Source organism: Acinetobacter sp. Tol 5 (assembly GCF_019702905.1).
GTDB classification, from domain to species: Bacteria; Pseudomonadota; Gammaproteobacteria; order Pseudomonadales; family Moraxellaceae; genus Acinetobacter; species Acinetobacter bereziniae.
On the sequence record NZ_AP024708.1, the window covers coordinates 3,630,686 to 3,746,028 of the forward strand.

Annotated in this window: 85 protein-coding genes and 1 pseudogene (2 of these 86 running past the window's edge); 31 read left to right on the forward strand and 55 right to left on the reverse strand. The window is 38.3% G+C overall.

Annotation, left to right across the window (positions count from 1 at the left end; genetic code table 11):
- The 8 genes from TOL5_RS16945 to TOL5_RS16980 all read right to left on the reverse strand — a co-directional run.
- On the reverse strand, positions 1 to 302 hold the 5' portion of the coding sequence (locus TOL5_RS16945) for a bacteriohemerythrin (protein ID WP_004828043.1). It extends 154 nt beyond the left edge of the window; the window shows 302 of its 456 coding nt (coding positions 1–302); the start codon lies at positions 300 to 302; its stop codon lies off the left edge, out of view.
- A 284-nt stretch (positions 303 to 586) separates the two neighbouring features.
- The gene (locus TOL5_RS16950) at positions 587 to 1,435 is read right to left on the reverse strand and encodes a class II glutamine amidotransferase (protein ID WP_121774176.1); all 849 of its coding nucleotides are present in this window, start codon (positions 1,433 to 1,435) and stop codon (positions 587 to 589) included.
- A gap of 209 nt (positions 1,436 to 1,644) precedes the next feature.
- Positions 1,645 to 2,430 (reverse strand): GNAT family N-acetyltransferase, encoded by a 786-nt coding sequence (locus tag TOL5_RS16955; protein WP_121774175.1) that lies wholly within the window; start codon positions 2,428 to 2,430, stop codon positions 1,645 to 1,647.
- A 166-nt stretch (positions 2,431 to 2,596) separates the two neighbouring features.
- Positions 2,597 to 3,505: an acetylglutamate kinase gene (gene argB / locus TOL5_RS16960; protein WP_004828038.1), complete on the reverse strand. Its 909-nt coding sequence runs from the start codon at positions 3,503 to 3,505 to the stop codon at positions 2,597 to 2,599.
- Between the two features lie 58 nt (positions 3,506 to 3,563).
- Positions 3,564 to 5,003 (reverse strand): phosphomannomutase/phosphoglucomutase, encoded by a 1,440-nt coding sequence (locus tag TOL5_RS16965; RefSeq protein ID WP_151780620.1) that lies wholly within the window; start codon positions 5,001 to 5,003, stop codon positions 3,564 to 3,566.
- A 231-nt stretch (positions 5,004 to 5,234) separates the two neighbouring features.
- Positions 5,235 to 5,687: a dUTP diphosphatase gene (gene dut, locus TOL5_RS16970; RefSeq protein ID WP_005030849.1), complete on the reverse strand. Its 453-nt coding sequence runs from the start codon at positions 5,685 to 5,687 to the stop codon at positions 5,235 to 5,237.
- 109 nt (positions 5,688 to 5,796) lie between these two features.
- A complete protein-coding gene (locus TOL5_RS16975) occupies positions 5,797 to 7,836 on the reverse strand; it encodes a UvrD-helicase domain-containing protein (RefSeq protein WP_004828034.1) in 2,040 nt (679 codons plus the stop codon).
- A gap of 432 nt (positions 7,837 to 8,268) precedes the next feature.
- On the reverse strand, positions 8,269 to 8,919 hold the full coding sequence (locus TOL5_RS16980) for an OmpA family protein (RefSeq protein WP_004828032.1): 651 nt from the start codon (positions 8,917 to 8,919) through the stop codon (positions 8,269 to 8,271).
- A 241-nt stretch (positions 8,920 to 9,160) separates the two neighbouring features.
- Here TOL5_RS16980 and TOL5_RS16985 point away from each other — a divergent pair, with 241 nt between their 5' ends.
- The 8 genes from TOL5_RS16985 to TOL5_RS17020 all read left to right on the forward strand — a co-directional run bounded on the left by TOL5_RS16985 (position 9,161) and on the right by TOL5_RS17020 (position 14,857).
- Positions 9,161 to 10,078, forward strand: coding sequence for an acyltransferase (locus TOL5_RS16985; protein ID WP_005030850.1), 918 nt, complete (start codon positions 9,161 to 9,163; stop codon positions 10,076 to 10,078).
- A gap of 37 nt (positions 10,079 to 10,115) precedes the next feature.
- Positions 10,116 to 11,165, forward strand: a complete 1,050-nt coding sequence (locus tag TOL5_RS16990; protein WP_121774173.1) for a preprotein translocase subunit SecA — start codon at positions 10,116 to 10,118, stop codon at positions 11,163 to 11,165.
- 141 nt (positions 11,166 to 11,306) lie between these two features.
- On the forward strand, positions 11,307 to 12,026 hold the full coding sequence (minC, locus tag TOL5_RS16995) for a septum site-determining protein MinC (RefSeq protein ID WP_004828026.1): 720 nt from the start codon (positions 11,307 to 11,309) through the stop codon (positions 12,024 to 12,026).
- 66 nt (positions 12,027 to 12,092) lie between these two features.
- Positions 12,093 to 12,905 carry a septum site-determining protein MinD gene (gene minD / locus TOL5_RS17000; protein ID WP_004722761.1) on the forward strand — a complete coding sequence of 271 codons (813 nt, stop codon included), beginning with the start codon at positions 12,093 to 12,095 and terminating at the stop codon, positions 12,903 to 12,905.
- A 2-nt stretch (positions 12,906 to 12,907) separates the two neighbouring features.
- Complete coding sequence (gene minE / locus TOL5_RS17005; protein WP_004722763.1) at positions 12,908 to 13,180, forward strand: cell division topological specificity factor MinE; 273 nt, start codon at positions 12,908 to 12,910, stop codon at positions 13,178 to 13,180.
- Positions 13,181 to 13,401: 221 nt separating this feature from the next.
- Positions 13,402 to 13,689, forward strand: coding sequence for a PA4642 family protein (locus TOL5_RS17010; protein WP_004828024.1), 288 nt, complete (start codon positions 13,402 to 13,404; stop codon positions 13,687 to 13,689).
- Between the two features lie 245 nt (positions 13,690 to 13,934).
- Entirely contained in the window at positions 13,935 to 14,312 is a 378-nt protein-coding gene (locus TOL5_RS17015) for an IS630 transposase-related protein (RefSeq protein WP_005029849.1), read from the forward strand.
- A gap of 23 nt (positions 14,313 to 14,335) precedes the next feature.
- Positions 14,336 to 14,857, forward strand: a complete 522-nt coding sequence (locus tag TOL5_RS17020) for an IS630 family transposase (RefSeq protein WP_227544161.1) — start codon at positions 14,336 to 14,338, stop codon at positions 14,855 to 14,857.
- 205 nt (positions 14,858 to 15,062) lie between these two features.
- Here TOL5_RS17020 and TOL5_RS17025 read toward each other — a convergent pair whose 3' ends face one another.
- Positions 15,063 to 16,667 (reverse strand): isocitrate lyase, encoded by a 1,605-nt coding sequence (locus TOL5_RS17025; RefSeq protein WP_004828022.1) that lies wholly within the window; start codon positions 16,665 to 16,667, stop codon positions 15,063 to 15,065.
- Between the two features lie 635 nt (positions 16,668 to 17,302).
- Here TOL5_RS17025 and TOL5_RS17030 point away from each other — a divergent pair.
- The 3 genes from TOL5_RS17030 to TOL5_RS17040 all read left to right on the forward strand — a co-directional run bounded on the left by TOL5_RS17030 (position 17,303) and on the right by TOL5_RS17040 (position 21,493).
- On the forward strand, positions 17,303 to 18,292 hold the full coding sequence (locus TOL5_RS17030) for a LysR family transcriptional regulator (RefSeq protein ID WP_004722769.1): 990 nt from the start codon (positions 17,303 to 17,305) through the stop codon (positions 18,290 to 18,292).
- Between the two features lie 143 nt (positions 18,293 to 18,435).
- Positions 18,436 to 19,764: a hemolysin family protein gene (locus TOL5_RS17035; protein ID WP_151780619.1), complete on the forward strand. Its 1,329-nt coding sequence runs from the start codon at positions 18,436 to 18,438 to the stop codon at positions 19,762 to 19,764.
- A gap of 388 nt (positions 19,765 to 20,152) precedes the next feature.
- Positions 20,153 to 21,493 (forward strand): CitMHS family transporter, encoded by a 1,341-nt coding sequence (locus TOL5_RS17040; protein WP_046760063.1) that lies wholly within the window; start codon positions 20,153 to 20,155, stop codon positions 21,491 to 21,493.
- 206 nt (positions 21,494 to 21,699) lie between these two features.
- Here TOL5_RS17040 and TOL5_RS17045 read toward each other — a convergent pair whose 3' ends face one another.
- The 5 genes and pseudogenes from TOL5_RS17045 to TOL5_RS17065 all read right to left on the reverse strand — a co-directional run bounded on the left by TOL5_RS17045 (position 21,700) and on the right by TOL5_RS17065 (position 25,938).
- Positions 21,700 to 23,484 carry a cholesterol oxidase substrate-binding domain-containing protein gene (locus tag TOL5_RS17045; RefSeq protein ID WP_228740294.1) on the reverse strand — a complete coding sequence of 595 codons (1,785 nt, stop codon included), beginning with the start codon at positions 23,482 to 23,484 and terminating at the stop codon, positions 21,700 to 21,702.
- Positions 23,485 to 23,947: 463 nt separating this feature from the next.
- Positions 23,948 to 24,594: pseudogene (tatC, locus tag TOL5_RS22740) on the reverse strand (twin-arginine translocase subunit TatC).
- 120 nt (positions 24,595 to 24,714) lie between these two features.
- Entirely contained in the window at positions 24,715 to 25,089 is a 375-nt protein-coding gene (locus TOL5_RS17055; protein WP_004828011.1) for a hypothetical protein, read from the reverse strand.
- A gap of 20 nt (positions 25,090 to 25,109) precedes the next feature.
- The gene (gene tatA / locus TOL5_RS17060) at positions 25,110 to 25,274 is read right to left on the reverse strand and encodes a twin-arginine translocase TatA/TatE family subunit (protein ID WP_004828008.1); all 165 of its coding nucleotides are present in this window, start codon (positions 25,272 to 25,274) and stop codon (positions 25,110 to 25,112) included.
- Positions 25,275 to 25,437: 163 nt separating this feature from the next.
- Complete coding sequence (locus tag TOL5_RS17065) at positions 25,438 to 25,938, reverse strand: hypothetical protein (protein WP_004828006.1); 501 nt, start codon at positions 25,936 to 25,938, stop codon at positions 25,438 to 25,440.
- 960 nt (positions 25,939 to 26,898) lie between these two features.
- Between TOL5_RS17065 and TOL5_RS17070 the strand changes: the two genes are divergently transcribed.
- On the forward strand, positions 26,899 to 27,909 hold the full coding sequence (locus TOL5_RS17070) for a zinc-binding alcohol dehydrogenase family protein (protein WP_151780617.1): 1,011 nt from the start codon (positions 26,899 to 26,901) through the stop codon (positions 27,907 to 27,909).
- Between the two features lie 121 nt (positions 27,910 to 28,030).
- On the opposite strand, the gene TOL5_RS17075 is transcribed toward TOL5_RS17070, so the two are convergent.
- The gene (locus tag TOL5_RS17075; protein ID WP_174761623.1) at positions 28,031 to 29,023 is read right to left on the reverse strand and encodes an NAD(P)H-quinone oxidoreductase; all 993 of its coding nucleotides are present in this window, start codon (positions 29,021 to 29,023) and stop codon (positions 28,031 to 28,033) included.
- Positions 29,024 to 29,295: 272 nt separating this feature from the next.
- On the opposite strand from TOL5_RS17075, the gene TOL5_RS17080 reads away from it, so the two are divergent.
- Both TOL5_RS17080 and TOL5_RS17085 read left to right on the forward strand, forming a co-directional pair.
- The gene (locus TOL5_RS17080; RefSeq protein ID WP_174762107.1) at positions 29,296 to 30,798 is read left to right on the forward strand and encodes an outer membrane protein transport protein; all 1,503 of its coding nucleotides are present in this window, start codon (positions 29,296 to 29,298) and stop codon (positions 30,796 to 30,798) included.
- 172 nt (positions 30,799 to 30,970) lie between these two features.
- Positions 30,971 to 31,519 (forward strand): DUF2239 family protein, encoded by a 549-nt coding sequence (locus TOL5_RS17085; RefSeq protein WP_199995874.1) that lies wholly within the window; start codon positions 30,971 to 30,973, stop codon positions 31,517 to 31,519.
- Between the two features lie 108 nt (positions 31,520 to 31,627).
- Here TOL5_RS17085 and TOL5_RS17090 read toward each other — a convergent pair whose 3' ends face one another.
- The 3 genes from TOL5_RS17090 to cysD all read right to left on the reverse strand — a co-directional run bounded on the left by TOL5_RS17090 (position 31,628) and on the right by cysD (position 34,922).
- On the reverse strand, positions 31,628 to 31,810 hold the full coding sequence (locus tag TOL5_RS17090; RefSeq protein ID WP_151780614.1) for a hypothetical protein: 183 nt from the start codon (positions 31,808 to 31,810) through the stop codon (positions 31,628 to 31,630).
- 461 nt (positions 31,811 to 32,271) lie between these two features.
- Positions 32,272 to 33,885 carry a sulfate adenylyltransferase subunit CysN gene (gene cysN, locus TOL5_RS17095; protein WP_121774530.1) on the reverse strand — a complete coding sequence of 538 codons (1,614 nt, stop codon included), beginning with the start codon at positions 33,883 to 33,885 and terminating at the stop codon, positions 32,272 to 32,274.
- A 128-nt stretch (positions 33,886 to 34,013) separates the two neighbouring features.
- Positions 34,014 to 34,922, reverse strand: a complete 909-nt coding sequence (cysD, locus tag TOL5_RS17100; protein WP_026040334.1) for a sulfate adenylyltransferase subunit CysD — start codon at positions 34,920 to 34,922, stop codon at positions 34,014 to 34,016.
- Between the two features lie 149 nt (positions 34,923 to 35,071).
- Here cysD and TOL5_RS17105 point away from each other — a divergent pair, with 149 nt between their 5' ends.
- On the forward strand, positions 35,072 to 35,518 hold the full coding sequence (locus tag TOL5_RS17105; RefSeq protein ID WP_005030864.1) for a GNAT family N-acetyltransferase: 447 nt from the start codon (positions 35,072 to 35,074) through the stop codon (positions 35,516 to 35,518).
- Positions 35,519 to 35,594: 76 nt separating this feature from the next.
- On the opposite strand, the gene TOL5_RS17110 is transcribed toward TOL5_RS17105, so the two are convergent.
- The 3 genes from TOL5_RS17110 to TOL5_RS17120 all read right to left on the reverse strand — a co-directional run bounded on the left by TOL5_RS17110 (position 35,595) and on the right by TOL5_RS17120 (position 47,583).
- The gene (locus tag TOL5_RS17110; RefSeq protein WP_151780613.1) at positions 35,595 to 37,052 is read right to left on the reverse strand and encodes a capsule assembly Wzi family protein; all 1,458 of its coding nucleotides are present in this window, start codon (positions 37,050 to 37,052) and stop codon (positions 35,595 to 35,597) included.
- A gap of 194 nt (positions 37,053 to 37,246) precedes the next feature.
- A complete protein-coding gene (locus TOL5_RS17115; RefSeq protein WP_042090160.1) occupies positions 37,247 to 38,872 on the reverse strand; it encodes an inorganic phosphate transporter in 1,626 nt (541 codons plus the stop codon).
- A gap of 500 nt (positions 38,873 to 39,372) precedes the next feature.
- On the reverse strand, positions 39,373 to 47,583 hold the full coding sequence (locus TOL5_RS17120; RefSeq protein WP_221260523.1) for a YadA-like family protein: 8,211 nt from the start codon (positions 47,581 to 47,583) through the stop codon (positions 39,373 to 39,375).
- 560 nt (positions 47,584 to 48,143) lie between these two features.
- Between TOL5_RS17120 and metH the strand changes: the two genes are divergently transcribed.
- Positions 48,144 to 51,833, forward strand: coding sequence for a methionine synthase (metH, locus tag TOL5_RS17125; protein ID WP_151780611.1), 3,690 nt, complete (start codon positions 48,144 to 48,146; stop codon positions 51,831 to 51,833).
- A 137-nt stretch (positions 51,834 to 51,970) separates the two neighbouring features.
- Here the strand turns inward: metH and TOL5_RS17130 are convergent, their stop codons facing one another.
- The 5 genes from TOL5_RS17130 to TOL5_RS17150 all read right to left on the reverse strand — a co-directional run bounded on the left by TOL5_RS17130 (position 51,971) and on the right by TOL5_RS17150 (position 56,421).
- Positions 51,971 to 52,342 carry an endonuclease domain-containing protein gene (locus TOL5_RS17130; RefSeq protein WP_151780610.1) on the reverse strand — a complete coding sequence of 124 codons (372 nt, stop codon included), beginning with the start codon at positions 52,340 to 52,342 and terminating at the stop codon, positions 51,971 to 51,973.
- 88 nt (positions 52,343 to 52,430) lie between these two features.
- Complete coding sequence (locus TOL5_RS17135) at positions 52,431 to 52,724, reverse strand: cold-shock protein (RefSeq protein WP_042090153.1); 294 nt, start codon at positions 52,722 to 52,724, stop codon at positions 52,431 to 52,433.
- Between the two features lie 144 nt (positions 52,725 to 52,868).
- A complete protein-coding gene (locus TOL5_RS17140) occupies positions 52,869 to 54,395 on the reverse strand; it encodes a DHA2 family efflux MFS transporter permease subunit (RefSeq protein WP_221260525.1) in 1,527 nt (508 codons plus the stop codon).
- Positions 54,396 to 54,401: 6 nt separating this feature from the next.
- On the reverse strand, positions 54,402 to 55,559 hold the full coding sequence (locus TOL5_RS17145; RefSeq protein ID WP_004827975.1) for an HlyD family efflux transporter periplasmic adaptor subunit: 1,158 nt from the start codon (positions 55,557 to 55,559) through the stop codon (positions 54,402 to 54,404).
- A 328-nt stretch (positions 55,560 to 55,887) separates the two neighbouring features.
- A complete protein-coding gene (locus TOL5_RS17150) occupies positions 55,888 to 56,421 on the reverse strand; it encodes a thioesterase family protein (RefSeq protein ID WP_004827972.1) in 534 nt (177 codons plus the stop codon).
- A 99-nt stretch (positions 56,422 to 56,520) separates the two neighbouring features.
- Here TOL5_RS17150 and hemB point away from each other — a divergent pair, with 99 nt between their 5' ends.
- Together hemB and thiO are read left to right on the forward strand one after the other, a co-directional pair.
- Positions 56,521 to 57,534, forward strand: a complete 1,014-nt coding sequence (gene hemB / locus TOL5_RS17155) for a porphobilinogen synthase (protein ID WP_151780609.1) — start codon at positions 56,521 to 56,523, stop codon at positions 57,532 to 57,534.
- Positions 57,535 to 57,827: 293 nt separating this feature from the next.
- Positions 57,828 to 58,955: a glycine oxidase ThiO gene (thiO, locus tag TOL5_RS17160; protein WP_151780608.1), complete on the forward strand. Its 1,128-nt coding sequence runs from the start codon at positions 57,828 to 57,830 to the stop codon at positions 58,953 to 58,955.
- Between the two features lie 71 nt (positions 58,956 to 59,026).
- Here thiO and TOL5_RS17165 read toward each other — a convergent pair whose 3' ends face one another.
- Positions 59,027 to 59,788, reverse strand: a complete 762-nt coding sequence (locus tag TOL5_RS17165) for a ferredoxin--NADP reductase (RefSeq protein ID WP_046761442.1) — start codon at positions 59,786 to 59,788, stop codon at positions 59,027 to 59,029.
- An 82-nt stretch (positions 59,789 to 59,870) separates the two neighbouring features.
- Between TOL5_RS17165 and gigC the strand changes: the two genes are divergently transcribed.
- Positions 59,871 to 60,752 (forward strand): LysR family transcriptional regulator GigC, encoded by an 882-nt coding sequence (gene gigC / locus TOL5_RS17170; RefSeq protein ID WP_004827965.1) that lies wholly within the window; start codon positions 59,871 to 59,873, stop codon positions 60,750 to 60,752.
- A 44-nt stretch (positions 60,753 to 60,796) separates the two neighbouring features.
- Here gigC and TOL5_RS17175 read toward each other — a convergent pair whose 3' ends face one another.
- The 16 genes from TOL5_RS17175 to TOL5_RS17250 form a co-directional block, all read right to left on the reverse strand.
- A complete protein-coding gene (locus tag TOL5_RS17175; protein WP_221260526.1) occupies positions 60,797 to 61,534 on the reverse strand; it encodes an excalibur calcium-binding domain-containing protein in 738 nt (245 codons plus the stop codon).
- A 56-nt stretch (positions 61,535 to 61,590) separates the two neighbouring features.
- Positions 61,591 to 62,700 (reverse strand): hypothetical protein, encoded by a 1,110-nt coding sequence (locus TOL5_RS17180; RefSeq protein WP_139420127.1) that lies wholly within the window; start codon positions 62,698 to 62,700, stop codon positions 61,591 to 61,593.
- Between the two features lie 64 nt (positions 62,701 to 62,764).
- Positions 62,765 to 63,400, reverse strand: a complete 636-nt coding sequence (gene upp / locus TOL5_RS17185; protein ID WP_004827961.1) for a uracil phosphoribosyltransferase — start codon at positions 63,398 to 63,400, stop codon at positions 62,765 to 62,767.
- Between the two features lie 120 nt (positions 63,401 to 63,520).
- Positions 63,521 to 65,077, reverse strand: a complete 1,557-nt coding sequence (gene nuoN, locus TOL5_RS17190; RefSeq protein ID WP_005030881.1) for an NADH-quinone oxidoreductase subunit NuoN — start codon at positions 65,075 to 65,077, stop codon at positions 63,521 to 63,523.
- 2 nt (positions 65,078 to 65,079) lie between these two features.
- A complete protein-coding gene (gene nuoM, locus TOL5_RS17195; RefSeq protein ID WP_171248754.1) occupies positions 65,080 to 66,690 on the reverse strand; it encodes an NADH-quinone oxidoreductase subunit M in 1,611 nt (536 codons plus the stop codon).
- A 7-nt stretch (positions 66,691 to 66,697) separates the two neighbouring features.
- Positions 66,698 to 68,587 (reverse strand): NADH-quinone oxidoreductase subunit L, encoded by a 1,890-nt coding sequence (gene nuoL / locus TOL5_RS17200; RefSeq protein WP_004827954.1) that lies wholly within the window; start codon positions 68,585 to 68,587, stop codon positions 66,698 to 66,700.
- On the reverse strand, positions 68,584 to 68,892 hold the full coding sequence (nuoK, locus tag TOL5_RS17205) for an NADH-quinone oxidoreductase subunit NuoK (protein WP_004827952.1): 309 nt from the start codon (positions 68,890 to 68,892) through the stop codon (positions 68,584 to 68,586). The genes nuoL and nuoK overlap by 4 nt, the downstream gene beginning before the upstream one ends.
- Positions 68,892 to 69,410 (reverse strand): NADH-quinone oxidoreductase subunit J, encoded by a 519-nt coding sequence (gene nuoJ, locus TOL5_RS17210; RefSeq protein WP_171066809.1) that lies wholly within the window; start codon positions 69,408 to 69,410, stop codon positions 68,892 to 68,894. The genes nuoK and nuoJ overlap by 1 nt, the downstream gene beginning before the upstream one ends.
- Positions 69,410 to 69,952 carry an NADH-quinone oxidoreductase subunit NuoI gene (gene nuoI / locus TOL5_RS17215; protein ID WP_005030883.1) on the reverse strand — a complete coding sequence of 181 codons (543 nt, stop codon included), beginning with the start codon at positions 69,950 to 69,952 and terminating at the stop codon, positions 69,410 to 69,412. Before nuoI ends, nuoJ begins: the two co-directional genes overlap by 1 nt.
- Positions 69,953 to 69,970: 18 nt before the next feature.
- Positions 69,971 to 70,984 carry an NADH-quinone oxidoreductase subunit NuoH gene (gene nuoH / locus TOL5_RS17220; RefSeq protein WP_004827946.1) on the reverse strand — a complete coding sequence of 338 codons (1,014 nt, stop codon included), beginning with the start codon at positions 70,982 to 70,984 and terminating at the stop codon, positions 69,971 to 69,973.
- Positions 70,985 to 70,986: 2 nt separating this feature from the next.
- A complete protein-coding gene (nuoG, locus tag TOL5_RS17225; RefSeq protein WP_004827944.1) occupies positions 70,987 to 73,671 on the reverse strand; it encodes an NADH-quinone oxidoreductase subunit NuoG in 2,685 nt (894 codons plus the stop codon).
- A gap of 11 nt (positions 73,672 to 73,682) precedes the next feature.
- Complete coding sequence (gene nuoF, locus TOL5_RS17230) at positions 73,683 to 75,014, reverse strand: NADH-quinone oxidoreductase subunit NuoF (RefSeq protein WP_004827942.1); 1,332 nt, start codon at positions 75,012 to 75,014, stop codon at positions 73,683 to 73,685.
- The gene (gene nuoE, locus TOL5_RS17235; protein WP_004722839.1) at positions 75,011 to 75,520 is read right to left on the reverse strand and encodes an NADH-quinone oxidoreductase subunit NuoE; all 510 of its coding nucleotides are present in this window, start codon (positions 75,518 to 75,520) and stop codon (positions 75,011 to 75,013) included. Before nuoE ends, nuoF begins: the two co-directional genes overlap by 4 nt.
- Positions 75,521 to 75,534: 14 nt before the next feature.
- Complete coding sequence (nuoC, locus tag TOL5_RS17240; RefSeq protein ID WP_100884589.1) at positions 75,535 to 77,322, reverse strand: NADH-quinone oxidoreductase subunit C/D; 1,788 nt, start codon at positions 77,320 to 77,322, stop codon at positions 75,535 to 75,537.
- 86 nt (positions 77,323 to 77,408) lie between these two features.
- Positions 77,409 to 78,086 carry a NuoB/complex I 20 kDa subunit family protein gene (locus TOL5_RS17245; protein ID WP_004827935.1) on the reverse strand — a complete coding sequence of 226 codons (678 nt, stop codon included), beginning with the start codon at positions 78,084 to 78,086 and terminating at the stop codon, positions 77,409 to 77,411.
- Between the two features lie 7 nt (positions 78,087 to 78,093).
- Entirely contained in the window at positions 78,094 to 78,642 is a 549-nt protein-coding gene (locus TOL5_RS17250) for an NADH-quinone oxidoreductase subunit A (protein WP_004827934.1), read from the reverse strand.
- A 951-nt stretch (positions 78,643 to 79,593) separates the two neighbouring features.
- Between TOL5_RS17250 and TOL5_RS17255 the strand changes: the two genes are divergently transcribed.
- Positions 79,594 to 79,944: a hypothetical protein gene (locus TOL5_RS17255; RefSeq protein WP_004827932.1), complete on the forward strand. Its 351-nt coding sequence runs from the start codon at positions 79,594 to 79,596 to the stop codon at positions 79,942 to 79,944.
- A gap of 114 nt (positions 79,945 to 80,058) precedes the next feature.
- Here the strand turns inward: TOL5_RS17255 and bfmS are convergent, their stop codons facing one another.
- Both bfmS and bfmR read right to left on the reverse strand, forming a co-directional pair.
- Positions 80,059 to 81,687 (reverse strand): sensor histidine kinase BfmS, encoded by a 1,629-nt coding sequence (bfmS, locus tag TOL5_RS17260; protein ID WP_004827931.1) that lies wholly within the window; start codon positions 81,685 to 81,687, stop codon positions 80,059 to 80,061.
- A gap of 64 nt (positions 81,688 to 81,751) precedes the next feature.
- The gene (gene bfmR, locus TOL5_RS17265; protein WP_004722855.1) at positions 81,752 to 82,465 is read right to left on the reverse strand and encodes a response regulator transcription factor BfmR; all 714 of its coding nucleotides are present in this window, start codon (positions 82,463 to 82,465) and stop codon (positions 81,752 to 81,754) included.
- Between the two features lie 554 nt (positions 82,466 to 83,019).
- Here bfmR and TOL5_RS17270 point away from each other — a divergent pair.
- The 3 genes from TOL5_RS17270 to TOL5_RS17280 all read left to right on the forward strand — a co-directional run bounded on the left by TOL5_RS17270 (position 83,020) and on the right by TOL5_RS17280 (position 87,580).
- Positions 83,020 to 85,893, forward strand: a complete 2,874-nt coding sequence (locus TOL5_RS17270; protein ID WP_080740829.1) for a ribonucleoside-diphosphate reductase subunit alpha — start codon at positions 83,020 to 83,022, stop codon at positions 85,891 to 85,893.
- A gap of 131 nt (positions 85,894 to 86,024) precedes the next feature.
- Positions 86,025 to 86,156 (forward strand): preprotein translocase subunit YajC, encoded by a 132-nt coding sequence (locus TOL5_RS17275; protein WP_004827925.1) that lies wholly within the window; start codon positions 86,025 to 86,027, stop codon positions 86,154 to 86,156.
- Positions 86,157 to 86,296: 140 nt separating this feature from the next.
- Positions 86,297 to 87,580: a ribonucleotide-diphosphate reductase subunit beta gene (locus TOL5_RS17280; protein ID WP_151961248.1), complete on the forward strand. Its 1,284-nt coding sequence runs from the start codon at positions 86,297 to 86,299 to the stop codon at positions 87,578 to 87,580.
- Positions 87,581 to 87,896: 316 nt separating this feature from the next.
- On the opposite strand, the gene avs1c is transcribed toward TOL5_RS17280, so the two are convergent.
- Genes avs1c through avs1a form a run of 3 tightly spaced genes read right to left on the reverse strand, consistent with a single transcriptional unit; the run spans position 87,897 to position 95,127 of the window.
- Positions 87,897 to 88,154, reverse strand: a complete 258-nt coding sequence (gene avs1c, locus TOL5_RS17285; RefSeq protein ID WP_221260527.1) for an AVAST type 1 anti-phage system protein Avs1c — start codon at positions 88,152 to 88,154, stop codon at positions 87,897 to 87,899.
- 14 nt (positions 88,155 to 88,168) lie between these two features.
- On the reverse strand, positions 88,169 to 93,937 hold the full coding sequence (gene avs1b, locus TOL5_RS17290; RefSeq protein ID WP_221260528.1) for an AVAST type 1 anti-phage system protease Avs1b: 5,769 nt from the start codon (positions 93,935 to 93,937) through the stop codon (positions 88,169 to 88,171).
- The gene (gene avs1a, locus TOL5_RS17295) at positions 93,931 to 95,127 is read right to left on the reverse strand and encodes an AVAST type 1 anti-phage system MBL fold metallo-hydrolase Avs1a (RefSeq protein ID WP_221260530.1); all 1,197 of its coding nucleotides are present in this window, start codon (positions 95,125 to 95,127) and stop codon (positions 93,931 to 93,933) included. Before avs1a ends, avs1b begins: the two co-directional genes overlap by 7 nt.
- Positions 95,128 to 95,407: 280 nt before the next feature.
- Between avs1a and TOL5_RS17300 the strand changes: the two genes are divergently transcribed.
- The 5 genes from TOL5_RS17300 to TOL5_RS17320 all read left to right on the forward strand — a co-directional run bounded on the left by TOL5_RS17300 (position 95,408) and on the right by TOL5_RS17320 (position 101,345).
- Entirely contained in the window at positions 95,408 to 95,632 is a 225-nt protein-coding gene (locus tag TOL5_RS17300) for a DNA-binding protein (RefSeq protein WP_221260531.1), read from the forward strand.
- A 221-nt stretch (positions 95,633 to 95,853) separates the two neighbouring features.
- Positions 95,854 to 96,567: a Tn7 transposase TnsA N-terminal domain-containing protein gene (locus TOL5_RS17305; RefSeq protein WP_221260532.1), complete on the forward strand. Its 714-nt coding sequence runs from the start codon at positions 95,854 to 95,856 to the stop codon at positions 96,565 to 96,567.
- Entirely contained in the window at positions 96,564 to 98,402 is a 1,839-nt protein-coding gene (locus TOL5_RS17310) for a Mu transposase C-terminal domain-containing protein (protein WP_221260535.1), read from the forward strand. The genes TOL5_RS17305 and TOL5_RS17310 overlap by 4 nt, the downstream gene beginning before the upstream one ends.
- Position 98,403: 1 nt before the next feature.
- Positions 98,404 to 99,357, forward strand: coding sequence for a TniB family NTP-binding protein (locus TOL5_RS17315; RefSeq protein WP_196077479.1), 954 nt, complete (start codon positions 98,404 to 98,406; stop codon positions 99,355 to 99,357).
- Entirely contained in the window at positions 99,354 to 101,345 is a 1,992-nt protein-coding gene (locus TOL5_RS17320) for a TniQ family protein (protein WP_221260536.1), read from the forward strand. The genes TOL5_RS17315 and TOL5_RS17320 overlap by 4 nt, the downstream gene beginning before the upstream one ends.
- 183 nt (positions 101,346 to 101,528) lie before the next feature.
- Here TOL5_RS17320 and TOL5_RS17325 read toward each other — a convergent pair whose 3' ends face one another.
- Together TOL5_RS17325 and TOL5_RS17330 are read right to left on the reverse strand one after the other, a co-directional pair.
- Positions 101,529 to 101,717 (reverse strand): antitoxin, encoded by a 189-nt coding sequence (locus tag TOL5_RS17325; protein ID WP_196077481.1) that lies wholly within the window; start codon positions 101,715 to 101,717, stop codon positions 101,529 to 101,531.
- A 9-nt stretch (positions 101,718 to 101,726) separates the two neighbouring features.
- A complete protein-coding gene (locus TOL5_RS17330) occupies positions 101,727 to 102,971 on the reverse strand; it encodes a hypothetical protein (RefSeq protein ID WP_221260538.1) in 1,245 nt (414 codons plus the stop codon).
- 428 nt (positions 102,972 to 103,399) lie between these two features.
- Between TOL5_RS17330 and TOL5_RS17335 the strand changes: the two genes are divergently transcribed.
- Positions 103,400 to 104,413 (forward strand): SIR2 family protein, encoded by a 1,014-nt coding sequence (locus TOL5_RS17335; RefSeq protein ID WP_221260539.1) that lies wholly within the window; start codon positions 103,400 to 103,402, stop codon positions 104,411 to 104,413.
- Positions 104,414 to 104,422: 9 nt separating this feature from the next.
- On the forward strand, positions 104,423 to 106,150 hold the full coding sequence (locus TOL5_RS17340; protein WP_221260541.1) for an ATP-binding protein: 1,728 nt from the start codon (positions 104,423 to 104,425) through the stop codon (positions 106,148 to 106,150).
- A gap of 302 nt (positions 106,151 to 106,452) precedes the next feature.
- Here the strand turns inward: TOL5_RS17340 and TOL5_RS17345 are convergent, their stop codons facing one another.
- Positions 106,453 to 107,382, reverse strand: a complete 930-nt coding sequence (locus TOL5_RS17345) for a hypothetical protein (protein ID WP_151962397.1) — start codon at positions 107,380 to 107,382, stop codon at positions 106,453 to 106,455.
- A 114-nt stretch (positions 107,383 to 107,496) separates the two neighbouring features.
- On the opposite strand from TOL5_RS17345, the gene TOL5_RS17350 reads away from it, so the two are divergent.
- Positions 107,497 to 111,438 carry an NACHT domain-containing protein gene (locus tag TOL5_RS17350; protein WP_221260542.1) on the forward strand — a complete coding sequence of 1,314 codons (3,942 nt, stop codon included), beginning with the start codon at positions 107,497 to 107,499 and terminating at the stop codon, positions 111,436 to 111,438.
- A 61-nt stretch (positions 111,439 to 111,499) separates the two neighbouring features.
- On the opposite strand, the gene TOL5_RS17355 is transcribed toward TOL5_RS17350, so the two are convergent.
- The 4 genes from TOL5_RS17355 to TOL5_RS17370 form a co-directional block, all read right to left on the reverse strand.
- Positions 111,500 to 112,297 carry a hypothetical protein gene (locus tag TOL5_RS17355; protein WP_228740295.1) on the reverse strand — a complete coding sequence of 266 codons (798 nt, stop codon included), beginning with the start codon at positions 112,295 to 112,297 and terminating at the stop codon, positions 111,500 to 111,502.
- A 338-nt stretch (positions 112,298 to 112,635) separates the two neighbouring features.
- The gene (locus TOL5_RS17360) at positions 112,636 to 113,640 is read right to left on the reverse strand and encodes a hypothetical protein (RefSeq protein ID WP_221260543.1); all 1,005 of its coding nucleotides are present in this window, start codon (positions 113,638 to 113,640) and stop codon (positions 112,636 to 112,638) included.
- A gap of 44 nt (positions 113,641 to 113,684) precedes the next feature.
- A complete protein-coding gene (locus tag TOL5_RS17365) occupies positions 113,685 to 114,866 on the reverse strand; it encodes a hypothetical protein (RefSeq protein ID WP_151961888.1) in 1,182 nt (393 codons plus the stop codon).
- Positions 114,826 to 115,343: the 3' portion of a type VI secretion system Vgr family protein gene (locus TOL5_RS17370; protein WP_228740296.1), read on the reverse strand. It continues 2,140 nt past the right edge of the window; only the last 518 of its 2,658 coding nucleotides appear in the window; its start codon lies off the right edge, out of view — the gene reads right to left on this strand; the stop codon is at positions 114,826 to 114,828. The genes TOL5_RS17365 and TOL5_RS17370 overlap by 41 nt, the downstream gene beginning before the upstream one ends.

A 115,343-nucleotide genomic window follows, 5' to 3' on the forward strand; every position in this document is an offset into this window, starting at 1 on the left:
TTTTCGATTGAATGACCTTGCTCAAAACTTTCACGGTAACTTTCTATACGCTTGATAAATAAATCATGGACACGTTTATGAGGAACACGATATTTATAACCTGCTTCTTCTTGTAAACTTTCTTCAAATGTAAAATGTGATTGCGTATAGTCGATAATATTATCGAGTATTTGTTTAATACGAACACGATCCGTTGCTATACCAATTTCATCAATTTCATTGATGTAATCCAAAATCCTTCTATGTTGATCGTCAATCACATCGATACCAGTATTATATTCTGGAATCCATTTCATCTTCATACGATCACCTTAAAAAATAATGTTTTGACCTTTAAAATCCATATTAACGAGAATCAAGTCAAATAAAAATGAACCGTATTACTCGGGATTCATTAAAAAAACCGTATTATTATTTAAGCTATTGTTTATATTAAATAAATATTATTAATCAAACTAAAAGAGTAAGATATTTTTTAACCAATATTAAAATTCAAATGATTTTATTGATGATTTAATTATCTATTTATAGGTTTAATTCATTAGATTAGATACATAGTTATTTCAACTCATCAATTAATATTAAACTAATACTGATCTGCTTTGGTTATTCTCACCAAACTTGGGTCTGCTGCTTCTCGTGCTAGGCGTTCTACATGAGTGGTGGCAGTTTTTAACACTTTCCCCTCTTTAAATAAAATCATTTCACCTGGTTTATAAGCTGTCCATACTTCATTTTGAGTTAATGGTTCTGTTGTTATTACAGCTACACGATCTTCTTTGGTGGTAAATTGACTAAAATCGATATCAACATCAATATCAATTAAACGTGCATATTTAAAAGGATACTCTCTAACAATCCAATGCAGTTTGGTCGTCGCATAACTGAATAATGCTTGTCCATTGGAAAGACAGAAATTAAAAGTCCCGTATTCTGCAATTTTAGGAGAAATTTCTTCAAGTAAAGCAAAAATATCATTTAGACTTGGCTCAAAATAACCAAATCTTAAAACCAGCTGTTCGAGTAAATAGCAAAATGCCAATTCACTGTCTGTACTGCCTACAGGCGTAAAGCGCCCCGACAAATGCGGATGAAAATTAAGTAAGTCGCCATTATGTGCAAAAATCCATTGTCTCCCCCACAATTCACGAATGAAAGGATGTGAGTTTTCTAAAGTGATTTTACCTTGTGTCGCCTTACGAATATGTGCAATCACATTGCGTGATTTAATCGGATAATTACGTACCAACTCAGCAATTGGCGATACGACTGCAGATTGATTATCCACAAATAAGCGACAAGCTTTATCTTCAAAAAAAGCAATACCAAACCCATCAGAATGATCAGAGGTTATTCCTGCACGTTGAGAAAACCCACGAAACGAAAATGTAATATCGGTGGGTGCAGCACAGTTCATTCCAAGCAATTGGCACATAGCGTATTCATACAGCGTTTTATTTATAAGAATATTGTGCATGACTCCGCTTCCGCTTGCAAATCTCAATAACTGAAAATAACAGCATACAAGCGGATATTAGACCAAAGGAGTGAAATTGGGGATTGAAAGAAAAAAGGATATCTTTAGGCTTTCATACTTCATCGGCAAGTATAAAAACTTAGGCAGTACCCTTTGATCATTTAAACTTAGCGATTAACCATTTTATTGAGTACGAATTTTTTTGCGACTTCATTGACATCGAGAAATACAAAATAATCCAAGCAATTGAATGCTTCATCATGATATGCCTGCTTTGATAAGCGAGCATTCATTTTCAAATACACATCAAATAGTTTTGGAATTCTTTCATCTTGTGGAAAACTGTATTCTGGATGGCTGGGTTCAAAAGCGGGTTTAGCCTTAACATCAATTGATTGCTTAGCCGTCATTTTTTTAAGATGTTGGTGAGTATAGTAAGCGCGTGCTTTATTGTCTCCCAAACGAATGCTGACACAGCCCATCAGATGTTTGGCTTTCATTTTCCAAAGTACTGTAGGAACTAGATTTAACCAAAGCATCGACAGCGCGCGTCCATTACGATAGCGAGGATGGACACAGGTACGCCCAATTTCAACAATATTTGATAGGTCTGAGAACTGTGAAACATCAAATTCTTGCGCGCTATAACTACGCGCAAGCTCATGACCTTGGATCAATTTTAAACGGGTATAAGCAACAATTTCATTGCTCCACTTATCTCGTAGCACAGCATGTTCACAATCAAGATCATAAAGATCTTGATCTAAACCATTTTCAAAGTGGATACCAAACTGATCTGCAAATTGTACTGCGCGGAATTTTTGTACTTCTTTAAGCTGTTTAAGGTCTTCAACCCATTCAAATTTATATTGTGACTGTGCTTTTTTAGGTTTAGGCAAAGGTAAATTGAAGTTCTGGAAGTTCTGACGATACTGATTTAATTTTGCGAACATATTTTTAGACTCCTTGAGCTTTTACTTACACTAGGCAATCCACATGACACTTATATGACGAAAAAATGACCATTTTAAAACACACTACAAACGGTGATAGGGGATAAATCCCTCCTCCAATAAAAAACCAGTGTAAAAACACTGGCTTTGATCAGACAAAATAGATTTATGCGTGATTAGACTTTGAGCGGTTGGTAATCAAAGTACCCACACCATGATCAGTAAAGATTTCTAATAATGTTGCATGAGGTACACGACCATCAACAATATGTGCACTGACCACCCCACCTTTTACGGCATCTAAAGCACAGCCTACTTTTGGAATCATGCCACCATAGATCACCCCTGTTTCGATCAGGCGATCAACTTCTTGTGTACTGAGCCCAGTGAGTAGATTTTTATTTTCATCTAAAACACCGCTAATATTGGTCAACAAGATCAGTTTTTCAGCACCTAAAGCTTCTGCAACTTTACCCGCCACTAAATCTGCATTGATATTATAAGTTTGACCATCTTCATCCACACCAAGCGGTGCGATCACTGGGATAAAATCACTTTGTGTAAACATTTCTAAGACATCGGTCTTTACACCAGTCACTTCTCCCACAAGACCTAAGTCAATCTGGGTCACTGTACCATCATCTTGAGTTTTTTCCATCAACAGCTTTTTGGCACGTAATAAATTACCGTCTTTACCTGTTAAACCAATTGCGCGACCACCATGCTTATTGATCAAGTTGACGATTGATTTGTTCACGCTGCCACCTAAAACCATTTCAACCACTTCCATGGTTGCTGGATCAGTTACACGCATTCCATCAATACGATCAGACTCACGTCCTAACTGTTTTAATAATGAATCCACTTGAGGACCACCACCATGTACAACAATTGGATTTAATCCGACGGTCTTCAGCAAGACAATATCGCGCGCAAATGAACTTTCCAATGCAGGATCAGTCATTGCGTTACCACCATACTTCACAACTAGCGTTTTACCTGAAAAGCGTTGAATATACGGCAAAGCTTCTGTCAAAATTTGTGCTTTGTCGATGCCAGTGTGCTGGTGTGGCATTCGTCTCTCCTTAATGAGCTATAGCGGCTTGATCGATGAGTATGGATCGTGCAAAAAATCAATGTGCCTGTAAAATATCTTGGGCGATCATAGGATAACGATCATGGAGCATAGACGCAAATGTCTGACGAATCTCATCTAAACGATTTTGACAATCGGCATCAAAACGAACGGTAAAATACTCCCCCGTATTGGATGCGCGAATAATGCCGAACCCATGTTCAAAATCAAGTCGAACCCCATCAATTTTACTTAATTCAGCACCATACTGATGACTGAGATGCTCAATTTCATTCAGCACAATTTTTGGATCTGTATGGTGGGTACTGATATAAGTATCTTCAGTATAAAAACGATCAGGATAAGAAGCTAAAATTTCTGACAATGTGGCTTGAGGAAAATGGCATAAGTATTCCATCACACGCAAAGCAGCATATAAGCCATCGTCATAGCCAAGCCCACGCCCGTCGTTAAATACATAATGACCCGCATACTCGCCACCAAACACGGCATGCCCTTTCGACTGCGACATATACTTACGTAAAAAACTACTGCCTGTACGGATCATTTTCGCTTGTCCACCTAAGTGCTCAACGACCTGACGCACCATAGAAGAACATTTCACATCAAAAACAATTTCATGTTGTGGATGATCTTTTAAACACATTTGTGCAAATAGAGCCAACAGTCGATCAGCCGAAATGATATGCGCATTTTCATCCAGTAAAACAACCCGATCTCCATCACCATCTAAAGCAATTCCTATATCCGCTTGATGATTGAGTACATTCTGACGTAACAATTCTAAATGTGTCGCTTGTGATGGATCTGGTGCATGATCTGGAAAATTACCGTCCGCATTACAACGCAAAGCAATTACTTCGCAACCGAGCTTCTTCAATACAAGATTGGCACAAAACCCAGCCGAACCATTTAAACCATCAATCACCACTTTTAAAGGTCTGGTTAATTGAATATCGTTTAGTAGTGTAGATTGATAAGATAAACAGAACTCAGATTTAATGTGATGCGATGTTGTTTTAAACCCTGATACAGGCATACGCTCCACAGACTGGGTATCTTGCAGATATTGTGCGGCTTGAACCCCAATATATTGGATCATTTCTGGAGATGGTGGCTCAGACTGAATAATCCATTTAATGCCGTTATCCGTTTTAGGGTTATGGCTGGCAGTCACCATAATGCCATTTCCCAGCGTATTACGTGCGGCAAAATACAATTGCGGTGTGGAACAACACCCTATTTCAGTCACATCGATGTCTTTATGTTGAAATACTTGTTTGATAATTTGAGCAAAAACGGGGCTGCTTAAACGTGCATCATAGCCCAAAGCCACTTGTGATTGCCCCTTTTCAATGAGTTGATTTGCCAAGGCATCAGCAATGCCCTGAATTAACTCAGGTTTCATCATTTCAACTTTTCCACGAATGTCATATGCACGGAAAATTTGAAAAGGAAAATCATTCATTTTCATCATAAGCAAAAACTTCTATTTGCCAACCCTCTATTACTCAACTTTCATTTTGATCATGATGAGTAAACAATTCATTTATTTGAGAATTTATTCTAGGGCTTAATGCAATTTATCAACAAATTCTTCATAATATATTCAGTTTTCTACTTGGCTTTATACATACTTTTTGTTACATATCAAAAAAATACTTTAAAAAGCCTGATAACTCAGGCTTTTTAAACAAGTGTTAAACGATTAGTTTTTGCCTGTATGACCAAAGCCACCAGCACCGCGTTCTGTCGCCTCAAACTCATCCACAATATCAAATTGCGCTTGAATTACAGGTACCAACACATATTGTGCCAAGCGCTCACCAGGTTCTAAAGTAAACGTTGTTTGACCACGATTCCACACAGAAACCATCAATTCACCTTGATAGTCTGAATCAATCAATCCAACTAAATTACCCAACACGATACCATGCTTATGACCTAAGCCCGAACGCGGTAAAATTAAGCCTGCAAATTGAGGATCTTCGATATAAATCGCCATCCCTGTTTTTACTAAAACGGTTTGACCTGGTTCAATTTGAATCGCCTCATCAACACATGCGCGCAAATCCAAACCTGCAGAACCTGTAGTTGCATATGTAGGCATTGGCCATGCTTGACCTAAACGTCGATCAAGAACCTTTACTTGAACTTTCATATTGAAATCCTTGCTTAAATAAAAAAAATTAAATGCACTTTGCGCTCTTGCTAAGTTGCCTGTGTATCAACAGTCAGGCTACAGAACAAGCAAAGTGCATATTTCAAAATTAGCGCTTTAGTAACGCTTTTAGATTCTGTAAATACTGTTGAGCCTGTTGTTTTGGATCAACATTTTCAGCAAGTTTTTTCTTACGCCCCAACCAATCCAGCTCATCCTGTGGCAGTTCATCTAAAAAGCGACTCGGCGTCATTTGCTTCATTTGCCCACCGTTTTTACGCTGCTCAGCCAAAGTTAAAGTTAAACCTTGTTGTGCACGGGTAATGCCCACATACATGAGACGGCGTTCTTCCTCAATGGTTTCCGCGGCAATCGAGTTCTTATGTGGTAAAAGTTCTTCTTCCAAGCCCATAATATAAACAAATGGAAATTCCAAACCTTTGGATGCATGCAGTGTCAAAAGATTAACTTTGTCAGTGTCTTCATCTTCCTGTTGCTGCTCTAACATATCCAGTAAGACCATTTTACGAATTACACTTTCAATGTTCTTTTCATCCACATCTTCTGCACGATTGATTAAACTCTGGATGCTGGTATAAAGCATTTCGACATTATCCAGTTTGGTTTTTTCTTGTGCCGGCGTCGCCGCAGTTTCACGAAGATAATCAATATAGCCAGCTTCATTCATCATCTGACGAATTTTAGGAACAGGTTCATCGTCATCCAACAATTCACGAGTAAAATCATTGATAAAGCCTGCAAACTCAGCCAACTGTGTGGTTGCCTTTTTCGGCATCACCATTGTCAAACGCTGATCACTGGCTGCTGCCAATAAAGATAAATGGTTTTCCTGCGCAAATAGCCCCAATTTTTCCAATGTCACTGGACCAATGGCACGTTTAGGCGTATTGATGATGCGTAGGAATGCACTATCGTCTTCAGGGTTAATAATGACACGCAAATAGCTCATGACATCCTTAATTTCAGCGCGTCCAAAGAATGATTGTCCGCCCGATAACTTATAAGGAATCTGCATTTGTCGAAGTTGAGTTTCCAGTACGCGAGCTTGGAAGTTACCACGATAAAGCACCGCATAATCCTTCCAATTCTTACCATTCATTAATTTATGCGTAAGCAAGTCTTTAACGACACGTTCTGATTCATCATCATCATTACGGCAAGTAATCACTCGAATCACTTCACCATGCCCTTTATCACTCCACAATTTTTTATCAAAAATATGCGGATTGTTTTCGATTACATGGTTGGCTGCTTTTAAGATACGACTGGTTGATCGGTAGTTTTGCTCAAGCTTGATGACTTTTAAATTGCGGAAATCCTCTTTAAGTAACGCCATATTCTCAGGCTTGGCACCACGCCATGCATAAATGGACTGGTCATCGTCGCCTACAGCAGTGAATTGCCCCATGACCCCGACCAATAATTTTACCAAAATATATTGGGCTGTATTGGTATCCTGATATTCGTCTACCAACAAATAACGCACACGGTTCTGCCAACGATCACGCACTTCGGCATTCTCTTGTAACAGGCGTGTTGGCATCACAATAAGATCATCAAAATCTACTGCATTATAAGCACGCAGGTTTCGCTCATATAGCTGATACAAATGGGCAAATTGGACATCTTCGGGTGTTTCACAGGTGGTATGTGCTTGCTCAGGCACAATCAGATCATTTTTCCAATCAGAGATCTTCTTCATGGCTTTGGCAATCAAATCTTTACTTTCAGCACCTGACAAATTATCACGATGCATTAAGTCCATCAGGATTCGTTTACAGTCATCCGAGTCAAGAATTGAAAAATTATTTTTAAGTGGTGTATTTTTAAGCTCTATACGTAATAGATTTAAACCAAAGGTATGGAAAGTTGAGACTGAGAGCCCTTTACCTTCTTCTTTACCCAATAATTTACCAACACGCTCTTTCATTTCACGCGCTGCTTTGTTGGTAAAGGTCATTGCTGTAATTCGGTGTGCAGGAATACCACATTGCTGTACAAGATAAGCAATTTTTCTTGTAATTACTGAAGTTTTACCTGAACCCGCCCCTGCAAGTACTAACAAGGGTCCTTGAGTATATTTCATGGCTTCAAGTTGCTTGTCATTTAGTTGACTTGCTTTCGACATTGTTCATCCTCATCAAACTTCGAGCTCGATTATAGTCATCTAAAGTAGACTTGCAAAATGCTTAATTTGAATTTTTCCGACATAAAAAAACCACGTTTAGATGGTTTACTTTAAATAGCGTATTCGGTGATCTATTTTGCTTGTTGAGTTTCAATCACTACTTTTTTATACAATCATTATGCCCATTTTAAATTGCAGTTGGTTGCTCAGCCATTTAAGACACTCCCTATTCTTTAAACAATCATCGTCGATTATTTTCCAAAAAGTTTGCTTGAGTGAAATATAGGCTAGATACATCAGCACTTTTTTAGCATTAAATCACCATTTAATAGTCAATCATCTGCTATATCAACCATAAAATAAAAAAAAGGAATCATAAATTTATGATTCCTTTTCAAACACTTAAACCAAAAGAATAAGTATTTAGCGTTTTTAGCTTGCAGCGTAAATGCTGATTTCTACACGACGGTTTTGTTCACGACCAGCAGCAGTTGAGTTATCTGCGATTGGGTTTTGTGAACCATAACCTTGAGTATCAATACGGCTTTGAACACCTTGACCTCTCAAATAGTTTGCTACAGAAGCAGCACGGTTTTGTGACAATGGGATATTGATTGAATCATTACCAGTATTATCAGTATAACCAGTCACAAGAATTACACTCTTGTTGTCTTCTTTCAATGTTTGAACAACTTTGTTCAACGTACCGTAGAAGTTAGGTTTGATGTTTGCCTTGTTGGTATCAAAAGTAATGCTACCTGGCATAATCAATGCAACAGAGCCATCTGGATTACGGCTAACTTCTACACCAGTACCCTGCATTTGTTGACGTAATTTTTTCTCTTTATTGTCAAGGTAAAGACCAGCACCCGCACCTAAAAGTGCGCCAATTGCTGCTGCACGGTTGTTTTGTGCAGAACTGTTTGCGTTACCACGAGACAAACCATAACCTGCCGCCGCACCGATCAAACCACCTAAAGCAGATTTGTCGTATTCCATACCGCCGATGTTATTACCAGTCGTTTGACAGCCAGAAAGTACAAGAGCCCCAGCTGTAAGTGTTGTAATTAATAGTGCACGCATTGCATGCCTCCAAGTTGTGTTTTTTGTTAGACTAATTTTGGTATAAAAAACAAAGCGCCACTATAGACGTTTTGTTAAAATTCACATTTTTTTTAACATTTTGTAATATTTACAACGAAATTAACAAAACTGATCATCATAATTTATACATAGTCATTAAATGTACCTTTTTAAATTAAATCGTAACGACTATATTGTGTACTTTGAGCACACATTCACCATAAATCACTAGGACTGTTCTATGTCATCTCAGCAGCAGAAGCAACCTATTTTAAAAAAAATTACGAAAGGGCTAACCGTTGGTACAGTGATCACTGGGAGTACTTTTTTTCATGGTCCGCCAGTGCTTGCTTTAGGTCTGACTAAATTGTTTAAAAAGTCTAAGAAAGTGGATGAAACCAACATTAATATCACCAATAGCTGGCTAGCTATAAATAACTGGTTGATTGACCATGTTTTACCAGAAACACAATGGGATATCAGTGTTGATGACAATCTCGATCTGAATATGCAGGGACGTTATTTAATGACCTGTAACCATCAAAGCTGGGTAGATACCACGGTCAACCAATACTTTGGCTTAACTCGTATGCCTTTGACCCGTTTTTTCACCAAATGGGAACTTATATTTATTCCCTTTGTTGGGCAAGCCTTTAAAATTTTAGGCTTCCCAATGATGAAGCGACATAGTAAAGCGCAAATTGCAAAAAATCCAGAACTCAAATATCGCGATTTGGAGGAAGCACGAAAAGCCTGTGAACAGCTTCTCAGCCAGCCATTCACCTTATTAAACTATTTGGAAGGTACCCGATTTACCCAACAAAAGCATGACCAACAACACTCTCCTTTCACCCATCTGCTTAAACCGAAAGCAGGAGGATTAGCGCTTGCTTTAAGTATCTTGGGTGATCAAATTGATGCTTTGGTGGACATGACCATTGTTTATCCAGATGGTGCACCTGGTTACGGTGAATTTTGGTTGGGTGAAGTGCCCCGAATCGCTGTAAATATGCGTAAAATTGAAATTCCAGATTGGGTACCGGGCGGGAACTATGAAGACGATGCGGAATATCGTCAACGTTTTCAAAATTGGGTGGATCAGTTATGGGCTGAAAAAGATCAGTTGATCAGCACCATGAAAGAAAAATATAAAAGCTAATCTCAGCTTTTTTGTAAATTCAATGTAAAGGATTGGCATGACAGAGCAAGTTAACGCCCCTCAACAAGAGGCACAACCCAAACAAGAGATGTCACGAGGATGGTGGATATCATTTGGTTATGACATCTTTATGATGTTTATCATTGTGTTTAACTTATTCTGTTTATGTGCCAATGCCTTTTTGATGAGCAATTTTGGCGATTGGTTGTTTAATGAAATTCAGCTTCCCCAAGTATTACAGTACTACAAAACGGATTTACATCCCTGGGTGATTAAAACAGAAAGTTGGTTTATTACTTTCTTGGTTGTTGAGTTGGGCATCCGTTGGTTGATTGCTATTGTCAACAAACATCATGCCCGTTGGTTCTTTTTCCCTTTTATTCACTGGTATGAAATTTTAGCCATTATCCCCTATCTACGTTTTTTACGTTTAATTCGGGCAGGCATCATTGCATATCATTTTCATGAGTTAGGCTATAAGGTCATTCCTGACAGTATCATGAGACGTATCGTCTTTTATTATCGTGTATTGATGGAAGAACTTTCTGACCGTGTGGTCATCACTGTGATTGATGGGATCAAACATGAACTTGACACCAGTTCGAGTCATAAAAAGATTATTCATGACTTGGTGGATCACCACCGAGAACGTTTTGCACAGACTCTGGCTGAAATTTTACAGGAGTCTTTGGCTGTAGAATTAAAAGCACAAAGCACTCAAATTACCCACAATGTCGGGCAAATCGTTCGTCAAGCCATTGAAGATACCCCCCAACTCACTCAATTATTAAGATTGATTCCGATTGCAGGTAGCATGATTGAAAATCAAATTCAAAATATTGGACAACAACTGGGAGAAAACATTACTCAAGGCTTAGTGCAACCATTTACCCAAGGTAGTGTTCAAAATCCAAACGCAACTTATCAACTTATTTCTACCAAGCTAAGTCAGATAAATATTGAAAATCAGCATCTTGAAGAATTAGTTGAATCTGTTGTCTATGAAAGTTTAGAATCATTGAGAAAGCAAGTGAAAGTAAAACAATGGCAAATTGAATTAGAAAAAAATGATCAGGTCAAAGAGTGAGTGATTCAAAGAATAAGCAATTCATTGAAAATATTTGTATCTTTGCTAGAGAAATCATTGAATATGTTCTAGCATTTGCCCTAATTTACAATTTGACTTTAGATAGAAAAATTTAGGTCACAAGCCTTTTAAGGAACAATTATGGCTGATATACGGATTACAGGCAGAATGGTTAATTTTACCCGATTAACCTTCGATACTAATGATCATGATGCCATCCGCCAGCAATTAACTTCAATGATGAGTGAAACCTCTTATCAAGGGGCTTTGGTCATTATTGATACCACAGTTGAACAAGAGCTTATCGCCTTGATTCAATTGATTATCAGCTTAGATTTACAGCCAATGGCTGTGATTGATGGTTTGTTGGGTGATCAAGCCAGAGCAATTCAATTCCCTGTTTTGCCTGCCGATCGTCCTTTACAGCGGATTAAACCCACTAAAGAACAAGTGGTTGAAACACCTGTAAAACAGCCTGATCAACCAACAAAAACTACAACAGTGAATACGCCTAAAACATTAAGTCATGCAACCTCATATCATGATGAAATTTTAAGAACTGGGCAATGTATTGTTCAAGACCACGGTGATGTCATTCTAAATGCTGGTATCAATAGTGGTTCAGAAGTCATTGCTTCAGGAAATATACATATCTATGGCAGTGTTCGTGGTAGAGTCATCGCTGGTGCAGGTGGGAATACCACTGCAAGAATTTTTTGTCATTCATTAGAAGCCGAATTGGTTTCTATAGCAGGAACATATTGTGTAGCAGATGATATTCCGCAAGATGTCATAAAAAAAGCTGTACAAATTTACTTGAATGATCAGCAAGAGCTAGTATTTGAAGCTTTGCAATTTTAAGGTATAAATTAAACACCATATAAAACTCGTTCAATCGAGTAAATGACCATAACAGGAGTGGATTCGGTGGCCAAAATTGTTGTCGTTACATCAGGCAAAGGTGGCGTAGGTAAAACTACGACGAGTGCATCTTTTGCAACAGGATTAGCCCTACGTGGTCATAAAACTGTTGTGATTGATTTCGATGTGGGGTTGCGTAATCTTGATTTGATTATGGGCTGTGAACGTCGTGTTGTTTATGATTTTGTTAATGTCATCAATAACGAAGCGCGCTTACAACAAGCCTTGATTCGTGATAAAGATATTGAAAATTTATATATTTTACCTGCATCACAAACACGTGATAAAGATGCCTTAAGCGATGATGGTGTCGCACGTGTAATTGATGAACTTTCTCAAGAGTTTGATTACATTATTTGTGACTCACCTGCTGGGATTGAACGTGGTGCGATTTTAGCCATGTATCATGCAGATGAAGCCATTATTGTGACCAACCCTGAGATTTCTTCTGTTCGAGATTCTGACCGTATTATTGGAATGCTCGACAGCAAAACGAAAAAAGTTGAAAACAACGAAGGACGTGTTCGTAAACATTTATGTATCACACGTTTTAACCCTGAACGTGCCGATAAACAAGAAATGTTGACCATTGACGATATTTCTAAAGATATCTTACGTGTGCCTACTCTTGGTGTTATTCCAGAGTGTCCAAGTGTGCTTCAGGCATCGAATGAAGGTAAACCTGTCATTCTTTACCAAGAAGCTTCTGCTGGACAAGCGTATGATGATTTAGTTGCTCGTTTCTTGGGTGAAGAACGTCCTTATCGTCATATTACAGTGAAACCTAAGGGTTGGTTAGCACGATTATTTGGAGCGTAGAAATGGCAGGATTTTGGAGTAAACTTTTTAGCAACGATGACAAACCATCTAGCGCCCAAACTGCTAAAGATCGCTTAAAAGTTATTGTTGCTTCTGAAAATGGTTTGGGCAAACGCCTGAGCCAAGACAAGATTGATCAAATGAAAAAAGAAATCATGCAAGTGGTCAATCGTTATGTACGTGGTGTGGATGAACAGCATATTCAAATGCAAGTTCGTTCAGAAGCCAACATTGAAATGTTGGAAATGAATATCAATTTACCTGAAGAACGATAATTTCATTATTGATTAGTCAAGTGAATTGATTCAGGGCAAAATATGTCGCGGAGTTAGAAAAGCATCGCTTTTACTCTTGCTAGATATTTTGCCCTTTTATTTTAGATTTTATTCAGCTAAATATTGTATTTATCCGTATTAGCGTAAATATCAATAGCTTTTATATAATGCTGCAAACTAAGATAAACAATTAGATTTAGATTTTTTGAGGAGATGCTGTTATGGCACTTTCACAGCCAGCAACGTTCAATGAAGAATGGTCAGACGAGCGTGTATTTGCCTATTTAGATCAACTTCCTCCTGAAGGAATCAACACAGATTTCCATGTGTTGTATCATGCTTTTAAGCATATGCGTCCTTTTGATTATGAACGCTTATTGACTAAGTTTGTCGCTGATGGTCGTGACATTAATGCAACCAATCCCGAAGGTCAGCGTATTCATGACGTGATTGCTGAATACCCGCGTCAAAAAGAAGGTTTCTTAGAAGTATTGGCAAAGTTTGCTTAAACACTCAAAAGGAATAGTGACGAACTTTTAAAAAGTTTAGACTTATTTGATACAAACGCTCGATGAATATCATTGGGCGTTTTTTATTTTTTCTGAATAACAAAGCTAAAGCAACGAATACATGATTGTGTACTAATTTTTTGTATTAGATATAAATATTGACGATCACCAAACATTAAAGATTTCAGGATATAGCTAAATATATAAAGTTTGCTACACTATAAAAAACCTTACTGACTGCTGTTATGCCTAAGCCATACTCCAATGATCTTCGATACAAAGCTCTAGACTACTACAAAGAATGCCAGAATAAGTCTAAAACATGTACTGTTTTTAAGATTGCAAGAACGACTTTAGATCTCTGGATTCAGCTCGAACATCTCCAAGGAAATGCGAATAGACCACATCCCGAAAAAGCAGGTCGACCCTATAAAATTAAAGACCTAAAGGCTTTCAAAATCTTTGTTGAAACAACATCATTTTCACAGGCTAAAGATCTGGTGCCATTATTTGAGCAAAGATTTGGTTATTCCGTCAGCTATGCCAATATCTTATTTGCTTTAAAAAAGCTGGGATGGAGTTATAAAAAAAGAGTTTTCTCTACAGACAAGCCTGCAAAATAGGACGAGCAGTATTCCAATGGTTCCTGCCACAATGGAAACAGCAATATGGTGAAGAGTATATTTTATACATTGATGAATCAGGTATAAATACCAATGAGGTTGCTGAATATGGTTGGTCTGAGAAAGGAAAACGTTGTCGTGCATTAAGAACAGGTGGGCATGGAAGTAGACTAAATATAATCAGTGCTGTTCGATCAAGTGCAACGTTTAAATTCATTGCTCCCCTAATTTTTAAGGGCTCATGTGATCGCAATACTTTTACTGGCTGGCTTGAATATTTACTCAAAGATCTAACAAGAGATAAAAATGGTCAGCCTCAAAAATATTTACTAATTTTAGATAATGCTTCTATTCACAAAGGTCGAAAAATTGAGGAATTGGCTCGCCAGTACAATGCTAGGCTGATGTATTTGCCTGCTTATAGTCCAGACCTCAATCCAATTGAAAAAGCTTGGTCTATACTAAAAAGAAAAGTCAGACATATTGTTAGCCAACAACAGAAAACTATTCTTGAGGCTTTAGATATTGGGTTTAATCAAATGTAGCATAGTTTATTTAACTAGCTATAAATGTTGGGTGACTTTTTTGTGCCCTTATTCTCCCTCTCATGAAGATCCATTGTTGAAGTTAAAATATAGAGTTATTCAAAATAATCACCAGTTTACTTCACAAATACACCTTGAAAGATATAACTTATCATTAACCAAAAAAAACCCAGCTTACGCTGGGTTCTTCGAATCAAATCAGTGCTTAGTGAGCAGCGAATTGGTTCATTGTGTTTTTAGCATCGTCATGCGCTTTAAGTGCATTGTCACCAGAGAAGATTTCTTTGTGATCATCACCGATGTCTGAACCAGCCATTGCTTGGTGTTTAACACAAGCAATACCACCGCGGATTTCTTTACGCTGTACGCCAGCAACATAAGCCAACATACCTTCAGAACCGAAGTAACCTTGTGCAAGCTCATGAGTTGAAAGCGCAGCAGTGTGGTAAGTCGGAAGTGTGATCAAGTGATGGAATACACCTGCTTCACGAGAAGCATCTGCTTGGAAAGTACGGATTTTTGCATCAGCATCAGCAGCTAATTCAGTGTTATCGTACTCAGCGCTCATTAATTTAGCACGGTCGTAAGCAGAAACATCTTTACCTTCAGCAACCCAACGATCGTAAGCTTGTTGACGGAAGTTTAAAGTCCAGTTGAATGATGGGCTGTTGTTATAAACAAGCTTCGCATTTGGAACTGTTTCACGTACACGGTTAACCATGTGAGCGATTTCTTCAACGTTTGGAGTTGCAGTTTCGATCCAAAGAAGGTCAGCACCATTTTGTAAGCTAGACACACAGTCAAGTACAACACGGTCAATTTGAGTACCTTCACGGAATTGATATAAGCCAGAAGCTAAACGCTTAGGACGGTGTAATTTACCATCACGTTTGATCAAGATTTCATCTTCTTGAGCATCAGCAATATCAATTTCTTGAGTATCTAAGTAGCTGATATATTGAGAAGCAATGTCACCTGGCTCTTTAACCACTGGGATTTTTTGAGTCAAGTCAGCGCCTTCAGAGTCAGTACGTGCAACGATGATACCATCATCAAGACCCATTTCTAAGAATGCATAACGTAATGCATGGATTTTAGCGATGAAGTCTTCGTGTGGAACTGTTACTTTACCAGCTTGGTGACCACATTGTTTCGCATCAGATACTTGGTTTTCGATTTGAAGGGCACAAGCACCAGCTTCAATCATTTTACGCGCAAGTAAATAAGTTGCTTCTTCGTTACCGAAACCAGCATCGATGTCCGCAATAATTGGCACAACGTGAGTTTGGAAACCATCGATTTGAGCAGTAATTTCAGCAGCTTTTGCAGTATCACCTGCTTCTTGAGCTTTTTTAAGCGCACGGAATAAATCGTTTAATTCTTTCGCATCAGCTTGACGTAAGAATGTATAGATTTCTTCGATCAATGCAGGTACAGAAGTTTTTTCGTGCATAGATTGGTCAGGAAGAGGACCGAATTCTGAACGAAGTGCAGCAACCATCCAACCAGAAAGGTAGATGTAACGTTTGCTTGTTGTACCGAAATATTTTTTGTTCGCGATCATTTTTTGTTGCGCGATGAAACCATGCCAGCAACCTAATGATTGAGTATATTTGCTAGAATCTGCATCATATTCAGCCATATCACGACGCATGATCGCAGCTGTGTATTTAGCGATATCTAAACCAGTTTTGAATTGGTTTTGCATCTGCATACGAGCAGCATCTTCTGGGCTAATATCGCGCCATGTGCTTCCGAATTTTGCTTTTAATTCACGGATTGCATCAATCGCTGTTTGGTATGTAGTCATGATATGTTCCTGTAATAATATTAGGATTTCATCAATCGAAGAGCCAAATCCACTCGGTATTTGATTGTTCAGATTTAGAACACTTCGTTGTTATGAAGTTAGCTTAGATTGAGTGCCTGAATTAATCCAATATTTTGAGTTAATTTTCAGTATTTATTTAAAAAATATATAGATCAAAGTCGTATTATAATTATGTAAGAATTTTTTAAGCCTTTATTTTTTCTTTAATTTTAAATTATCTCAATCAAAGAACTTTGATTAATTATGCGCCAAAATGCCCAATTTATATTTATTAGACTTAAGTCTGAAGTTGTTAAAAATATACTTGACGCTATTTTTTTTGATGTAAAAATATACAAACACTGAACTTCTTATGCTTTAAATGAGTAGGATATTTGCTGTTTGGTAGGCGCATAGCTCATTGCAAAGTACACTTTCATATAGAATCTCAAACTTGATGATTTGTATTTTTGAAAGTGTTTAACCTATCAAATACAATTACGCATAGAACCACCCCTAAAAATCTCATAATAAGTAATATCTGTTGTTGTTTTTTCATCTACTTTTTACACAAAAGCATTTCCTTATGGCATAATCCCATGTGATTTCTAAATTTTATTTTCGGTATTTTTTTTATGAATCTGGAGCGGGTCGATCTTAACCTTTTAATTTACCTTGACGTTCTTTTACGTGAAAAAAATGTGACTCGTGCAGCTGAACAGTTGGGTGTAACGCAACCAGCAATGAGTAATATTTTACGTCGTCTACGTAATTTATTTAATGATCCTCTTTTGATTCGCTCATCGGAAGGTATGACACCAACAGAACGTGCACTGGAATTACAACCACGTATCCGTGATGCACTCTCTGACTTATCGATGATTTTAGAACCACGTACTGAATTTCGACCATATACCAGTAATCGTGTCTTTCGCATCATGACTTCAGACTATGCGGAGGCAACTTTAGTTCCTCGTTTAGTTAAAGCACTACGCTCAGAAGCCCCGAATGTGGTTCTTGACTTTCTTACGCCAAGTGACGTGTCTTACCGAGATATGGAACAAGGTAAAGTTGATTTAGCGATTAACCGCTTCAATGAAATTCCACAAAGCTTCCACCAAGTTTTAGTGTGGCGTGACAGCTTTTCTTGCCTACTCAATAACAAACATCCTGCTTCAAGCAACTTAAATCTTAAAAGCTATTTAGATGCACAGCATATTTGGGTTTCAAAAACGGGAATGGGTGTAGGATTTGGAGTAAACCCTGAAAAACAAGCTGGATTAGGTTGGATTGATCAAGCCTTAGAACGTATTGGTCAAAAACGTAAAATTTCTGTGTTTACCCGCCATTATCAAATGCCAGCATTATTGGCATCGAATGTAGATTTGATTGCCACTTTGCCGACGCGTATTGCGCGCTTACAAGCGAAAAGCCAGAACTTATTAATCAAAGATCCTCCATTTTATATTCCTGAGTTTGAGTTAAAAATGGCATGGTGTCCTTTACTACATCATCACCCTGCTCATCGTTGGTTACGTCAACTGATTCTTTATGTTGCACGCCAAATGATTGAAGAAGAAAACCGTGAATTCATGCAAAATAATTCACATTTTTCGCAATATTAAGATAAATTTCTTAAATTCTTATCATTTCAAGCTTATACTCATTCCAAATCGGTAGTGGATTTCTTCACTACCGCCCCTTTTTATGTGTTAATTTATTATGTATTCATAACTTCTCATAATAATGATGATCCACAGGTGGATTCGTGAGCCTCTTCCAGAATATCCTAATTATCGCAGTACTCATTGCAGGAGCTGGTTTTTTATCTTTAACTGAAATCGCACTTGCCGGTGCGCGTAAAGTTAAACTCAAAATTCTTGCCGAATCTGGCGATGAGCGAGCACAAAAAGTCTTAGACTTACAGCAAAACTCTGCCGATTTCTTTGCTGCCTCCCAAATCGGGTTAAATGCAGTCGCTATTCTAGGTGGTATTTTAGGTGAAGGCGCATTCCGCCCTTATTTCTTTGAATTTGTTTCTCGCTTTTATGTAGGTCCGTGGGCTGAAACCATCAGCTTTGCACTGTCCTTTACTTTAGTAACCTCGCTATTTATTCTTTTTGCAGACTTAATGCCAAAACGTATGGCAATGATTGCACCTGAAAAAATTGCAGTTGCAGTCATTAATCCGATTCAAGTTTTTATCGTCATCTGTAAACCTTTGGCTTGGTTTATCAATGCAGTTGCAAACCTATTGTTCCGCCTGTTCAAAGTGAATACCACCCGCGAAGACAACATCACTTTCGATGATATTTCAGCAGTGATGGATGCTGGTGCTCAAGCAGGCGTGCTACAAAAACAAGAACACCATTTTATTGAGAACGTGTTTGAACTTGAAGAGCGTAATGTTCCCTCAAGTATGACACCACGTGAAAATGTGGTGTTTTTTACATTAAAAGAGCCAGAGGAAAGCATTCGTCAAAAGTTAGCGGAATATCCCTATTCAAAATTTTTAGTTTGTAATGAAACGATTGATCAAGTGATTGGCTATGTGGATGCTAAAGATATTTTAGTTCGCATTCTCAACAATCAAAAAATCAATCAATTAAACGAATCGACCATTCGTACTGTGTTGAGTATTCCAGACACGCTGACTCTTTCTGAATTGCTTGACCGTTTCCGATCAAGTAAAGAAAAGTTTGCTGTCGTGTTTAATGAATATGCATTGGTCGTCGGCGTGATTACCCTATCGGATATCATGATCACGGTAATGGGTGATTGGGTAACCCCAATGGACGAAGAGCAACAAATTATCAAACGGGATAATAATTCGTGGCTGATTGATGGAAGTACGCCCATTGAAGACTTGAAGCATGCGCTAGAAATTGATGAAATGCCAGATGAAGAAAACTATGAAACTTTGGCAGGTTTTATGATGTACCAATTAAGAAAAATTCCTAAACCTGCAGATACTGTTATTTTTGGCGGCTATAAATTTGAAGTAGTCGATGTCGATCATTTTAAAATTGATCAGCTTTTGGTGACCCGCTTACTTGAAAGACCAGAACTACCACCATCTGAAGAAAACCCTTCATAGCCGTTTATTTACACGAAAAGCTCAGTTTCCTTACTGAGCTTTTACCAATAAAAGATTCCCTTTATCACAAAAGCTTTGCTCTTTTATGTTATTCCTATCACATTTATTCATAATATTTTGAAATATGAAAATTACCATGAATCCCCTATTCAAAAACAATATTAAAATAAAAATATATAAATCAATGCATTAAATTTTATAACCATTTTGGTGCAAAAATGAATGACGTTTTTAAATATCTGTTTTAAATACTCTATTTATTAAAAAAATAGTCACTCATTTAATATTTCTACAAATATATTTAAATTTAATCAAATAACTATTAGCATTCTTCTGCTTAAAAAACTAAAAGACTTCTGCAATAAAAGTCTCATTCAAGGATTGAACTATGCTAACCGTATTAGGTTTAGGCATGATTTTATGCTTTATGTATTTAATTATGTCTAGACGAATGACTGCACTTGCCGCGCTCACACTTATCCCAATTCTATTCGCACTCATCGCTTACGGTCTTGGCTTCTACGTGGACAGTCTAGGGCATATTGAAATCAAAGAACTTGGCGAAATGATGTTAGAGGGTGTTAAAAAGCTTGCCCCTACTGGCGTGATGCTATTATTTGCCATTCTCTACTTTGCCATCATGATCGATACAGGTCTGTTTGATCCTTCAGTCAAATTCATTTTAAGACTGGTTAAAGGTGACCCGTTAAAAGTCGTCATTGGGACAATTACTTTAACCTTAATTGTTTCTTTAGACGGTGATGGCTCAACCACCTACATGATCTGTGTAGCCGCAATGTTACCACTCTATAAACGATTGGGTATGAGCCCACTGATCATGGCATGTTTAATGATGCTTGCCAGCGGAATTATGAACCTAACTCCTTGGGGTGGTCCAACTGCTCGTGCTGCCAGTGCATTACATGTAGAAGCAAGTGATATCTTTGTTCCGATGGTCTTACCGATGTTGATTGCCATTCTATGGTTATACTTCGTTGGTTTTATGTATGGGCGTATGGAACGTAAGCGTTTAGGGATTATCGAACTTGATGTCAGTCATGGTGATGACATTCAGATTTCAACTAATCCTGAAGCAAACCGTGCACATTTAAGATGGTTCAATGGTTTATTAACCGTTGTATTAATGATCTGTTTAGTGAAAGGTGTTTTACCTTTACCCATTCTATTTATGATCGCACTTTGTATTGCACTGGTTGTGAACTACAAAGATATAGATATGCAAAAATCTTTAGTCGCTCATCATGCAGGGAGTGCGCTAAACGTTGTCGGTATCATTTTCGCAGCAGGGATCTTTACGGGGATCTTAACAGGAACAGGCATGGTCGATGCCATGTCTAAAGAATTGGTGGCAATTATTCCACAGAGTATGGGTCCATTTTTAGCACCCATTACCGCTGTAATTAGTATGCCGTTGACTTTCTTCATGTCGAATGATGCGTTCTACTATGGTGTACTGCCGATTCTTTCAGAAGCTGCAAGTCACTATGGAATTACACCCGTAGAAATGGCACGTGCTTCAATTGTGGGGCAGCCTGTACATTTACTCTCACCACTGGTTCCATCCACTTACTTATTATGTGGATTGGCTGGGATTGAATTTGGGCAACATCAAAAGTTCACCATTAAATGGGCGATTCTCACCTGCTTAGTCATGCTCGTTGCAGCAATGTTACTTGGCGTATTCCCGTTATATTCAACCATGCATTAAACGTCATACATGAATTAAAAATGCACAAAAGCTGATATTAATATCGGCTTTTGTGCATTTAGTGGTATAAGCACATACCCAGCTTAAAAATATTCCTGACTTCTGGCGCTATTTACATAAATAGAAGTACTTGAATCAAACAAAATCGCCTAAAATTCATGAAAAATTGTATGTTTTTAGACTAAAAAAAGATAAATCATTTCAATCTATTTAAAAATTTTTTCAAGAAAAGGAGATACAAATAATCCTTTTGGATCATATCGTTTTAATACCTGCCCTGCGGATTGAATCGTTAAATCATTACTTTGACCGAATGCATGTACTTTAGGTAATTCATTTTCTAAGTAATTTACATTGTCCCATGCCTTGTCATAGGTATAAGCCCATCCTTTTGACCATTCAGGACGAACCAAACAATCTCCTTGATAGTGCTGAGTCATCCATGATTCGATTTCAGCATAGAACCTTGCTGCAAAAGGCGTACCTGGCAAAGTTAATATATCAAACCAAACCGCACAGTCCCATTCTGGATGATCAGGACATGGCTTTATCGCAGATAAAGCGGCAGTTTGTGCATTGGCAAGTATTGAATCATCAGGATGATCCAATCCAGTAACACGAATCTCAATAGGTCCATTCACTGGGTAACGATTTATTCTTTGATATTGTTTTAAACGGATTTGATATTCTGAACAGAAATCAGCAATCACACGTTGCACATTCTCTCGACTGGTCAGTACAGCATAACCATTTGCAGTAACCCTTAAAGTTGTTGGTTTTACATAGAGTAAAGTGTTTTTAGAGGGACCCCATAAATCAGATGTTTGTGTTGCAGCTAAACCATGCGTAAGGATCGTCGTAATACCTGAAAAAATTGTCCCTTGCAGCCCCAATGTCGCAATTTGTAACTGCATTTGTCCAAATGCAGGCGTTAAATAATGATTCTTCTGAATGACAATTTTTTGAATCAAATCTGCAAGTGGTTTAGGTAAATTATCTGAAAACCAAAAATTAAAAGGATGGAATGCAATACGAGATGTCAGTGGTCTACGTGGAGTCACTGACCAAACTTTCAACCAAGGATAATCGGTAAACGGAAACCATATCGCTTCAACTCGACCAGACTGATCAAGAAATTTAGCGAAAGTACGCCCAGCATCTTTATTGGGTGAAAATAACTCTAATTGGTGAATATCGGTAATACTTTCACAGCGTAAATATTGATTTGCTCCTGTTTGCAATTGTACAGATAACACAAATGCACGACCAAGATTCACCAAGAAAGCCCGAATATCTGGATTGTTCCGATAAAAAGTTTTTGCGACATATTTCTGCTGCTGTGCATCAAAGACAGCGACTGTCATTGAGACGACCAAATTACTGATCGAACCAAATGTTTGTCCTGCAACTAAAGTTTCTCCCTTGGCAGGAACACCCGTACCATGACCATTAATTGCCAAAACACCACCCAATGTTAAATCACCTGGTGCTGGTATTGAAACAAAGCCACGCCCATTGTCCTCCATGAACTTTAAGAGTGCCTCCATTTGAATTCCCGCTTCAGTAGTGACCACCCCATCAGATTCAATAGACATTCTATTGATATGAGTCGGCATATCGATCAGAATCACTTTCATGACTTGATCGTGGTCATCTAGCATTAAAGGCGACCAATTATGCGACATACCTTTTGCCCGAACTTTATATCCATTTTCAGCAGCCCAATTGATCACCGCTAAAATCTCTTGTTGATTTTTGGGTACAGCAGTCCATGCATTTTCATATTTTGATTCACCCGACCAATTTTCATAGCGTTGCTTATGAAGACGTATTTTCGATGGAAAATTATTTAATCGATCATGGTGTTGAAATATCCAAGCCTTGGCACTTTGAACAGGCATCCATGTAGTCACGGCACCAAATGCAGCAAGGCTTCCCATTGTTTTTAAAAAATCACGTTTTGCTGGATCGAAATCAACTTTCTTATTCATCATCATCACTCTTTTTCAAGGTTTATTTTTATCAATCAGCTGTAAATATGAAGATTTACAGACCAAATCAAAAGTTCGCACTAGGCGCAATTTAAATCATAAATACATGATATTTATAAATATTAAATAAATTACAAACAACGTTTTTAATCACGTTGAAGAATGTACAAGAACAAATGAAATCTATATTTAAATTTTGAAGTACCCTCCGCCTTTCAAAACTAAAAAAGGGCTTAATTATGTTCATAAAATTTACTTGCTCAACATAATGTTATGAATTCAATCCCCACAGCGCATATATCAAATGGACTTGGTACTGTTTTGCTTGAATTAAAATCATATGATTTCCCTCTTTTATTGAGTTTATTGTTAAATGGTTATCTTAAATTATTAAGAAAACCTTAATCTATCACGATTATTTTTCATTCGCAAAAAAAATATAAACAATACGATATTTTCTGATTTATTCAGTTTCTGTGTTACGAAATAAAATAAAAGAAATCAATAAACCAAGCTCAAATAAAAAATACATAAAGCAACCAGCAATTGCCATCGAAAGCATATCTGGCGGCGTGATAAACATGGCAATAAAGAAACAAAAAACAAAGATAAATGATCTTTTTTGTTTTAACACGTTTAAATCAATTAAATTAAAATATACAGCAAGCACAGTAATGAGTGGTAATTGAAAACAATACCCAAAACGACAAAAAGCTTTATCGAAAACATTAGATACTGATTTATATCCGTCATGGGAAGAACAACATCTGGAGCAATCCCCATAAAAAAACTTAACACCTTAGGTAAAATAAAGTAATATCCAATCAATATTCCTAAATAAAATAAAATGACGCTAGACATAAAAAACAAAGACAACACCCATCGCTCCTTTTTATGAAGTGCAGTATTTAAAAATGAATAAACCTTATAAAAAATAAAGGGCATTAATAAAATCAGCGTAATAAAAAAAACAAGCTTAAAGGGTGATAAGAATGTAGATGTTACATCGGTGGCAATCATATGTGCAGAAGGGGGCAACTTTAACTGTAGAGGTAAAGCTAGAAAACTATAAATTTTCGCTGAAAATGGCGCTAAGCTTAAAAAAATCATTAAAAAAAGAATAGACAGTTGAATGACAATTTTTCTTATTTCAATAAAATAGAGTAAAAACCCCTTTTCTTTTATGATTGGCTTTTCTGTAAGAACGTTATTCAAAACTTCTCCTCTTTTTTAAATCTTAAAACAGTTCCACAACATCAGATGCTCTAGAACAAATACTGTATTAAAAGGTGCTTTAAATTGAAAATGATCGATTGGATAATATTTTATATTTTCTTCCTTATCTTTATTTTCCATATAGTTTAAATATTCATATAATTTTTCCTCTAATTTTTTTATATTACCCATTTCATGTGTTAATTCACTTTTTAAATCATTTAAATCTAATTGCTTTTGAATAGATTGATGAAATTCACTTTTAAAATGACTTAATTTTCTTCTTGCTTGAATAATATAATTTATTGCTTCAGATGCTTTATTTGGTCCTAAAACAATAATTGCAACAATGATAAGTAAAATTAGCTCACTAAAACCAACATCGAACATAATTCTCCACCACGCTCAATTTATTTCAAATGTGTAGAGTCTTGGTCATCTTCTTTGATTGCTTTTCTAAAATCTTTGACTGCACCACCAACATCTTTTCCAAGATTCTTTAATTTGGCAGTACCAAAAATAACAAGGATAATGATTATAAATAAAGCAATATGTCCAATTGACATTCCCATCATTATTTTTATCTCTCAAATGTAGTTTTGTTAAAATAAGCAGTATAAAACAATTATTATTATTGACGAATATAAATTGTTAAACAATTGTTAAGATTTTCTTTATTTTTATATTTTCTAATCAGCAACAAAACCTTTGCTTGTGCTGATTAGCGCTTTTTATAATTCAAGGATGAATTAAGACATCGAGTAATGCTTGATAGTGGATTGAAATATCATCTTCTAAAATTTTATAAGCACTGTCGAATTGTACCATTGGCCAACCTTCTTTCCAGAATGGGAAAATATTGTGCAAATCATGTGTCACAATTGCATCTTCACGAACAATTGCCTGCGCGACTTGTGACAATACTTGCGCTGTTTCAGCACCATCAATCGCTAAATAATCAATGCCTTTGGCTTTTAAAATACGAACACGGTCTTTTTTGTAACGGATTTTCTTCGCTTGCGCTTCATTCAGATTTAGAGCCAATGTAACCGCTTCAACAAATTTATCTTCAAAGCTCTGGTTTAATGCAACCAATGCCTGTTTATGTGCTTCTTGACGCCCTGCTTTTCCACCCTCACGAATGATTTTTTTTGCATCAACATTCAATTCATCCGATTTCATCGACTGAAGAATGTCTAAAATTTCAATATCACTTAATGATGCAGAAGAATCTGTCATGGGAGTCCTAAAACAAAAAATAAATAGAATCGCTATTTTCGCATAATTTTGAAATTAAATCAGAGTTAATCTTAATTTCAGATCCATAGAAGATTGGCTTCAAAATATTCATCTCACAATCATTCTTAAACTGCCTCTATTTGCAATTTTTTCATTGTATAAACATATATTTAACCAGACACCTCTTCTACTATTGTTTTGCTTAGCCACCATCTGTGTACTTTTCGCAATTCTCTCAAGCATTGTTGTTTATATCCATTCCATTAAAAGTAATGACAAAGTGGTGGTAAAATTTTAATCATATCTTCGCTTTATACCCTACTTTTACAGTTCATGAATTTTCTTCAATCTAGTTTTGATTTTTTATGGTCGAATTTTTTATTAGAAATAACGTCAGTTCGATGCAATTAAATATTCAACTCATTGAAAAATAATAAATCTCTATGGAGTCTTGCTGCGTTTTCATCAAATTTTAGGATGAGGAGCGGAGCTCCGCAAGCGCAACCATCAATAGCGTTTCATTTCTCTTGATCAATAAAATGAAAGCGATCAATAGATTGTTTGATGATCTAAAGCTTGCACTGCCACGCTTTACTTCTAAAGTTTAAATTCTTTTGTGTCGGCGATGCCTCACTTTTCAGAGATGAAAAGTGACAAAAATCTTTCGTTGAGCAAGGGGTACATCCTTTACCCCCGCTCAACATGGCGACATCCATGTCGCCTCAAGATCGCAAGACCATCAATAATTCAAAAAGTACAAAATAAATGAATCATCTAAATCACTTATATGAATAATCAGGCGGTTTGGCTATATCATCTTTCATCAAGTATTTTTATCGAACTCAGGTTAAAGATACTCATTTAAATTTAAAGAATAATCATCTACTCACAAATTTATGCTTTCCTCTACGGTTTTTTTTTGCTATTGATTTGATAACGCAATAAAAAATAGTGAACCTCATGAAAGCTGTTGCCTATAAAAAACCTTTAGCAATTACTGAAACCCATGTTTTTTCCGAAATTGAGATTGATACCCCAGTCGCAACTGGTCACGACCTATTAATTGAAATCAAAGCGATTTCAATTAATCCTGTCGATATCAAAATGCGTCAACGCACCTCACCGGACAATGAAGCATGGAAAATTTTGGGTCATGACGCAGTCGGGATTGTTAAAGCAACTGGTGACAAAGTTCAAAACTTTAAAGTTGGTGATGAAGTCTTTTATGCAGGCTCTAACCAAAGACAGGGTTCTTATGCAGAATATCAATTGGTAGATGAACGCATCGTAGGTTTAAAACCTCAATCCATTAGTAATGCTGAGGCTGCCGCTTTACCTTTAACGTCTTTAACCGCGTATGAAATGTTATTTGATCGTTTAAAAATTCAAGATACCAAACAAGAAAATCCTATCATTTTAGTGATTGGCGCAGCAGGCGGTGTCGGATCAATTACCGTTCAACTGCTCAAAGTATTAACTGAATTTACTGTAATCGCCACTGCATCTCGACCAGAAACCAAAGCTTGGCTAAAAGAAATTGGCGCGGATTTTATCGTAGATCACAGTCAACCCTTGGAACAGCAAATTTTAGACCTCAATATTGGTTCACCGCATTATGTATTTTCAATCAATGGCACTGGACGTTATACACAGGCAATTGCAAATTTAATTGCACCACAGGGGCATTTTGGTTTGATTGATGACCCTGAGAACTTTGTTATTAATCCTTTTAAAATCAAATCTGTGTCTATTCATTGGGAGTCAATGTTCACTCGTTCTACATTTCAGACCAAAGATATGACACGACAAGGTGACATTCTCAATAAAATTTCTAAATTAATTGATGACCATAGGATTAAAACGACGTTGGGACAAAACTTGGGCACAATCAATGTAGAGCATGTAACTCAAGCACACAAGATGATTGAGTCGGGACAAAGCATTGGTAAAATCGTTTTGGAAGGTTTTTGATTTTCTGAATCACGCTGATTTTTATTGATCGCTTAAATCTATGTGCAAGGATTTAAGCGATATTAATCAACTACTTTTAAATCATCAAAGAGACTAAAATGATGATACTCATCATAAAGTTTTAAATGACTTCTACGACAACTTTACCAATATGCTCGCCCGTATCCATAGAAGCGTGCGCAGCTTGAATTTGATCAAATTTAAATGTTTTATAAATCATTGGCAAACATTCACCTTTTTGCCAAAGTGGAGCAACATGCTTCATTAAGCCTTGCGCAATTTCAGCTTTTTCAGCTGTATTACGTGCACGCATGGTTGAACCGGTGATGGTAAGACGCTTCATCATGATTTGTCCCAATTTGACCTCTTTAGCTTTAGCACCACCGAGAAAAGCGATATAGACCAAACGTCCATCTCGACGTAATAAGTTTAAATTTTGCTCTAGATAGGGTGCCCCGACCATATCAAGAACAATATCAACTCCTGCATTTTCAGTCTTTTCGAGAATCACTTTTTCAAAATCTTCGGTTTTATAGTTGATCGCATCCGTTAAATGCCCAATCGCTTCGACTTTTTCATCAGAACCAACAGTCGCAAAGCTTTTCAAACCTAAAGATTGCGCTAACATTAAGGCAGTCGTACCAATACCACTTGCCCCACCGTGTACCAAAAGTGTTTCACCTGCTTTGGCATGTGCCATTTGAAACACATTCGCCCATACGGTAAAGAAGGTCTCAGGTATTGCCGCAGCTTGAACAAAGCTCACCGTATCAGGAATCGTAATGGTTTGAGATTCTGGTACAACACAATACTCTGCATAGCCACCACCATTGGTCAGTCCGCAGACCTTATCTCCAAGTTTAAATAAGCTTACATCTTCTCCAATCGCAACAACCTCGCCAGCAACTTCTAGTCCTGGCACTGGTGTAACCCCTTTGGGCATTGGATATAAGCCTTGTCTTTGCAAAATATCTGGGCGATTAATCCCAAAAGCATAAACCTTTACCAAGACTTCATCTGCTTTAGGTTGCGGAACTGCCACATCTTCATATGCGAGTTTTTCTACACCGCCCGGCTCTGTAATAATGACTTGTTTCATACGATTCGATGACATATTTCCTTTCCTAGTTCGTGAATTTAATGCTCTCGATATTTGAACATAAACCTAAAGATCTGCAAATATTTCTCCACCAAGGTCTACAAAGAATCATCTTAAAATTCATAAGAAAAAATAAAAAAACTTTTTATCAAAAATTTATCATTTAGTACTTGATTCAAACTCTAATTTTGATATGTTCAAACTGATCATAATGAATATGATTAAGCATTAATCAATAAAGCGCTATAAAAATAATTTCAAAGTATATTGTCAAGGAGACGATAAATATGCGAATCAATAAAGTACTCATCGCAATGATGTCTATTTATCTTCCAAGCTCTGCACTGTACGCAGCAGCTCTAGATAGATCAGGACAATCTATGTCAGCATTTTTACAGCCAGGTAATTATTTTGAAGCAGGTATCTCTGTTTTAGACCCCACTGTAGAAGGGCGTGAAGCGGACACATCAGAAAGTCGTCGACATATTTCAGACATGGGAGATGACTATTACTTTCCATCCGCAGCAATCAAGTTACAAGTCACAGACAATGTCTCATTTGGCTTGTTATATGACCAACCTTTTGGAGCAGATGCAGAATATAGTGGTAAGAATGTTTTTGTTTCATCTCCAAATGATACGGTATTACCACAGGCACGTTTAAGCGCATTACGAACCAGTACAATTAACTCCACATTTAACAGTATGTCTGTACAACAACGAGTTGGTCTTGTTTTACAAGGTCAAGGTGAAGATCTTTCCACTCCTGCCGGGCAAGCTAAATTGGCTGCAATGGTGAATCAATACAATACTAACTCAACAATTAAAGCCGGCGTTGATGCCGCAGTTCAAAATGGCATTACCAATAAAGTGGATCAGGGTATTGCTGCAGCCAATGCCAGTCTGGGTAAAGGCAATACCAAAGTAGAAGTGGATTCTCAAAACTTATCGATGGTTTTTGGTTTTCAACCCAATAAAAACTTCAATATTTATGGGGGTGGTGTTTACCAAACTGTAAAAGGTTCAGTCAGTCTTCGTGGTCAAGCTTATAGTGTATTTAATGGCTATGACAACAAAATTAAAGAAACCAGCGGTGTAGGTTGGTTAGCAGGTGTCGCTTTCCAAATTCCTGAAATTGCATTAAAAGCATCTGTCACTTATCGCTCTGAAATTGATCATGATACGAATGTGCAAGAAAATATTTCAGCATTAGGTGCGTTGGCTTTACTTCCAGGAGGACAAGCTGCGATTAGTAAAATTCAGAATGCCAGTGGAAAAACGCGTATTACCACCCCTCAATCAGTCAACTTAGACTTCCAAACAGGAATCATGGCAAATACGGTGGCTTTTGCAAATCTACGTTGGGTAAACTGGAAAGATTTTGTTATTCGCCCAGTTAAGTTTGGTGCAGTTTCGGAAGCAGTAGGACCTTTGGTCGGAAAGCCAAATGGATTTAATTTAGCAGATTATTATGATGATCAAATCTCAGCAACAGTGGGTGTCGGTCGTAAAGTCAATGATCATTGGGCTGGGAATGTTTCAGTGGGTTGGGACTCTGGAGCAGGTAACCCTGTCACCACGTTAGGACCCACTGAAGGTTATTGGAATGTTGGCCTGGGTCTTCAATACAGTCCAACACCAGCCACCTTTATCGCGGGCGGCGTAAAATACTTCTGGCTCGGCGATGCTAAAGCACAAACCTCTTCACAAGTCGGTACTGATGCACATGTGGCTGAATTTAAAGACAACAATGCGATCGCTTATGGTTTAAAAATGGGTTATCGCTTCTAAGCTATTTCATTTTAACAAGCATGTAATTCTTCAAGTTTTACATGCTTTTTTTATGGTCTAAATTTGGGACATCTCAAAACTTGGTTATTTTTTGATTGCTATTTGTATTTTACCCTGATAATATCCAATCGAAAATTATTTTTACCCAGATAAAATACCAATAGGTTTTAAAATGAATACTGAACTAACCTACACAGCCTTTATCGGTCATCAGCAATTAATCAGTGATCAACTGCTTAATGTCGCACTGATGATCAAACAACAAGGCAATATCTCTACACCAGTTCTGATTTTTAATGATCAGACAGGTCAGCAGATTGATGTCAATATCATGGGTTCTGAACTTGATATCCAGCAACGTTATGGCGAGCCTGAAGTGATCAAGAAAGTGGGACGACCAAAGTTGGGAGTCATCTCTCGTGAAATCACCTTGCAAGAAAAACATTGGAATTGGTTAGATCAGCAAAACTCGAGTGCATCAGCAGTTATTCGAAAATTGATTGATCAAGAACTCAATAATCCGCATTCTGAAAGTAATAAAATGATGGTAAAACAAGCCATAGATCGCTTTATGTCTGCTATGTCGAGCAATATCCCCAATTATGAGGAAGCCGCTCGAGCTTTGTATCGAGACAATCAAGAAAGCTTTGTTGCTTTAATTGAAAATTGCCCTGAAGATATCAAGACATATTTATTGGCTAAATCAAATTATGCATTTTAAGGAAAACATCCTTAAACAGACTGAAATGCTCTAGGTCCATTGGACGAGAGCATTTTTTAAGTGCTATTTTTTTCAAAGTATTGTATTACCGTCATATATAACGCATTGTTATCTCTGCTTTTCTGAATCATCACATGCCTGTTTTAAGCGTTGCATCGCCATTGGTTCCATCGGTGCTGTCATCATTGCATGATAATGACGACACTCTTTGGTCGGTTCATATATTTTAGATTGATTTGACGCACAAGCTGTTAATACAGAAACGATCATGACAAGGAAAAATACTTTCATTACATTCTATCCACTTAGAGCTTGAGCTAAATTAAAACTAAATTTTTTAATTTTTACTGTAATTACTCTGTTTTTATTCGATTTCATAGAGGTGCTTATATGATGATCATATTATTTGTTCAATGACATGATCAGTATAACCAATCTATTAAAAACTTATACAGTAAATACAATTTCTAAATTAATCGAATCAATGCTCTGTTTTTGCTCAAGTCAAAGGGGATATCCATATCAGCCTTGAGCGATGGCGACATCCATGCCGCCAACCGTGATAACGACATAAGATAAAATTGGCTGATGAAAAAGCAAAAACTCATTCATTGATATTAAGTGAATAATATTGATTGGTATAAGAACAGCTATTCTAGATAAAGATTGTTTTGTGTATTAAGCGTACCCTCTATCATTTCTTTCAAAATAGACCCGCCATAAGGCGGGTCTATTTAAATATATTTAAAGAATTAAAGGCGAACCAATTCCACAATTTTCTCAGCCAATTCTTCAACTGCTTCTTGAGCAAATGCTACATCAGCACCCTGTTCAACATCAGTCACCACCACAACACCTGTTTGACGGAGTAAACTAACTTGATCACTTGATAGCCCTGCTTTTGCAATCGCAACAACACCTTGCTGAATCAACAAGCTTTCGAGTGCTTGTGCATTTTCAAGTGCTTGTGCAGATACTGCAACAACCGCTGGTTTTTGACCTAAACGTGCAGCACGTGCTTCAGCAGTCACAGGCTCATTATGTGCAGTCCACTCAACTGCCGCTTCGACCATACCCGCACCGACAGTGACGTTGCTTAAACGATCAATAAAAATGAATGAACCTGTATAACGACTGTCATGATAACGATCAAATACAACAGGCGCATCAAACTCAATCGTTACATCAGCAATCGCATTTAAATCAAGCTGTTCAACTTGAATTTTTTCCAAGGTATTCACATTGGTACGATAGTTAATTTTTGCAACTTTCGCAGGAATCGTTTGTGTACCGAACTTCACATTATAAAGTTTGCCTAAAACTAAAGGCTGGTCAGTCATCCATACGACCGTCGCACGAGCAGAACGTGAAATGAGCGGTTGCTCGCCTGCTTTGACCAAAACATTACCACGAGAAATATCGATTTCATCATTCAAGGTCAAAGTCACTGCTTGACCAGCAATTGCATGTGTTAAATTACCATCAAAAGTGACAATTTCTTTCACTGTTGATTTCTTGCCTGAAGGTAAAGCTACAATTTCATCGCCAACTTTCACTTCTCCTAATGCAATCGTACCGCAGAAACCACGGAAGTCGAGATTAGGGCGATTGACATATTGCACAGGGAAACGAAACTCATGTTTGCTAACGTCATGGCTAATTTCAACCGTTTCCAACGTTTCCATCAAAGTTTGACCTTGATACCACGGTGTATTCGGTGATTTGTTCACAACATTATCACCGTTCAACGCTGAAATTGGCGAGAAGATGATATTGGCAGGTTTACGATCACCCAATTGATTAACAAAATTGTTGTACTCAACTTGAATTTCATTGAAACGTGCTTCAGAAAACTCAACCAAGTCCATTTTGTTAATTGCAACCACAATATTGCGAATCCCTAAAAGGCTTGCAATAAAAGTATGACGGCGAGTTTGCGTTTGTACACCATAGCGAGCATCGATCAAAATGATCGCAAGGTCAGCAGTCGATGCACCTGTTGCCATGTTACGCGTGTATTGCTCATGCCCAGGTGTATCGGCAATGATGAACTTACGTTTTTCCGTTGAGAAATAACGGTAAGCCACATCAATGGTAATCCCCTGCTCACGTTCCGCTTGTAGACCGTCAACAAGCAATGCCAAGTCTGGTGCATCACCTGTTGTGCCTACTTTTTTAGAGTCGCGTGTCACGGCTTGTAATTGATCTTCGTAAATCAATTTTGAGTCGTAAAGCAAACGACCAATTAACGTTGATTTACCATCATCCACATTACCGCATGTTAAAAAGCGCAGTAAGTCTTTATTTTCATGCTGTTTTAAATATGCCAAGATATCTTGGCTAATCAATTCTGATTGATGAGACATTGCTCAAAGCTCCACAATATTTTGAAATCGGTTGCTATATTTTTAAATCCTCCCAAATCCTCCATTTTCTTGCTGGAGTTCCCCCCCTTTTATAAAGAGGGGTTAGGGGGAGATTCATATAAAAATACTTAGAAATAGCCTTCTTGCTTTTTCTTCTCCATCGAACCAGCCTCATCATGATCAATCATACGACCTTGACGCTCTGAGCTCGTCGCTAGAAGCATTTCTTGAATAATTTCAGGCAATGTTGTTGCAGTTGATTCAACTGCACCTGTTAATGGATAACAGCCTAAAGTACGAAAGCGTACCGATTTCATTTGTGGAACTTCACCTTCTTTTAAGCGCATACGCTCATCATCCACCATGATCAGCGTACCACTACGTTCAACCACTGGACGTTCAGCAGCCAAATATAGTGGCACCAAAGGAATACTTTCTTGATAGATATATTGCCAAATGTCTAACTCTGTCCAGTTTGACAATGGGAAAACACGGATACTTTCACCTTTATTGACTTTACCGTTATAAAGATTCCAAAGTTCTGGACGTTGGTTTTTAGGGTCCCAACGATGTTTCGAATCACGGAAAGAATAAACACGTTCTTTTGCACGTGATTTTTCTTCATCACGACGCGCGCCACCAAATGCCGCATCAAACTGATATTTATCCAAAGCCTGCTTTAAACCTTGGGTTTTCATAATATCGGTATATTTTGAACTACCATAATCAAATGGATTTACGCCAGCATCTTTACCTTCTTTGTTTTGATGCACAATCAGGTCAAAACCGTGTTCTTTTGCCATGTTGTCACGGAATTTGATCATGTCCTTAAACTTCCAACCTGTATCGACATGCAACAGTGGGAAAGGAAGTTTTGCAGGATAGAATGCTTTTAAAGCAAGATGCAGCATGACAGCTGAGTCTTTACCAATTGAGTAAAGCATCACTGGATTTTCAAACTCAGCAGCAACTTCACGGATAATATGAATACTCTCAGCTTCAAGCTGTTTAAGATGAGTAAGTCTTTCCTCAGATATAGGCATTGACAGCACCAGCTCACAAAAACGTGTACTTATTACACATATTAAAATTTATATTCATTATAGTGATTTACACGCTAACCCTTTTGCTTGTTTTTTTATATTCATATATAAAAACATCATAAGCAAAAAAATATGAGATCGCGATGTCTACACAAATTATTGCCTTAGAAGAAGTTCACTTTGAGCAATGGCTCCCCCTTTGGCAAGGCTATTTAAGATTTTATAATGCACAGATGAACGACGAACAAATAAGATTATCTTGGAAGCGAATCACAAATCCTGATCAAACGGATATGTTTGGCTTTGCCATCAAAGTAAATGGTCAAGTGGTTGGATTTGTACATTTGATTTCTCATCCAAGTATGTGGACGAATTTACCCTATTGTTATTTACAGGATCTTTTCATCAAAGAACAATTTAGAAATCAAGGTTTAGCCCAGCAATTAATTGAGCATTGTTATCAGGTCTGTACTGGAAAATTTGATCGCATCTATTGGCTAACTCAAGCATCTAATATCACTGCTCAATATTTATATGATCGTATTGCGACTAAAACAGGGTTTATTCAATATAAAAAAGCATTAGCTTGATCAGATTATGGGTTTATTCAACTTATTGAACTGTATACCTCAAGAACCAATGGTATACAGTTCAAATCAAGATAACTTAATGACCCAATAACGATTTATCTAAAGGAATTTCAATTCCTACAGAAGCACCAGCATCGTTGCCGTGTACATCCGAATCACTGACCCAACCATTGATTTTTAAAGGTATGGTCGGTTTAATATAATGCGTCCATGTTAAATCTAGAGCTTTGATCTTATCCTGTTCAGGAAAGGCTAAATTAATTTGCTTAGCACCAAAATAATCAGCAGATTGATTTACTTTGGCATAGATCACACGTCCAGATAAACGGTTCATCACATCAAAGCGAATATTACCACCTACGGAAATCATTTCTCCATCACCACCCATCGCATGTCCAAGTGGAAAACCTTGCTGATAATAACCATCTGTATAAATATAATGATTATAAGAAATTGCTTTAACATCACCATTTGTTGTTGTATCTGCCCATTCAGCATAAAACTGAACAGGCATATTTTTAAAGCTTGTAGAGTAGTCCGCACCTGCTAAATACATTTTCTTAGAAGGCAATAATCCTGCTTCATCTTCACCCACATATTGCCCATAAAAACTGACTGGAACATTTAATAAGGATTGAAGATTTAAACGAGCATCAAAGCCCGCGATTTGATTGGATTTATCATCATCACCGTTTTCAAAGTTATCATTCCCTTTGATTGCATTCCAAAGTGAACTCCAACTTTCTGGACGTCCATCACCGCCCCATTGCAAAATACGCGAAGCTCCTAATTCTAAATAAGGTAAAGGCTGAGCTGTCAAACGGAAACCTAAAAGTTTAGCATCAGGCACGGCTTTATAATCTTCTAACTGTCCAGCAAAAGCTTGATATTGCCAAGGTCCAATCCAAGACAACCATTTAGATTCAAAAGCTTTTTGTTCAGCACGTTGCGCGGTAAAACCGTAGACTGGACGGCTGGCATCACCACGAATCAAACTTCCATCATGCCCAGGTCCCCAATAAGTTGGAATTTGACCTGCAATCACCCATTGATTCCACAATTTTCCAGCAATGTATGAGCCTTCAACATTGACATCACGGCGATTGTCAATCTGAGGATCTTTTTCGCCATTCACACGCAGCTTGGCATCCCAGTTTTCACCACCACCATTAAACTCAAGTGACCCAACATATTGTGCTTTTTCACGATCGCCAAAAGCTTGCGGAATATTTTTCTGATCTGTTTCTGCAAATAAACCCAGTTTTGCTGTTTGATTATCAGCTTTTAATGCATTTTGAATTGAATCAATAACTTTTTGTTGTGTGTTGTTCGAAATCTTCGCTTGAGATAATGCACGTTGAATTTCATCACCACTCATTGGCCAAGTTGAAGTGCTGATTTGAATCACACCTTGTTGATTTAACCAGTTTAAATCTGTACGGATATCTTGATTATTTAATACAATTCCCTGAGCCAAAACAGGTAAAGACATTCCAAATAACACAGCAGCATACAGTGCTTTTCTTAAATACATGCTCATTTTTCTCAAGTGTGATTTACTGCCACACCATAGTTATTTTAAAAGTTTTTTTCAATGGTGAAATTGTGTTATTCGCATTGCAAAAACGCATACATCATTCGAAAAAAAAGTGTACCGAAGTACACTTTTAAATATTTTAAATGCCATGACAGCCAACATTCTTTTCAGAAAAATCAATACGACTGCTTTTAATTAAAGACTTTTAACAATAACCAGAACAATCCACCTGATAAACAAATGGTTGCAGGTAAAGTAAAGATCCAAGCAGAAAGAATGGTTTTGACAGTCGCAAAATTTAAGCCAGATTTATTGGCAACCATCGTTCCGGCAACCGCACTATTCAAGACATGGGTTGTTGATACAGGCAAACCAAAACCATCAGCAGCAGCAATGGTTGACATTGCTACCAGTTCAGCAGACATGCCCTGACCATATGTCATATGATGCTTACCAATACGCTCACCCACAGTCACCACAATACGCTTCCAACCCACCATCGTACCTAGACCTAAAGCCAAGGCAACAGCAACTTTTACCCAGTTTGGAATATATTGTAAGAATGAATCGAGATTCTTACGGTAATCTTTTACAACTTTAGCTTGAGCTTCATCCATTTTTGGAAGTTGATCGGCTTTATCTAAACGTTTAAATGCCGTTGTACTTAAGTACATATCATTACGTAAAGATGATACTTCAGCTTCTGGAATATCCTGAAGATTTCTAAACTGACCTACACGCTCACCCAAATGATCGGTCAAACTTGCTAGAGCAGGAACAACCGCAGGGTTTAACTCTTTGGTTTGAATAAACTTCGTGATCGTTGCACGTGCTTGCTCATCTGGAATATCAGCGTGTTCTGCATAAATTGCTGTCGCTGTTTGACCAGACAATTGTGAGAATGACTGTAAATGCTGTTGGTCCAAACCACGGTTTAAAGAATAAGCCAAAGGCACAATACCAATCAAAATCAGCATGATCAGTCCCATACCTTTTTGACCATCATTTGAACCATGCGCAAAACTTACCCCTGTACAGGTAAAAATAAGAATTGCACGAATCAAAGGTGGTGGTGGTTTATTGCCTTCTGGTGGTTGGAACAATTCAAGTTGCTTTTTAAACAACTTTTTAACAATCAGGAAGACCACAGCTGCAAAAGCAAAACCAATTAAAGGAGAAAACAACAATGCTTTACCAACTTTAATGACCTGATCCATATCTACACCGCTTGCACCACTGGATGCGTGCAAAATGTAGTTCATGATTCCCACACCTAAAATTGAACCAATCAAAGTATGGGAACTCGATGCAGGAATCCCTAAAAACCAAGTTCCTAGATTCCAGAGAATTGCAGCAATGAGCATTGCAAAAACCATTGCAAAGCCAGCACCACTCCCCACATTCATGATTAATTCAACAGGAAGTAATGCAATAATCCCGTATGCAACAGCACCACTTGCAACCATGACCCCAAGAAAATTACAGAAACCTGCCCACATCACTGCAACTGGTGCAGGTAAGGCGTTGGTATAAATCACGGTAGCCACAGCATTGGCAGTATCGTGAAAACCATTTACAAACTCAAAGCCTAAAGCAATGAATAAAGCAGTCGCTAAAAGAATGACTGAATAAAGACTTAAAGGTGGAACATGTGCTAAATCTGCACTAACTTGCACCCCGATATAAATCAAGGTTGCAATAATAATCGTCAGAAACACCGGCATAAAAAACTTCGGTGTAGGTACATGCACATTCGTCGATTTAGCAGCTTGAGACGATGATGCAGAATCTGAGACGGGAGGTAAATTCGAATTCATGCAGAAGGTAAGCGAATATTAGAATGCGCTTATTGTTCAATTAAATTGTGACAATTATATGACAAATAGCTCCCCAATGAAGTGAATTTTTTACTTTTTTCACTTCAGTATTTCGCAATACTTGCGACTCAATTTATATTTTTATTTATTTTATTCAATGATTTAAAATAATTAAATAAAATTAATTTGAGTAAATTTTTACATTTCATCCTGAAATAATATTTGTAATATTTCCGTCAAATATGACAGGTGACCAATATTTTCACTCAGTATCTGCGATATTTGTGACAATTTGATGAAAAAACAAACACTATTTTTGAATAAGCTTTCCTTAAATTTCGACAATACAATTTAGCGCTATAAAAAATACAAACTTGCAAATTTAAAGCCAACTTTCGCTTAGACTCAAAAAATATAACTATAAAAAACTCAGTCCCCGAAAGGACTAAGTTTTAAGAGAGTCACATGAAAAATGCTGAAATCAAAACTTCTTGTTTAGATTATTTCCATTGATAACCTACCGATACAGCACCGCCAATATTGCTACGGCTGTCTGCAGAAGCACCCATTTTCCAGATGATTTTATTGCTGTCGCTAATCGCACTAATACCTACTGCGACGGCTGTTTCACCGCGATAACCTGAAAGACCTGCACTCATCATGCTCATACCCGCTTCAGTCGGTTGCGGTAAATTACCCACAGCCATTGCACCTGCAATCCCTGCATAGGTATCGTTGCGTAAATCATCTACATTTTTGTTGGTGTTGTAGAACGCTTGTTCAAGGTTGCTGACACGTGTATCGACGGCACCCAATGCATCCCCTACATTATTATAGCTTCCACCTGCTACATTATAAGTTGGCGCTTTGATTGAACCATCTTGGTTCAATGTTGAGCCACCGCCGAGGTACTGTGCAACATTGCTATTGGTTTGATGCAACTGTGAACCATTGACTGCATCCGTAGAGTCTTTGCTAATCGTACCATTCGCTAAACCACTGACTTTATTACTGGTCCCATCAATGGTCACTTTACCGACATTGACCTGATTTGCCATGACTTGATTGGCAATCACATGGTCTGCTTTTACCTGATTGGCTGTGACTTGATTTGCAGTCACCGAGTTCAAGTTAATGTCATCTGCCAAAGCCACTTGATAATTATTTGATCCATCTGCATTGGTACTACTGTTCACAACAGTATTTTTACCCGCAGAGACACTGGTCTTAGAACCTGCAACCTGTCCTTGCAATGAAGCAATGGCATCATGCACATTGTCTTTACCTGTGTTGCCAATATTACTGGTGCTGACAGTACCATCTGCATTAACTTTTGCATTGCCACCCAAAACATTGGCAACACTTTTAGCAGTCCCATGGAGTTGGCTACCATTGACAGCTTCATTGGATGTTGCACTCACTTCACCATCAGCCAAACCACTGATCTTATTGCTTTGTGCATCAGCTTTGATGTTACCTACGGTGACTGAATCAAAGCTCACATCATCTTTGGTTGCGACTTGGTAATCAGTTGAACCATCTGCATTGGTGGTTTTAGTGATGGTGGTATTTTTGCCTTCAGTTACAGTACTTTTTGCGCCACCCACTTGACCTTGTAATGATGAAATTGCCTGATTGGTCGCATAGAGTTGTGAACCATTGACTGCATCGGTACTGGTTGCACTGAGTTGCCCCGCTGCAACATTGATGATTTGACGTTCACCGCCGACTTTACCGACACTGACCACACCATTACTAGCAGAGCCTACACCGGCAAAGGCATAGTCCTGACCAAGAATGGTCACTTTAGATTCGGAAGTAGCCGCACGATCTGCGGATTCATTTCCGATTACCACACTATTGGCTTGAGTGGTGGTGATCGAACTACCTAATGCAACCGTTTTATCTTGTGCAACATTGTTGTTATAACCAATCACTACAGCATTTTCACCTGCTGCTTTACTCCCTACACCGACTGCCAGTGCATTTTTACCAGTTGCACCGTCATTGTTGTAGTTATCTGCTTGCACACCATCATCATTGACGCTGACATAATGGGTTTTACTGTCTGCGATGGCTTTATTAGTCGCATAAAGTTGTGAACCATTTATCGCATCTGTGCTGGTCGCACTGACTTCACCCGCAGTCAAACCTGTAATTTTACCTGTAGCGCTGTCGGTGATCACCGTACCCACTGTAGTCTTGTTAAAACTCACTTCTTTCGCAGTTGCAACGTTGTAAATACTTTGACCATTTTTACCTTGGGTTTCGGTCACAACAATGTTGTCACCTTCTACAACTTCGGTTTTTGCTGCCGCTGCTGATTTTCCAACTTCGGTAATCGCTTGATTGGTTGCATAAAGTTGTGAACCATTCACTGCATCGGTACTGTCACTGCTGACTTTTCCTGCCGCCACATTGATGATTTGACGTTCAGCGCCTGCTTTACCGACACTGACCACACCATTACTAGCTGATCCTACACCCGCAAAGGCATAATCTTGACCATTTATGCTGACTTTTGACTCAGAAGTCGCTGCTCGATCTGTAGATTCATTGCCTAATACAACACTATTGGCTTGAGTCGTAGTGATCGAACTACCTAAAGCAACCGTTTTATCTTGTGCAACATTGTTGTTATAACCAATCACTACAGCATTTTCACCTGCTGCTTTACTCCCTACACCGACTGCCAGTGCATTTTTACCAGTTGCACCGTCATTGTTGTAGTTATCTGCTTGTACACCATCATCATTGACGCTGACATAATGGGTTTTACTGTCTGCGATGGCTTTATTAGTCGCATAAAGTTGTGAACCATTTATCGCATCTGTACTGGTCGCACTGACTTCACCCGCAGTCAAACCTGTAATTTTACCTGTAGCGCTGTCGGTGATCACCGTACCCACTGTAGTCTTGTTAAAACTCACTTCTTTCGCAGTTGCAACGTTGTAAACACTTTGACCATTTTTACCTTGGGTTTCGGTCACAACAATGTTGTCACCTTCTAGAACTTCAGTTTTTGCTGCCGCTGCCGATTTTCCAACTTCGGTAATCGCTTGATTGGTTGCATAAAGTTGTGAACCATTCACTGCATCGGTACTGTCACTGCTGACTTTTCCTGCCGCCACATTGATGAGCTGACGTTCAGCGCCTGCTTTACCGATACTGACCACACCATTACTAGCAGAGCCTACGCCTGCAAAAACATAATCTTGACCAAGAATGGTCACTTTTGACTCAGAAGTCGCTGCTCGATCTGTAGATTCATTGCCTAATACAACACTATTGGCTTGAGTCGTTGTAACATTGTTACCAAGAACTTGGGTATTGTCTTGAGCAACGATATTTTTATTTCCAATTGCTGTTGAATTTTTGGCGTTATTGAGCTGATTTTCATTCCCTAAAACATTGTTGTTATCACCACCAGTGATAGTATTACTAAATCCAGCCGCTAAAGATTTTGTGCTATCCGTAATTTTATTAAAGGCACCAATTGCTGAGCTATATTCACTGGCACTTGAGATTTCATTAACAACACCGACACCCAAGGCACGACGAGCTAAAATCTTATTATTTGCACCTAAAGCCGTGGCACGCTCCCCACCAGCTATATTCCAAAGACCAATTGCCGATGACCACTGACCATCTGTTTGGTTTTCTGCACCAACCGTAATAGAACGATAACCGAATGCACGGTTATAACTACCCACCGCAACACCTGAGAAATCTTTTACAGTGTTGTTTGAACCCAAAGCCACGGCTTCATTGCCTGTTACATTGTTATTGCTACCAATGACTGTACTTGCACCTGCAGTATTACTTAAAACATTATTATTCCCAATGGCAATACTATTTGCTGCATCAGTAGACACATTACCAATCGCAATTGCATTTTCACCCGTTGCTTTAGCACCCACGCCCAACGCTAAAGAATTTTTTCCTTGCGCCCCATCATTATTGTAGTTTCCGCCTTGTGTTCCATCGTCATTGACGCTGAGGTAATGGGTAGTTGCTGCTGCCTGAGCTGCTTTGAGTTGTGAAAGGTTTACCGCATCTGTGTCTTGACTTGCTGCAGCAACGTTAGTAATACGACGCTCACGACCAATCGTACCTACAGATACTTCACCACCAGCAGCATTCGCTCCAGCAATCGTTGTGCCTACTGGTATATAGGCAGTCTCATTGCCAACATTACGAATCGCTTGACTCCCCGATCCCAATGCGACACTTCCACTGACTGCTGCCTTAGCACCACTCCCTAAGCTAGTAGCATCGTTTACATTGTCAAGATCTTGCCCTGCTTGTAAGCCTAGCGCAACATTTCGGCTACCATTCACCCGACTTCCAGCTTCACCTCCAATGGCAATGTTTGAATCACCATTAACTTTATTTCCAGCAACAAAACCTATAGCAGTATTCGCATTACCTGTTACATAGGCACCTGAGCCATAAGCGAGAGTTGCGTTGTAATTACCTGAAACTTGATAGCCTGATCCGCCTCCAACTGCACTATTGTTACTTCCCTTAATTTGGTTTCCTGAACCACGACCATAAGCAACATTATCATTTCCTAAAACTGTACTACCTGAATCAAGTCCAGTTGCAGTATTTAAGTCTCCGGTTACATTTACACCAGCAGTTCTACCCAATGCAGTATTATGGCTTCCCACCACGCTACCACCTGCCGATGCTCCTACAGCAAGATTGGTTTCACCAATAACGCTGTTTCCTGCACTTCCACCTAATCCAATGTTTCCATTACCTGTTACATCATGACCTGAGTAGTCACCTAAAGCGGTATTTCTTTGACCTTTTGTGTTATAGCCACTATTAGAACCCACTGCGGTATTCCAACGACCATCATTATTCTGCCCAGCATTCATACCGATGAGTACATTGGCATCACCATCATTGATATTACCAACACCAGCATTTAGACCGATGACAACTGCTCTTCCAGCCGCAGCTTGAGCACCTGATCCAATTGCAATACTATCATTACCACCTGCTGCAACTGTAGCGCCTACGCCGATTGCTAATCCTTTATAGCTCTCACTCTGAGCGCCAGTCCCAATGGCTATTGCATCGTCAGCACTGGCTTTAGAAGTCGATCCTATACTCAGTGTACGATTTGCTTGAATATCATTACCGGCACGAAAGCCTAGCGCAATATTTTCAACACCATTGGCTCTGCTACCTGCCGCTGTCCCTAAGCCTAGATTTCTTTCACCACGTACATCATTCCCTGCTTCACCACCAATCGCAACATTATCACTTCCATTGACACGCATACCCGCTTCAGTACCAATGGCTACAAGATCTACCCCAGAACTCAGTGCGCCTGTACCAAAGTTTCTGCCAGCGACGGAACCATCACCAGCATTACCTATAGCTATACTATTACCAGTATTAGCACTACCCGTTCTTTCCCCTAAAGCTACACTAGCAGTACCTGTAGTTGCACCCAAACCAATCGCTGAAGAAAAAGTACCTTGAGCCTTAGCACCTACTCCAACAGCCACTGCATATGAACCTACTGCACCATCATTATTATAGTTAGTGTCTGGAACACCACCGTCACTAACACTGACATAATGGGTTTGACTATCAGCAATGGCTTTATTGGTAGCAAACAATTGTGAACCATTGACAGCATCTGTACTGGTTGCACTCACTTCACCTGCAGCTACATTGATGACTTGACGTTCACCACCTGCTTTACCGACACTCACGATACCATTTGCCGCAGAGCCAGCACCTGCAACAGTATAATCTTCGCCATTGATTGTGACTTTATCTACTGTGGTTGCGGCACGATCTGAGGACTCATTTCCTAAAATAATACTGTTGTCTTGAGTTGTGGTGATACTATTACCTAAAACAAAAGTATTGTTGTTTTTTACGGTATTACTAACACCCACAACAGCAGAAGATCTACCACTAACATTATTTGCCTGTCCAAGAACATAGGCAACACTACCGTTATTGACTTGGTTATATCGACCTAAAATCCCAGATGAATCACTTCCAACAGTATTATCAGTACCTAGTACGGTACTTCCATTGCCTAAAACCTGATTTCCGAGTCCAACCGCTGTAGTATTAATATTTGCCACATTATTACCAGTACCAAGCGCAAGCGTGCTAGCGCCTGAAACTTGGTTACCAAATCCTAAAGCTGCTGCACCACCACTGGTTAATATATTGTTGTTTCCAATGGCAAGGCTTGTACCACTTGAGGTTAATATCTGATTTTCATTCCCTAAAATGCTACTATTTTGTTGCTCAGAACGGTTATTTCTACCAATAATATGTGCGTTGTTAGCTAAAGCAACGTTATTGGTACCTATAGCAGTTGAACCACCATTAGACGCGATAGTACTACTACCAATCGCAACACTGCCATAATTTGAAGTCGCATTCGTTCCTATAGAAACGCTATTCTCATTTTCAGCTTTTGAACCAATCCCGATAGCAATCGAGTTTTTGCCCGTCGCACCATCATTATTATAATTTCCACTTTGCACACCACCGTCATTGACACTGAGGTAATGGGTAGTCGCTGCTGCTTGAGCAGCTTTAAGTTGTGAAAGGTTTACCGCATCTGTGTCTTGACTTGCTGCGGCAACGTTAGTAATTCGGCGCTCACGACCAATCGCACCTACAGAGACTTCACCACCGACAGCATTCGCTCCGACAATCGCTGTACCTACTGGTATATAGGCAGTCTCATTACCAACATTACGAATCGCTTGACTACCCGATCCCAATGCGACACTTCCAGTGACTGCTGCCTGAGCGCCAGTTCCTATAGCAATTGTATCATCTGCACTGGCTTTAGAAGTCGATCCTATACTCAGTGTACGATTTGCGGTAATGTTGTTGCCTGCATTTGAACCCAGTACAATATTTTCATCACCTACAACATTACTGCCAGAATATTCCCCACCAAATGCAGTATTTCTGGAACCAATGACGTTGTTACCCATTTCCCCGCCCAACGCAAGGTTATTGTTACCTTTTACACCAATACCACTTTCGGTACCAATTGCGATATGGTCGTAACCTTCACTGGAAGTACCTGTTCCTACACTACTCCCTCCTACAGAACCATTACCACTACTCCCAATAGCGATACTACCTTCTGCCTTTAAACTACCAACATTACTACCAATAGATACGCTTTTAAGACCACTTTGTGCACCAGCTCCTACCGAAACAGCATTTTCCTGAATAGCCTGAGCATTGGCACCAACAGCAATTGAATTTAAACCAATTGCCCCATCATTATTATAGTTACTACTTTGTACGCCCCCATCATTGACACTGACATAATGGGTTTCAGTTGCTGCTTGAACTGCTTTTAACTGAGCAACATTGACTGCATCTGTATCTACTGTGCCAGCAGCGACATTGGTGATTTGGCGATAGATTTTTTTGTCAGTATCTCCTATCGATACAGCACTCATTATCCCTGAGAGTGAAGCAATATGAGAACCTGTAACGGCTATACTTTTACTACTTGGATCATAACCTAAAGTGCCCGCATTTCTATTTGCAACAGATAATGTTCCTAGAGCGACGCCATCATTATAAGCAACAGCTTCCAACCCTACAGCAGTACCATTTCTGCCTATTACTTTTGCTGAACCGCCTAATGCAGTACCGCTCGTTGTAGAGGAAGCAAAACTTCCAATCACGGTACTACCACCTTCTACGCCCGCACTTGCTCCCGTACCAATGACAGTCGCTATTGCTCCTTTATTGGTTGCACCAGAACCAATCACGATAGAAGCTTGCGCACTTTCATCATTTCTTGCTCCATTTAAAGCAGGCGCATAGTCACTTTTTTCAATAGCACCACCAATGACAATAGAAGCACCTGCATCCTTGCCACCACTAAAAGCGCCATCACCAATTGCGATCGCCCCTTTCATTGTCGCTGTGCTACTACTACCAATCGCAACACTAAAATCATTTGAAGCTGTAGAACCCTCACCAATTGCAACGGATGAGATACCTGTTGCACCACTTCTTGCACCCAATGCTGTAGAACCTTGAGCAGATGCTTTTGCTCTTGAACCCATCGCAGTGGCATAAGCTTTCCCAATCGTATCTGGATCTGTACCTGCTGATGGTTGACTAAACGAGTCTGTACCAGCAAGCGCACTATAGCCATAAGCTGTACTTTCCAACCCAACAGCTAAAGAGCCATTGCCCATTGCTGTGGCTAACTTATTGGCATAGGTGCCCTGCCCTAAAGCGGTACCATCTGTATAAGCAATCGAATTTCCACCCAATGCCATACTGTTAAATGCAGTTGCTATAGCGTCATGACCCAAAGCCATACTTTGATAACCTGCTTGCGCATTATTGCCTATTGCCACACCTTGCAAACCAGTCACATCAGCATTGTTTCCAATCGCTACACCTGAAGCACCGATGCTACTTGAGTCTGGACCAATGACAACTGATCCACTCGCAATAGCACCATCATTATTATAATTACCGCTTTGCGTACCACCATCATTGACACTGACATAATTATCAGCGGCTAATGTCATACCTGAGATAGTAGAAGCAACAATCACCGCACTTGCAACAATTGCTTTCCCAGTAGAGCGTTTACCACGAGCTTTAGAAGTTTCAGAAATTGCACACCATGTGCCTAATGATTCGTTCCAAACGACTTTATATGTTTTATTCATTGATAATTACCGTAAGTTTTTAGAATAGTTCTGAGACATAGTTAGCATTATTTATTCGCATTGCAATATTTTTTATAACGTATGCAAAAAAATCAGTCACACCTGAAAATGATTGATTTTTTGGAATGAATATTTGACTTTTTGGTACACTTTTTAAAGTAAAAAACCGACTTTTGTTTGATCAGCTATAATTTTCCATTTTCCAAAGCTTGTTTGATAATCATCAACTTCTTATTATTTTGGTTTGAAAATTATCGTCATTTATCATCCATAATATTTTAGATATAACACATTTATTATTTTGTGATTCATTAAGCAGGTTTATAGTTTTTGCCACGAAAATAAATTTTAAACAAATCACATTTATATCAAAACAATGTGATTAAAATCATTATTTTGCTTTATATTTACTTTCTAAATTGATCTTTGTTTTTTGGTTGAAAATTAATCAAATTCATTCATTTTTCAAATCATCCATATCGACAAAGATGAATACCTTGCCGCGCTACATTCTGATAACATAGCGCTATTTTTAAAATCCGATTTTATTGAGAGTTTGAATGTCTACGCTTACCACGTTAAAAGAGCTTCTTGCCCAACGTATTCTCATAATTGATGGCGCGATGGGAACCATGATCCAACGCCATAAACTGGAAGAAGCAGATTATCGTGGTGAGCGTTTTGCGGATTGGGCATCTGATCTCAAGGGCAATAACGACCTTTTGGTGCTGACACAGCCTGACATTATCCAAGGGATTCATGAAGCATACTTGGATGCTGGTGCAGACATTATTGAAACCAATAGCTTTAATGGTACACGTGTATCCATGTCTGACTATCATATGGAAGACTTGGTTCCTGAGATCAACCGTGAAGCAGCCCGAATTGCTAAAGAAGCATGTTTGAAATACTCGACACCTGATAAACCACGGTTTGTGGCAGGTGTATTGGGTCCTACATCTCGTACCTGCTCAATCTCACCGAATGTGAATGATCCTGCATTTCGTAACATTACCTTTGATGAGCTTAAAGACAATTATATCGAAGCTACACATGCGCTTATTGAGGGCGGTGCTGATATTATTTTGATCGAAACTGTATTTGATACCTTGAACTGTAAGGCTGCAATTTTTGCAGTGAAAGAGGTATTTAAACAACTTGGTCATGAACTGCCATTGATGATTTCAGGAACCATCACTGATGCTTCAGGTCGTACGCTTACAGGACAAACAGCAGAAGCTTTTTGGAATTCTGTGCGCCACGGCGACCTATTATCAATTGGCTTTAACTGTGCTTTGGGTGCAGATGCCATGCGTCCGCATGTTAAAACTGTTTCAGATGTTGCAGATGTTTTTGTCTCAGCGCATCCCAATGCAGGTTTACCCAATGCTTTCGGTGGTTATGATGAAACGCCAGAACAAACTGCTGCATTTTTAAAAGAGTTTGCTGAAAGTGGTTTGATTAATATTACTGGCGGCTGTTGTGGTACCACACCAGATCATATTCGTGCGATTTATCATGCCGTAAAAGACATCAAACCTCGTCAAGTTCCGGAAACCAAACCTGCTTGTCGTTTAAGTGGTTTAGAGCCATTTAACATTTACGATGACTCATTATTTGTCAATGTCGGTGAACGTACCAACGTCACAGGTTCTAAAAAATTCTTACGTTTAATTCGTGAAGAAAACTTTGCAGAGGCACTCGATGTTGCTTTACAGCAAGTGGTTGCAGGCGCTCAAATCATTGACATTAATATGGATGAAGGAATGTTGGATTCGGAAAATGCAATGGTGCATTTTTTAAATCTGGTTGCATCCGAGCCTGAAATATCCAAAGTTCCAATCATGATTGACTCATCAAAATGGGAAATCATTGAAGCAGGATTAAAATGTGTTCAAGGTAAGCCTGTTGTAAACTCGATTTCTTTAAAAGAAGGTTATGACGAGTTTGTGCATAAAGCACGCCTATGCCGTCAATATGGTGCTGCGATTATTGTCATGGCATTTGACGAAACAGGTCAGGCAGATACAGCTGCACGTAAGCGTGAAATCTGTAAACGTTCTTATGATGTATTGGTCAATGAAGTCGGCTTTCCTGCTGAAGACATTATTTTTGACCCGAATGTATTTGCTGTTGCAACAGGGATTGAAGAACACAATAACTATGCTGTGGACTTTATTGAAGCCACCGGTTGGATTAAACAAAACTTGCCTCATGCCATGATTTCTGGCGGTGTTTCAAACGTTTCATTCTCGTTCCGTGGCAATGAACCTGTGCGTGAAGCCATTCACTCTGTATTCTTATATCATGCTATTCAACAAGGCATGACCATGGGAATCGTAAATGCCGGTCAAATGGCAATTTATGATGATATTCCTAAAGAATTAAAAGATGCGGTTGAAGATGTGATTCTCAACCAAAATCAGGGAGCAAGTGGTCAAGATGCAACTGAGAAACTGCTCGAAGTTGCAGAACAATACCGTGGTCAAAGTGCTGCTCAAAAACAAGTTGAAAATCTTGAGTGGCGTAATGAAACTGTTGAAAAGCGCCTTGAATATGCCCTTGTTAAAGGTATCACCACTTTTATTGATGAAGATACCGAAGAAGCTCGTTTAAAATCAAAACGCCCATTGGACGTGATCGAAGGTCCATTGATGGACGGTATGAACGTTGTTGGAGATTTATTTGGTTCAGGTAAGATGTTCTTACCGCAAGTTGTAAAATCTGCACGTGTCATGAAACAAGCTGTGGCATGGCTAAACCCGTACATTGAAGCTGAAAAAACAGGAAGCCAATCTAAAGGTAAAGTGTTGATGGCGACAGTTAAAGGTGATGTTCATGATATTGGTAAAAATATTGTGGGCGTGGTGCTTGGCTGTAATGGTTATGACATTGTTGACCTTGGTGTCATGGTTCCTTGCGAAAAAATTCTACAAACCGCAATTGATGAAAAAGTTGATATTATCGGCTTATCTGGCTTAATTACCCCTTCTTTAGATGAAATGGTATTTGTCGCTAAAGAAATGCAACGTAAGGGATTTAAGATTCCATTGCTGATTGGTGGTGCAACAACATCGAAAGCACATACTGCGGTAAAAATTGATCCACAATATTCAAATGATGCAGTGATTTATGTTGCCGATGCCTCTCGTGCAGTTGGTGTTGCGACAACATTATTATCCAAAGAAATGAAGCCTGCATTTGTCGCAGAACATCGTGCTGAATATGAAAAAGTACGTGAGCGTATTGCCAACAAACAGCCCAAAGCTGCCAAGTTGTCTTATGCTGAATCAATAGAGAATGGGTTAAAAATTGATTTTGCGACTCATCCACCAGTAAAACCAAACTTTATCGGTCTACAAACCATCACCAACTACCCGCTTGAAAAATTAGTCGATTACTTTGACTGGACGCCGTTCTTTATTTCATGGAGCTTGGCAGGCAAATTTCCGAAAATTTTACAAGATGAAGTGGTCGGTGAAGCTGCGACTGATTTGTATAATCAAGCCCAAGCGATGCTCAAAGACATTATTGAAAATAAACGCTTTGATGCTCGTGCTGTATTTGGAATTTATCCTGCCAATCGTTCATCAGCGGACTCAGTTGAAGTCTATGATGAGTCTGGTGCAAATGTCACCCATACTTTCCATCATATCCGTCAACAGTCTGACAAAGTGACCGGGAAACCTAATTTATCGTTGGCAGATTTTGTGGCGACTCAAGCACAAGGTGAGGATTACTTGGGTGGCTTCACGGTTTCAATTTTTGGTGCGGAAGAAATGGCACATGAGTACAAAGCCAAAGGTGATGATTACTCTGCTATTCTTGCTCAGTCCTTAGGTGACCGTTTTGCGGAAGCATTTGCTGAACATTTGCATGAACGTATTCGTAAAGAGTTCTGGGGCTACCAGGCAGATGAGCAACTGTCGAATGAAGAATTAATCAAAGAAAAGTATGTTGGTATTCGTCCTGCACCGGGCTACCCTGCTTGTCCTGAGCATTCTGAAAAAGCATCTTTGTTTGATTGGTTAGGTACGACTGATAAGATTGGTACCCAATTGACCAGCAGTTTTGCAATGTGGCCACCATCAAGCGTGAGTGGTTTCTATTATGCGAATCCTCAATCTGAATACTTTAATGTCGGTAAGATTGCATTAGATCAGCTTGAGGATTATGCAAAGCGTAAGAACTGGACTTTGGATGAAGCGAAACGTTGGTTAGCTCCGAATTTGGATGATTCAGTTTCTTAGGTTTATTTAAATCTCCCCTAACCCCTCTTTGAAAAAGAGGGGGATGTCATGTGATTTAATGAATTACGTGATAGCCCCTCCCTTTTTTAAAGGGAGGTTGGGAGGGATTAAATCCAATCGGTGCGAAGTCCTCCTTTTCAAAAGGGGGATTCCAATTGTAAAGAAATCATATCAAGAACAACCTGAACCACTGCATCAATCTCCCCCATCACATGCCTATTATCAAATCTCAGCACTTTCAATCCCAACTGTTCCAATGCGTGATCACGAATCCGATCAGCCTCTAGCCCCTCATCTGTATAGTGCTGACTACCATCACACTCAATCACCAAATTTGCAGAAGGACAGTAAAAATCCACGATAAAGTTTAAAATCGGTTTCTGCCGATAAAACTGTACACCTAAAATTTGCTTGTTACGGATTTTTGACCACAAAAACTTTTCAGCATCAGTCATATTGTTTCGGAGATCACGGGAAGCTTGCTTCAAATTTTTATTATAAGGTTTCATTGTTCTAATTCATTTGATTAAACTATCCTCCCTCAATCTAAAAAGATTTCAACTAAAAGGGAGGAGTTGAGTCACTAAAAATCAGCGATTACTTTCTAAAATTAGACAACAAAGTATTGGTAATCGACTTATTGTTCTCAACAACTCTCGTCTTTTTAGCCTTGGCGGACTGGTCTTCTACCCGTTCGATTTTAGCGGCTTTCAACTTACCGTTATTTTCAACTACGATAAATTTAACTCGCTCGTTACGCTTTGGTTCTCCCTCAGCAAGCGGAAAATCAGAAATATGGAAGAAAATATCCTGCTCAAGCCCACCAATAAATCCAAAGCCTCTTTCAGCATCGTATTGTTTAATTTTTCCTTGTTGGAATTCAGGCTTCATACATATTCCTCATCGCAGTACACAATCTGTGTATTATACCCTGATCTTGATCAATAGATAAAATACAGGCTATCTATCGACTAAACATAAAGAATATCCATAAAAAAGCCCGCTTTTCAGCAGGCTTTCAATAACACTTAAAATTTAATGGGCATGCCCTGCGCCCACATTACCTTTCGGTTTAGGGCATAACCAAATAATTAACCCTGCAAAGATAAATACCATCGCAAAAATCAAAAATACATGATTGACTGAAAGTGTTAAAGCTTCCTTATCCACCAAGTTGGAAATCGTCCCCAAAGCCATTTCTGGGCTAAAACCACTATTGACCAAATTACGCTGGGTTTCTTCTACATGCATGGTTGAAACGATTTCACTCCGTGCCAACTTGGTATGATCATCCCAAATCGTCACAGCCAGACAGGCACCTATCGCCCCTGCCATCGTTCGCATAAAGTTCATTAAACCCGCAGCAGAAGCAACTTCATCTGGACGAACCACACCCAAGGCAATATTGGACAATGGGATAAAGAAGAATGGCACAGCAAAACCTTGAATAATCTGTGGCCAAGCCAATGCCATAAAATCTGCATCAGTGGTCCAAAATGAACGCATCAAGGTCACACCACCCAAAATCATCAAACCAAAACTCGACAATGCTCTTGGATCATATTTTGTTGCCATTTTTGCCACAATCGGTGACATCATCAAACTACCAAAGCCCATCGTTGCAGTGAGATAACCTGCCCAAGAAGCGGTATAGCCCAAGTTGATCTGTAACCATTGTGGAATCAATACAATACTGCCAAAGAATGCTGCAAAGGCGAAAGCCAGCGATATTGTGGCAATGGTAAAACCACGGTATCGGAAAATCTGTATGTTGACGATGGGATGTTTTTCATAATATTCCCAAATGAAAAAGGCAATAAATCCAACCACCAAAATCACAGCCAAAATACAAATAAAGGTATTATTGAACCAGTCCCGTTCATGCCCTAAATCTAGCATGAGCTGCAATGCACCAATCCAGATAATCAGCAAAGTTAAGCCAATGGTATCAATAGGTAATTTTGCAATCGGGGTTTCTGCTGTTTTCATCAAACGCATGACACCCAAAGCACAGATTACACCTACAGGAATATTGATAAAGAAAATCCAGTGCCAAGACCAATTATCACTGATCGTTCCACCCAGAATTGGACCTAAAATTGGACCAACCACTGTGGTCATTGCCCACATACCCATTGCTTGCGAATGCTTTTCAGGCGGAAAAATACGCATGAGCAGCGTTTGGCTCAATGGCATGATTGGACCACCAAATAAGCCTTGCCCAATACGACAGATCACCAGCATTGCCAAACTATTGGATAAACCACACAGAATGGAAAATGTGGTGAAACCGATCAAACTGATGGTAAATACCCGAACAGCACCAAAGCGTCCTGCCAACCAGCCCGTTAAAGGCACACAGATGGCTTCCGCAACAGCATACGAAGTAATGACCCAAGTTCCCTGTGAACTTGAAACCGCTAAACTTCCTGTAATATGTGGTACAGAAACATTGGCAATGGTCATGTCCAACACGACCATAAAATTGGCAAGTGCTAAAAAGAATGCAGCGAGGAGTAAACGTCCGCCTTTCAGCTCATTTTGAAATGTTGCTGTATTCATAAGCGATTACTTCGCTGATGAGGTATCGACCTCAGCATTCATGGACAAACCCACACGTAATGGATGTTCAGCCAATTCTTTAGGATCAAGTTTGATACGTACTGGTAAACGCTGAACCACTTTAATCCAGTTACCTGTCGCATTTTGTGCAGGAATCAAAGCAAATGCAGAACCTGTGCCTCCAGAAAAGCCAATCACGGTACCATGATATTCAACATCCTTACCATATAGATCAGAGGTTAAAGTTGCCTTTTGACCGACTTTGACATTCTTTAACTGGCTTTCTTTAAAGTTTGCATCGACATACAGATCAGCTATTGGCACGATTTTCATTAAACTTGCACCAGGTGCCACACGTTGCCCAATTTGAATGCTACGACGGGCAACAATTCCGTCTAGCGGTGCTTTAATTTCAGTCCGTTGTAAATCTAAAAGCGCTTGATCAAGTTTTGCTTGAGCTACCAATACATCAGGTGTTGAACTTTGCGAGGTACCTCGAATTAATGCTTCATTGGCATCTAAGTTACTTTGCGCTGCTTTTCGTTTTGATTCAGTTTGGGCAAGCGCCGCTTTTGCTACATCAACACTAGCTTTAGCATTATTCAAAGCACTTTGTGCTTTGCTAAATTCTTCCTTCGATATTGCACCTGTTGCACTTAATTGCTGACGGCGAGCAAATTCTTGTTGCGCTTGCTGATATGCGACTTCGGCTTGTGCTACTTGTGCTTTAGCACTATTAATATCGTCTGTACTCACCAAAATTTGCGAGGACAATGAACTGCTATTTGCAGAACTTTGTGTGTATTGGCGCTTTGCCTTAGTTAAGGCTGCTTCGGCTTCTGCAACCGCAATTTTAGCATCACGATTATCAATAATTGCCAAAACATCGCCTTTCTTGACTTGCTGTGTATCACTCACTAAAACTTCAGCCACCTGACCACTGACCATTGAAGTAATTTCAGCAGTTTCAGCACCAACATAGGCATTGTCTGTTTCCACAGTATTGCTAAACACTAAAGCCCAAATTGCATATAGAATTGCTGCTGCGACAACAATAATGGCAAAAATCTTCAGCATTTTTTTACGTTTTTGTTTGGCTTCCAAATCCGCTTGCGCTTCATTTTCATCGTTTGGAGAGGCATTCGTCGTTTGCGCTTCAGTCATCGCATATTCCTAGCTTACTTGGACTTGTCAAAACATCAGTGCATTTTAAGGATATAAACTGAACATCAGCTTAATCACTTTTTTTGGGGGGTTTGCGTGATGGTTGAATAAGTCAACTTCTTAAAATTGTGGTGCTCAATTTTACAGGCAAAAATCATATTATGAGAATAAAAATATTACTCTAAAGTTTATCTTTATAAAATAGATTGATCTTATTGATATTCATATTTTTTTAAAAAGAAATAAGCCATCAAAATATACTTTCCGATGGCTTATATTGACATAAACAATACAAAAGTGTACTGCCTAGTACACTTTGTCAGCATGATCAATAGGCATACGATGCGATTGCAGTTGCGATCGCCTTACCTTCATTGTTGACCATGGTCATCCGCATCGTACACCCCTTACGTCCCATTCTTAAGGTTTCAGCTTTTGCGATAAAATATTCACCACGACCAGGCGCGAGATAATCGACACGCATATCCACAGTTGCAAGTCGAGAAACTTTTTTGAGCGTATCTGGGAGCTGGTCTGGTTCGGCTCGTTTATACAACTCACCCATTGCAACAATCCCACCAATACTGTCTAACAGTGTCGCAGCAACACCGCCATGCAAGATTTGAAATGCAACATTGCCAATCAGATAAGGCTTCATTTCGATATACCCTTCAATTTCATCATTTACCACACGCATTTGCATGTTGTTATGCGAAAAATAAGGTGAACCATTAAACGCTTTGGTCAACTGGTTAAGGACGACATTTAGATCTGCTTTTGCACCTAAATGTAAGTTACCAGTCCACTTCTTTTGTGATTCGCTCTGCGCAGAATCAGTTTTAGGAGAATCACTCATCATCATTTCGAAACCAATAATGAGAAAAAACTTCAGCTTTTTCCCAAAAAAAATATGAAAGGGCTACAATATGTGCCTAGTTTAATACTGAACATCGAGATTGTTATGACTTATACGTTCAATCGTCCTGCTTTCCCAGCCACTCGTATGCGCCGTATCCGTAAAAACGACAAACTTCGAGCGATGGTGAGAGAAACACAACTTACGGCAGACCATCTCATTTACCCAGTATTTGTACTTCCAGGGCAAAACCAGACCCAAGATGTACCCAGTATGCCAAATGTTCAGCGCTTATCCGCAGATTTATTGCTAAAAAAAGCTGAAACACTACTAGAACTTGGCGTATCAAAACTTGCCTTATTTCCAGTTACACCACAACAAGACAAAAGTTTAACAGCAGAAGCTGCATGGCATGAAGACGGATTAGTTCAAAATACTTTACGTCTTTTGAAAAAAGAACTTCCGGAAATGGTACTGATTACTGATGGTGCATTAGATCCATATACCACGCATGGTCAGGATGGCATCATTGATGATACAGGTTATGTGCTGAATGATGAAACTGTACAATGTCTCATTAAACAAGCTTTAAGCCATGCTGAGGCAGGTGCTGATGTCATTGCACCAAGCGACATGATGGATGGACGGATTGGAGCTATCCGCCAAGCTTTAGAAAGTAATAATTTTATCTATACCAATATCATGGCGTATTCTGCAAAGTATGCTTCAAGTTTCTATGGTCCATTTCGTGATGCAGTAGGTTCATCATCCAACCTCAAAGGTGGTAATAAGTACAATTACCAAATGGATGTCGGCAATCGTGCAGAAGCATTGCATGAAATTGCGCTCGATATTCAAGAAGGTGCTGATATGGTGATCGTTAAACCTGGTATGCCATATTTGGATGTAGTCCGTGAAGTCAAAGATACGTTCGGTGTGCCAACCTTCGTTTATCAAGTCAGTGGTGAATATGCCATGCTTGCTGCTGCGATTCAAAATGGTTGGTTATCTGAGAGTGTGATTATGGAGTCGTTGATGTGCTTCCGTCGTGCTGGTGCAGATGGTATCTGGACCTATTATGCGGAAGATGCAGCACGTCAATTAAAACAGATGAAGTAAATTCTCACGCTGCTATAAACGATACCTATGGATGTCATCTCCTATTGTCTCCAATAGGACTACATTTTACATGTAAATTTTTTTGCGATGGATGGACTCCCTTATTGGTCGCAAAAAATGTTTAGCGATAAAGAGCAATCCGCTTTGAATTGATTTGATCTACTGTTGTCAACACAGTAGATCAAATCAAAAGTTAATCGAGCGGTCAGAATCATTTTACGATGATGCCATCGTACAGAAATATAGGTTGAACTCTCGTTCATTCAAATTTATTTACTTTTACAGAATACACCATGCATATTGCCATTATCGGTGCTGGAGTAAGTGGCTTACTCAGTGCACTTGAACTTATTGAACAAGGCTGTAAAGTCACCCTATTCGATCAACAACATGCTGGACAAGCCGCTTCTTGGGCAGGCGGTGGTATTCTGTCTCCGATGTACCCTTGGCGCTATCCACAAGAAGTCAACCATTTGGCTCAATATGGCAAGCAACTTTACCAAGATTGGAATCGAAAACTATTCCCTAAAACAGGTATAGACTTTGAAATTCATGAAACTGGCATGTTGATCTTCGACGAAGCAGATTTTGAGATTGGACTCAATTATAAAGACCAATACCAAGAACCCATGCAACATTGTGAATATTTATCCAGAGAAAAACTTAAACAAGTTAATCCACAAATTTCTGAACAATTTCAACATGCGATCTACTTTCCACAGTTAGCCAATGTACGCAACCCTCGACTACTCAAATCACTGATCAGCTATCTAAAACAACATCCTTTGGCTGATATCCGTGAAAACACATGGATTGAGAAATTTAATATTCAAAATGAACAGATTCAATCTGTTCAAACTGCAAATGGACAAGACTTTTCAGCTGATCATTTTGTGATTGCAACAGGTGCTTGGTCTAATTGTTGGAGTGAGCAGTTGCAGTTAACGATTCCTGTTAATCCTGTTCAAGGTCAGATGATGTTGTTTAAAACTCCTGAAAACTGGCTTCCAACCATGTGTATGAACAACGTCATGTATCTCATTCCACGTACAGATGGACATATCGTATGCGGTTCGAGTATGAATCATATTGGCTTTGATCATCGCCCTAGTATCTCTGTACAACAAAGCATTTATAAAGCGTGTATTGAAATGGTGCCTGAATTGGCCAATTTTCCAATTGTGAAGCAATGGGCTGGCTTGCGCCCAAGCTCGCCAACAGGCATTCCTTATATTGGAAAAATGCCAGAGCTCAATAATTTATGGGCGAACTTTGGACATTATCGTAATGGCTTATGTATGGGACCAGCCTCAGCTCAACTGCTTAGACAATTGATTCTAAAACATGAAACGTTTGTAGATGCCAACGCCTATTCAACCGAACGGTTGAAGCAAAATATTGTATCAAGAGTCGTCTCTTAATTTTGCAGAAACTATTTTCTGATTATGAAGAGAAAGATCGTTGATATCTTTCTCTCATCTGAAGAGATCATTTACCAATAATTTTCAACAGCAATATTGCCTTCACCACGGCGGTTCATGGTTAAACCACGGGCTTTAAGCGCCGCTTTGGTATCATCGACCATCTGTGGATTACCGCACAACATGACATGTGTGGTTTCGACATTAAAGTGTAAATCAGCAGCTTTTTCCAACTCACCATTTTCAATCAATATCGGTAAGCGATCATGCAAGGCTGCGTGTGGGTCTCGTGTAATAATAGGAATAAATTTAAATCCTGTATGCCCTTCACCAAATTGCTCTGCGATCTCTTGGATACGATCCACATAGGCCAATTCAGATGCGGTTCTTACGCTATATACCAAATTGATTTTTTGGTATTTTGACCATGTTTCAAAGTCTTGTAACATCGAAATAAATGGCGCCAATCCCGTACCTGTTGCCAGTAACCACAAGTCTTGCGGAAGTGGTAATTGATAACGTGCTAAAGTTAAGAATCCGTATGGAATTTTTTCCAAATACAGTTCATCACCCACGTTAAGATGTTGTAAATTTGACGTGAATGCACCATCGGGCACGACAATTGAAAAAAATTCCAGTGTTTCATCAAAAGGCGAGGAAACCACGGAATAAGCCCTTACCACCAAATCATCACCGACTTTTAAACCGATTCGAGCGAATTGCCCTGCGGTGAATTTAAAATGAGCGGGTCGAGTCATGGTGAAACTAAAAAGCGTATTCGTCCAACGATGAACAGATAAGACCTTTTCTATGCTAAATTTTTCAATTGACATAATTTCTTCGTGGCATGAAACATAGTGCTCATGGTAGCATGCCTATATAATGTATGAATATTAAAATGTTAAGGCTCTACTTATGCGAATGACTTTACGCCAACTGGCTGTGTTTGTTGCTGTCGCTCAGGAAGGTACCGTAACCAAAGCAAGTGATGCAGTTCGGTTAACTCAAAGTGCAGCAAGTATGGCTTTGGCAGACTTAGAGGATGGTTTGGGTGCTCCTCTGTTTGACCGTTTAGGGAAACGACTACAATTAAATGATTTAGGACGATTTCTATTGCCACAAGCTTTAGAAATCTTAGGTCGCTGTGAAGCTTTTGAACAAGCCGCCAAAGGTGAATTGCAAAGTATTGACTTACGCATTGGTGCCACACTGACCATTAGTGATTACTTAATGCCTGATTTAATGGCGGATTTCCTACAAATTCAACCCCAAGCTCATTTACAGCTTCAAGTCGGTAATACACGCCAGATGATCGAAGCAGTTAATCAGTTTCAACTTGATTTGGCTTTAATCGAAGGCTCTTGTTTCTTACCTCAATTGCAATGTATACATTGGCGTGATGATGAGCTTGCCGTGTGCTGTTCACCTAGTCATCCTCTTGCCAACTTACATCGTGAACTCAGACAATCTGATTTCCAACATGTAGAATGGATTTTACGTGAGGAAGGCTCTGGAACACGTGAAGTATTTGATAATGCGATTCTTAAAGACCTTCAAGATGCCAATATCCGCTTAACATTGGGTCATAACGAAGCCATCTTAAAAATAGTCGCTGGTGGCTTAGGTATGTCATGTATCTCTAAATTGGCTATTCAACCCTTACTGGATAAGGGACAATTGGTGATTCTAAATACTCCTTTCTGGCAACTGGCTCGTCCATTGTTTATGTTGGTACACCGTCAGAAATACCAAGGTCCCGGCTTAAGAGCCTTCATGAAGTTTTGTGAAAGTAAATAAATTTAAAGCTCCACGTGGAGCTTTTCTTTTGCTTTTTGAATGAGTTAATGCCCAAACTGGCGTTCACATGGTTGACCATCATGATCACCGTCCATTTGAGTATTTGGACAATTCCGAATAAAAAACAATGCTTCTTCGTAGGAACTCATCTGACTGCAATGGGTTTTTCCATCACAACGATATGGTGATGTATGAGTGGAAGCCACTGTAGGTGTATTCACAGTCATGGCTACAGCAGGCGCATTTTGTATACGCAACGCCTCATTTTTTCCATTTAAAGCATTTTCAGATTTTTCACTAAATTTTACAGGTTTTACATAACCTACTTCTTTTCGCTGTTGCGCTACAATTTGTTTCTGCTGTTGTTCAAACAATTCAAATTTTGCCAGTTGATCTTTTTGATAACTTTGATATTGGGTCCAAGCCGCAAAACTAAAATAAACCAATCCAAAAACCATCACCAAAATTACAAAAGAAATAAAACCGAATTTACGACTATCCGTTTGACTTGCCCTTAAAATATTTCTTTGTTTATCGATATCCACCTTTTTACTTTTAAGATCATTGCTCATCGCCACATCTAAACGGATCATTTGATGTGCTTTAAACGTACCTTTATCATTGATCACAACGTATTTGATGGTTTCACCCTTTTTAGGCTGCCCCCCTTCTTTTGGAAAATCAGCAATATAAAACGCCACGGTTTGTGCAGAGTGGTGATCTAATAAAAGCCCATATCCTTTATCATCGTGATACTCAATGATTTGCCCCAAATAAAACATAGCATTTCTCTTATAAATACATATGAATCACAATATATTTTACTCATTTCAGAGACTTAGCGCGAGTATGCCTCGCGTTTCTGCTGTTTAATTGCATCTTTTTGTTGCTGTTGATATTGTTGTAACTTCATTACACTTTCAATTTTGTACTGCTTATAACGATCCATGGCATACATAACACAATTTACACCGATAAATAAAATAATGCCAATAATGACTATCCAAGGATTCAACCGTATAACTGGTTCAGAAGCTGTTTTCTTCTTCGGCTGCTTACGTTTAGAATAAAAGAATTGAATTTTAATATTTTGAAAAAATTGCTGTAACACATTCAAATGCATATTTTTTTCAAGAATTCTATGTTCAACTGGATGCGTTAAAACTACAGTTTGCGTCTGAAGATCAACAACAGCTTCACGCTTGCTATCTCCCAAGTGCTGTTGCTTTTCATGGACGATCGCTCTTTCCTCACTTTCGCAGTGCAGGCTTATATTTTTTTGAGTAGCAGGATTGTCCATTTGAATTCGGGCTAAAGATGGTTCAGTTTTCGAGATTTGAACCGTATCGAATAGTGCTATTGCAGAAATTGCTTCAGCTGTATCTTTGCCTGCATTAACAAGGTTTGGATCTGTCAATAATGATTTGTCTTCGACTTGATACGATAGTGTTGGCGCGTAATCTTGTAGTTGTTTGTCTTGACTGGGCTGTTCTTGAGTCTTATTTTCTGGACTACATATGTCTTGTACAACAACATCCAGTTTTATGTCTTCACTCATTTGCATCGTTTGGGCTTGCAACGCAGGTCTTGTCAATGATTGAACATTGTCTGGTAATTGCTCATCCTCAATCACTCTTCTTTTCTTATGTGCCTTTCGCGCTTTTCTTACATTCTCATAGACATTTTCTTCATATAAATGCTGAATAGGTAAAGATCGATTTGGGTCAGTGACATAGTTTTTATGATCTAGACGTACGATAAATTTAGCTAAAACTTCTCCATTTTGTTCCAGCACAACACACTTAATCCGCTCTCCAAGTTGTGGGAGAACAGTTTGGTTTGAAAAATCTTCTAATTTAAAAACAACTTGTTGATGATCGTTTTTTAATTCTATTAAGCCCTTAGCAGATTTTTCATCATAAAAAATGACTATCCCCTTACGAAACATTTTTTTCTCATTTATTAGAATAAAAAAAGGAGGCCCCTATCGCCTCCTTTGATCATACTAAATTTTAATCTTTTTGCACACTACCAAAAATTTTATCACCTGCATCACCTAAGCCCGGCACGATATAGCCATTTTCGTTTAAGCCTTGATCAATAGAGGCAGTAAAAATCGTTACATCAGGATGTGCAGCTTCAACACGTTTAATCCCTTCTGGTGCAGCAACAAGCACCATCACACGGATATCTTTACAACCACTGGCTTTTAATACATCAATTGCAGCAACCAAAGACGAACCTGTTGCCAGCATTGGATCAATAATCATGGCTAAACGATTCTGAACATCTGGAACTAATTTTTTATAATAGGTACGCGCTTCCAAAGTTTCTTCATCACGCTCAAGTCCTAATACTGAAACTTTAGCACTTGGAATAAGATTTAAAAAACCATCTAGCATCCCAATACCCGCACGTAAAATCGGCACAACCGTAATTTTTTTACCAGCAATACGATCTACACTCACCTTGCCATTCCAGCCATCAATCTCGTGATCACAAACTGGTAAATCTTTAGTCGCTTCATAAGTCAAAAGCATAGTCACTTCTTGAGCAAGCTCACGAAAGTTCTTGGTACTTATATCAGCACGGCGTAATAGACCAAGTTTATGACGGATAAGCGGATGACGGATTTCTTGAATTGACACAGGAGATTACCTAAAAGGATAAAAGTAAATTTCCGCTATTATAATTGTTTTTTATATAAGAGATAAGAAAAGCCCTCAACAAATGAGGGCTTTTTTTGTTAATAACTTACTTTCATCAGATTATTGCAAAATGATATGCAAAGGCGCAACGATTTGAGCACCATGTGCCAAAGCGATAATCGGATCTGGGTAAACACCAAATACCAGTACCAATAAGGCAGCAAGAAGAACCATGATACCGCCTGCTTTTTGCCCCCAATGCTTATCTGCATCAATACGTGGTGTATCCGGTGGTGTCATATACAGAACGATCATGACACGTAAGTAATAGTACAAACCAATACCACTACCAATGATGATCATTGCTGCATAGAACCAGTGTTGTTGAGACACAGTGGTCATCACTAACATGAACTTACCAATGAAACCAGCAGTCAATGGAATCCCTGCTAGAGATAACATCATGACTGTTAAAGTTGCAGTAAGCACAGGGCGACGCCAGAACAAACCACGATAATCCGCAAGTGACTCAGCTTCATCAACATTATTGTATGGACTAGACATCAAGGCAACCACACCGAAAGCACCGATGGTTGTGATGACATAAGTAAATACATATACACCAACAGATGTCAGGCTAAGGAATGAAGCACTCACTAAACCAAGAAGCAGATAACCAAAATGAGCGATTGATGAATACGCTAAAATACGCTTCAAGTTGACTTGACGCACTGCAAGTAAGTTACCTGCAAGGATTGAAAGAACTGCAATAACGACGATAACCGTCTGAATTGATTCAATGCCAATCACGCCTGAAGATAATAAATAACGGACCAACAATCCGATCATTGCAATTTTTGAAACTGTTGCAAGGAACGTCGCAATCGGTGCAGGTGCACCTTGATAAACATCTGGTGTCCATTTATGGAATGGCGCAAGAGAAAGTTTAAATGCCACAGCTGCAATAATCAGACCCAAACCAATAATGACCATTGGTGTTTCGATCAGTTGGTGATATTGCCCAAGTGCCGATTGGATTGCCATGATCAGTTCTGGATTTTGAGTTTTACTCAATTTCCAGAACAAATCATCAATTTGACCTGCAAAAGACAGAGAACCGACTGCTGAATAGACATAAGCCATTCCCATCAACAACATGGCAGAAGCTGTCGCAGAAAGTACAAGATACTTCACACCTGCTTCGAGCGATTTTCCACGTTGATAGGTATATGCCAATAAGCCATATATAGGAATAGACATCAATTCAAGGCTGATAAAGAACGATGCAAAATGAGAACTTGCAACCATCAACATTGCACCTGAAACTGAAATCAGCATAAGCAGATACAATTCTTCACGGTTGTCTTTATAAGTTTCAATATATGCATGTGACAATGTGCAGCAAGCCAATGCAGCAATTAAAATCATCACTTGGTAGAACAATGTAAATGGATCAACCATAAACATGTTCATGACCGGTCCTGGGACAAATGCCTTACCAAACAAAGTAAGTAATATATTTGCCAAAGCAAGGTTTAAACCAATCACCGAAACAGTTGCAATCAAATTGTGATTACGTTTAATCGCAATCAGAATCATCACCACAATCGCTGTCAATGCAACAATAAAAACTGGTGCTAAAGGCATGAGATCCGAAAATGACATAGTGAAGTTCATGACTATTGGATCTCCACATTTTGTTGAGATACAACTTGTTGAGCTGTATCGACAATTTCTTGAACTGGAATATAGCTATTTGCTAACCACGCCATACTTGAGTTTGAAATATCAAGGAATGTTTGTGGATGTACACCTAACCAAAGTAAGCCAAGTGCGCAGACCAATAAAATCACAGTTTCACGTGTATTTAAGTCTTTTAACGGGCTTTCATAATGTGGCTTCTGTGCTTCATTTGGTGTACCAAATAATGCTTTATGAATCAGAATTAGACCATAAAGACCAGCAAAGACTAAGCTAATCGCAGCAATAATTGTAAATGTTGGGAACTTGGCAAATGAACCCATAAGGATCAGGAATTCACCGATAAAGTTACCTAGACCTGGGATACCCACAAGTGCTGATACAAAGAACATTAAGAAGAATGGTAGATACTGGAATTGACCACGAATACCACCCATCAAACGTAAATCACGTGTATGTAAGCGCTCATAGACCTGACCACACATAATGAATAATGCAGCAGATGACAAGCCATGTGCCAACATCATGATCATTAAGCCTTGGAATGTCAGGATATTACCTGCATAAAGTGCAAGTAATACGAAGCCCATGTGTGAAATAGAAGTATACGCCAACAAACGTTTCATATCCGTTTGCTGGAAAGCACACCAAGCACCGTAGAAAATACCAATCAAACCGAAAATAATTGCAATATCAGCAAACTGTGCAGATGCTGCTGGGAAGAAAGGCATTACAAAACGAAGTAAACCGTATGCAGCAGTTTTAATCAAAATACCAGCTAAGTCTACAGAACCTGCGGTTGGCGCTTGCGCATGGGCATCCGGTAACCAGCCATGCAATGGGAAGACTGGAAGTTTTACGGCAAAACCAATAAACAAACAGATCATCAATGCATAAGCATAACCAGCTGTACTAGGATTAGCGTCTAATGCATTTGCAACACTCATCAAGTGCGTATAACCAAACCCAATTCGACCATCCGTGCTATAACCAATGATCACCAGCCCCAATATACCAACAAGCATGATGAGACCCGCGACTTGGGTATAAATAAAGAACTTGGTTGCTGCGTAAACACGTGATTTACCATCTGCACCTTTATGACCCCAAAGTGCGATCAAGAAGTAGATAGGAACCAGCATCATCTCCCAGAAGAAGAAGAATAAGAACATATCAATTGCAAGGAAAACCCCGATTACCCCACCCAATGACCATAAAAGGTTTAAGTGGAAGAAACCAACATTCTTTTGAATTTCGCCCCATGAACAGCCAACAGCAAGTACACCCAGTAATGCTGTTAAACCGACCATAAGAAGCGAAAGACCATCGACCGCTAAGTGAATGTTAATACCCAGTGTTTTAATCCAAGGGACATAGAACTCAGCTGCCCAAGTCGGCGCTTGACCGCCTAAAGCATAATCAAATCCACCTTGTTTCCACAAAATAACGGTTAAGCCCAAAGTAATGAGCATTCCCACTAATGCGATATAACGAGGCAAATGTTTATCAAGTTTATCGACTAACCAACACGCGAAACCTGCAATAAAAGGTACAAGAATCAGTGCGGGTAAAATCCAATTGTTTGTGATTTCCATCTTATTTCCCCACTACCTGAATCACGATCAAGATCATCAGCAATACCACTACACCGAGTGACATACTTGATGCATATTCACGTAATGAACCTGTTTGACGGGTACTTGTAAATTTATTACCACCTTTTACGATTGCAGGTAAGACAAGCCATAAGCCATCAATTGGATCACGACCTAAGATTTTCGCAATAAGCAAATAAGGTTGAACGAATACAAGGTTATATAAAGAATCGAAACCAAATGCATTACGGCAAATATTCGCAAGCCCAGCACCAAATGAAGTTGCTGCAAAGCCTTTAACCGCTTTATAAGCAAATGCAAATAATACAACACCTACTGCTAAACCAGCCAATGCGATACCTACAGCAAGGTGTTCTGCACCATGCATACCTTCTTCAACTGCTTTTGATACTTCAAATGCAGGAATATGAGCAGCATTTAAAACATTCATGACTGGCGCTTTTAAGAAATAAGCCAAACCAGTTGAAAGAACAGCCAAGATACCTAAAGGCGCCCAATATGTCGCACCTTTGATTTCGTGATAATGTGTTTTTTCTTCACCGAAGAATACCACCCAGATTAAACGGAAAGTATAAATCGAAGTCAGGAATGCACCAGCAACACCAACCCAATACAATGAGCCATACAGTGCTACAGATTGACCTTGCGCCCAAACAGCACCCAAGATTGCATCCTTAGAGAAGAAGCCGATCGTAATAAATGGAATTGCAGCAAGTGCACCACCACCTATTGCAAAACAAGCGAATAAGAATTTGTTTTTGTAGAACAAGCCACCCATCTTGAAGATGTTTTGCTCGTGATGGTAAGCCAGAATCACTGCACCTGAAGACAAGAATAATAATGCCTTAAAGAATGCGTGTGAAAGCATATGGAACAGACCAGCTTGGTATGCTTCAGCACCTACAGCCATAAACATATAACCTAACTGACTCATTGTAGAGTAAGCCAAAATACGTTTGATGTCCGTTTGCACCAAGGCAGCAAAACCTGCAACTAGCAATGTCACTGCACCAGTAATCGAAATGAACTGCATTACTTCTGGCGTCATTTCAAACACAGAGAACATACGGCAGCACAAGTAAACACCTGCTGTTACCATTGTTGCAGCATGGATCAATGCAGATACTGGTGTAGGACCAGCCATTGCATCTGCCAACCACGTTTGTAATGGGATTTGTGCAGATTTACCCGCAGCACCCAAGAACAACATCAATGATGTCCAAAGTGCAAGGTTGTGATCAAGTGCTAAAACTTGTGAAGCATTGGCAACGATCGTTCCAATATGCAAAGTACCAAATTGTTGGTAAAGCAAGAACAATGCGATCAGTAAGAATACATCACCCACACGAGTCACTGTAAATGCTTTGATTGCAGCAAAACCGTTTGCAGGGTTTTGATAGTAATAACCAATCAACAGGTAAGAACACAGACCTACGCCTTCCCAACCTAAGAATAACAACGCTAAGTTGTCACCCAAAACCAACACCAACATGCTGGCAACGAATAAGTTGAAATATGAGAAGAAACGAGCAAAGTCTTCTTCACCACGCATATACCAAGTTGCAAAGATATGGATCAAGAAACCCACACCTGTGATCATGCCCATCATCAATAATGATAAGCCATCAAGATGCAAACTTACGCCTGGCGCAAAACCACCCACATTAAACCAAGTCCACAAATGCTGTGCTTGAGCAACTGAACCCTGTTTTACAAAGTCCATGCCTGCAAGCAATGCAAATAATGCTGAAAGACCAACAGAACCTGCACCAATAATGGCTGCTACATTTTCAGGAAGTTTATTACGCCCTGCCGCTAAAAGGACAAAACCAATGAGCGGAAATAAAATTGTTAAATATAAATAGCTCATCCGCGCATCTCACTAGCAGCATCTACATCCAGATGATGGAAGCGATGGTAGAACTGAAGGACGATCGCAAGACCGATACACGCCTCTGCCGCAGCAAGAGTAAGGATCAAAATAAACATAATTTGACCATCAGGTTGTGCCCATGCACTTCCTGCCACAACGAATGCCAATGCGGCTGCATTCATCATGATCTCAAGGCTCATCAACATAAATAATAAATTGCGTCGCACCATTACACCGTAAAAACCCAGTGCAAAAAGAATAGATGCAACGATCAAACCATGTTCTAAAGGAATGTTGCCCATTACTGTTTATCCTCTTCTGCACTTGGTTCACGTTTGCCTAAGTGGAATGCTGCAACCAAGGCTGCAAGCAATAACATCGCGGCAACTTCAACCAATAATAAATAGTGGGTAAAGAGTGCTTGACCAACAACTTTAGGACCAATGACTTGAGTTCCAAGTACAGCACCCTGCTGTACATGATCTGAACCCAATACCCAAACTAAACATAAGCCCATTAAAAAGCTCATGAGTGCTGGATAAGCCCAAGCATCTGAAGTCAACCATTTACGTTCTTGGTCAACTGTATGCTGACCAAGATTGAGCATCATCACAACGAATACGAACAACACCATGATCGCACCGGCATAAACAATCACTTCAAGTGCAGCTGCAAATGGTGCACCAATCGTCAAGAACATACCTGCAACTGCAAGTAATGAAACGATCAAACTTAATAAAGCATGTACAGGATTCGCGTTAGTCACAACACGAACCGTAGAAACAATGGCCACAAGAGCCATTAAATAAAATGGCCACATCATGGTAATAAGCTCCGTACATCTACAGGCGCGCTTTCACGCTGCGCTTGACCTTTTTCTTTACCATCAATCGTCATACCAGTCACACGGTAGAAATTGTAGTCAGGATATTTTCCTGGACCTGAAATGAGTAAGTTTTCTTTCTCATACACAAGATCTTGACGTACATATTCACCAAGCTCAAAGTCTGGTGTTAACTGAATTGCAGTTGTTGGACATGCTTCTTCACACATACCGCAGAAAATGCAGCGTGAGAAGTTAATACGGAAGAATTCTGGATACCAACGTCCATCTTCTTTTTCAGCTTTCTGTAATGAAATACAGCCAACAGGACATGCAACCGCACATAAGTTACACGCAACACAACGTTCTTCACCGTCTGGGTCACGTGTTAGTACGATACGACCACGGTAACGTGGAGGTACGATTTGCTCGGCTGGAACTTCTGGATATAAAATCGTATCGCGTTTGCGTGTGACATGGCTAAACACCATCCACAACGAACGAACAATTGATCCTACGCCAGCTAGAATTTTATACATTTTGTACTCCCTGCTGTCCTAGGCTTGATTCATCAGAATCACAGCACCAGTCACCAAAAGGTTGACCAATGCAAGTGGTAAACACACTTTCCAACCAAAATTCATTACTTGGTCATAACGTGGACGCATTAAAGAACCACGAGCCAAGACAAACATCATTACAAAGAATGCTGTTTTCGCAATGAACCAGAACGCATCTGGAATGAATGGAATATTTAAATTAAATGGTGCTAACCAACCGCCGAAGAATAAAGTCACGATCAGTGCTGAAATCAGGATGATGTTGACGTATTCAGCAACGAAGAACATCCCCCATTTCATACCACCATACTCAACGTGGTAACCCTCTGCCAACTCTTGCTCAGCTTCTGGTTGGTCAAATGGGTGACGATGTGTTACTGCAACACCAGCAACCACAAAGATCATGAAACCAATGAATTGTGGAACCACAAACCATACATCACGTTGTGCTTCTACGATTTCACGCAAATTGAATGAACCAGCAATCGCAACCACACCCATCAATGAAATCCCTAAGAAGACTTCATAAGAAATGGTTTGTGCTGCTGAACGTAGACCACCAAGCAATGCATATTTGTTGTTTGAAGCCCAACCACCAAATAACACAGCATAAACAGCGATACCTGCCATTGCCATAAAGAACAATAAGCCAATGCTCATATCTGCAACACCTAAATAAGGTGAAACAGGAATAACCATAAATGACAGTACCGCAGTTGCCATCGCAACTGCTGGTGCTAAACGGAACGTGAGTTTATCAACGAACTTCGGTGTCCAGTCTTCTTTAAACATGATTTTAAGCATGTCAGCAACGATCTGGAACATCCCGCCCGGACCTACACGGTTCGGACCATAACGGTCTTGCCACAAGCCAAGCAAACGACGCTCAATAAAAGACATCAATGCCGCAAGCAAAACCACAACCAACAAAATCACAATTGCTTGGATGACCGAATAAGCAATCGGCCAATCTTGTGCCCAAGTCGGTAGGGCGCGTAAAGATTCATTCATGATTACACTCCTACCGTTACAGATACAGGTTCAGCAAGTGAAACGGTTGGAGCTTGTCCAACTGGATAACCGATATAACCTGTTGGTAAATACTCAATCACATGCACAGGAAGGCTGATTGTCGTTTCACCAGCTTGGACGGTCAGTTGTTGACCATCTTGAACATTCAAACGTGCTGCATCTTGTTCACCTACAGCAAAAGCAGCTTCTGGAATACGTGACTCCATCGCTGGTGTTTTTACTGTAAATTCACCAGAAGCAAAAATATGATGCATTGGAACAAGACGGAAACTGTCTGGATTGTTTACAACTGCACTTGGCGCAACATAGCTACGAGCAGGACGTTTCACTAAACGATCAAATAAACGAACACCAGAATCACCACCTTTCAGGTGCCCCCCTACTTCGTCTTGGTATTTATTCCAAGCTTGTGGAGAGTTCCAACCCGGTGCCCATGCAAATGGTACCAATGACGATGCATTTTGTGGTCCAACATAACCTTCCATTGAGAATGTTAATGCGGTATCGACATCGACAGGTTGTTTCGGCTCATGTACGTTCAACGGTGCACGGATTGCAGTACGACCTGAGTAACGACGTGGTTCACGGGCAATTTTCAAACCATGAACACGATAGCCTGCATCAGGTGCAACATCTTGAATCGCTTCCAATGCTGGAACATTTTTCACAACAGATTCAATCACATCATCCAACAAGGTCCATGAAATCGCTTTACCTTGCACACCTGTTTCAATGGCATGCAACCAGCGCCATGATTCTTTAATGGCATACTCTGGTTTGTAGTAACTTGGATCATAAACTTGGTAGAAACGTTGTGCACGACCCTCTTGACTGACTACCGTACCATCGCCTTCAGCGAAGCTTGCAGCAGAAAGAACCACATCTGCAGCATTTACAGTTTCAGTTTCAGAGTGATCAAGCACAATCACACTTTGCGCTTTGGCTAATGCAGCTTCTACTTGAGTTGCTGGTAGGCGACGGAATAGATCATTTTCAACAATAATGATTGAATCATAATCTTGTGCAAATGCTTGCTCTAAGCTTAAACCACCGAACAGTGCCAAGCCCATTGAGTTCACTTCAGGAACCGTCAATGTTAGACCTGCATTTTCACCTAGATTCTGCGCAACCTGTGCAGCAGCTTCCATGATGGCAGCATCTTGTAAGCTTGTTCCAGAGATGATTAATGGCTTTTTCGCAGCTTTTAATGTATCCGCAACGGTTTGAGCAAATGCTTTCGCATCGTCATCTAAACCAAGAATTGCCTCACCTTTTACAGCAGCAGCAACAGCAAAACCTAAACGTGCAATGTCGTTTGGAGAAGCAACAACTTCACCCGCAGCCACATCAGCTAAACGTGTTTGTGTCGCAGCCAAGATATAAATCGGAGAATTTTCATCCTGACCAATACGTTTTACTGGTTCAGCCAACCAATCTTGAGTACGGCGGTCTGCAGCCATTTGTTTGGCTTTGTTTTTAGCAGCTTGGCGAACTGACAATGCCATACGCGGTGCTGTTTGAGTAAGATCTTCACCGAGGATCAAGACAGCATCATAGCTTTCAATCTCACGCATACCTGGGTTATAAACACCCTCAGCCTGCATGATTGAAGCAGCCAACTCGACCAAGTTTTGCTCTTTTTGAGACATCCCTGTTGAGTAGTTTTGCTGACCCACCAACTCACGCAATGCGTAGTTTGATTCTAATGATGCACGTGGCGAACCAATACCCAAGACTTTTTTGCCCTGAACATTTGCGATCACTGTATCAAGTGCTGTATCTACAGAAACGATTTCAACATCTGCACCATTACGGAACTGTGGCTGACGTGGACGATCTTCACGGTTCACATAACCCGTACCAAAACGACCTTTGTCACACAAGAAGTATTGGTTAACTTCACCATTGAAACGGTTTTCTACACGACGTAATTCACCATAACGTTCACCCGGTGAAATGTTACAGCCTGAAGAACAGCCTTGGCATACGCTTGGCGCATACTGCATGTCCCATTTACGGTTATAGCGTGCCGAATGTGTTTTATCGGTAAACACACCTGTTGGACAAACTTCAGTCAAGTTACCAGAGAATTCAGACTCTAAAGTTCCTGATTCTGGACGACCAAAGTAAACACGTGATGCATTGGCATAAACACCAAAATCTGTACCACCTGCATAATCGTTATAGTAACGAACACAACGATAACATGCGATACAACGGTTCATTTCATGTGCAATGAAAGAACCTAACTCTTGGTTATGGTGTGTACGTTTAGTAAAGCGATAGCGACGACGGTCGTGTTGTGTCATCACAGTCATATCTTGAAGATGACAATGACCACCTTCTTCACAGACTGGACAGTCGTGTGGATGGTTGGTCATTAAGAATTCCACGATAGACTCACGGAAATCTTTTGCTTCTTTGTCTTCAATCGAAATATAGGTATTGTCAGATGCAGGGGTCATACATGACATTACTAAGCGACCGCGAGTATCTTCTGGATTCGCATATTGAGTAACAGCACATTGACGGCAAGAACCGACAGAACCTAAAGCTGGATGCCAACAAAAATATGGGATGTCGATGCCAAGGCTCAAACATGCTTGCAGCAGGTTTTCCGAGCCATTGACTTCGTACGATTTTCCATCGACATGAATTGTAGCCATAGTCGAATTCCTTAAACTTGTTCTACGTGGCTGGCTTGGGCTACAGGACGATCTGTCACTTTAGCTTCAAACTCGCTACGGAAATATTTGAGTGCACCCATCAATGGTTCCATCGCACCTGGTGCGTGAGCACAGAATGTTTTACCAATCCATAACTTACGAGTCAGTTCTTGAAGATGTTGAATGTCTTCCATCTTCCCTTCGCCCTTCTCAATAGCGACAAGTGCTTTCACTGCCCAAGGTAAACCATCACGGCATGGTGTACAGAAACCACATGATTCACGTGCAAAGAATTCTTCTAAGTTACGGGTCGCAGAAACCATACATTGGGTTTCATCAACCACCATTAACAAACATGTCCCTAGACGAGAACCTGCTTTCATAATGCTTTCTGAATCCATTGGAAGATCAATGTGCTCAGCAGCCAAGAAATCCGTTGATGCGCCACCCGGCAACCATGCTTTAAGCTTAAGACCATCACGCATACCGCCAGCATAGTCTTCAATCACTTCACGTGCAGTTGTACCGAATGGTAATTCCCATAACCCAGGGAAAGTAACTTTTCCTGATGCACCATAGATTTTAGTGCCTGGATCTTTAGATTTACCCGCAGACAAACCGATATACCACTCAGGACCACGCAACATAATTGCAGGCAAGTTGTTATAGGTTTCTACGTTATTCACAATCGTAGGACGACCCCATGCGCCTGCAACTTGCGGGAATGGAGGTTTAGTACGTGGATTGGCACGGCGACCTTCGAGTGAGTTAATCAATGCAGTTTCTTCACCGCAGATATAACGACCCGCACCTGTATGTACATGGAGATCAAAGTTCCAACCTGTACCTAAGATGTTGTCACCCAAATAACCTTTAGCACGAACTTGCTCTAAAGCTTCATTTAAGTATTGAGCAGCTTCAATGTACTCACCACGAATGAAGATATAGCCTTGCGTAGCTTCAAGGGTATAACCTGCAATCAACATTCCTTCGATCAATTGATGTGGAAGTTTTTCCATCAACAAACGGTCTTTGAATGTACCCGGTTCCATCTCATCGGCATTACAGATCAGGTAACGAGGACCACCATCATTCGGTGCCATCAATGACCATTTAATCCCTGCTGGGAAACCTGCACCACCACGACCTTTTACAGTCGCTGCTTTGATGACTTCAAGAACATCTTTAGGTGGCATAGACAGCGCTTTTTTAAAGCCTGCATAGCCTTCTAAAGCTTCATAGTCATCAGCACTACGAACAAATTCCTGTTTACTCAAACGCCATGTTAATGGGTGAGTTTCAGGGTTTCCGTCGCCATAAATTGGTCTTGGTTCGGTATTCATACATACTTCTCCAATAACTGTTTCACAGAAGTCACTTCAACCAAACCGTGAGTATCTTCATCAATCATTAAGGTTGGACCTTTGTCACAGTTCCCTAAACAACAGATCGGCAATAAAGTAAAACGACCATCAGCTGTCGTTTGACCAAATTGGATACCCAGTTCGCGTTGGAAAGCTTCTGCTAAAGTTTCCGCACCCATCAAGAAACATGCAATCGAATCACATAATAAAATTACGTGGCGACCCACAGGTTGACGGTAAATACGGTTATAGAATGTTGCAACACCTTCCAAATCCGCAGTTGTAATTGTCAATAATTGAGCAATTGCATGTAACTGCGCATCATCTACCCAACCGTTACGGCGTTGTACACACTTTAAGGCATCCAAAGACGCTGCGCGTGGGTATGGGTAATGACCCATGTGATGTTCAATTTCATGGATTTCTTCGCTGGTCAGAATCCCTTCAACATTCACACGTGGCTTTTTATCAGTCAAAATCATCATAATGCGTTTACCCCTTAGCGATCCACGTCAGCCATAACGACGTCAATTGTCGCTAAATAAATGATCAAGTCAGATACAAGACTGCCGTTAATCACGGAAGGAATTTGCTGCAAGTGGGTGAAAGTTGGTGTACGAATACGGGTACGATAGCTCATCGTTGACTTATCAGAAGTCAAGTAATAGTTAGACGCACCTTTTACCACTTCTGCCATTACAGACGCTTCACCTGCTGGCATTACAGGACCCCATGACACGCTCAAGAAGTGCGTAATCAAAGTTTCAATATCTTGTAAAGTCTTATCTTTTGGTGGTGGAACTGCCAATGGATGATCCGCTTTATAAGGACCCGAAGGCATATTATCCAAACACTGTTTGACGATTTTCAATGATTCTTCAATTTCACGATAGTGAACCATTACACGTGCATAAGCATCGCCTTCGTATTCTAATGGCACTTCAAAATCGTAATTTTCATAGCCACTATAAGGACGATATTTACGCACATCAAAGTCAATACCTGTTGCACGTAAACCAGTACCTGTTACACCCCATGCCAATGCCGATTTTGCATCGTATTGCGCAACATTGCGGGTACGACCAACAAAGACAGAGTTTTTAAGTGCCGCAGTATGATATTCCTTCAAACGTTTTGGCATCCATTCGAGAATTTCGCGAATCAGTTTCTGCCAGTTGTTTGGAAGATCATGTGCTGTACCACCAATACGGAACCAAGCTGGATGCATACGGAAACCTGTGATCGCTTCAATTGCGTCATAGATTTTTTGACGGTCCGCGAACATATAGAATACAGGTGTCATACCACCCGCATCCTGAATCGCAGTACCGATATACAACAAGTGGTTATTGATACGGAATAATTCAGACATCATGACACGGATACATTGCGCACGGTCAGGAACAGTGATCCCAGCCATTTGCTCCACACCCATCACATAAGGCATGTTTTGCGCACAACCACCCAGGTAATCTACACGGTCAGTATAAGGAATGAATGAATGCCAAGTTTGACGTTCAGCCATCTTTTCCACACCACGGTGGTGATAACCGATATCAGGCACACAGTCTTTTACTTCTTCACCGTCTAACTGCAAAATAACACGGAATGCACCATGAGCAGATGGATGGTTTGGACCCAAGTTCAAGAACATGAAGTCTTCATCTGCGTTACCGCGTTTTAGACCCCAATCTTCTGGAACAAAACGAAGATGTTCTTGTTCGAAATCTTGTTTGGCTTTGTCTTGCATATACGGCGTATATTCCGTCGCACGTGCAGAATATTCTTTACGTAACGGATGACCTTCCCAATACGTTGGCAACAAAATACGACGGAGCATCGGATGCCCTTCGAAATTGATCCCAAACATATCGTATGCTTCACGCTCGTACCAGTTAGCATTCGGCCAAATGTTGGTTGCTGTTGGAATGTTAATATCATTCTCATTCAACGCCACTTTAATACGAATATCACTATTGCGTTCCAATGAAAGCAAGTGATAGAACACAGTGAAGTCTGATGCAGGTAAACCATCACGGTGAGTACGCAAACGCTCATCTACCGCAGATAAGTCAAACAGCATCACATAAGGACGTGGCACTGTACGCAGGTACATTAAAACTTCTTGTACACGTGCGCGCTCAACCCAGACCGTTGGAAAATCTTCAAACGTCGGTTGCACGTAAAAGTTCTCACCAAATTTGGCTTTGAGATCTTCTACAATCGCAAATGCTGGGCGGGAATCAACTGGAGTTGATTCTGGCATAGCAATTTCAGTTTCAGCCATTGGCTTGGCTTCCTATTTAATACAAATTCTGTGAAATTTTCTGATGATCATACCCTTCAGGTATGTCAAACATTCATCAGAAAAAATTACTCAATCTCATCCATAGAGCGTAAGTTTTTCACTGCAATACGTTCAGCGTTCTTACGGTCGCGTTCTGGCATCATCTTTGGCTTATATACTGGCTGAAGATCATCACCAATTACCGCAGACAGCGGACGACGTTCTAATTGAATTTGGTCTTGCAATAACATTAATGCTTGGATTAATGCTTCTGGACGTGGTGGACAACCTGGAACGTACACGTCAACAGGAATAATTTTATCTACGCCTTGCACAACAGAATAAATGTCGTACATACCACCAGAGTTTGCACAAGCGCCCATTGAAATCACCCATTTAGGCTCAAGCATTTGTTCGTACAAACGTTGAATAACAGGTGCCATTTTGACAAAGCAAGTCCCTGCTACAATCATTAAGTCAGCCTGACGCGGTGAAGCACGAATAACCTCAGCACCAAAACGTGATAAATCATGCACACCTGTTAAGGTTGTTGCATACTCTACGTAACAGCACGAAGTACCAAAGTTAAAAGGCCATAATGAGTTTTTACGGCCCCAGTTCACAGCTGTATGCAACACGTCCTCTAAACGAGTCATGAATACATTTTTATTCACTTCTTCTTCAAGTGGATCTGTCACAATCTGACGATCTTGAAGCGGATATTGTTCAGCTTCTGGATTCGCACGGGTTAAGGTATATTTCATTCCCGAGTTACTCCTTGTTCAGAGACATGGTCGATGTCTTATCTTTCACACGACCAGAAGATTGAGCTGGAATCGTTCCTGTAGGATCTGTCACCAACTCTTCAATTGAATTGAAGCGAGTAATTTCTGCAAGGTCCATATTCGGTGAACCAATTTTAGGTTTAATCCCTGCTATTTTACGTTTATCCGAAGGCGACCAGTTTAAGGCACCTGTTGATAATTCATAAATTAAACCAACGAGTAAAACTAAAATAAATACAGCCGCAGCTGAAAACCCGAACCAACCTACTTCACGTACAGATGTCGCCCACGCATATAAATAGAGGGCTTCCAAATCAAATACAACAAAGAAGATTGCGACGAGGTAGAACTTTGCAGACAAGCGGATACGTGCTCCACCAGCACTAACCACACCTGATTCAAATTGCTCTTGCTTCGCACGTCCCCATGATTTACCCCCAAGGAGCAAAGGAACGGTGAGCATAAAGACACATAAAAATGTCACGCCGATCACGAAGGCAATGATTGCCCAATCGTATGGAGTAATGGCACTCATGCGGGGATAACTCCTGGCAGGCCTATTATTTAACAAAGAATGTATGTATTGGCCTTGCAAATACACCAAACACAAAATAAATCTGGTCAATTGTACCCGATTGATGTCATCTGTTGCTAGTTAATAGCTCTAAGTCTTTCGGATGATTTTTTAGACAAAACACATAATTTTTCATGATTCGACGCAATACCACGTTCAATTATCGCTTTATCAAATTCCATTCCTATTTTTTATTAATTTTTCCGAAGTATATTTTAAAGAGATGAATTAAAAATGACAAATCAGTAGCTTAATTCTCATTAAAATTTTTCAGACATCACTTTTGTGCAACTTTTTGTGTTTATTCAACAACAAATCTGCTTTCTTTTAGCGAAATTATACACAAAATATTTTGTTACATTCTATGTAAAAAAGTCATATTCAAGCAGCCCGTATTTTTCATAAAAATTATCTCAATATGATAAATAATGTCATTTAATTAAATCAACATTCTCATCTTGATAAATCCATTATCAAAAAAAGCACCCTTAACTTAAAATAGATTTTTTATTTAGCTTCTCTAAAATCCAATACGCCTACTTTTGACCTACCTTACAATATCAATATTTCATTTTATCAGAACTGATCCAACCTCATTTTTTAAACAAATATGAAGTTCCAGCCTTTAATCATGTTTTATCCTATGTATAAACTCTCGTATATCAATTTCTGTATTTACTATACACCCTCCCCCTCCACCGCTTATTTTATTTTGCGTTTCCCATTTCATTAACGCTATACATTTCATTGATGCTTTACATCATCTTGTTGTACTGTTTTAAACATTGAATCAATCCTGGTAACTTGTCGCAAACATAGACGAATTATCTACACAGCCTATACACATTTAACAATTTTTCCTGTGTATGCTAAATATCATTCACTTTAAATCAATAATTTAGGGGCTAAAACATGGAATTTAGTAGCAAACCAAACTATTTTTTATTTGCACAATTACTGATTCGTCATATTGAAAACTATGTCAAAAAGCATCCTGATGCACAAAATGCGATTTTTGATCTTCGTGATGTTTATGAAATTTTCCGTCAAGATCTTGCTGCAACCACAACAAATCTGGAAGGTATTTTAAACATTGCAGATGAATATCGAATTGACACCATTCAAGGTGATCAAAAAATTATCAGTGGCTATAAAATTGATGCAGAACAAAATAGCTTATTGATTGACTTTAATGCAGACGCTTTACAAGCATTAAGAGAAAGTAAACCGATTATTGCACCTGATGCGACGCTTCAAGAATAAGTTCCAAGGCTTAAAAATAAGCCTGTTGAGTGCTTAAATAAAAAAACACCGAAATATTTCGGTGTTTTTTATGCTTAGCTTTTAACCACAACACTAAGCTTTCACTTTACTTGCTTACACTTTCTTTTTCTTAAACCGCTCAACAGGCCAAGACATGGTGAATCTTGCCCCACCAAGTTCTGGGCTTTGATCAACCTCAATCGTGCCACCAAACCAATAAGCAATACGACTCACAATCGACAATCCCAAACCATAACCACCAGAAGCGCGGGTACGGCTGTCGTCCAAACGGGCAAATGCTTCAAATACACGTTTACGGTCTTCTTCGGGAATTCCTGGACCATCATCTTCGACACACACATATGCCATCTTGGTTTGATGATTGACACCACCACTTAGGCTAACTTGATGATCACAATAACGTACCGCATTACCGACAAGGTTTTGCACCACACGATGTAAATAACGACGTTCCGCATCAACCACCACGTCAGACGAAAGTGGATTGAGATGAATTATTTTCTGAGTTTTTAAAGCCTCAGTTTCTGTCGCAACCTGTTGTAAAACATCAATCAATGCAATTTTTTCAAAGTCTAAAGAAGGCGTACCCTGCTCCAACTTGGCATAGGTCATAATCTCATCGATCAAAGTATTCAACGCCTCGATATCTTTGTCGATCATTTCAACCTGTTGCAAACGATAGTCATGATCTTCTTCATCAGCCAACATTTCCATACCAAAACGGATACGTGCCACAGGCGTCCGCAACTCATGCGACACTGCACGCATCAATTCTCGTTGAGCTTCAATCAAACGCTGAATATGATCGGACATGCTGTTATAACTACTGGCAAGACTCGCCATCTCATCATAACCCTCAACCGGTACACGCTGTGACATATCACCTGTTTTCATCACATCCAAAGCTTGATTGACCTGTTTCAGTTTACGTTGCATTGGCACGATCAAACCGTATACACCCAAGCAAAGCAAGAACATACTCAACAAGGTAATTCCCGCAGCAAGTTTGACTGGCATCCAATTAAACATTGGAACAGGTCCGAGTACGAGTACATCGGTTGGTGAGTTTGGCAACGGAGAAACGATGGAAATAGTTGTGCCACGGACTGTTGCGCTGTCCCGCCACAAAATAACACTTTGATCTGACCTTAAACGACCAATTTGCTCAGAATCAAGATTGAGCTGAGATATTTTTTCTACACCAACATGGTAAGAAAAGTGCTGTTGAATTTTTTTAAGATATTCTTGTTCTTGACCCGGATAATAAACCAGATAATCCAAAATAAAGACAGGCAATGCCTTCATTTGGCGTTCGCCAATTTGATCTACTTTGATATAAAGATAGTGTTTAGGATCATTGCGGATGCCCAACACCAAATAAGCAATCCCCTGTTCAGCATCATAACGCACAACTGCTTTTTGACTTTCAATACGTTTTTCTTCCGTACGTGATAAATCAACTTTTTGTGCATCTAGATAATAAATAGGCAATTCTAATAAATCAGAAGCGTCCGAAATCCAATCAAGACGTTGTTGCTCGGTTTGTTGACGTGCTACACCCTCGCTTATCACAAATGAAATACCATCTGTTAAAGATTCGCGATATTCCTGCGCACGTTGGTAGTTGATTATTTGAACAAGCAAGTATCCAAACAATGCCACCAACACCACAAGAATAACCAGTCCAGCATAAATACGCAGGAATATACTGTGTTTAGACACGCAAACTCACCTTCGTTATGCTTGCCGTTGCATAGGCAAGCATTTTAGATGATTGACCCATCGTTTATAGACCAGTCTCTTTAACAAATAGATAACCTTTACTACGTACAGTTTTAATACGTTTTGGATTTTCTGGATCATCACCGATTTTTGGACGAATACGAGAAATACGAACGTCGATTGAACGGTCTTGACCATCGTACTCGATACCACGTAAACGCTCGAAGATGTCTTCACGGGAGAGAATACGCCCTGCATTGGACGCCAACAACCAAAGCAAATCATATTCAGCGCTGGTGAAGTCAACCAATTCACCATTTAAGGTCACTGAACGACCACCATTGTCAATCACCAGATCATCAAACTCAATACGTTGAGCCACTTCATCTTCAGGCGCTTTGTCTGTACGACGTAACAATGCACGGATACGTGCGAGCAGTACACGCGGTTGAACAGGTTTAGCAACATAGTCATCTGCACCCATTTCCAAGCCAAGCACTTGATCCATATCTTCAGTACGTGCAGTCAACATCAAAATCGGTTGATGATAATGTGGACGAACTTCACGACAAACGGTTAAACCGTCTGCACCTGGCAACATGACATCTAAGACCACAAGATCTGGTTGCTCAGCAATAATTCGGCGAATTGCACGATTGCCATCTGGTTCTACCCCAACCTCAAGACCATTACGAATTAAATATTCTTGAGTTAAGCGAGCAAGACGCTCGTCATCTTCAACAATCAAAATCTTTGGTAACTTTTCTTCTTGGCTCATCTATTTGCCCCTATATTTGGTTTGGTCCCTGCTACAAATCTCGCAGATTCAAGACACTATGTTCTGCAATATACACACGTTTACAATGTAAACAAGACCTCATTCACCAAACTGATACATGAGCGTATCAATTTGTTATATTTTTATTAACTATTGAATTGTAGACAGTTTTCCAAGAACACTTGTCAGTATTTAGCAATATTCCTAACACAATCAATACGCAGACTATTTTTTATACAAAATATTTCATTGTTCATATTCTGTTTAAACAGTTCGTCGTTTTTTAAGTTATCCACATAGTTATCTATAAGCACTCTTGGCAGTGTTTGTTATGCTATGTCCTTGCCAAATAAGGCATATAACAAAAATGGTTCTTTAAGGGAAAAAGACACAAATAAAAATTTACTGATTAGAGATAAAACATTCTTAAAATGTCAATATTGATCTGACCTTAAAATTACCGTATCTTGTGTTCTAAATTAAATTAAACCACTAAGTATTGTGTTTAGTCCTCAAACATCGTGACGAACAAAATTGCAACTCGTCCGGTTCAAATGGTCCATAAACATAACAATGATGATGACAATGGAGCTACGCTGACAATGAACGCCATTACAACCCCTGGTCAACTACAAGTGATTAAACGCACTGGTGATGTTGCCGCTTTTGATGCAGATAAAATCGCTGTAGCAATTGGTAAAGCTTTTTTGGCTGTTGAGGGCCAGCAAAGCGCAGACTCAAGCCGAATTCATGACCGTATTACACAATTAACAGAAATGGTTATGAACACTTTTAATCGTCGTTTACCGTCTGGCGGAACAATTCACATTGAAGAAATTCAAGACCAAGTTGAATTGGCACTTATGCGTACCGGTGAACAAAAAGTTGCACGCGCTTATGTGATCTATCGTGAACAACGTTCTGAAGCACGTAAACAAACAGGTGCTCATCATCACCCAACTTTACAAATCACAGATGCGAATGGTCAGCTTCAGCCTCTAGATTTGGGCAAACTTCAAGCCACGATTGAAAAAGCCAGTGAAGGCTTAGAAGGTATTGATGTTCAAGCCATTGTCGATGAAACAGTTAAAAACTTATATAACGGTGTAAAACAATCAGACATCTCAACGACGATGATGATGGCGACCCGTACCCGTATCGAACAAGAACCAAACTACACCTATGTAACTGCACGTTTACTTCGTGATGATTTAGTTGCAACAGGTTTAAAATTCTTAGGTTTAGCGACAGATACCGAAGAAGGAGATGCGCTTGAAACTTACCTGAAAAAAGGGATCGAGTTAGAACTTCTTTCACCAGAACTTTTAAACTTCGACCTTGCTAAATTGGCAGCAGCGATCAAACCAGAACGTTCAAACCAATTTACCTATTTAGGTCTACAAACTTTGTTTGACCGCTACTTCATTCATTCAAATGATGTACGTTTTGAACTTCCACAATTGTTCTTTATGCGCGTCTCTATGGGGCTTGCATTAAATGAAGAACAGCGTGAAGACCGTGCAATCGAATTCTATGACTTATTGTCTAGCTTCGATTATATGGCGTCTACACCGACACTGTTTAACTCAGGTACTTTACGTCCACAATTGTCAAGCTGTTACTTAACCACCATTCAAGATGATCTTTACGACATCTATGGTGCAATGCGTGACAATGCCCTCCTGTCTAAATGGGCGGGTGGTTTAGGAAATGACTGGACACCTGTTCGTGCTTTGAACTCATACATCAAAGGTACAAACGGTAAATCTCAAGGTGTAGTTCCTTTCCTTAAAGTTGCTAACGATACCGCTGTTGCCGTTAACCAAGGTGGTAAACGTAAAGGTGCAGTCTGTGCATACCTTGAAACTTGGCACTTGGATATTGAAGAATTCCTAGAGCTACGTAAAAACACAGGTGATGACCGTCGTCGTACGCACGACATGAACACAGCGAACTGGGTTCCAGATTTATTTATGCAACGTGTGATTGAAGATGCTGAGTGGACATTGTTCACGCCATCTGAAACACCTGATTTACATGACTTAACTGGCGCTGCATTTGCTGAGCGCTATGCTTACTATGAAGGCATCGCTAAAGAAAGCAACATGCTTCATAAGAAAATCCGTGCGAAAGACTTATGGCGCAAAATGTTATCAATGTTGTTTGAAACAGGTCACCCTTGGATCACATTCAAAGACGTATGTAACTTACGTTCACCACAACAACATGTTGGCGTAGTTCACTCATCTAACTTATGTACAGAAATCACTTTAAATACCAATAAAGATGAAATCGCAGTATGTAACTTAGGTTCAATCAACCTTGTTCAGCACGTTCAAGGCGGTAAACTTGACCGTGAAAAATTGGCGCGTACTGTAAAAACAGCAGTTCGTATGCTCGATAACGTGATTGACATCAACTACTACGCAGTTGAACAAGCACGTAATTCAAACCTTAAACACCGTCCAGTGGGTATGGGGATCATGGGCTTCCAAGATGCTTTATATGAATTGGGTATGGGTTATGGTTCAGATGAAGCAGTCGACTTTGCTGATGAGTCTATGGAAGTGATCAGCTACTATGCGATCCAAACTTCTAGCGACCTTGCGATTGAACGTGGTGTTTATTCAACATTCAAAGGTTCATTGTGGGATCAAGGTATCTTACCAATCGACTCTTTAGAGATCGTTGCAAAATCTCGTCCAGAGCGCATGTTCGAAGTTGATCGCACACAACGTTTAGACTGGGACACTTTACGTGCCAAAGTTCAAAAAGACGGTATGCGTAACTCAAATGTGATGGCGATTGCCCCTACAGCAACGATTTCTAACATTTGTGGCGTTTCTCAGTCAATCGAACCTACTTTCCAAAACCTGTATGTAAAATCAAACCTTTCAGGTGAATTTACAGTGATCAACCCGTACTTAGTACGTGCGTTAAAAGATCGTGGTCTTTGGGACTCTGTGATGGTCAATGATCTTAAACATTTCGAAGGTTCTGTACAAAAAATTGCCCGTATTCCTGATGAACTAAAAGCAATTTTTGCAACAGCGTTTGAAGTGGATACACGTTGGATCGTTGATGCTGCATCACGTCGTCAAAAATGGATTGATCAAGCACAATCATTGAACCTCTATATCTCGGGTGCAAATGGTAAAAAACTTGACATCACTTATAAGATGGCTTGGTTACGTGGTCTTAAAACAACCTATTACCTCCGTGCATTGGGTGCAACATCTGCTGAAAAATCAACCATTAACACAGGTGCTTTAAACGCAGTTAAACCAACAACTGTGGCTGCTCCAGTGGCAGCGGTTGCACCAGAAGCTAAACCTGAAGCACCTGCTGAAGAAGAAGGTTTCTCTCAAGCAGCACCAGTGCCACAAGCTTGCTCAATTGACAATCCTGATTGTGAAGCTTGTCAGTAAGTCATCCTCCCCGACCCTCTTTTTTTAAAAGGAGGGCGATTCCTCAAAATAAAAGGTGGGATGAAAATCCCTCCCTTTTAACAGGGAATTTAAGGGGATTGAATCATTCTAAAATCACAAAAGGCTGAGCCATGTTCCATTTAAGTCATAACTATGAGTTAGGCATAATTGTGCTGATCTTAGCCTTTTTGGTTTTTTATATCCCTGCGGTCTATGCATTTATTGCGATCCGCAAACAGCAAAAGCGTAATCAAAATAAGTAGTGTGGGTATCTGTTCTTTCGAACAAGAACGAAACAACTATCGGCAAAACTTAATTTTGCTTGCACAGAATAAGCGTATAGTAGTGACATCTTTTTTGTGAGATGTCGAACATAGATATTAACAACGAAGAGAGAACAACGATGTCTATCCTAAGTTGGGACGATTTTGAAGATGATGAACCGAAACAAGTTGCACAAGCTCACCAGCCTGCGCCCGTCGAACCGAAAAAAACGACTGATTCGCAGGTGGTATCTGATGCAAAGCAATCATCGCAGAATTTGGCAGCTGCACAATCCGCTGGAACCTATACAGCAAGATCAACAAATCCAACCGATTCATTGGCAAGAGCATCTCACGCCTTAGAAAAGCTGGATGTTGCACCGGGCTTGGAAGAGCTTGAAATGGGTGCACAACGTGTACAAGTTGATGATAAAGCCATGATCAACTGTCGCGCAGATTTGAACCAACTTGTTCCATTCAAATACGAGTGGGCTTGGCAAAAATACCTAGACGGATGTGCAAACCACTGGATGCCACAAGAAGTCAACATGAACCATGACATCGCACTGTGGAAGTCTGAAAATGGTTTGACTGAAGATGAACGTACCATTGTAATGCGTTCTTTAGGTTTCTTCTCAACTGCGGACTCATTGGTTGCAAACAACTTGGTTTTGGCGATCTACCGTCATATTACCAACCCTGAATGCCGTCAATATATCTTGCGTCAAGCATTTGAAGAAGCAATTCATACACATGCTTACCAATACTGTATCGAATCTTTGGGTATGGATGAAGGCGAAGTCTTTAACATGTACCGCGAAGTTCCATCTGTTGCCCGTAAAGCAGCGTGGGGCTTGAAGTATACACAGTCTTTGAGTGATCCTACTTTCCATACGGGTACACCTGAAAACGATCAGATCTTACTGCGTAATTTGATTGCATTCTATTGTGTACTTGAAGGAATCTTCTTCTACTGTGGTTTCAGCCAAATCTTGTCTATGGGTCGTCGTAACAAGATGAATGGTGTTGCTGAGCAATTCCAATACATCTTGCGTGATGAGTCTATGCACTTGAACTTTGGTATCGACATGATTAACCAAATCAAGATCGAAAACCCACACTTATGGACTGCTGAGTTCCAAGAAGAAATCATTCAAATGATTCTTGAAGGCACCATGCTTGAAATCGAATATGCGCGTGACACGATGCCACGTGGTGTATTGGGTATGAATGCAGCGATGATGGAAGAATATTTGAAATTCATCTGTAACCGTCGTTTAGCACAGCTTGGTCTTCCTGAGCAGTTTGCTGGTGTAAATAACCCGTTCCAGTGGATGTCTGAAATGATGGACTTGCGTAAAGAGAAGAACTTCTTTGAAACGCGTGTGACTGATTATCAAACTGGTGGTGCGTTGAGCTGGTAAGGTAGACCGCGTTGAACGACACATCAGTTGTCATAAACGACACAACACGTGTCATGGAACGACATGACACGTGTCAATATTGATACTTAAAGAGCTCAGCTAGATTGACCTGAAACACGACATGAGTTGATATTTGCAACACATACAATGCCACTAAATTAAAAAGGAGATCTATTAGATCTCCTTTTTATTGCTCAATTATCATATCCCTACAAAAAATGCCTTAAAATTTTCAGGCTGAAAAAGATCTGTCCATTTTACAATACACATAGCTATTTTATTAATTAAGGAACTTCTCTATCTCTATACTAATCACCTAATCTTTATCTAGGACTGTATTTTCAACCACGCTCTCTGGAAATTTCATTTTCTGCATATGCAGCATCATATTTGCCTGTAATCGAGCACTTTCATTTACACTGAGAAAATCAAATCTGCCATTTGGAAGAAATCTGACTTTGCATAGTCCATCGATAGAAACACCACTAAATTTACCTTCATTTATCATGTTAAATAAAAAATGGAACCGATGTTCAAATTCTGATCTAGTATTCGGGGTATCATAAAAATCCATAAATTCTCCATTACTTACTTATAAGGTATGAACCCTGAAACGTCAGAATCAATTTCATATATCCAGAATAGATTCATATTCCTAGGTAACTTTTGTAGCTCATCCTTATCAATAGAAAGATAGCAGCCTGCCGATTCTGGTGCTCCAGTTGTTACTACATTAGTGCGAGAAGAACGCCACCAAGCTCGTTTAATGCATTTAGCTTCTGTACTCAGAATTTGCATAAAATGTTGTGTTGGGATTGCTGGAGTAAAAATACCAAAATAAGCCAAAGCTGGATCTACATTAGCACATACATCCACAGGAAATGTTCTATTTAATGTAGGATTCTCAGTTGATAGAAAGCGCCCTGATGGTACAGTTACTTGTGATAGATCACCTAAATAAGCTGTCAGCCTTATTTCTCTTAAACGACCTTCATACCAGAAATTCTCATAATAATCGAGATAAATATTTCCACCACTTATAGGTTCAGGTTGGGCGATTAGCCATGCTAGTCCATGAGAGTTAAAATTCTTAATTCTTAAATGATTGAGGCTAGTGGGATTGTATGATCGAAATATCGCATTAATCTTTTCATGCAAATTAGAAGGTGCTGTAGATTGAAGTGCGACCTGTAAAGCATACTGTGCTTTTGCTCGCCATCTAATGGGATTATTCTTATTTGCATAATATCCTTGAGCCAATAGTTCTTCAATTCCCAAGCAAGTCTTTAATGTCAATGGAGAACATATATCTTGCATTATTGATGTTGCACACTCTACTAGAGATGAATTCGTAACACCTAATACATTTAATTTAGACCACTTAGATTTAAGTCCTATTGCCCATTCTGGACATGCTACATTTCTAGTATCAGTAGGATTAATCACTTGTGTAAGATTTTCTTGTAATTGCGCTAAAACATTAGCAGCATGTTCATCTCCATTTTTTATTGCTTGATTTAAGATTTTCTTTAAAACAGAAAGCCTTCCAATGTGTTTGCATTTGTGTTTAATAGTCTCAAAATCCAAGGAAGTAGATAATATTCCCCAAAGTTTAACTTCTGAGTATGACAGCTGATCTAATACTCCACAAATAATGTCAGGATGGTTACCAAAATTATTAGAAAAGGCTTGATTCCCAAATAAATGAATATATTTTGGGTAGCTTCTCAATAGCCACAGTAACATATCTGCAGCTTTCTCACTTCTTAACCATGTAGGATGATCAATAACATGTAAAATAAGCTTGGCGAAGTCAGCGTATATATTAATTTTATTAGATTCTTCTAGAAACTTGTAATCATTAATTTCAGTTTCAACCATCCCTACCATGAGTTGAATATGCTCAACAGATAATTCAATCAATCTATTTTGATCTTCCCATGATGACTCTGAAGCTAACCAGCTTATTAAATTCTCAGCGATAAACCATGGATTGGAATATCGTTCGCTTAGAATTAACTGACTAAATAATTTAATCAACTCTGAATTTGAACTAGTTATTTGCTTTAAGATATTTTTTCCTTCTTTTACCTCTGGTAAACCACCACTCCATATTGACCATTGACCATCTTGGATCGTTTTTATTGCAGATAATATTTCTTGCTGTGCTTGTAAATAATTTTTGCGGCGAATAAATCTTTTAGCATTAGACAAAAATTCTTTAGCTTGGCTTATAGAGTTCCTCGTTCCAAACATTCCTGGTGTAAAAAGAGAATCTATATTATTTTCTTTAATATCATTATCTTCATTGTTTTTTTCTACTAAGTCCGTAGCTTTTTTTTCAATTTCATCTACTGTTGGATTTAATGAATCAGAATATGAAACAAATTGACTTTTAAATGACTCCTTAAGACTCTCTGGAATATGTTTTTTTAGAGCCAATAAAAAAGCTGAGCGATCATCTTTACACATTTCAGATTCACAGATAATTTCCAACCTACTAAACATCATTTTGATAGCATTTTCATCTTCTTGATTTATTTGTATTAATAGTCCATATACTTCAGCATAATTATGTAGATATCTAGAATCTCCAAATTGGAAAGTTTCTAAAAGTACCCAACAGAATTGCCAATCTAGATGAGGAATAGCAGAGCGTACAATACACAGTATTGAATCCTGTTCATCCAAAGCCCCACCAGGAAAACGAGTTCCAGCTAATTCAGATACTCGATCAATCTCACCTTTAGTGATATCCCCATACATTTGCCCTAATGAACCATAAGTTTGTCGGATATAGTAGCGGATAGCTTTATCAAACTCGCCTCTTAAACACAAAGCATTTATGAAGTCTCGCTTCGCATATCGAACAAAACGTTCAAAGGTCATCTCACCACTAGACACATCCAATAATCCCGCAATTTTACTTAAAACTCCTTGCTTTAAAGGTGTTTTTATATCAATAGCTTCCAAAGTGCTAACGGCCAATCCCAATTGATCTTCTTTATACCAGTTAGGACCCATAGAAAACGCCAAGACATTTCTATAGGTGTCCTTTGCGTTCTCTAAAGCATTTAAACGTTCGTATAAAGGAATTATCGTTAAGAGTTCAGGAACAAGTTCATGCCTATTCTTTACATTCGATAAGATAAAATTTTCCCAACTTTCAAGTAAAGAAAAAGCTAGATCTTCTACATTATCTTCTAGTTCATATTTAGTAATTTGTTCTAGAACATTGTTTAGAACACCTCTAAACCCTTCTGAATAGATACCGCACTGATATGAGAATCGATCTTGAATGAAGCTGATTAATTCTCCGATATGAGCTGGGAAAATATCTAAAATCAATGAAGTTAGATTCTTATAGATAAGTGGGAAAACGGCCTCAGGTAAAGCATAGGCATCTTTCCAATTTACTCGATCTAATAGGCTGAATTTTAAATTTTCAAAAATATCCTGTTGTATGATTGTCCAAATTGAATTTAAGCCCTCTACATTACTTTCTTGGACTTGACGTCTAGCTGAACCATCACACCATGCAATCGTTCTTAAAATAGACTCAATTCCATCCATCCAATTTAATGGTGACAAAGAAATCACTTTTGGTTGTTGGAGCTCTGAGTTAAGATATGCTGATGATCTACATTTACTCATTCCATTGTGAAGTTCAGGCTCATTTAAAGAAACATTATCATCAGCAATCAAGTGAATTTTCTCTAATTCTATAGCACTGTCTTCAACTGTTATTGACGTAATAATATTAAGTGGTGTGCTAAGTGCGATTAAGTTATCAATTATACTTAAATTAAATTTCCCTAACTTTCCACCATTTTCTTTAACTAATATGTTCAAATCTCGAAAAAGTGCAGTAAGTACACCTTGATTATGAGGAATATTAAAAAATTCACATCGGAGGTTATATTCAACTGCAGCATATATATATTGTTCAGTAAAATCTATTATAGGACCAGAATAAGTTTGCTTAAGAACAGCTAATGGGAAAGGACGCTTGTGTAGACTCATTAAATTTGCTTGTAGATAAATAGACATTTGTTCTCGAATCTGTCTACATAGCTTTTTATCTTTAATGGCAGATTTCATGAAATTTTGCCAATAATATGGGAATTTACCTAATTCTGTATCCGCACCCTCTACCAGTGCTCGGCTTTTCAGCATGTACTGTTGTAATTGCAAATCGAATAATGTTAAGAAGTGTGGAATTGAGAGTTGATTACTAAAAACTAGTTCAAGCTCTTTATTAATTTTGACTTCAATGGTCCTGAGGAGAATTCGAGCTTCCTCATAATTTTCCATTTCTATGAACTTTAGAGAAATTTTAAGTGCCAAATCAATAGGTATGATTAATTGCTTATAGCGAATAATATGCTGTAATACTTCATTATTTTTATTTAAAGATATTAATGCATTTGCTGTTAAGTCAGCAGATTGAGCAAATAATGTATCATATCTGAATTTCATTCTTTGAGATAACAATAAGATACGATTAGTTTCTATGAAATCTCCAAGAACTGTAACAGCTTTTATGACATCACGAATATCTCCTAATAGCGTATCAGGTTTTATCCCTGCTAAGACACATTTGTCAGCCCAATCTTGATTACAATAACTAACAACAAGAGATTTATTACTATTTAGAGATTTAAGACCATGATAGATGATATTAAACATACCATACTCAACGTCAGGGCTATTCTCACAAAAGTTAAAAAGCCTTAATTGAATATCATTTTCACGTAACTGAGTCTTTTCTTTTAGGAATTCAGAAAAAGAAGAATGGTAAATATTTGTATTGTCAGAGTTTATAAGTAAATGCTTGATACGCTCAATCGTACTTATTAATACAGCTTGTTCATTTGCATTCAATGTTGTTACTAGTAGTGAAATGGGTATTCCCCATCTCAAACGAACCATAATAGCTAAAAGATTAACTCCATCTGTGTCTGAAGAAAGTTGATGCCACAAAGATTCATAGTAATTGAGAATGTTGCCTTCTAGTAAAGGGAGATTAGCAATATCATCATCGCTTTTACCATCATTGACTAGATCAATTAAATATCGAAGATACAGAGGATGGCCTTCCGCTTTGTCACAAATTAGTTTAACTGTGACTGGATCACATCGCTCTTCAACTAATGTTGCTACGCAAAATTGTTGAGTTATTTCGTAGGACAAAGCAGGTAAGGTAATACAATATCCTTGTCTTAATTTATTTCCTAAAAGCCCAGAATATTTCGTATAGCTTGGTGCTGAAAGTACTATAACTAGACTAGAAGGAATAACTTGAGGCAATAACCCAAGGAATTTTTTAAGTAGCTCTCTATCATGTTTATCAATTTCATCTAATCCATCAATAAAAAGTACACCAATTTTATTAATAGAGCTGTAATATTGCCCTAGAGCCTGCAATATATTCTGAGTTTCTTTAATTAATTGAGAATATTCATCTTTTAATGTACCTCCAGAGCTTCCATTAACTAACATTGAAACTTGCATGTTAAGCCAATTAACGAATTCAACTGGTTGTGCTAAATGAGCAACGTTTATGATTTCTCTATTGTGCGTAAAACTATAGGTATTAAAATGCTCAATTGAAGGATTTTGGGCGCTGTAATTCACACAAAATGTAGACTTTCCAATACCATGAGCACCTTCTAAAAAGATGTATTTACCCGTATTACCGATTATAAAGTCATCAAAAATCGTATTAAATTCAGTTCTTGGAGCTAATTTAGGTAGTTCTACACCTTTATCAATTAACTCCTCTTCAAGAATATTATTTTTAATTAAAAATTCTCTAATTCTAAAAATTGATATCGCACCAATCGTCTTTTCTATCGAGTATCGAATTATTCCGATACATACACCATCACATATCAGAGGTGCTCCAGAATGCCCACTATAGTCATCAAGTGAATTAGGAGTATCAATTTGGATTTCAATATCATTACCTAATTTTAAGGTATTTAGAACTTGTAATATTGATCCTGTTAATTTGTGACCCATTTCTAATTTATCAACTGGCCAACCATGAGAATAAAACTCTTTTCTCTCTATAGGGCTAGAATCACTGAAAGAAATTGGTAAATGCATGCCAATATTTTCTAATGAAAGCAGTGCAACATCTAAGTCTTCATCATAGTCTATAATTTCAGCAGTCAATTCATCTGAACTTTCAGAAAAGTTAAATCCTAATTTTATAGGCTCACCACCCTTAATCGCTTTTTCTATGCAGTGGTATGCTGTTATGACAATATTCTGTCTGATTAGCCAACCTGATCCAGATTCAGTTCCACATCTAATTTTGCATACTGCGATCCTGATTGTACTTTCTAACATTGTTTATTCCCCGTAAATGCAATCCAGTCGCAGACATTTTCAATAACCGAAAATTTGGCTTCTGATTTAGTTTGATAGTTTTTTAGTTCTGTTGAAGCAACAGTGGCATAGTTGCAATAGAGTGTTCTAGAAAATGTAGAAGGCCTATCTACTATAGCTATAAGAGTTTCAATATCTGGGTGATCGTGTTTATTCCCATTAGATGAAATAAAATAAACCGGTGAATCAATAAGATCCAATAGTTCTGGACTAGTATTATGATAGCTTCCATGATGTGAAATCTTAATAGCATCAAAAATCATAGACTGTCCTTGTTCCTTTAATTGTTGCAGGCTGAGTACTATATCTTCAGCCCAAGCATCAGCTAACATTAGAATTCGAGTACCATTAAGTTCGATAATTGTCGCTATAGAGCTTTTGTTGGTAGGAGAATCATCAGGTTTATAAATTTCATGAAGAGATTTACGTGTTGTAGCAGAAATTGGTTTTGCAGATTTTCCTTGATGATCATCAATATGCTCTAACATAAACTCAAAAGCATCATCAATAAGTTCCCCAGAAGATATTGAACCCTTGAAACCATATTTTTTTAATTGCTTTTCCCACTCATTTAATAGGAAATTTAATGAATCTTGAGATGGAGATAAAATTCGAATTACACCTCCCGTTATAGGAAATAATCCTAGATTTTCTTTAGATATACTTGTTGTTCCATCACCATTATTCCAACGATACCCCCCATTATGAATCAATGTAGCTAGTGTACTACCTTGTTTAGCACTAATTTTTTCAGCATTAGAATCTATATCAGATTTTATTTTAGGATGACCTCGGTCATTAATTGATTGAAGCAAACTACGATTTTTTTCTAAATCTAACGGCTTAGTAGGAGTAGCTGTTAGACTACGTAAGCTATTGTGCCAAATATTTCCAATAGGGATAATAGATGGTTGTGACGAAGATCCGTTTAAGCCTAGCAACTTAACTATCCCGCCTATATGATCAGAATCAATATGAGTTGTAATAACAAGTTCTAAAGATTGATTTTTTGTGCCTAGTTCTTTTAAATCATCCACTATGTGCTGCGTAAAAGAGCTTGCATAACCTCCATCAATAAGAATATTCGTTGTATCCGTATTTATTAAGAAAGCATCACCATTACCTGCTTGATACATTTTGATTCGCAACATTTTTGTTCTCTTTTAAGCTATGCAAGATATTCTATGATTAAGCAATAAAAATAAGTAGTTAGGTTTATTAGCACTCCCAACCACTATCCAAGATGTTAAAAATCAATCGGTGTATAATCAAATGATTTTTAAAGAATTTCCAATGAAAAAGTTTCTATACAATACGTATTATACTAAAAATTATCTTATAAAACATAATCTTATCTAAATTAAAAAGTTGACCTTCCACAAAATTTGACTTATTTTTAAACTATTCCAAATTTTTTCGGGCAATGTGACTATGGTAGATAAAAATGAGATTCGACGAAAATTCGAACTTAGTGGACTCTCAATAGCTGATTGGGCTCGTCAAAATAATTTTTCACCAGATCTTGTGTATAGCGTACTTAAAAGTAAGCACATTCCCATTCGTGGAGAAAGCCATAAGATCGCAGTCAAATTAGGTTTAAAAGAAGAAGTTAATGTTCCTATATTTAGCTTTGAAACAAACAAGGAGACAAATTAACGAAAAATTAGTCATGCATAAATAAAAAACGGATCTTTTTTAAAGATCCGTTAGTTCTACATTACACGAAGATAATATAGAGAGTCAGACCCCTAGTATCTTCTGTGTAGAACCATACGTCAAGCCTTTCACACCAGTCTTTTTTAGGTGTGTAGGGTTTTCTTATCCTTAGAAAACAAAACTCTATGGATACATATGCTTCAAAAACATGGAGATATAATATGTCTTATCCTATAAGTCATACACAACAACATATACAGCAACTCATTCATGAACAGATCCATTCAGCTTTTAATCAAAAACCCAATATTGCTGGAACACTACATGGCCAGCGTCGTATTTATCAAGGCTGCTTAGAACGTCGAACTTCTCTTTTTCCCAGCCGTAAAGCTGGTGGTTCAGTTGCTTTAGAAAGCTTTCTGGAATTGGCTTATGCTGTACAACTAGAAAGTCATCCTGCGGTAGAATCTTATCGAACACAGGCCTTAAAAATTCCGATTGGGCAAAATCTGGAACTTTATCCTGACTTTCTGATTCGTACTCAAAAAGGTGATTTTGAAGTCCATGAGGTTAAGCCATCCATTCAACATCTATCCCTAGAAAGCCTTCAACGCTTTGAGAGACTAGCTTCCATTTTGGCGTCAATAAATATCCCTTTTAAGTTAGTTGATGCAAATACATTACCCCAACGCCAATCCCTAACACAGTTATTGCATCTTTATTCTCGTGGTCATCTTCAAGACTGGACATCACTTGAAATTGAATTGGCACAAGACCTCTTGATTCGCTATGAATTGGATGATCTAGAACAAGCGTATAGCATTTTAGAAAAAGACCAATTGTCTCCACAACTTGCAGACTATTTGCTTTTCCATCAAATCATTCAAATTAAAAACGCCAAAAATAATCATCTTATGCTGGGAGTAGATCTATGAATACTTCCCTTCCTATTCCTAATATTGGTACTCGTTTTTTATTTCACGGTTCACAGTTTGAAATTAGCTTTATCGGTCATGGTATATGCCGATATTCTGCGATCGCTGGTGGTCGTATATTTCAAATTCCATATCATCAGTTTGAAGAATGGTATAAGTCTGGTCAGATTGAATATGATTTTAATACATCAAATTTGTTAGTTAATCCTGAGATGACAACAAAAAGAATACGTAAACTTAGGTATATACAAGCAGCTCTATCTAAGCTGCCACGTCCAACTGCAGTTCAACCATTAACGATATTAATTCAGCAGATTGCCAAAGAGATTCAAGACCAGATACCACCAAGCCCTAGATCTGTTGCACGATGGATTCGAGTATATCTACTAAGTAATCAGTGCACAGAATCTCTTGAAAAGAAAAAATCAGGTAATCATTATGTTCGATTCTCTTTAGAAATCGAACGTCTAATCCATCAAGCCATCCAAGAAATTTACCTCTGTTCAGAGCGACGAGATGGTAAAGATGTACTGGCGTTTATTGTGGGAAAAGCCATGGAACATGGCTGGACATCACATAAAATCCCTTGTTTACGAACGATTGAACGTCGTATCAATCGTTTGGATCCTTATGTAGTCATTAACGCCAAAAAAGGATCTCGTACTGCAAGAAAATTACTCAAAGCTGCTGGACAATCCATCATCAGCCCAACCGTAATGGCTTTGGTGGAAATTGATACCCATTATCTGGATATCATTATTATTGATGATATAACAGGAGCCATTTTAGGTCGTCCATTTTTATCATGTGCGATTGATATTTACACTCGAGTCATCGTTGGGATTTACGTTAATTTATACCCACCAAGTGCATTGACCACAATGTGTGTGATTCGGGACATGATTACCCGACCCCAAAGAGGTTTACCTGGTGGTGTGCCGAGCCAAATTATTCCAGACAATGGCGTGGAGTTCAAAAATAATTCTTTTGCTCGACTATGTGAAACTTTAAAAATTACCATTACGCCATCGCAGATCGGCACGCCAAATAATAAACCGCATATTGAAAGTTTCTTCAGAACATTAACTGAAGGTTTAATCCAAAAATTACCTGGTACAACTTGCTCGAACCCCACAGCGAGAGGAGATTATAACGCCAGTAAAAATGCCAAAATGACACTTGCAGATGTTCAAAAATATGCAGAGCAATGGATCAATGAGATTTATCACACAGATCCTCATTCTGAAACCAATCGTATACCTATACTTGCTTGGGAAGACGCCACAAAAATAGTTAAGCCAACTTCGCTTTCAGATGATGAGGCATCTGTACTATGCCGAAAACCTTACGAACGTAGCATTAACAAGGGACGTGTCTTAATCGACTACTTGTATTATTTTTCCCCTGCTCTAGCAACCTTTGAACAACAGAAGCTCACCAAAGTGATTGTACTTGTTGATGAAATAGATTTAGGGCATGTATTTATCGTTGATCCGAATGATCCAACTAATCTCATCAAAGCTGAATGCACCAATCCTAGTTATGCACAGGGTTTGACTATGTATGCTCATCAAGAAGCACAAAAAATCAAAAAACAGATGGCTCAGGCAGATCTTAGACGTTTAGGTGAAAAGGCTAACCTACTTGCCCGTTGGCATTTACTGAAACAAATCCAAGAAGATTTACAGAGGAAAAAGCCTAAATTACGCCAACTAGTAATAGATTTTCCTGAAGAAATTAAAAATCTTTCAATGCCAATCAAGCCATCCCCAATCGTTGCGGAAGAACAGCAAGCCACCGATGGCTATACCGCATTCTCTTCAATGGAGATCTAAGATGAATCATTCAATATCTATTCTTGAACGAGTTGCTCACATTAATCGCTTTATTGTACGCCATCCAGAATTTAATCACGCATTTCATGGCATCACTGAATGTATGCAAAAAAGTCAGACCTACCAAGAGCCGATTGGCAGTATTTTACACGCCGACGGTGGTCATGGTAAGACTTTGCTTTGTAGAGCCATAATCAAACAAATGCCATCTTATACAACTATCGTTGAGGGTTATGAAAAAACTATTATTCCAGCATTTTATGCTCAGGTTCCATCTCCAGCATCAGTCAAATCAGTGGCCAGTATGCTGCTCAAGGAACTAGGAGATCCTAATCCAGCATCTGGAAATACCACTCAAATCTCGTTGCGACTGTGTCATTTACTGCGCCAATGTGAAACTAAACTAGTTTTTCTGGATGAATTTCATCACCTTTTCCGTTTTCAAAAAACAACTACTAAATTAAATATTGTGGTATGCGATTGGATTAAATCAATCGTTAATGAAACACAAATTAGCTTCTGCTTGGTTGGTCTATCACAGTTTGTTCCCTTATTAGAAATGGATTCACAGCTAACCCGACGATTTCAATATCACTATCCCTTGCATGCTCTGACACTAGGTTCATCTACATCATACGGCTCGATTTTTCCATTTCTTGCTGAAGTAGAAAATCAAATCAAAACCAGATGTGAAGTCTCTTTTGATCAAAGTCTAAACTCGCCCTTAATAACTACACAACTTTATGCTGCCACTGCTGGCAATCCAGCCTTTATCATGACACTTATCAAAGATAGTGTGCTAATTGCCCTTAAAGATAATCGAGAAATCATTACAACTCATGATTTCAGCAGCGCATGGTTACAGGGAACGACAGCTAAAGTCAGTTTGACCAAAAGTGATCCTTTCAAGATGTCACGTAATATTTTGGCGAGTCAGATGAGGATTGCTCTATGAATTCTTATTCTTTATTAATTAAACCTATCCCCTATCCAGATGAAAGTGCGGCCAGTCTTTTAATTAGAGCAGCCGAGGCCAATGGGTTTTCTAGTGTTTATTCTCTTTGTAAAATTCAGTCAAGCAGTCCTGCCACAACACTCAGTAGTCATGTAACTCATCAAAAGAGATTTAGAAAACTACTTCAGTTACTAGGCTTATCTGATGAATATACATCATTAGCATTTGCACTAAGTGGCTCTACTCAAGCTATGCCAAGAAAATATTCTAAAATTATTTTAAAGCACAGTTTCTTTCGCAAAGATGTTCAGGCTTTTTGCCCTAAATGTTTAAGTGAACAATCTTATTGGAGACGTCATTGGTTACTGCGCCCTTACACTGTGTGTTTGAAACATGGCACACAGTTGTATGATTGCTGTCCAAAATGTAAAAAAGCTCTCAATATTAGTCGGAATAGAATTGATTTTTGTCATGATTGTGGGCAAGACTTACGAATATTACCAGCCAACTCAAAGAATTCTGAAGTAATACAGTGGTTCATGGATACCATATACCATGGTGATCAAAAAATTATTAACCAACTATCCGATTATTGGTTAGCTTTAGAAAAATTCGACTGGAAATCTAATAATATCGATGCCGATCATCAACGCATTCAAATGGCATATGAATACTTAACAAACCCCGAACAATCTAAGAAAACACTTATCCATATCATTAATTCAAGAGTTTCTAAAGCCCATCCTCAAATTCAGGCTGTCTATTTTAAAAAACAAAGTTCAATACTACGTGAATATGCAAATTCTATATTGGCCAATTGCATTCATGTTGCTCAACCAGCAACAAATCATCTAAAACAGTTTTTTTCTTTGGACCAAACAAGGACCATTCTAGATATTTCCTATCCTAGATTGAAAACCTTAATTCAAAAAGAAAAATTAGCCACCTTAAAAAATGCTAAAGGGCTTATATATATTAGTAGTATTGATGTTGAACGGCTCCTGTTAGACGAATCACATAAAGTACCTTTACTATCTCCACGTGTACAAAACGTTCCAAAAGACAATCTTCTCACACTTCCAGAAATTGCAAGCCAATTGCAAATTCATAAGGAAATAGTTCGAGACCTTGGTGTCAAAGGTTGGTTAAAGCTTGATAAAAAGAAAGTAGATGGAAATGTAAAGAATGTAGCACTACCAGAAATCATCGAAGAATTTAGCAAAAAATATATTTCTGTTGGAACCTTAGCTCGCCAGTTGAATGTTAATTCTACAAATCTAGCCGATAAGCTAAAGCATTTTGGCATTGAGCCTGTAGGAGGCCCTCACATTGATGGATTGAGAACAAACCTTTATCAACAAACTGATATTGAATGCATTACCACCGAAATGATCAATGACCTCAAAATTTATGAAACATATACTGGTCGCCCCTCAAAAAAAAGATTAAAAATGGTTCATTATGAATCAGATCCGACTTTATATTTTTCATTAAGACATACAAGTTCGAAATTACATATCAGCCCATCAAAAGTAGCTGTACTTGTTCAAAAGGGTATCTTAAAAAAAGATGAACACTGCCACTCAGTTATTAGAGTAGAAAAAGCTTCTGTATCTATTTTGATAGAAGAGCTCAATCGTCAAGACTTTATTTCTCTAGAGGATGCTGCAAAAAAATTAGGATGTGCCATCAATTGGTTACATATTAATTGGATTAAAACAGGCTACCTAAAACTGCATGATTTTGTGTACTGGAAGTTTGTAAAGACGGACGATATAAACCAAGTAAAAGCTCTTCAAAAAGAATATATGACAGCAATCGAAGCTAGTAAGGTTTTGAGCATGCACCGCACTCACATCATTAATCTCAAAGCTCAAGGAAAAATTGATTCCATATCTTTTGGCGAATCAAATTCCTTAAATTTATATCGAAGAGAAGATGTATTAAAACTACTTAAAAAGCAAAATGATGGCTACAGCTTTACCTAGTATACTTTTTAAATCAATTGTTTAGGAAGATACTAAGATTTTCCTTATCTCATACATCATAAGATAGTACCACTACCTGAAATCCAACTTTTTATAGAAGTTAAGATGGCTTCGCACCCAAGAATTATTTGGGTGTGAATTTAATCTAAACATCTATCAAATGAGACAGTATTAAGTATGAACTCAACGATTAGTATTTGCTTCTCGTTCCTCACGACGCTTTTTTAGGTGTGCAACGACTTGATCATGTGGCACAGCTGGGCGTGGGTCAGTAGATGCCTTTTCTATTTTAGCTCTAAACCATGCGTTATATTCTGCTTCGTGGTCGGAACTATCAAATTCAGACACAATAGGGTCAAAAACGGTGCTCATGTGCTTATCTCATATAAGATTAAAAAACTCTTCCTCTAGCTCAAGAACTGACTGATTAAATCTCATTCTTTTATTTTCACAAGTATTTTGTCTTTCAATAATAGCATCAGATGTAAAAAATGCCTCTTGAATTTGCATTTTATGTTTATCACTTAACTCTACCATATCATCCATACCAAAAGCATAAAATGGATAAATATCAGAGTCTTCCTTATTATAAACCAACCCACTAAGTTTATAAAAATCAATTAATTTAACAAACTCGTCATCAAAGCTACATAATGCAGGAAAGAAATAATCCGCATTTTCACTAAGAGAAAATGTAGATACTTTCTCTAAATATCTAAAATGAAAAATATCCCATGCCATAGCTTTCATCTTTCTAACCAATTCGTCAGAATTCTTTTGAATTTTTCCAAAGAAATTAGATTTATTTGAAAAAATAGCATATGCAAGATTTGCATCACGGACAGACATCAAACCAAGATACTTTTGATTCATCTCAAAGTAGGTGTAGATCTTTGTATAAATTGATTTTTTACTATATTTCCATCGAATAATAGCAATTATTAAAATAATTATATATTGCTCATGAAACATTCTTTCATACTCAACATTAAACTGTTCATTAGTTAACCTAAATATTTCTTGAGACATTTGCTGCTGGGCTATTTGTTGAATCTCAAAATCAGTTTTATTGAATTTTAGTTTATTCTCATTCTTAAATGCCTCAACATCCAAATTTCTAAACATCTCATAAGCAAGCTTAACATCGTAGATTTCATCTAAATTACCACCAGATTTTAAGTTATATGTGTTCTCCGTCAAGTGAGGGATAGGATCAACATTTACATCTGGCTCTATAATAAACCTAAAAAATTCATCCAGATCTCCTGGCAATCTATTATTATTTCTATCAAAAAAATATGAATATAAATAACTTACAGCTTGTGTATCCAAAGATATAGAATAGTCAATTGGAATCTCCTCCTTCTTCCCAGATAATAAGGAATCAACAGTTTTTCCACTTAAAACGAATACATTATTATATTTATATAAACCTCTTATGGCACCTGTCTTTGAAAAATTTTTATCTACTGCAAGACCTGGAATAGCAGCTGAAGATTTGTCAAAACTTAAGATAAAAATATAGTCTTTTAATATACCCTCAAATATTTTGTATAATTCTGCTGCTTCTTTTATTGATGAGGAAAGAGCAATTTCAGCTATAAGTTCTTTTAAGCCTAAATTCATATTAAATTATCTCTAACAAAGATTTTAATAATAAAGCGCATGCGTAATAAAACAAGGCATGGACGACACAAACTGTCGCAAAACCTCAATCCCATTTAAAAAGCAGTAGTGACGAAAACGCATTCGTCACTCAGCGATATCACATGACATATCAGTTTTATTTTTACTGTTTTCAAGGCAATGATAGCTATCATACAAAAGGAAACTATGTCATTGAGGTGTATACCTCTTCCTTAATTTTTTATCCATATGTTCTGAATAACTCCCCTCTTCAAAATGAGATAGTCCATTTATTTTGATTCAATTAAATTTTATTGCTGACATAAATGTATATTTGACTTATCTTTTTTTGTAAGTTACAACAAGATACATCTTTATACTTGAACCAACTAAAACACACTAACTCAAGAATATTAAAGGATAATATCTTGTCTAATATTAATTATGAAAAACAGGCTCAGGACTATTACGGGAAGGCTCCTATCATAATTCTGGGCAGCGGAGCATCGGCAGCACATGGAATGTCTGGTATGGGAGCACTAGCACAGCATTTGACTAAAGAAACTAATGTTTCAGACTTATGCGATGCAGACATGAAATCTTGGGGTATTTTCTGCCAGACACTAACAAATGGCATAGATCTTGAAACAGCACTCCATCAAGTAGATGTATCTAAAGAATTAACATGCAGGATCATAAATTCCACGTGGTCACTCATAAACTCTGAAGATTGCAATATTTTTAAAAGTGGCTTACAGAACATTTCAATGTTCCCGCTCAGTCGCCTACTTAAACACATGTTTAAAACAACTCTAAAAAAAGTAAATATTGTCACGACGAATTATGATCGTCTAGCAGAGTATGCATGCGAACAAAGCAAAATCCATCACTACACTGGTTTTACACACGGCTTTTTCCGCCAACTAACCACTCCCGATGAATTAACCTGCTCACGCAGAGTGAATATCTGGAAGGTACATGGGTCTCTCGACTGGTTTCAGTCTCCATTAGAAGACACCGTTGCAATTTCTGGCGCACAAGAGATTCCTGAGAACTATAGCCCACAAATTGTGACACCAGGTACTCAAAAGTACCAGAAGACACATCTTGAGCCATTCCGCTCTATCATTAATAACGCCGACAAAGCTATCAATGAAGCAGGATCATACTTGTGTATTGGATATGGATTCAATGATGAACATATTCAACCAAAACTTATGGCCAAATGTCAGCGACAGGAAGCACCAGTCACAATCATCACATACGCGCTTTCCGATTCGGCCAAAAAACTTATTATTGATGGCAAAGCAAAAAATTACTTAGCGATAGAGCGTGGGGCGACAGATGACAAATCTGTTGTTTACTCTTCACTAAGCAACTCTTCGTTCACAGTTGATAAAAACATCTGGAGCCTTGAAGGCTACTTATCACTCATCATGTAGAGAGAACATATGGCTATATTTAACTTTAAGGATGAAGAGACCCTCGGGAAAGTTGCCTCAGTTGACACGACGAATGTTATTGTAGATGTAGAGAATATTGCTCATCTAAAACGGCTACAGGTTAACCACCTTGCTGTGCTCCAAAGCAGCAGACCTGGACAGCACCTCATTGGGCTTATTACACAAGTGACTAGAAAGCGTGGTATCGAGAATATTTCCGATGATGGAATAGTAGACCAAAACTCAGAATTGAATCTATGCCGCATTGCTTTAATTGGAACCATGCTGGATCGTGATGGCTCCAAGGACAATGTCTTCCGTCGAACACTGGAAAGTGTTCCAGAAATTGATGCCAACTGCTTTTCGCTTGAAGGTGATAATCTAACCAAATTTATGCGTACGCTCTCTAGTGTTTCGGGGGATGAAAACGCCTTGACTCTTGGTAAATACACTCTAGATGAAAATGCAGTTGCCTACCTTAATGGCAATAAATTTTTCCAGCGCCATGCCTTTATCGGAGGAAGTACAGGTTCTGGGAAGTCATGGACAACTGCCAAAATTATCGAACAGATGGCAAGGCTTTCTACTGCTAATGCCATTGTCTTTGACCTTCATGGCGAATATGCGCCATTAATAGGGACTGGTATTCAACATTTCAAAGTCGCAGGACCATCAGATGTTGAGGCCAAACTTAAAATCTCTGATGATGTACTTTATCTCCCATATTGGCTCCTTTCTTACGAAGCATTAGTTTCCATGTTTGTAGACCGTAGTGATCAAAATGCTCCTAACCAAGCCATGATTATGGCGAGAGAAATTAATCAAGCCAAAAGAAAGTATCTCGAGGAAAATGGTCAACAAGACCTGCTAAAGCATTTTACTGTGGATAGCCCAGTCCCATTTGATCTTAACCTCCTGATGTCGAGACTGAATGAAATAAATATTGAAATGGTGCCTGGTGCGCGTGGTGACAAGCAAGGTGACTTCTTCGGAAAGCTCGCGCGCATGATTTCTAGACTTGAAAACAAAATCTCTGATAGACGTCTCGGCTTCATGTTTAATGGTGGTGAGGATATTCTTGATTTTGCTTGGCTTGAGAAATTTGCTAGTGCTGCACTCGGCAGCACAGATGAAAATGGTAAGGCAGGCATCAAGATCATCAACTTTTCTGAAGTTCCCTCGGATGTTCTTCCCCTGATCGTTTCCCTTGTTGCACGAGTCACATTTTCCGTACAACAATGGACCCCCTCTGAACTTCGTCACCCTATTGCCCTTCTCTGTGATGAAGCCCATCTATATATGCCACAGCGCAATATGGCAGATTCTGCTGATGATATTTCATTGGATATCTTCGAACGCATCGCCAAAGAAGGACGCAAATATGGTGTCAGCTTAGTTGTAATCAGCCAACGTCCATCTGAAGTAAATAAAACACTGTTAAGCCAATGTAGCAACTTCGTTTCCATGCGACTGACTAATGCTGAAGATCAAGGAGTTATCAAACGCCTTCTTCCTGATAGCCTCGGTGGTTTTAGTGATATTCTTCCGACTCTCGACACTGGAGAAGCATTAGTTGTCGGTGATGCCAGTTTGCTGCCAAGTCGAATCAGGATTGATGAACCTCTCAATAAACCAAACAGTGGAACTGTAAATTTCTGGGATGAATGGCAAAATCCCGTCAAAGATAATCGCCTACTGGCTGCTGTCGATAACTGGCGCAAGCAAAGCATACAATAATGAAGGTAAATTCGAGGAGACAAACTTTCCCCTCACATTAACTTAACTTAAGAAAATGACAGCTGTTGTGTCGTTTTTAGCGAAAAATGACAGCTGTTGTGTCGTTGAGAGATGTCATCCAATGTCGTTAAAAATACTAAAGTATTGAATAGTTATATTGGAAAATGACAACTGATGTGTCGTTCAGCGGACCGTCACGCGACACAAGGTTTGTCATGAAAAAACCGCCAGTAGTGGCGGTTTTTCTTTAAAATAAAGGAAATAGAATTAGCTATTTTAATAATAATTAATTTTAACCAATCTTAGTATTGAGCTCTTCTTACAATTAAAAGCGCTTCATTAGGGACCTCTACTTTAATTTTAATTTTAACGTCCTTTCCATTTTGGTCTTTAGTTTTAGTTGTATATTGAATCAATGCGTTTTTACCAACTCCTTTCAGAAGTATTTCACCACCTTCTAACTCAATATACTCACCCTTTTTATCTCCAATTTTTGAATCTGGAAAAAAGTCTTTGAACTCTTTTTTAATAAAGATTAAGCTATTTCTTTCATCTTCTCTTACAGAACCTAAGGCAATATTAATAAAAATATTATTGGATTTCTCCACATAAAAAACATAGACAGAACTTGGAACCAATAAAATATAAAGTAACATCATTGAGAGTTTTATATTTTTTTCATTACTTCTAATTTTATCTAATTGATTATTATTATTCTTTAAATCTTCGATAAATTTATCAATAAAAACTTTCAAAAGAATGCTTAAAAAGAGCATTACTAATATATTTATTGATTTTCCACTGTAAAATATTAATGCGTAAGCAAAACCAAAAATATAAAACAAAAACTTAATAAAATTATTACTTATTTTCTTAAGAATTTTTCTTAAATCTAAATTTAAAAAAATAAGATCTATTAATCCTTTAGATAACCTTTCTCGTAGAGAAAATAAGACTTTGAAAAAATTCCTTACCATTTTTAGAACAAATATTAAAATACCCCCAAGTGCATAATTTGAGCTTAAAAAAAATGCATAGATTAATAAAAATTTTATTGTAATTAAGAAAAATAAAAGACCATCCCCTAATGATAGATCCGTAGGAAAGTAATCAATATGCCAAAAATACAAAAGAATAAAAAATATACCAATACCAATGATAAATTTGGCAATGAATCCGCTATTATCAACAAGCATTTTAATTTTTTGAATTAAAAAGAAAGTAAATTTCATTGATCACCCATTTTATGATTTTTCATTTCAAATCAATTTTTATTAAATTAATCATTCATGTTAAGATTATGGCAAATCTATTCACTACAGCACAATATTAATTAAATTTTGATCATGATTCCTAGAAGCCTGTGGTATCAGTTACATGATACTCAAAAAAAAATTAATCAACATGAAATACCTGAAATAACTAATCCATTAGTTATTGTAGGTGAGGCAGGAATGGGAAAATCTAGCCTTTTAGAATGGCTAGGAAATTTAGAAAATTATGCTTACTGCACCGCTGGTCAACTACTAAATCGAGTAAATCCAAGTCTTCTTCTCGGCAGCAATAATGTATTAGTTATTGATGCACTTGATGAAGTAAGTTCCAAAAATGATGGAGACAGTGTAGATAGAGTATTACAAAAACTTGAGGTTTTAGGATATCCAAAATTTATTCTAGCCTGTCGTGTAGCAGATTGGAGAAGTGCAACTAGTTTAAGAGCTATACAAGAACAATACTCGGAAATCCCCTTAGAACTTCATTTAGAGCCTTTTACTCAAAAAGATATGATTAAATTCCTAGAATTTAATTTTAGTAAAGAAAGAGCGAAGGAAATCATTGATCATTTTATAGATCGAGGGCTCAAAGAATTATTAGGTAATCCTCAGACACTTAGCTTCATTGCGGCTGTTGCAAAAAAAGGAAACCTACCTGAATCTATTACTCAATTATTTGAACAAGCTATTGAGCTATTAATAATAGAACATTCAGAATTTAAAGCCGAGGGACAACTACCAAGTGCAATTGCACTTGATGCCGCAGGAGCAGTATTTGCAAGTCTAATTTTAACTGGTAATGAAGCAATTTCTCGAAAAACAATTGCAAATATAATTGATGGTGAATTACCTATAAGCGAGATTAAATTACTCCCTGATACTGAGAAAATTGAATTTATACTAGGCTCACGTCTTTTTCGATCCAACGGAATAGAGCGTTTCAGCTACCTTCACCGTCGAATTGGAGAATTCTTAGGTGCAAAATGGCTATTAAAACAAGCAAATACAGACCGAAAACGTAAGCGTCTTTTATCCTTATTTCATAGTTATGAATTTGTTCCTACTAACTTACGCGGTTTACATTCATGGTTAATGAATGATTCTGCTCTAGCTTCAGCTATCATTAAAAAAGATCCGATTGGTATCCTTGAGTATGGCGATGTAGATAGCTTAACAATGGATCAAGCCAAAATTTTACTAGACAGTATTTATCGTTTAGCTGAAAACAACCCTCGATTTTATAATTTTCACAATAAAGACACCTACTACATTCGAGCATTTGCAACACCAACATTACTAACACTAATCCAAAAGATTCTAAATCAAACCGATATACCCTTTAGCTTTCGAGTTTTTTTAGTTGATGTTATTAAAGGAAATCAACTGCCAAAAGATTTTATTGAAATACTTAAACGACTTGTTAATGATCCGAATATAGAATTTGCAATTCGTAAATCTGCTGGTGAAGCTTTGGCTATTCAGAAGCAAGTTATCGATTGGTGTAAGATTTATTTTCATCTTTCTAAGTTAGGAGATGATTCATCAGTCAGACTGGCAATAGAACTATTAGAAGATACTGGTTACAATAAAGCTAATGATGAGTTAATAGCTAGTCTAGCGATATCCCACTTGGAAATGAGTGATCATATCGTTGGACCATTATGGTTCTTACAAGAAAATTTACCTAAAGAGCAAATTGAAAATGTCCTAAACTTTTTTGTTTCTCGAATCGAAAGGATGGCTATTTCTAGTGATTCAGAAATTAAGAATGAAGCTAAAAATTTTGCATGTCACTTGATTTTACGTTTTTTAGAAAATTATGATATTTCCGCAGAAAAACTTTTGAATTGGCTTGAGCCGTTCCACAATACATTTGGATATCATGATGAATATATTAATAAACTTGCAAAATACTTTAGAAAAAATCACGATTTAAGACATGCTATTCAATATCTTGTTTTACTCAAACGACCAAGTGAAAATAATATTAGACTAAAGGCTCTTTTACTACACAGATGTTCGCATGGTCTTTCTGTTACGCCCGAAGACATAATCCAATTACTTGAGAGATTATATCTAGAGAATCAAAACGATCTTCGATGGAAAGAACTTGTTCAATTAGCTTACCACGACGGTAAAACTGGACAAGATGTGCGAGAAACAGCAACCCCATTCACTAATAAGGATCAAAATGCTAAGAATTGGCTTAACCAAATTGCAACCAGACAGCTAGCAGATTGGGAGATTCATGATCTTAAGCGGAAAGAACAAATAGAAGGAAAAAAATCAGTATCACGGTTAGAACAAAGATCATTCTATCTTCAAAACATTGAACGATTGCGCCATGGTGAGTATGGAGTGATACTCCAACCTGCAAAAGTATACCTACAACTTTTTTCAGATATCAGTAAAGAAACTCCAGCCCATCAGCGTATTTCTGATTGGATAGGAGTTGATATATCAGAAGTGTGCCTGGAAGGTTTCGATGCTTTTCTAATGCAAACTCCACCAAAAGTTACTGCACAAGATATAGCTAATATTTTACCTCAAGGAAAGTTTTATGAGGCTAGCCATATTTTAATTGTTGCTATAGCAGAACGTATTAGAAAAGAAAAAGGCTTAGCTGATCTTCCCAATGAAAGATTATTGGCTGGATATTACTCACTACTACATATTCGTCACGATACACACGCAGGTATACCAAGTATTTTTGAAATTATTGAAAATGAAATTAAACATAGAGAAATTTTTGTAGAAGGATTAAAAACTTTTTATGAACCTCAGTTTTCAGCTAGATCCGAGCATATAGATGGGTTATCCCGTTTAATGAGGATGAGCGAGAACAATGCTATTGCAACTGATCTAGCCAAACAGTGGCTAAAAAAATATCCAGATATGCCTGTAAACATAGAAACTGAACTTTTAGATTGCTTAATTCAAACAAGACAATTTGATGCTATACGTGAACTAACTCGAACTCAGAAAATAATAACAAATGATGAACAACAACTAAATTGGATAGCAATCAACCTTATCGTTGATTTCGACAAAACAGTAAAAAGATTGGAATCCCTGCCTATTGATCCAAACTTAATATGGAAACTTAGAGATCGTCTTGATGGTAGATATAGAGAGCATAAATCTCACGCAATATTAGATATAGATCTATTTTTTTGGATTATTTCAACTTTTAGAAAACTCTATCCTAATGTAAGTCACCCTAATGGTGTGTCAGGTGGAGATAGAAATGCATGGGATGCTTCTGAATTTATTATCAGCATTATTCAACAATTAGCCAAAAACCATAGTGATCAAGCCTGTGATACACTTCAAAAACTTAAAGATTCATCTACCGATGACTACACAGATTTAATCAAAACAGTGCTATTTGAACAAAAGCAAATGCGAGCTGAAAGCTTCTACTCTGTTCCCACTCTTCAATCAATTAAAGCAATTACGGATGATCAACATCCTCAAACAATTATTGATTTACAAGCATTTGTATTAGATGAATTGAATATTGTTCAGGCAAAAATCAAGAGTGACGATGCTGAATCTTGGCGTGGTTTTTTCAATGATCAAGGTAAGCCTTTTGATGAGGAACGATGTCGTGACCATTTAATTGGTTTGCTTCGTCAAGGTGACAATATAATCATATATGAACCTGAAGCACATGTAGCAGATGATAAAGAAGTTGATATCACTTGCTCTGTAGGTAAACTCCGTCTACCAATTGAAATAAAAGGTCAGTGGCATCGTGACCTTTGGACTGGAGCTGACCAACAACTTGATAAATTATATACCACTGATTGGAGAGCCGAAGGTAGGGGTATTTATTTAGTGCTTTGGTTTGGTAAGAGATCTGATAATAAAAAGCTAAAAACATTAGGTCGAGGAAAACCAGTTCCTAATACTCCTACAGAATTACAAGAAATGTTGATTGCAAATAATCGATCAGCTCAGGAAGGTAAAATCAAGATAGTTATTATAGATTGCAATAGAATCATATTTTGAAAGCATATTCTTTAAAATTTGACACAAGTTATATCGTATAAATATTATTTTTTAACATTTTTTATTCTTTATTATTCTGTCCAAAATATTTTTTTAAATGTTGTTGTCTCAATTGATTTAATGAAATTAATCGTTGTTCCAACTCTTTTAAACTTTGCATTTCATAAATTTCTGAAGCATCAATATTTTTACTTTCCATATTTGGATAAAGTACAGAAAAACTCATACAATTTAACAACTCACCTGTTTCTCTATTTTCACTTTGATAATCCATCATATATTTTTCTAGTTCTGCTGAATTTTTCCAAATATCAGCGCGACAAGTATCCCAGTAGTAGACTGTTTTTAACTTAGCCTGCTCTTTGGTTAAAAAATAAGAATCAGGGTCATTTGTTTTAGGATAAAGTTTCGGATCGAATATTATTTGTTTAGCTTGATTATTGGTATCGATATACCAAGACCAATTAACCTCTTTGTCATAGTCATGCCCACCTCCACCAAAATAAGGCATATTAATTCGTTGTCCTTCTTTTGTGATTGTAATCCAATAAACATTGCGTTTATCGTAGTTCATTCCTCTTGTTAAGACATCACTTTTTGAGGCTTTTACTTTAATTAAGCCACTTTCAGGAACGGTTAGAGAGACACCTAAAGAGTCAGTTTTTAACTCTTGCCCATCATCTTGATCAAATACAACAAACACAGGACCAATGAAGTTTTCAGGGATTAAAAAGACAATAGGCGGTTTCATAGAATCTCTTCCAAAGTTAATCAACTTGGCGATGACGACCAAGCCAACAAAAAGACAAATAATTAATATAATTATCTTTTTTCTATTTAAATTAAATTTTCTAATCACTCTTCTTTCCATTGATGATTGATATCATCATCGCCTGAATATTTAAGTTCCAATTTTTCAGCTTCAGTTCCAGTTTGAACAAATTGAGTTTGTTGTTCTTCATCTAGATTAGCATTGAACTGATAACTATGTTTTGAATTAAATAGTTTAAAAGGTAAGTTTTTAATCTGTTTGTCACTGATTAAGTTAAATATCTAATATTACTTGCTTTTAATCCCTACCAACTTCCTAGTATCGGGCAACTTGCCTTTGTCATCAAACTTGGTTGGATAACGGTATCCTTCATGAATATACAGCTTATGGACTGCACCTCTTGAAAATATCCAAAAGAAGTAAAACTACTCCAAATTTATCCAACCTTTGATTTGTGACTCTTTTTCTTCTTTCCAAACTCTTTTTGAAAAAACTCCCCCAAAATCAACATCCATATTCCAAAAAGTTAATTTAAGTGCTAATCCTTGATCAAAGTGAATATAACCTTCTTTAGTTCGATTGGAATTTATTTCACCATTGGTAAAAGTCGTCGTAATTTTATTGTAGGGTATTAAATAACGAAAATTTCTTTCACTATTTGATTTTAATATAAAGTAATATTTTGCTAATTCTTCAGGTGAAAAATCTTTTTTAATTAGATATTCAGACTGTAATGCTAATCTAGTCCAACATGACTTTTCATGACATTGTGCACCTAAACGGACTTCATACCATATTTTATTTTCATTAAAAGGTTCTTCAAGATTAGCAATATCCCCCCAATGTGATGGATTAGAAAAAGTTACATCAAAAGGACCTACATTTTTTAAAGTTAGAATTACTTCTAAGCCTTCTTTTCTTGGAATAATATTGGTTGTTCCATAAAAATCAGCGAATTTCTTTTTTTCTTTTGAATATCCTAATCTATCTAAATCCTCAATAAAATCACTGATCTTTTGGCTAAAATTAGCTTGATTTTTTTTACCATATTTAAGGTATTCATTTATATTCCATTTATTATAGATTTCAAACCCTTGAATAGTTGCATATTTTTTTTGAGGTGTATCATAATCTAATACATAATAAAAGTCTTTTTCTTTCTTGCTGGTTGCCAGTATTTTGTCAATTTTTGGAATTCTCAATATTTTATTAACCTCATACATTGTTTTTTTTAAATCTGCTGTTAATGGAACTTTAAATACACCAAAGTCATCGCTTTTAATTGAAAATATATCACTTAAGCGTCCAGTGACAATATAGTCATCATTACTGACAACAATCTCATGTTTCCATGTTTGCATCGGGATACCAAAACTGTGATTAACTTGAACATAGCGATGTTTAATTTTAAAATTTTCAGCGTAATTCATTGTGGTTATTCCAAATAATAAAAAACAAAACGTAATTTTTTTTATTAATTTACTAATTTTTTGATTGTCCATCTCACACCCGTCTTTTTCTCAAAATACTGTCGAAATTGTTCATAATAATAGGGAGGAATGACTGGCATTGTTCCAGGTACTGCTGAAGACATGAGTTGACCATCTACTTGACGTTTCCAATCATCTTTTGGTTCAAGGAAATGTATATCTACAGCTTGAGTGTCAGCATGAATATACATCTTATGGACTGCGCCCCCTCCCTCAAAATACTCATCAGGAAAACCAAACAAGTGTGCAGTTTCATGTAGAAATACGGCGGTAGAATCTTGGGTGCGTTCTTCTTGAACTAATATAGATGGTGAAGAAATCACATTTCCATTGATAACTTTAGTTTCTCCATGTTTAGTAAACTTTTCATTTTTTAACTCAACTTCCCCCCAATTACTCTCATCTGCACGAGAAGCTGAAGGATACAGGTTGATATAATGAGCGATTGAGTTTTGCGGTTCACTTGCCTGCTGTACTTGCATAGTAACTTTCATAATGATTGGAACAACACAAGTACACCCACCTTCAATGTTACAATCCGTTGGTGTTAGGTAATAACCAGCATAATTCAGTAATTCATTCACTTTATCTTGTCTATCTTGAATCAATTGCATGGTTTCTTGGGTAATTTCTCTATCTTGTATTTGATAGGGTTTTTGTGTAGATTTTTGATTTTCGTAAGGGTATTCTTTACCATTGTCTGAATTTATCACTTTTTTCAGTATAAAAATAAGTTTACGAGAAAAAATGAGGACATTTTTCTTAGAATCAAATTCAATATCAATATTTTTAGATCTCTCTCCATAATTATAAAAAGGGACAACTTTTTGTTTGCCATCTTGTTCAACAATTTTAAGTTTATCCGTATAGCTTTCTTCAGGGTCATACTCAACAACACCCTCATAAGAACCATCAGCTTTGGTTCGATAATAACTCCCTGATAAACTTTCAAAACGCTTTTGTCGTTCGTTAAATGCTGGAATTTTGGTGCAAGTATGCCCTTGAATTTTTGAAAAATCTGGAGGTTGAACTTTTGGAAGTTTATTGATTGCAGGGGTATTTATATCTTCGCCCTTTGAGTTTGGATAGGGTGCATGATCTATAGTCATTATTATATTTTCTCCATTAATCACTATTTTTATCTTTTTGAGTATTATTATTCCCATAACAACCTTTTAAAGGGCAGGTATTATTAAAAGAACCAAATGGTAAAATTGGTAGAGAAACTGAAACTTTCTCACCACTCAAAAAATTCTGCTGTCCAGATTTCACTTCAAACAAACCTGGTGTTGTTGTAAGCACACCTTTACCACTCACCTCAAGCATAGAAGTATCAGATAGAATTACTATTTTCTTCTTGGCAATAAATTCGATGCGATCTTCAGTAGAAATGATTTGAACGCCTTTACGTGCAATCAAATCTGCACCATCATTCTGAGCTTGTATTTCAACTTTGCCTTTGCCAGCATATAACCTTGCACCTTCCTGCGCTGCAAATAGACTAATCTTGTTTTGCGCATGTGCTACTACGCTCTTTTGCGTACTGAGGTTGATACTATCGCTCGCACTATGGCTAATTTGTCCATCTGCCGAGAGATGGATATCTTGATTACTGCTAAGTGCAATTGAGTTTGGTGACGCCA

Excerpts from the sequence above, each read along its gene's own strand:
- TOL5_RS16950 (WP_121774176.1), bottom strand. The coding sequence starts at position 1,435 with ATGTGCCAATTGCTTGGAATGAACTGTGCTGCACCCACCGATATTACA.
- TOL5_RS16955 (WP_121774175.1), bottom strand. The coding sequence starts at position 2,430 with ATGTTCGCAAAATTAAATCAGTATCGTCAGAACTTCCAGAACTTCAAT.
- argB (WP_004828038.1), bottom strand. The coding sequence starts at position 3,505 with ATGCCACACCAGCACACTGGCATCGACAAAGCACAAATTTTGACAGAA.
- TOL5_RS16965 (WP_151780620.1), bottom strand. The coding sequence starts at position 5,003 with ATGATGAAAATGAATGATTTTCCTTTTCAAATTTTCCGTGCATATGAC.
- dut (WP_005030849.1), bottom strand. The coding sequence starts at position 5,687 with ATGAAAGTTCAAGTAAAGGTTCTTGATCGACGTTTAGGTCAAGCATGG.
- TOL5_RS16975 (WP_004828034.1), bottom strand. The coding sequence starts at position 7,836 with ATGTCGAAAGCAAGTCAACTAAATGACAAGCAACTTGAAGCCATGAAA.
- TOL5_RS16980 (WP_004828032.1), bottom strand. The coding sequence starts at position 8,919 with ATGCGTGCACTATTAATTACAACACTTACAGCTGGGGCTCTTGTACTT.
- TOL5_RS16985 (WP_005030850.1), top strand. The coding sequence starts at position 9,161 with ATGTCATCTCAGCAGCAGAAGCAACCTATTTTAAAAAAAATTACGAAA.
- TOL5_RS16990 (WP_121774173.1), top strand. The coding sequence starts at position 10,116 with ATGACAGAGCAAGTTAACGCCCCTCAACAAGAGGCACAACCCAAACAA.
- minC (WP_004828026.1), top strand. The coding sequence starts at position 11,307 with ATGGCTGATATACGGATTACAGGCAGAATGGTTAATTTTACCCGATTA.
- minE (WP_004722763.1), top strand. The coding sequence starts at position 12,908 with ATGGCAGGATTTTGGAGTAAACTTTTTAGCAACGATGACAAACCATCT.
- TOL5_RS17010 (WP_004828024.1), top strand. The coding sequence starts at position 13,402 with ATGGCACTTTCACAGCCAGCAACGTTCAATGAAGAATGGTCAGACGAG.
- TOL5_RS17015 (WP_005029849.1), top strand. The coding sequence starts at position 13,935 with ATGCCTAAGCCATACTCCAATGATCTTCGATACAAAGCTCTAGACTAC.
- TOL5_RS17025 (WP_004828022.1), bottom strand. The coding sequence starts at position 16,667 with ATGACTACATACCAAACAGCGATTGATGCAATCCGTGAATTAAAAGCA.
- TOL5_RS17030 (WP_004722769.1), top strand. The coding sequence starts at position 17,303 with ATGAATCTGGAGCGGGTCGATCTTAACCTTTTAATTTACCTTGACGTT.
- TOL5_RS17040 (WP_046760063.1), top strand. The coding sequence starts at position 20,153 with ATGCTAACCGTATTAGGTTTAGGCATGATTTTATGCTTTATGTATTTA.
- TOL5_RS17045 (WP_228740294.1), bottom strand. The coding sequence starts at position 23,484 with ATGAATAAGAAAGTTGATTTCGATCCAGCAAAACGTGATTTTTTAAAA.
- TOL5_RS17055 (WP_004828011.1), bottom strand. The coding sequence starts at position 25,089 with ATGTTCGATGTTGGTTTTAGTGAGCTAATTTTACTTATCATTGTTGCA.
- tatA (WP_004828008.1), bottom strand. The coding sequence starts at position 25,274 with ATGATGGGAATGTCAATTGGACATATTGCTTTATTTATAATCATTATC.
- TOL5_RS17065 (WP_004828006.1), bottom strand. The coding sequence starts at position 25,938 with ATGACAGATTCTTCTGCATCATTAAGTGATATTGAAATTTTAGACATT.
- TOL5_RS17070 (WP_151780617.1), top strand. The coding sequence starts at position 26,899 with ATGAAAGCTGTTGCCTATAAAAAACCTTTAGCAATTACTGAAACCCAT.
- TOL5_RS17075 (WP_174761623.1), bottom strand. The coding sequence starts at position 29,023 with ATGTCATCGAATCGTATGAAACAAGTCATTATTACAGAGCCGGGCGGT.
- TOL5_RS17080 (WP_174762107.1), top strand. The coding sequence starts at position 29,296 with ATGCGAATCAATAAAGTACTCATCGCAATGATGTCTATTTATCTTCCA.
- TOL5_RS17085 (WP_199995874.1), top strand. The coding sequence starts at position 30,971 with ATGAATACTGAACTAACCTACACAGCCTTTATCGGTCATCAGCAATTA.
- TOL5_RS17090 (WP_151780614.1), bottom strand. The coding sequence starts at position 31,810 with ATGAAAGTATTTTTCCTTGTCATGATCGTTTCTGTATTAACAGCTTGT.
- cysN (WP_121774530.1), bottom strand. The coding sequence starts at position 33,885 with ATGTCTCATCAATCAGAATTGATTAGCCAAGATATCTTGGCATATTTA.
- TOL5_RS17105 (WP_005030864.1), top strand. The coding sequence starts at position 35,072 with ATGTCTACACAAATTATTGCCTTAGAAGAAGTTCACTTTGAGCAATGG.
- TOL5_RS17110 (WP_151780613.1), bottom strand. The coding sequence starts at position 37,052 with ATGTATTTAAGAAAAGCACTGTATGCTGCTGTGTTATTTGGAATGTCT.
- TOL5_RS17115 (WP_042090160.1), bottom strand. The coding sequence starts at position 38,872 with ATGAATTCGAATTTACCTCCCGTCTCAGATTCTGCATCATCGTCTCAA.
- TOL5_RS17120 (WP_221260523.1), bottom strand. The coding sequence starts at position 47,583 with ATGAATAAAACATATAAAGTCGTTTGGAACGAATCATTAGGCACATGG.
- metH (WP_151780611.1), top strand. The coding sequence starts at position 48,144 with ATGTCTACGCTTACCACGTTAAAAGAGCTTCTTGCCCAACGTATTCTC.
- TOL5_RS17130 (WP_151780610.1), bottom strand. The coding sequence starts at position 52,342 with ATGAAACCTTATAATAAAAATTTGAAGCAAGCTTCCCGTGATCTCCGA.
- TOL5_RS17135 (WP_042090153.1), bottom strand. The coding sequence starts at position 52,724 with ATGAAGCCTGAATTCCAACAAGGAAAAATTAAACAATACGATGCTGAA.
- TOL5_RS17140 (WP_221260525.1), bottom strand. The coding sequence starts at position 54,395 with ATGAATACAGCAACATTTCAAAATGAGCTGAAAGGCGGACGTTTACTC.
- TOL5_RS17145 (WP_004827975.1), bottom strand. The coding sequence starts at position 55,559 with ATGACTGAAGCGCAAACGACGAATGCCTCTCCAAACGATGAAAATGAA.
- TOL5_RS17150 (WP_004827972.1), bottom strand. The coding sequence starts at position 56,421 with ATGATGATGAGTGATTCTCCTAAAACTGATTCTGCGCAGAGCGAATCA.
- hemB (WP_151780609.1), top strand. The coding sequence starts at position 56,521 with ATGACTTATACGTTCAATCGTCCTGCTTTCCCAGCCACTCGTATGCGC.
- thiO (WP_151780608.1), top strand. The coding sequence starts at position 57,828 with ATGCATATTGCCATTATCGGTGCTGGAGTAAGTGGCTTACTCAGTGCA.
- TOL5_RS17165 (WP_046761442.1), bottom strand. The coding sequence starts at position 59,788 with ATGTCAATTGAAAAATTTAGCATAGAAAAGGTCTTATCTGTTCATCGT.
- gigC (WP_004827965.1), top strand. The coding sequence starts at position 59,871 with ATGCGAATGACTTTACGCCAACTGGCTGTGTTTGTTGCTGTCGCTCAG.
- TOL5_RS17175 (WP_221260526.1), bottom strand. The coding sequence starts at position 61,534 with ATGTTTTATTTGGGGCAAATCATTGAGTATCACGATGATAAAGGATAT.
- TOL5_RS17180 (WP_139420127.1), bottom strand. The coding sequence starts at position 62,700 with ATGTTTCGTAAGGGGATAGTCATTTTTTATGATGAAAAATCTGCTAAG.
- nuoN (WP_005030881.1), bottom strand. The coding sequence starts at position 65,077 with ATGAACTTCACTATGTCATTTTCGGATCTCATGCCTTTAGCACCAGTT.
- nuoL (WP_004827954.1), bottom strand. The coding sequence starts at position 68,587 with ATGAGCTATTTATATTTAACAATTTTATTTCCGCTCATTGGTTTTGTC.
- nuoK (WP_004827952.1), bottom strand. The coding sequence starts at position 68,892 with ATGGGCAACATTCCTTTAGAACATGGTTTGATCGTTGCATCTATTCTT.
- nuoJ (WP_171066809.1), bottom strand. The coding sequence starts at position 69,410 with ATGTGGCCATTTTATTTAATGGCTCTTGTGGCCATTGTTTCTACGGTT.
- nuoI (WP_005030883.1), bottom strand. The coding sequence starts at position 69,952 with ATGTATAAAATTCTAGCTGGCGTAGGATCAATTGTTCGTTCGTTGTGG.
- nuoH (WP_004827946.1), bottom strand. The coding sequence starts at position 70,984 with ATGAATGAATCTTTACGCGCCCTACCGACTTGGGCACAAGATTGGCCG.
- nuoG (WP_004827944.1), bottom strand. The coding sequence starts at position 73,671 with ATGGCTACAATTCATGTCGATGGAAAATCGTACGAAGTCAATGGCTCG.
- nuoF (WP_004827942.1), bottom strand. The coding sequence starts at position 75,014 with ATGAATACCGAACCAAGACCAATTTATGGCGACGGAAACCCTGAAACT.
- nuoE (WP_004722839.1), bottom strand. The coding sequence starts at position 75,520 with ATGATGATTTTGACTGATAAAAAGCCACGTGTGAATGTTGAAGGGATT.
- nuoC (WP_100884589.1), bottom strand. The coding sequence starts at position 77,322 with ATGGCTGAAACTGAAATTGCTATGCCAGAATCAACTCCAGTTGATTCC.
- TOL5_RS17245 (WP_004827935.1), bottom strand. The coding sequence starts at position 78,086 with ATGAAATATACCTTAACCCGTGCGAATCCAGAAGCTGAACAATATCCG.
- TOL5_RS17250 (WP_004827934.1), bottom strand. The coding sequence starts at position 78,642 with ATGAGTGCCATTACTCCATACGATTGGGCAATCATTGCCTTCGTGATC.
- TOL5_RS17255 (WP_004827932.1), top strand. The coding sequence starts at position 79,594 with ATGGAATTTAGTAGCAAACCAAACTATTTTTTATTTGCACAATTACTG.
- bfmR (WP_004722855.1), bottom strand. The coding sequence starts at position 82,465 with ATGAGCCAAGAAGAAAAGTTACCAAAGATTTTGATTGTTGAAGATGAC.
- TOL5_RS17270 (WP_080740829.1), top strand. The coding sequence starts at position 83,020 with ATGGTCCATAAACATAACAATGATGATGACAATGGAGCTACGCTGACA.
- TOL5_RS17275 (WP_004827925.1), top strand. The coding sequence starts at position 86,025 with ATGTTCCATTTAAGTCATAACTATGAGTTAGGCATAATTGTGCTGATC.
- TOL5_RS17280 (WP_151961248.1), top strand. The coding sequence starts at position 86,297 with ATGTCTATCCTAAGTTGGGACGATTTTGAAGATGATGAACCGAAACAA.
- avs1c (WP_221260527.1), bottom strand. The coding sequence starts at position 88,154 with ATGGATTTTTATGATACCCCGAATACTAGATCAGAATTTGAACATCGG.
- avs1b (WP_221260528.1), bottom strand. The coding sequence starts at position 93,937 with ATGTTAGAAAGTACAATCAGGATCGCAGTATGCAAAATTAGATGTGGA.
- avs1a (WP_221260530.1), bottom strand. The coding sequence starts at position 95,127 with ATGTTGCGAATCAAAATGTATCAAGCAGGTAATGGTGATGCTTTCTTA.
- TOL5_RS17300 (WP_221260531.1), top strand. The coding sequence starts at position 95,408 with ATGGTAGATAAAAATGAGATTCGACGAAAATTCGAACTTAGTGGACTC.
- TOL5_RS17305 (WP_221260532.1), top strand. The coding sequence starts at position 95,854 with ATGTCTTATCCTATAAGTCATACACAACAACATATACAGCAACTCATT.
- TOL5_RS17310 (WP_221260535.1), top strand. The coding sequence starts at position 96,564 with ATGAATACTTCCCTTCCTATTCCTAATATTGGTACTCGTTTTTTATTT.
- TOL5_RS17315 (WP_196077479.1), top strand. The coding sequence starts at position 98,404 with ATGAATCATTCAATATCTATTCTTGAACGAGTTGCTCACATTAATCGC.
- TOL5_RS17320 (WP_221260536.1), top strand. The coding sequence starts at position 99,354 with ATGAATTCTTATTCTTTATTAATTAAACCTATCCCCTATCCAGATGAA.
- TOL5_RS17325 (WP_196077481.1), bottom strand. The coding sequence starts at position 101,717 with ATGAGCACCGTTTTTGACCCTATTGTGTCTGAATTTGATAGTTCCGAC.
- TOL5_RS17330 (WP_221260538.1), bottom strand. The coding sequence starts at position 102,971 with ATGAATTTAGGCTTAAAAGAACTTATAGCTGAAATTGCTCTTTCCTCA.
- TOL5_RS17340 (WP_221260541.1), top strand. The coding sequence starts at position 104,423 with ATGGCTATATTTAACTTTAAGGATGAAGAGACCCTCGGGAAAGTTGCC.
- TOL5_RS17345 (WP_151962397.1), bottom strand. The coding sequence starts at position 107,382 with ATGAAATTTACTTTCTTTTTAATTCAAAAAATTAAAATGCTTGTTGAT.
- TOL5_RS17350 (WP_221260542.1), top strand. The coding sequence starts at position 107,497 with ATGATTCCTAGAAGCCTGTGGTATCAGTTACATGATACTCAAAAAAAA.
- TOL5_RS17360 (WP_221260543.1), bottom strand. The coding sequence starts at position 113,640 with ATGAATTACGCTGAAAATTTTAAAATTAAACATCGCTATGTTCAAGTT.
- TOL5_RS17365 (WP_151961888.1), bottom strand. The coding sequence starts at position 114,866 with ATGGGAATAATAATACTCAAAAAGATAAAAATAGTGATTAATGGAGAA.